Consider the following 115,343-nt stretch of genomic DNA (forward strand, 5'->3'; position numbering starts at 1 on the left):
CGGCGTCGTGAGGGGTCGTGATGACGAGGATGTCCTGGATGCCGGCCAGCATGAGCGTCGACAGCGGGTAGTACACCATCGGTTTGTCGTAGACGGGCACCAATTGCTTCGACGTACCCAGCGTGACGGGGTGCAGTCGCGACCCCGTACCCCCGGCGAGAAGGATCCCCCGCATGTTCCAGCCCCCTGTTCCGGCGGGCGCCCGGTCTCGCCCTCGACCCGCCGTCCCCACGGCGGTCCGCGCCCGTTGATCGCCAACTCTACTAAGTTATGCATCATGCGCCAGTTGCTGGTGACGGGGGGAGCCGGTTTCATCGGTTCGAACTTCGTCCGTCATGTCCTCGCCCACACCGACGACGCCATCACCGTCCTCGACAGCTTCACCTATGCCGCCAGTGAGGACGCGCTCGGCGCGCTGGATCCGGGGCGGGTCCGGGTGGTGCGCGGGGACGTGACCGACGCGGGAACCGTCGACGAGCTGGTGGCCCGGCACGACGCGGTGGTGCACTTCGCGGCCGAGACGCACAACGACAACTCCCTCGCCTCGCCCGCCCCCTTCGTGCAGACGAACGTCATCGGCACGTTCACCCTGCTCGAGGCGGTCCGCCGGCACGGGACGCGCTTCCACCACATCTCCACGGACGAGGTGTTCGGTGACCTCGAGCTGGACGACCCGGCGCGGTTCACGGAGTCCACCCCGTACAACCCGTCGAGCCCCTACTCGTCGACGAAGGCGAGCTCGGACCTGCTGGTGCGGGCCTGGGTGCGCTCGTTCGGCATCCCGGCGACCATCAGCAACTGCTCGAACAACTACGGGCCGTGGCAGCACGTCGAGAAGTTCATTCCCCGCCAGATCACCAACCTCCTCTCGGGCTCCCGCGCACGCCTCTACGGGGACGGGCGGCACGTGCGGGACTGGATCCACGCCGACGACCACTCCTCCGGGGTGCTCGCCGTCCTCGACCGTGGTGCCCTCGGTGAGACGTACCTCATCGGCGCGGACAACGAGCGCAGCAACCGGGACGTGCTCGCCCTGATCCTGCGGTCGATGGGCCGGGACGAGGACGACCTCGACCTGGTCGCCGACCGCGCCGGTCACGACCGCCGCTACGCGATCGACGCCACCCGACTGCGGGAGGAACTGGGCTGGCGGCCGCGGTTCGGGGACTTCGAGGCGGGACTGGCGGACACGATCGACTGGTACCGCGACCACGAGGAGTTCTGGCGCCCCGCCAAGGACGCCACCGAGGCGGCGTACGCGGCGAAGGGACAATGAGCATGGGCAGCTCCTCGCCGGGACCGACGGGCCTGCGGTCCGAACCGACCGCCATCGACGGCCTGGTGCTGCTGGAGCTGCCGGTGCACGCGGACGCCCGCGGCTGGTTCAAGGAGAACTGGCAGCGGGAGAAGATGTCCGGCCTCGGGCTCGGGGACTTCGCGCCCGTGCAGAACAACATCTCGTTCAACACCCGGCCCGGCACCACCCGCGGCATCCACGCGGAGCCGTGGGACAAGTTCGTCTCCGTGGCCAGCGGGCGGATCTTCGGCGCGTGGGTCGACCTGCGCGACGGTCCCGGGTTCGGCCGGGTGGTCACCGCGGAGATCGGCCCCGGGTCGGCGGTATTCGTCCCCCGCGGCGTGGGCAACGCGTTCCAGACCCTCGAGGCGGACACGGCCTACACCTACCTGGTGAACGACCACTGGAGCGCCGCCGCCCAGGCCCGTTACACGTACCTGAACCTGGCGGACGAGACCGTGCGAATCCCCTGGCCCATCGACCTGGCCGAGGCGGAGGTCTCCGCCGCGGACCGGGCGCACCCGCGGCTGGCCGACGTCACACCGATGGCCGGGCGCGGCACCATCGTGCTCGGTGCCGGCGGCCAGGTGGGCCGGGCCCTGCGGTCGGTCCTCCCGGCGGCGCGGTTCCTCGGACGGGCCGACGTGGATCTGACGGATCCTGCGGCGGTCGAGTCCCTCGACGTCGACGGGGTCGGGACCATCGTTAACGCCGCCGCCTACACCGCCGTCGACGCGGCCGAGACCGAGGAGGGCCGGCAGGCGGCCTGGACCGTCAACGCCACCGCCGTCGCCGCGCTCGCCCGGCTGGCCGCGCGCCACCAGCTCACGCTCGTGCAGATCTCCACGGACTACGTGTTCGACGGTGCCGTCCCGGAGCACGAGGAGGACGAGCCGCTCAGCCCGCTGGGCGTGTACGGGCAGTCCAAGGCCGCCGGGGAGCTCGCCGCCGCCGGCGCTCCGCGGCACTACGTCGTGCGGACCAGCTGGGTGGTGGGCGACGGCGCCAACTTCGTGCGCACCATGGTCGGCCTCGCCGCACGCGGGGTGCGCCCGTCCGTGGTGGACGACCAGATCGGCCGCCTCACCTTCGCCGACGACGTCGCCGCCGGCATCGCGCATCTGCTCGCCGGCGGCGCCCCGTACGGGACCTACCACCTGACCGGCGCCGGTCCCGCGCAGTCGTGGGCACAGATCGCCGCCGACGTGTTCCGGCTGTCCGGCGCGGATCCCGCCGCGGTGACCCCGGTGTCCACGGAGCAGTACCTGGCCGGCCGGGCCGCCGCTCCGCGGCCGGTGCACAGCACCCTGTCCACGGCCAGGCTTCAGGCCACGGCCTTCACCCCCCGGCCGGTCGAGCCGGCGCTCGCCGCCTACGTGGCGTCCCTGGTCGAGGCGGACACGCGCAGCTGACCGTAGGTTGCCCCGTCAGGCCTCGACGTCGCGTGCGGCCACCGGCTCGGCGAGCAGGTCCAGCGCGGCCCGCAGCTTCGTGCTGGACGTGTGCAGCGTGTACGGGAAGTAGACGACCTCGACGCCGACCGCGGCGAACTCACGCTCGAGCCGCAGGCCGCGCTCGGTCCCGCGCCAGTCGTCACCCTTGAAGAAGTGCGTGAACCGCAGCTCGCGCCACGTGTCCAGCTTGTCCGGCACCACCTCGGCGTGCACCTGGTCCACGTACCGGATGTGCTCGACGATCTCGAGCCGCTCGGCGAGCGGCACCACCGGGCGCCGTCCCTTGGTCAGTTCGAGCATCTCGTCGGAGACGACCCCGGCGATCAGGTGATCGCAGCGGCTGCGCGCCTGGCGCAGGATGTTCAAATGCCCGACGTGGAACAGGTCGAATGCGCCCGCCGCGTACCCCACGCGTATGGCCATGGATGGTCCCCCCGTGACTCGATGCCCGCACGGCCCCACGCCGCGGATTCCGAGGCGACACGCCACTGTTCCGGGCGTCTCACCCTCTTGAGCGCCGATTATGCCATCGTCCACGGGGCCCGTCACGGTGTCGGCCGCGCGAGGACGCGGGCGACGGACCGTGGGGGGGCGCCTCGTCCGGCACCGTGCTCAGGATCGACGCGACGGCCGCGGACACCGACTCGATCTCGTCGAGGACGCGTGCGTGCTTCCACCGGCCGGCCTCGTGACCGTCGTCGATGTCCAGGAGCGAGCCCGGACCTGCGTGACGTGCTCGCATGCGTTGCAGCGGATCGACGACCGGGACGCGGATCACCAGGCGCGGTCGCGCTCGGTCGAGGTCGGCCAGTGACCCGACGACGTCGGTCGGGTCCGTCCAGCCGAACTGGTCGACGAGGTCGACGAACTCGCGCAGCGTGAAGGTGCGGGCGCGAGCCTCGGGCACCAGCCGGTTCACGGCAGACCGGTGCGCGCGTTCCGCCGTCAGGATCAGATCGGCGGCCAGGACGTGGGCCTCTCTCAACGTCGTCGCCGCACCGGCAGCGACGCGCTCCTGCGGGGAACCGCTCAGCCGCTCCGCGACCCGGGAGCAGACGGTCAGGTCGTCGCCGGACCTGACGCCGGCGCTGACGACCGACCAGTCCCCCGCGCCCAGACTCGTGATGACCGCCTCGGCGTAGCGGGAACGGCAGACGTTCGCCGTGCACACGACCAGCAGCGTCCTCGCCATCCCGTCCCCACCATCTCCGCGTGGCCTCCCCGCCCGGGCGTCGACCGGCGTCGGTCGGTCACCTCGCGCACTCTCGGCCCGCTCAGAGCCTTGACGCTACTCTATAGACGGGGAAATGCTTCTTGAGGGGGGTGGGTCATTCGTGGAACCCAATGACGTATCGCGAATCGTCAAACGTTACTGGGCGGCGGTCGTCCTGTTGTCCGTGCTGGGGGGCCTCGTCGCGGGGCTGTTCGCCCTGTCCATACCGGACAGCTTCCGGTCGACGAGCCGGCTGTTCGTGTCGACGCAGCGGGGCCAGTCGGTCCAGGAGCTGGTCCAGGGGTCGACGTTCACCCAGGACCAGGTCCTCTCCTATTCCGAGCTGGCGACCTCACCGGTGGTCCTGGACCCGGTCCGCGCGAAGCTGAGGCTCACCACCTCGACCGCCGCCCTGGCTCGTCAGATCTCCGTCAACGTGCCTCTCAACACGGTGATCATCGAGGTGACGGCGGTGAGCGGTTCGGCCGCGGACGCCGCGGTGCTCTCCAACGCCGTGAGCGACTCCCTCGCCACCGAGGTGGAGCGGCTCGCTCCGCTCGGTCCGAAGAACGAGGCCTCGGTCGTCCTGACCAAGGTCTCCCCGGCCAACGCTCCGAACGCGCCGTTCGCACCGGACACCAAGGTGTACGTGCTGATCGGGCTGGCCGTCGGTTTCGCGGTCGCCCTGCTGTACGCCTTCGCGCGGGAGGTCCTGGACACCCGGATCCAGCACGACGGAGACGTCGCCCGGGTGGCCGACGCGCCGGTGCTGGCGAGCCTGACCCGGCTGTCGACACGCCGATCCTCCTCCTCCGTGATGCTCACCGATCCGCAGTCGAGCGCCGCCGAGTCCTACCGCCTGCTGCGCACCAACCTCGAGTTCATGGAGGTCGACGCTCCGCTACGCACCATCGTCGTGACGTCACCGTCGTCGGGCGAGGGCAAGACGACGACCGCGCTGGGCCTCGCGCTCGCCGTTGCGGAGTCGGGCGTACGCGTCCTGCTGGTTGACGCCGACCTGCGCCGTCCCGGGGTCGCCGGTCGCCTGCAGATCGACCCCGGGCGGGGACTGTCCAGCATGCTGATCGGGCAGGCCGATGTGGCGCAGGCCGTCGTCCGGCTCGATGCCATCGACGTCCTGCCCGCCGGCCCGGTGCCGCCCAACCCCAATCAGCTGCTCAACTCGGCGGCGGCCGAATCGCTGATCGCCGAACTCGGGCGACAGTACGACATCATCGTGATCGACACGGCGCCCTTGTTGCCCGTCACCGACACCCTGCCCCTGTCGAAGCTCGCCGACGGGACCATCGTGGTCATCCGTACCGGGCACACGCGTCGGACGCAGCTGCGGCACGCGCTCGAGGCGTTGAACACCATCCACGCACCGGTGCTCGGCGTCGCCATGAACCGGGTCAAGGCCCGCAAACGGGGTGCGTACTACGTGCAGGACACCGGGGTTCGTGAGGAACCGGTGAGGCCGGGCGACGCGCGGCGGCGTCGGGCCTCGCCCGTCCCGGTGGCCTCCGGCAGCACGCCCGCACCGCGGTGACGGCGGTTCCCGGCGAGTACAGGACGCCGCGCAGGCTCGGCATCGTCGTGGTCAACTACGGGTCCTGCGAACTCCTCCGCGCCAATCTGCGCGGCGTGACCGCTCACCAGGAGGACGGCATCGTCGTCGTGGTCGACAACCTGTCCACGGCCCGTCAGCGCGAGGACGTCGAGGCACTGGTATCGGAGGAGGGATGGGTCGGCGTCTATCCCGAGGCCAACCTCGGCTTCGGAGGCGGCATGAATGTGGGTGTCGCTGCCGCGGTGGGCGCCGGCGCCACCGACCTACTGCTGCTCAATCCCGATGCGACGATCGGGGCCGACGACGTCGCGGCCCTGCGCGCTGCCGTTCACCGGGACCCGATGCAGCTCGTGGCCCCGGTCGTTCGACGGCCGGACGGGACCCTGTGGTCCGCGGGGTCCGACCTGTACCTGCGCACGGGTCTGATGCGGTCCCGGCGACGACGCACCGACACGGCCGGGCCGACCCGCGAATGGCTCTCCGGAGCATGTCTGATGCTGACCGCTTCCCTCTGGCGCACGGTCGGCGGCTTCAGTGAGGCGTACTTCCTCTACTGGGAGGACGTCGACCTGTCGCATCGTGTGCTCGACGCCGGCGGCAGCCTCCGCGTCGTGGACGAAGCGAGCGCCGTGCACGACGAGGGGGCCACTCACCGTCTCGAGCGGCAGCTCGGCAAGTCCGCGACGTACTACTACTACAACACCCTCAACCGGCTGCGCTACGCGGTGGACCATCTTCCCGTCCGCGGCCGCCTGCAGTGGCTCGCGCTGGCGCCGTGGGCTGCCCGCGACATCCTGCTCCAGGGCGGTCGTCGCCAGCTGCTCCGCCCCGTGATTCCTCTCGGTGCCGTGCTGAGGGGAACCGTGGCGGGCGGCGGGCTGGTGGTCCGCTCGCTGTTGCCCTCCGGATCAGTGCGACGCGGGACGACCGCTGCCGAGCCGACGGATCCCCCGGGCAGGCACCTCCCGGTCGGACCTGAGCCGTGACCGTCGCCCTCTCGGTGCTGGCGCGCGGGGTCTCCCTGGCGATCTCGCTCGTGTGCGGAGTGCTGACCGCTCGATTGATCCTCGGTCAGGCGGGGGTCGAGTACTACGCGCTCTACACCCTGGTGACCGCCCTGCCCAGCCTGATCTCCTTCTCCGACCTCGGAGCCGGAGCCACCGTCGTGAACGCCGCCGCGACGAGCGACGACGTGCGCGCCGACCCGGGCGTCCGCATCATCGTGACCTCCGTGGGCCGGGTGATGCTCACGTTCGCCGCCGTCGGGCTGATGCTCGATCTCCTTCTCCTGGTCACCGGCGGGTGGACGGTCGCGCTGGGGGACGCCGGTCGCATCCCCGGCGCACCGCAGTGCGCTTTCCTGGCGCTGTGCATCTTCTGCGGCGGAATACCCCTGGGCATCTGGCAACGGATCCTGCTCGGGCTCGGCAAGAACCACGTCGTCATCATGGTCCAGCTCGTCCAGGGCCCCCTGAACCTCCTCCTGGTGTGGATGCTGGTGCGTCTCGTCGGACACCCCGCCTATCCCTACATCGCGATGTCGTCGATGATCGCGGGCCTCGTAGTGGCTGTCACCGGATTCACCCTCGTGTGGTGGCGTACGGCTCCCCTTCTGCCCTCCACCGCCCGGGACCTGCTGCGCGTCCGGGCGGTACCCGGCGCACGAGTCATGGACGTCGGCTGGCCGATGCTCGCTCAGCTGCTGGCCACGCCCCTGTCGATGACCATGCAGCGGTACATCCTCGCCCAGCACGCCCCGGCGGCCGATGTCGCCGTGTACGCGTCGGCCGGGCAGGTCTTCTTCGCGCTCTCCGGACTGATCAGCGCCGGAGGCACGGCCCTCTGGCCCGCCTACGCGCGCGCCCGTCACCGGGGGGAACTGACCCGGGGGCCGTTCGGACTGGCCCTGCTCTTCGTGGTGGCGACCGTGGTGATCGGAAGCATCATCGCCGTGTCCTCCCCCTGGCTGTTCGGCTTCATCACGAACGGCCGCCTCAGCATCCCCGGCCCCGTGCTGGCCTGGTTCACCGCGATGATCGCGATGCAGGCCGCCCTGTACCCCCTGGGCATGTTCATCATGGATCGCCCCGGGCTGCGCTTCCAGGTGGCACCCGCCCTGCTCATGGCGGGTGCGACTATCGCTCTGTCGATCCTGCTGACGCCGGTCTGGGGAGTGGTCGGGCCTCTCGCGGCCAACACGGTGTCGGTCCTCCTGCTGCAGATCATCCCGTTCACGTTCTACATCCGCCGTCACCGGCAGCGGCTGCTCACACCGGCTCCGGCCACAGGGGCCCAGCCGGTGCGGGACCGGGAGCACCGATGACGGCAGCCTCGACGACGCCCCGCACGACCCGACGCGGTTCGGTCCAGGTGTACCCCGAGCAGCGCAACACCTGGGTGGCCCGACTGGTCGCAGCATTCGCCTGCGTCATGGTCGCCATGCGAGTGCCGGTACCCCTCGGCCTCACCGTCCCGATCCTGCTCGCCGTGCTGCTGATCCCGGTCTGGGTGCGCGCGCTCGGCCGTTTCCGGATGGGCACGACCACGCTCGTCACCGGGCTCGTCACGGTCGCCAGCGGCGTCGTCGTGACGCGCCTGATGGCACCCGATCACCAGACCGACGAGCAGCTGACCTGGAACACGTCGCTGCTCATCGTGGGCCTCCTGTGTGGTGTGGGACTGCTCGCATGGGCCAGAACGGTCCTCGGCGACAGAGCGACGGGCGTCTGGTATGCCGTAGGACTCGTCGGATCCCTCGGGATCCGCGGCATCGACACCGACAATCCCTGGAAGTTCTCGTTCTCGGTGCCTGTCGTGATCCTCGTGCTGGCGCTGACGGCCTACACGCATCGCCGCATGTTCCAGGTGCTGGCGCTGGGGATTCTCGCGGCGGTCTCGGCGCTGAACGACTCCCGTTCCGCCGCGTCGATCATGCTCATCGTCGCGACCCTCATCGGGTGGCAGATGCTGCAGCGCCTGCTGCGTGTCCGGTCGACGACGACGCGCACGCTCGCCCTGTTCTGCGCCGTGGCGGTCATCGGGTACTTCGCGATGCAGGCCTTCATCCTCGAGGGCTTCTTCGGTGAGGCCTCCCAGGCTCGCAGCGAGGCGCAGATCGAGCGGAGCGGGTCCGTGCTGACAGGAGGGCGGCCGGAGATCGGCGCCACCGTGGCGCTGATCTCCCGCAATCCCTGGGGCTACGGGTCGGGAACGACGGTCAACAGCGGCGAGCTGCAGGCGGCGAAGGCCGGCATGCACGCCCTGAACTACGACCCCAACAACGGGTACGTCGAGCACTACATGCTCGGACACGGCGTCGAGGTGCATTCCCTCCTGGGTGACTGCTGGACCCGATTCGGCATCGCCGGCGCGGTCTTCATCGTGCTGCTCGCGGTCCTCGTCGTCGTCGGCACGGCTCGCCTCGTCTCCGAGCACCGCGCCAGTGCGCTCGTCCTGTACCTCGCCCTGCAGATGGTGTGGGATCTTCTCTTCAGTCCCCTGTTCTTCACGAGTATCGCCACCACGATGCTGGCGGTCGCTCTCACACTCCATCAGAAACCCGACCTCCGCGCCCCCCTTCACGTCTCGGCCTGACGCTGTCCCGTGCGTCGCACGGACCGGATCAGTCGCACGGACCGGATCAGTCGCACGGTCCGGATCCGTCCGAGCACCCCGCCTCCACGGGGCTGGTTCGGTGAACGACGTCCCCGCCTGATCCGACGGGACGACACCGCGGCTCGACGCCGGGAGGGCCGGTGACCCCCTCGGGGTCACCGGCCCTCCCGGCCTTCGCGGTGTGCTGCTCTACTTGTTGGTGATCACGTAGGTCAACAGGCGGGTGCTGGCCGTGTCCGTGACCGAGGCGGTCGACAGGTACTGCGTCAGCCCGACGGTGCCGGCCTGCTGCATCGCCGCCGTGGCGTCCGTGCCCGTGGCCTGCCACCCGGTGGGTTCGGTGGTCCCACTGCGCCAGGCCTTCGCCGAGACCGTCGTCGGCGACGTGCCGGCGACCCGCAGCTTGACCATGAGCCTGTCACCAGCGGCGTAGGTGACGCCGGGCAGGACGTAGGAGTTGGCCAGTGCGGTCTCCCCGTGCAGGATGTACAACCTCGCCACCCCGTTGGCCTCGAACTTGATCCGCGCGGAGTACAGGTCGCTGCCGACCTGCCGGCCGATCAACGTCCAGGAGAAGCCGGCGCCCGTCCGGTCCACGGAGAACTCGGCCGTCGTCTCCGCGACCGTGGACGTCACCGAGGTCAGCCGTGCCGCCCGCGTGTCGCCCTTGTTGAGCGACACCTGTCCGGCGCTGTTGGCGACGGAGAACGCGGCGTTCCCGCCCTGGAGAGCCCAGGGGCCGCCGGTCGTCGCGGTGCCCCAGCCGCCGGTGACCGTGCGGTCGAACAGGTCCTTGGCGATGATGTCCGCGGGCGGGGCAGTGACGCTGACCTGCTTGGTCGTGGTGTTCGTGCCTCCACGGTCATCCGTCACCGTCAGGCCCACGGTGTACGTGCCGGCCGTCGTGTAGGTGTGGTTCGCGGTCGCACCCGTCGCGTTGCCACCGTCACCGAAGTCCCACGCGTACGAGGCGATCGACCCGTCCGGATCCGACGAACCCGACCCGTCCACGGACAGCGCCAGGTTGCTCACCGAGGAGGTGAACGCCGCCGTCGGCAACTGGTTGGCCGCCGCGACCGTGACCTGCTTGGTGACCGAGCCGGTCGCATTCCGGTTGTCCGTCACCGTGAGCTTGACGGTGTACGTGCCGGCCGTGGTGTAGGTGTGGTTCGCGGTCGCACCCGTCGCGTTGCCACCGTCACCGAAGTCCCACGCGTACGAGGCGATCGACCCGTCCGGATCCGACGAATCCGACCCGTCCACGGACAGCGCCAGGTTGTTCGCCGACGAGGTGAACGCCGCGGTCGGAGCCTGGTTGGGGGTGGTCCCGGTGCCGAGCTGGTAGTGGGAGCCGACGGTCGCCGCAGAGAGCACCGAGGAGTAAACCGCGACGTCGTCCAGCGTGCCGTTGAAGTGCGAACTCGAAGATCCCCAGGTCGTGTCGTTCCCGACCCTCCAGTAGCCCGCGTAGTCCTGCGCCTGGGTCTGCGGATTGGTGCCGGTCAGTTGACCGTCGATGTACAGCTTCATCCCGTCGGCACCCTGAGTGGCCACGACGTGGTGCCACTGGTTGTCGTTCAGCGGATCGGGCGTGGTGATCGTGTTGGTCTGGCCCGTCCAGACGCCGAACACCAGCCGGCCGTCGTCCTGCATGTAGACGTGCCGGTCGTAGCTGCCGGAGTTCCCGCTCTGGCTGGACCCGAAGCCGATCAGTTTGCCGCCCACCGTGGTGCCCGTCCTGAACCACGTCTCCAGGGAGTAGGTGGTCGGGTTGGTCCACGTGGACGCACTGCCCAGCTCGCCGGACGAACCGTCGAAACCGACGGCCGTGTTCGACGTACCCGTGATGGCCCCACCCTGACCGAAGGTCAGGCCGGATCCCGAGTACACGCCCGGGTTGCCGTTCGGGCCGGAGTCCGCCGCGGTGGTACCGTCCGCCTCACCCAGCCGCCAGTACAGATCGGGGTTGTCCTTGAAGACGCGGGCACCGTACGCGTCGGTGGGCGCCGTCGGTGTGGTGCTCGGTCGGCCGGACTGCACGCGGTGGTTGTCGATCTGGTCCCGCGTGAGCGGGGTCGGGTAGACGGCGACGTCGGCGATATCTCCCTGGAACGCGGTCCCGGCGACATTCGGCCACCCGTTCAGGTTGTCCCCGCCGACCCGCCAGTACCCGGTGTACCCCTGCGCCGAGGTCGTACCGGGATCGGCACCGACCCGGCGTCCGTCGATCCACAGCGTCTGCCCGTCAGGGCCGAGGCTCGCGACGATCTGGTGCCACGCGTTGTCGTTGAACCCGGGCGCACTGGTCAGTGCGCGGACGGTTCCGGGATAGACCCCGAAGGTGATCCGGCCTGAGCCGTCCATGTAGACATGGCGGTCGTAGCTGTTGGAGTTGCCCGAGTTGAGATCACCGAAACCGACGATCTTGCCGCCCGCGGTGCTGGAGGTACGGATCCAGGCCTCGACGGAGAACGTCTGGGGACCTGTCACCGGCGTCCCCGTCGCGGCGAAGGAGTCGGACGAGCCTGCGAACGTCGTCGCGGTGGTCGGCTCCTTGAGGTTCGGCCCGGTCGCGCCGCGGGTCGCACCGTTGACCACCAGGTCGTTGCTGCCGGACCAGTCGTAGGCCGCCGACCCACTGCTCTCGTTCATCGGCCAGTAGTCCGTCGGATTGTCGGCCATCACCGCGCTGTCGTAGGCCGTCGTGGCCGCCCCCGTGGTGGCCACCGTCACGCTCGTCCAGTCGCTCTGCGTCCAGTTGCCGTTCGGGTCGAGCACCTTGACGCGGTAGGAGTAGGTCTGGCCTGCCGTCACGCGCGTGTCCCGGTACTGCATCGCCGGCTTGTTCCAGAACGTCGAGTCCTGGTCGCCCTCCCACACCGGCGTGGCCAGGTCCTTCCGCAGCACCTGGTAGTGGAGGGTGCGGCTGTCCTGGTCGCTGTTGGCCTGCCACGAGACGCGGGCCTCGGTGGGGCGATTGGAGGAAGCGGTCACCGCCCACGCGCCGCCCTGGGTCTGCGGGCCCATCTTGTTGGGTGCCAACCCGGTGCGGGCGAATCGGACGAGACCCTGCTGAGCGGTGTTGTTGACCTTCGGGAACTCACCCCCGTAGACGACGTAGTCGGCATTGCCTGTCACGTTCCACACCGCTTGTGACTGGCCCGTGTACGAGCCGACCACCCAGTTGGGGAACCACTGCTGCAGCGTCGGCGACGGCTCGCCGGTGAAGCTGCGGTACCCGAGGGGGTCCGGTGTGATGGCCGGCCCCGTCGCGTCCTTGGAGAACGAGAGGGAGTGGTGGAACTGCCACGGGTTGGTCTGCGGGAAGCCGCCGATGTTGCCGCAGTAGTGGGAGTGGCTGGCGATGTAGACCGAGTCACCGACCGGCGCGACGGAGTAGGTGTCGCCGTGGCAGTCCTCCATCCAGATCAAGGTCCCGTCCGCCCAGCTGGCGCGGAAGGCGCCCTCGAAGCCGTCCTCCGCGGTCCCGCCGTAGTCGAACGCGGTCCCGTAGACGCTGTCGCCGTCGCTGCTCAGGGACATCATGGCTGCGTTGCCCCCCGCGTTGCGGATCACGCTGTTCACCGCCCAGGGCAGGGAGGCGCCGGTCCTGGCGTCGAGGGCGGCCATGCCGCGACCCGGGTTGGTGGAGCCGTTGACGCTCGTGAAGGAACCGTCGATCACGATCTTCGAGCGGTCCGGAGCGATCTCGAGGCCCTTCACGCCGTATCCCCCGACAACCGCGGCGGAGAACGGCAGCGTCGCACCGCTGGACGCGCTGACCGCGGCGACCTTGGCGCGCTGTGCACCGTTGACGGCGGTGAATTCACCGCCGATGTAGACCGTGTCCGCCGTCGCGGCCACCGTGTCGGCCCGCGCGTTGACGTCCGGCTTCCAGGTACTGATCAGCGCGCCCGTGGCGGCGTCGAAGGCCGCCACGCGATTGCGCGCCTGACCGGCCACGCTGGTGAACAGTCCGGCGACGTAGATGCGGGATCCGTCGGGGGACACATCGATGTCGCGAACGTCGCTGTTGGCGCCCGGATTCCATCCGGCATCCAGCGTCCCGGTGGCCAGGTCGTAGCGCAGGAGGTTCTGACGCGCCGTGAGATTCGTGCCCGCCGCAGCGCCGGCCGGACGCGCATTGGCGAAGCTGCCGCCGACGTAGACCCACTTGCCGACGATCTTCTGCGTCCAGGCGACGCCGTCGATCTGGACCGTCGGCAGGGCGTCCGCGGTGACGGTGGCGGTGTAGTCCGGCGTCGCCGCGACGGCGGTCGGCATCGCTCCCGTCGAGATCGAACCGAAGAGCGCGACGGTGGCGAGCGTCGTCACGGAGCGGCGAAGCAGCCTCCTCCAGCGGACCCTCCTCGGCCGAGGAGCGGCGTGACTGACGTGGTCCAGAGCAGGATGCATGGTGTTTCCCCCACCTAATGCCGTCCGCGAACGATTCGGACGATTTCCCCACGAGCGCTCCCCAGCGCACTCCTTGGGAGTGAATGGTAGGTTCTGCGCCCGGTGCGGTCAACGCGTGTCGTCGACCGAGTCCGATGCGCGTAACAATTCCGTGACTGCCCGCGTCAGCGTGCGAGGCTGCCCTCGAACACCACGTCGGGCTGCTGCGAGAGATAGTTGACGGTCACCCGCACCTGATCGCGTTGATCGCGCGGGATCGTGAAGAGGTAGATGCCGCTCGCTGTCCTGCCCGTGGCGAGCGTTCCGGAGAACGGGCGGCCACCGGGCTCGACGACCGTCCTCGCCGGCACGGCGTCCTTGCCCACGTAGGCGTTGACCGCGAACAGATCGAGGTCGACGGGGCGGCCACCGCCGTTGGTGACCGTCACGGTCACGCGGACGGACGGCCCGGCGATCTCACCGGGCATCACCGCCTTGCCGTCGACCGCCTCCACCTTCGTCAAGGCGAAACGGAGACCCCCGCTCGCACTGACCACGGCGTCCGGCGCGGCCGGGGGCAGCTGCCGCTCGGTCCCGCTCGGCGACGCCGCACTCGACGACGTGGCGGCGGCCGAGGAACCGGCCGTGGCCCCGCGCGTGCCGGTGGCTCTTGCGGTCCCGGTCCCCTGCCCCGCTGCGCTCTCCGAGCCCGTTGCGCGGCCTGTTCCCACCGCGCCGCCTGTTCCCACCGCGCTGCCGGATCGGGTGGTGGGACCTGCCGAACCGGCCGCCGTGACCGACCCGGACCCGCTGGACGACGCACCCGAGACACCCCCGGACGCGCTCGACGTCGTCGTATGGGTGCCCGCGCTGCCGAGCACGGCGGTGACGGCCACGACCACCGCGACGACGAGGGCGAGCGCGCCGACGATCCACGGCCACACGGGCCGCTTCGAGCCGTGCCGCGGCGCCGTGGGTCTCGAACCGTGCTCACTCATGTCGTCTCCCCTGGTCTGCGGCCCGCTTCCCCCCGCGGGTGCCGTTGGTGTAGTTGTATCAAAGACCCCTGATGTCCGTCGGGCAGCGGGTGTGTACGCTGACCGGGGACGGCGTACGGTCCGGGGCGCGGGGGCGCACGAGGGACGGCTTGGGGGAATCGATGACCGAAGAAGTGGGTGCGGGGCGCTCGCGTGGGTCCCGGGAGGCCTACCGCGCCCTGGCCGAGGCGCAGAAGGGACGCGCGCGCAGTTCGCCGGCGTACTCGATCCTGGTGAACCGCCCGTTGGGCCGTGTGCTGGCCGTGGTCGCCTACCGTGGCGGCTTGACTCCGAACCAGGTGTCGATGGTCAGCATCCTCTTCAGTGTGCTGGGCATGGTGGGTCTGCTGGCGCTGCCACCCAGCGGAGGCAGCGCGATCGTCGTCACCCTCGGTCTCGTCCTCGGATATGCCTGGGACTCGGCCGACGGTCAGCTCGCCCGGCTCCTCGGGCGTGGTTCGCCGCAGGGTGAGTGGCTCGACCACGTGCTCGATTCCTTCAAGAACGTCGCGCTGCACCTCGTGGTCATGCTCGCGGCCTTCCGCTGGTGGTGGCCGGAGGTGGGCGGCTGGTTGCTCGTCCCCATCGTCTTCGCCGTCACGGCCACCGTGAGTTTCGCAGCCATGCTCCTGAACGACCTGCTGCGTCGCGGCCAGCCGCGACCGCCGAGACGCGACGGCTCGTCCGTTTTCACGTGGCTGGCGCTTCCGACCGACTACGGCCTGGTGTGCTGGGTATTCGTCCTCTGGGGCCTGCCGCTCGTGTTCCAGGTGGCGTACGGGGCGCTCGCGGCCTGCTCCCTCGCCTTCTGCGGGCTGGCGACGCTCAAGTGGTTCCGCGACATGGGCCGCGTGCCGGTCGCACGGCGGCCCGCATGAACGATCGCCGACGCGTCGTGATCAGTGCCTACGCCTGCGGCCCGGTCGACGAGCCGGAGGCGCGCGCCGGCTGGGAGTTCGCGGTGGCGGCGGCGCGGGACCACGACGTCTGCGTGATCACCCGCGAGCGGTTCCGGGCGGTCATCGACGAACAGCTCCGGCGGCAGCCGGACCTGCGGGCCCGTCTGCATGTCGTGCATCTGGACCTGCACCCGCGCCTCCTCCGCTGGAAGACACACCTGCCTGCCGGCGTCTACTGGTACTACGTGCTGTGGCAGCGTGAGCTCGGCCGCACGGTGGCCCGGTTGCACCGACGGCATCCCTTCGACGTCGGCCATCACGTCACCTTCGCCAACGACTGGCTTCCGTGCGGGCTCGCTGCCGTCAGGGGCCTCCCCCTCGTCTGGGGTCCGGTGGGAGGCGCATCGCGGACCCCCTACTGGCGCCTCCGGCGGTGGCTCGGCATCCGGGGTGTCGTCACCGAGCTGGTGCGCGACGCCGCCACGGCGTTGCCGCGCCGCTGGTGGGGCGACCGGGCCGCCCGCAGCGCCGCCGTCGTCGTCGCCCAGAACGACGCGGTGGCGCGCCGGTTCGCGTTCGCACGCCGAGTCGTCGTCGAACCCAACGCGGTGCTCGAATCGTTCGACCTCCCACGGGACGGTGGCACCCCGAGCGGCGTCCGGACGGCGGTGTTCGCGGGCCGGCTGCTGGCGTGGAAGGGTGCCCGGCTCGCCCTTGCCGCCATCGCTCGCTGCTCCGACGACTGGCGGCTGGTCGTGTTCGGCTCCGGCTACGAGCGGGAGCGCCTCGAGATCCTCGCGCGACGGGCCGGTATCGCCGAGCGGGTGGACTTCCGCGGGCACCGCCCCCGGGCCGAGGTCCTCGCAGCGATCGCGGCCGCCGACGTCTTCCTCTTCCCGTCCATGCACGATCAGGCCGGGTGGGTGGCGGCGGAGGCGAGTTCGCTGGGCTGCCCGGTGGTGTGTCTGCCCCTGGGCGGCCCCCCGCTGCTGGCCGCGCCCAACGCGTTCGTCGCCGACCTGCGGGGCGACCTGGCCGCGAATGTCGCAGCGGAGGTCGCGAGGGCCGCGGCGGCCGGCGGTCGTGCCCACGACCGGTGGTCCGCGCGACGGCTGCCCGCGCTCACGGATGCCTGGTACCGCGCGGCGGCCGACTCGCCCGTGGGAGCGAGCGCGTGACCGATCCGCTCGTCGTCCTGCAATCCCTGACGCGGGTCGGACCGGAGACGAACCCCTACCTGCGTCAGCTCATCGCGGCCCTGGGCGACCTGGGGGACGTCCGGGTGGACCTGTTCTCGTACCGTCAAGCGCTCCTGGGCCGTTACGACGTCTTCCATGTCCACTGGCCCGAGCAGTTGGTCGGCGGTCATCGCACGGTCGGGCGCATCGCCCGGCGCCTGCTGACGGCCGCTGTCGTCGCCAGGCTCCGGCTGTTCCGGACACCCGTCGTGCGCACCGTGCACAACGTGCATCGACCGGACGGCCTGGGTCGACTCGACCACGCGCTGCTCACCGCCCTCGACAGGTCGACCACGGTGTGGGTGCGCCTCAACGAGCGCACCGACGTCGCGGGTCCGGCCGTGACGATCCCCCATGGTCACTACCGCGACTGGTTCACTGGTCACGACCGCGCAGCAGCCGTTCCCGGGCGGATCTCCTACGTCGGATTGATCCGGCGTTACAAGGGAGTCGAGAGGCTGATCGAGCAGTTCCGGCGGACCCGTCGAGCGGGTCTGACCCTGGCGGTGTCCGGCAAACCGTCGTCGGAGCAGCTACGGGTGGAGGTGCAGTCGCTCAGCGATGCCGACTCACGGATCACCACCGCTCTCGCCTACCTCGACGACGCCGCGCTCGTGCGGGCCGTGACGGAGGCGGAGCTGGTCGTGCTGCCCTACCAGCACATGCACAACTCGGGGATGGCGCTGGCGGCCCTGTCCCTCGACCGACCCGTGCTCGTTCCGGACAATCCCGTCAATCGCGACCTCCGCGCCGAGGTGGGTGACGGCTGGGTGCTGACCTACCGGGACGACCTGACCGCCGGCGACCTCGACGCGGCGATGGCGACGATCGCTTCCCATCCCGGCCAGGGACAGCCGGACCTGTCCGCCCGGGACTGGCCGGCCGCGGCGTGCCGGCACCGGGACGCCTACCGGCGCGCGATCCTCTCCCGCCGAGGGCAGGACACGTGAACGTCGCCGTCACCGTCGCTGTGCTGACCTACCGGCGGCCCACCGAGCTGGCCCGGCTGCTGGACTCCCTGCCGGCACGGCTGGCGGAGGTCGAGGATGCCGACGTGCACGTCGTCGTCGTCGACAACGATCCGGACGGCGCGGGTCGTCGCGTCGTGGCCGATCATCCGGTCGGCGCCCGGTACGTGCTCGAGCCCTCACCTGGGATCGCGGCGGCTCGCGCGGCCGCCATCGAGCAGGCGTGCGACGCCGACCTGCTGGCCTTCATCGACGACGACGAGATCGCTCTGCCGGGCTGGCTGCGCGAGCTCGTGCGGGTCTGGCGGGCGACGGGCGCGGCCGCCGTCGCCGGGCGGGTGCAGACGGTGCTGCCCCCGGACATCGATCCCTGGCTGCGCGCGGTGGGGTACTTCTCCCGGCCGGACCGGGTGACGGGCACACGGGTACGTGCCGCTGCGACCAGCAACCTGCTGCTCGATCTGCACCAGGTGCGGGAGTCCGGGGTCCGGTTCGACCCGACGCTCGGCCTGTCGGGAGGCGAGGACACCCTCTTCACCTATCAACTCACGGATGCGGGCCGGGAGATCGTCTGGTGCCACGAGTCGGTCGTCGACAGCCCCCTGTCCGCCGAGCGCCTCGACCGCACGTGGGCGCTCGCGCGGGCGTACGGACACGGCAACACCGACGCGGAGATCGCGCTGCGGCGCGCTGACGGCCGGCTCGACCGGCTGGCCGTGGCGGCCCGGTGGACGACGGTCGGACTGATGCGGATCGGCGTCGGCGCGGCCCGCGAGCTGTGGGGACGCTGGCGCAACGACCTGCGCCACGAATCGCGCGGCACGCGAAGCATGCACCGTGGCCGCGGCATCCTGGCGGGTGTGCGCGGTGACCGGTTCCACGAGTACCACCGGCCGGGCTGACGGTACTGATTCTCGATCGACCTCCGCTCTCACGGCGGCGGCGCGGGATGGTCAGCCGATCGGCCCGTTCTGCCACGGCGGGGAGAAGAGCACCCGGCCCGGGGACGCACTGAGCAGGCGTCCCACCGCCCAGCACACGACCAGGACCACCGGCGCCTCCACCACGGGCAGCAGCCACAGGGCCGGCGTCGGGAGCGCGTGTGCCAGCCGGTCCGGCGGCAGCACGGTGATCAGAAGCTGGATCACCGGGACGTGGAGCACGTAGATCCAGAGGGTGCGCCTGCCGATGACGCGGGCGAACCACCGCAACGGCGCCCACCGCACCAGCACCGCGACGATGCAGCCGAATCCGATCACGACGGCGATCCCCCGGACCCGTTCGAACGCCTCGGACAGCTCGACCGAGGGAAAGAACCGGTCCGCCCAGATCAGGGCCGCGAGGGCGCCGGCGACGAGGAGCGCGCGCGGCACGGTGGCCCGGGACGCCAGTGACCGGACCGACTGCGGGAACCGCGCACCGATCGCGAAGTAGAGGCCGAGGGCGAGGATCTTCGTCCAGAACTCCGGTGTCACGTCGATCACCTCGGCGGTCCAGGAGACGAGACCGAAACCCAGGAGGACGATCCACCCCGGCATGCGGCGCAGCAGCGTCAGCACCACCGTGTAGACCACCAGCCCCATGAGATACCACAGGGGCGTATCCGGCACCAGCAGTTGTGCCAGGACATCGGCCGGACCGTCGACGCGGTGGGGCACCCCGTCCGCGACCACCAGCCCGACCACCGCGTAGATCACCAGCCATACGGCATAGAGCCACGCGTTGGCCGCGACCGGTCGACCGATCGCGCGGAATCCGGCGGCGATGCGTCGGCTGGCCAGCAGTCCCGACATCGAGAGCAGCACGGGCATCCGCAGGGCATCGATGAGCGCATTGAGCCTGCCCCACACGGAGACGACGCCCGACGCGGCATCGGTGGCGGCCATAGGCGCCAGATGCCACAGGCAGACATGGAAGAGGACGACCCCGCAGACCGCCATACCCCGGGCGGCGTCCACCCACGGCAGTCGGGCGGCGGCGCCACCGGCGGCCGATGCCGTTCGCGCACCGGCGGCGCTCTCAAGCACGGCCTGCGTCCCGCCGGCTCGCCCCGCCGGTCCGTTCCCAGTCCCCCGTGCGGCGGCCGGTGGCCGTGCCGCGCGAGCTCTCGCCCGCGGCGAGCCGGCGGGCCAGGTCCTCGTAGGCGTCGGTCACGTCGTCCCAGGTGTACCGCTGTGCCGCCATGGCCTGCAGACGGTCCCCCCGCACGGCGAGCGCCGCCCGGTCGCCCTCGGCCTCGTCGATCGCGGACGCGAGGGCCGCCGCGCCGGAGACGAAGCGGCCGTCGGCGCCGAGCACCTCCCGGTTGAAGACGACGTCCCACGCGATCACGGGTGCCCCGGCACCGACGGCGCGGAGCAGGGACGGGTTGGTCCCGCCCACGGAGTGGCCGTGCAGGTAGGTGGTGGCGTGGGCGTACAGCGCGTCCAGCAGCTGCTGGTCCCACACGCCGCCGAGGAGCCGGATCCGCGGGTCCCCGGCCGCGGCCCGCTCGACCCGCTCCGTGTAGGCGGCGGCGTAGGGGGCGGTGCCCACGACGACGAGCGGCTCCGTCGCCGCGGAGGCCCGGTAGCCCTCGACCAGCTCGGCCACGTGGTTCTCCGGCTCGAACCGGGCGACCACGAGGTGGTAGTGCCCCGGCGTCACGCCGACCCCGGTGAGCGGCGCCGCCGGGACGTCCGTCAGGAGCGGTGCCCCGTAGGCGATCAGCTCCGTCGCGGCGTCGAACTCGATCCGGTAGTAGTCCGCGATGCCGGTGGCGTCCGCGATCAAAGCGTCGGCGGTGCGCACGGCGAGGGCCTCAGCCGTCCGGTAGAACCGGCGCCCGGCGCCGCCCCACTTGCCGCGCTGCCACTCGAGCCCGTCGACGTGGACGGCCACGGGCACCCCGCGCGACTGGATCAGCGGCACGAACGGCGCGTTGGCGGCGTTGAACACGAACGCGGCGTCCTGCTGGTCGCGCCACCACAGGTGAACGGCCGACACCGCGGTGTGGCTGAGCGTCTCCAGCGTCTTGCGGCGCATCGCGGGCAGCTGCACGAGGCTCATGCCCCGGTACTGGGTCGGCGCGCCGGCGGACATGCTCCGGCAGTAGACCGTCACGTGGTGACCGCGCTCGGCGAGCCGGGCGCCGATCTCCTCGACCGCGGTCTCGAAGCCCCCGTAGGCGGCCGGCACGCCGCGCGTGCCCACCATCGCGATGCGCAAGGGACCGGCCGGCGGGACCCCGTCGGCCGTGTGCGTCGTGTTCATCGTCCCCCCATGTCCGCGGCACGGTCTTCCGCGCCGCCCGTGCTCAGTAGGCGCCCTTCTTGTTCATCATGACCTTGAGGGTCTGCCACATGATCATCAGGTCCCCGAGGATCGACCAGTTCTCCACGTAGTAGAGGTCGAGCCGGACACTCTCCTCCCAGTCCAGGTCGGAGCGGCCGTTGACCTGCCACAGACCGGTGATGCCCGGCTTGATGAACAGGCGCCGGTGGGTGTGGCCGTGGTACGCGGCCACCTCGGACGGCAGCGGCGGACGCGGGCCGACGAGCGACATGTCCCCGCGGAGGACGTTGATGATCTGCGGCAGTTCATCGAGCGACGTGCGGCGCAGCAGCGAGCCGAGCCGGGTCACCCGTGGATCGTTCTTCAGCTTGAACAGCACCCCGGCGCCCTCGTTCTGGCCCCGCAGCGCCGCCAGGTCCTGCTCGGCGGTCTGCACCATGGACCGGAACTTCAGCATCGTGAACGACGTGCCGTTGCGCCCCACCCGGACCTGCCGGAAGAGGGCCGGACCGGGGCTGTCGCGCCGCACCAGCAGCGCGATCAGGCCCATCGGCACGACCAGCACCAGCAGGGCGAGCGCGGCGAAGGCGATGTCCATCGAGCGTTTGACGACGTGCCGGCTGCCCGAGAAGGTCGGCAGGTCAACGTGCATCAACGGCAGGCCCTCGACGGGCCGGAACCGGATCCGCGGGCCGGCCACGTTGGTCAGCGACGACGCGACGACGAGCTGCGTGCTGGTCTTCTCCAGCTCCCAGCCGAGTTCGCGGATGAAGCTGGCGCCGGCCGCGAGCTGGCCGCCGACGATGACGGCGTCCGCCCCGTACCGCTGGACGACGGCGGGGACGTTCCTCACCTGGGTGAACACCGGGACGGCCTCGTCGCCGGCGCGCAGCCCCCGCCCCGTCACGTCGTCCTCGATCACGGCGGCCACGACCTTGAAGACGGCACCGGACTTCGTGGCGATCCGGGCGATGACGTACTCGACGTCCTCCCGGGAACCCAGCACCACGACGCGGGACAGGAAGTAGCCGTCCTTGCGGTGCCAGGTGAGCCATCGGCGCGCGAGCCAGCGCTCCAGCAGCAGGGCGCACGTCGCCACCGGGATCCCCGCGAACACGTAGCCGCGGCTGGAGTCGGCCTGGAAGGCGAGGAAGAGCACGGCTGTCGCACCGATCGCGGCGGCACCGGCATTGGCCACCGCCTTGTATTCGTCCGATCCCATGCCGAGAACCTGCCGGTCCCGGCTGCGGAACATCGCGAGCAGCGCCATCCAGACCAGGAACACGACGACGGCCTGGGCCATCTGCTCCGGGCGGAGCATGCGTCCGGTGAAGACCTCGGGATGGAGAGCGAGCTGGGTGCCGAGGATGCCGGCGAAGACGAGGGCGGTGTCCATGACGAGCAGGCCGGCGCGGTAGCGGCGCACCCAGCGTGCGGTGGTCATGGTGCCACCGGAGGCGAACGGGTGAGGGAGGCGCACGCGGGTGCGCGTGGTGCCCAGCCCCGTCAGATCCATCGATGCGTTGCCGACGCCGATGGCGTCATGCCCGAGCTGAGTCACGTTCCCCCTCCACCGGACTTCCGGGCCGCGTGACACGCGCCCGGAGGAGCCTCTTACTGAAGGAGTCGGCGGCGGCTGGGGGGGGCCTTGGTCTCAGAAGGCCATCCGCCGCCGACTCCGTCTCAGGGCCCCCCGTCCCGGTGGACCTCACCCGGCGTCGTCGACGCACGGTGAGGATCACCGGTCCGGGAGGATGGCGGGTGGTCAACACGCGAACGGTCGCTTGTGACCCCCACCCGAGCAGCCTCGCAGAGTCCCCCCAGGGCTGCTCTCGGTGATGCGGAAAGTATGTGAAAACCGTGCCGTGGTCCCCCGGCAGATCTTCCCCCGTTGTTTCCGCTTCTCCTTCAGTCTAGGTGCGTTCGCTGACGCGAACAGGGCTGGGACTACGGGTCTTGTCCGGCCGACTACTCTAATTCGACCGGTCAAACAGGTGACCGGCCGGTAATGAGCGTCTCACCACCGGGTATTCCCCGGACGACCACTCTAAGGGTCCGTGCCGGGCCCCGAGCGTGGCAGCAGATTCTCCCGCCGGCTCACCCCCAGCTTGGGGTAGACGCGGTACAGATGGTTCTCGACGGTGCGCACCGAGACCCCCATCGCCGCCGCGATCTGCCGGTTCGTCCGGCCGGCGAGCAGGTGCTCGACGATCTCGCGTTCACGCCGGGTCAGCACGCTCAGGTCGGGGCCACCGTCCGCCTCCGCACTGTCCACGCCGAGGGCGCGCGCGCCGTCGGCGGTCAGGCGCTGCAGCGCTCTCGCCCGGGCGTGGCCTCCGTCGGACTCGAGCAACGGAACCGCCGCGCGGCGGGCCTGCAGGGCGATCAGCGGGTAACCCATCTCGGCGGCGACGTCCGCCGCGGTGGCCAGACCGTCACCGTCCCCGTCGAGCAGGGCCAGGGCGTACGCGTGCAGCATGCCGGCCGACTCGCTCTCGTGTCCCTCGGTCAGCTCGATGACCCGTCGCGGGTCGCGCAGCGGGGCGAGGAAGGCGCCGAAGAGACGCAGATCCACCTCGAGGGTGAGCGCCCCGGACTCCGCACTGGCCCGCGCGATCGCCTCGAGCTCGTCGAGGGCGGCGTCGACCCCCACCGTCGGCGCCGACGCGAGCGCCATGAACGCCCCGGCCATCTGGTACTTCGGGTCGTTGTCCCGGGCGGGGAGCCACTCGAAGTCCTCCCGCGACCGCTGGGCCAGCGCGTCGTCGCCCCGCAGGGAGGCGGCGAAGGCGGTGACCCCCAGCGCGAGGGGCAGGCAGTTCTCCACGTCGGACTCCCGCAGCGCCTCGACCGCCGGCACGAGGTGGCCCAGGCCGTCGTCGACGTCTCCGGTCAGCACTCCGATCATGCCGCGCACGAAGCCCACGGCTCCGCCGAAGTAGAGGAGATTGGCCGGGCCGCGATCGCTGTAGGCCTGCATCATCGTCGAGACGGCCTGCCACTGCGGGACGTGGATGCAGGCGATCACGTGACGGGTGAGGACGTATTCGTGGAACCCGGTCAGCGACGCCGACTGCTGCATGAGGGCGAACGCCTCCTCGGTGCAGGCCACCCCCGAAAGAGGCCGTCCGGTCCAGGCGAGCACCTCGCCGAGCTGGGTGAGGGCGACGACGCGGCAGGCCAGGTTCTGGTCCGGGCTCGCGATGATGGCCCGCAGCCGCTCCTCCAGCCCGTCGAACCGCGACTCGAGCAGCAGGGCGCCGGTCTCGATCAGCTCGATGCCGATCCGTGCGTGCCGCAGCACGGCCTGCTCGTACTCGTTCACGGACCGCTCGGCCTCGATCCGTTCGAGCGCCGTGCCCCACAGCCGGGCGTCGGCGCGCAGCGGGGTGGGCAGCCCGAGGGTCTGCAGGTGGATCTGCGCCATCTGGATCACCGCGGCCGCGACCACGAGAGGCTCGGACGACGTCGTCGCGAGCGACTCGGCGATCTCCACCGCCCGCGCCGTGTTGCCGCGCAGGAAGTTGCCGCGGGCCATCTCCACCTGGGCCTGGCCGATCAGCTCCGGATCGGTCACCACGGACGCGGCCCGCAGGGCGAAGTCCGGGTTGTAGACCTGGTTCGCGAGACGGGCGGCCTTGATCAGGTGCTGGTCCGGCACCCGGATGCCGCAGTCGAGCGACCACGCGACGTGGTGCAGCAGCCCGTCGAACGAGTAGGGGTCGAAGTCCATCTGCTCGACCAGCTGCTGACGGATCAGCAGGGACCGGCCGCGCGGCACGAGTGCGCGCACCAGGTCTCCGTAGAGGGGGTGGCTCGGCCGCACGACGGGCGGCTCGTCCTGGCTGACGGTGAGGATGCCGGCCGCCTCGAGCTGGGCGATGGACTCGCGGTGCCCGAGCCGTTCGGCGACGGCCAGCGGCAGCGGATCGGCCAGGGCCACCAGCTCGAGGGCCCGTCGCTCGGCGGGGGGCCTGCCCACGAGCTCCCGCTTGATCACCTCGGTCAGCGGCAGCTCGGCGCTGGGGAACTCCCCCACGAGGATCCACACGCCCCGCCGCCGGACCAGGCTGTGGGTGCGGACGGCGCCCTCGATCAGCGCCTGCGCCATCATCGGGTTGCCCTCCGAGGCGCGCGCGAGGTAGCCGCCGACGCTGTGGAGGACCGGGCCGGCGAGGACGGTCTCGCACAGGTGCTGGATCTCCTCCTCGTCCATGGGCTCGATGTCGACCTGGTCGAGCAGTCCGTCGACGACGAGCTGGAGCAGGTCCGTCGGCAGGTCCGCCGACGTGCGGGCCAGCGCGACGAGGCGCAGCTGGCCGCCGGCCACGAGCTGTGCGATGAGTGCGGCGCTGCTCTCGTCGACGAACTGGGCGTCGTCCAGGACCAGCACGGGAACGTGGCCGGCGGCGTCCGGGTGGAACCGCGCGTTCAGCTGGCGCATCACCGCCACGGGCGAGTCGACGTCGCGCGCGCTCAGCCCACTCAGGTACGGGCCGAGGGCCCCGAAGGGCACGGTCGCGAGACTGCTCGTGGCCAGCACGGCGGAGAGCGGGAGCGCCCCGTCGAGCAGGTCCTGCACGCCCCGGCCGACCATGGTCTTGCCCATCCCGAGGGCGCCGCGCACGACGCTGCCCCCGCCGATCCCCGTCCGGAGCTGCTCCGCGATGCGTTCGGCGATGACCCGGCGGCTGCCCTGCAGCAGGGGCGAGACGTCGCTCACGAGGCGGACCGCGCGCGGTCGACGAGCGCGGCGAGTTCACCGCGTCCGGTGACGGGCAGCTTCTCGTAGATGTTGGCCAGGTGCCATTCGACCGTGCGCCGGGACAGGTGCAGGCGCCGGCCCAGTTCCTCGTTGGAGGCGCCGTCCGCCACGGCGACAGCGAGCTCCTGTTCCATCGGGGTGAGCACCTCGAGCCTCCGCGCGGCCGAGGCGGGGGTGGCCGTCCGCTGCTGGGCGCGCTGCAGCAGGGCCCGGGCCGCACGCCGGTCGGCCGCGGCGACAGGCTCCAGCGCGAGCACCCGGTCGGCGACCGCGGCGACGACGGCGTCCAGTTCGAGCCGCTCGGCCGTCTCCCCGACGGCGAGCAGCTCCGCCGGGTCGCCGCCGGCGATGCCCGCCGTCAGGTCGAGCGCCATCGCGGCGGCAGGCCCCTGCACACGCTCGGCGAGCCGGCGCGTCACGCGGGCCGCCTCCTCGTCCCCGGTCACGAGCGCGGTGACGGCCAGGTCGAAGGCCAGCTGCAGCAGTCCCTGCTCCTCCTCCGCCCGGGCCTGGTTCAGCATCGCGGCGGTCGCTGCGGCCCGGTCCTCCTCGAGCACGAGCCGCGTCGCGGAACGGAAGTAGTCGGCGTAGCGGCGCACCAGCCACTCCGGATTGCCCCGGTACGCGTCGAGCCGGGCGAGGAAGACGGCCGCTTCCTCGGGCAGGCCGATCCGGGCGCAGTTGTAGGCCGCCGCCCCCAGGGCGAGGGACAGCACCGGCGCCCTGCCGTCGACGGCCAACTGCGCGATGACGGGCCGCAGCGAGTCCAGCGCCCGGTCGTGGTGCCCCGTGAAGCTGTCGATCAACCCGTCCCACAGGCCCGCGAGCAGCACGATCGGGCCCGGCGTGGGGTCCGACTGTTCGAGGCCGCGGGCGACGAGCCGGCGCGAGTGCGGGAAGTCGACGGCCAGCATGCGGATGAAGAACTCGTGCTCCGTGAAGGCGAAGCGCGCCATCGGGGAGACCCCGTCGGGCGGGAAAGCGGCGCCCGTGGCCACGATCAGCCGGATGGCGTCCGTGGTGCGGCCGACGTGCGCCAGCGCCTCGGCGATCCATCCCAGCCGGGTGATGCAGTCGGCGGAGAGCACGGACCCGGCCTTCGGCAGGGCCGCGTCCACACCGTCGGGCAGGTGGGTGGCGACGATGTCCGCGTAGTGGCCCTGGTGGGCGGCGAGCTCGACCTCGGCGGTGACGATGCGCGAGAGCAGGCCCTCGTCGCCGGCGGCACGGGTGCGTGCGGCGATCAGCGCGGCGCCGGCGCGCTCGTAGCCGCCGGGCAGGCTCCGGAACACACTCTGCTCGGCGACGGCCAGCGCCACGGCCTCGGCGTCGGTCACCTCCACACCCCGGCGCGCCCAGGCGGTCAGCTCCTGCTCGGCGCGCCGGAAGTTGCCGGAGGCGCACAGCACGTCCAGCGTGATGACGAGGGCGTGCACGTCGTCCGCGGCGCGCGGGAAGCTCTCGACCAGGTGGGCGGCGCGGGCCGGGTCGAGCGCCTGCAGCGCGTACTCGGCGGCCGCGAGCACGTCCTCGGCGGCCACCGTCTCGTGGGCGTCGACCGCCCACTCGACCAGGCCGGCACGCGTGGCGACGGGCAGCGGCCGGTCCCCGACCGCCGCGAGCACCTCGCCGTGCAGCGCACGACGGCGCAGCAGCGGCATCTCCGCCCGGACGAGGTCACCGAGCGCGGGGTGCCGGAGGCGGACGGCCGGGGCACGCCGCTGGTCGACGAGCAGCAGGCGCTGGCTGAGCAGTTCGTCCAGGACGTCGTGCCCGGCGAGGTCGAGCAGCAGCGGCAGGGGCAGTTCCCTCACGCAGGCCAGGATGTCGACGATACGGCGGTGCTCCTCCCGCATGCCGAGGATGCGCTCGAGGGTGCGTCGGCGGCTCCGCTCGGCCTGACCGGTGACCTCCCGCAGCACCCAGATGCCGTCCTGGAGCACCAGCCGGTCCTCCGCGAGCAGACTCATCCGCATCATCTGCAGGTACCGGGGATTTCCCGCCGCGGCGTCCCAGATCGTGAAGGACGCCATCCGGGAGAGGACGCCGCCGAGTTCGTCGGCCAGCAGCAGGCCCGCGTCCTGCAGGCTCAGGGGTGAGAGATCGATGCGGTGCAGTCCGCCGGAGAAGACCAGGCGCTGCAGCACCGGGTCCAGCAGGTCCGCGTCGGGGGTGCACAGGACGAGGCGGACGACACCGCGGGCGCAGAGCTCGTTGAGGACGACGACGCTGCGGGCGTCGACGGCGTCGGCGTTGTCGACCCCGACGACGACGGGCCGGCCGGCCGCCCTGCCGCGCAGCAGCCGGGTGAGGCCGTCGACGACGAGGAACGGGTGGGTGAGCTCCGGCTCGGTCAGCTCGCTGACCAGAAGGCCGAGGGTCGCGTAGTCCGAGCCGGCGATCGCGACGCTGCCGCGGACCGTGAGCACCTCGGTGTCGGGAGCCAGGTCGTGGACGATCTGGCCGAGCAGAGCCGTCTTGCCGCTGCCGGCCTCGCCGACGACGAGGACCGAGCGCCCGTGGGCACCCCTCAGCTCGGTGAGGGCTGTGGCGATCTCCTGGTCGCGGCCGCGCAGGCGGGTCCGGTGATGGGGCACCACGAGGTCGAGCGGTCGATGACCCCCATCATCGCCGACGTGCGTACGGCCCATCCCCATGTACAGTGCCCCCGTTCGGCCACGAGATCCCCCCGATCCCGAGTCACGCACCCGTCATGACCCCACGTCATTGTGGGGTACTGACGAGTACGTCTGCGACTGGTCGTGATCATACACGGCAGCGCCCACACGTCCGCGGGCGGCCGCGAGCGTGACGCGCGAGCCCGCTCAGCGGGCGTGGAACCGCTGCTGAGCGGCGAGCAGCCCGTCGTCGACCACGGCCTCGACCGCGTCGGCGGCCGTGTCGACCAGCATCGGCAGCACGGTCTGCTCGCTCTTCGCGAAGTCGCTGAGCACGTGGTCCGCGGGGTCCCGACGGCCCGGCGGCCGCCCGATGCCGACGCGGACGCGGACGTAGTCCCGCGTGCCGATCGCCCGGGTGATGTCCTTGAGGCCGTTGTGGCCGCCCTCGGAGCCGCCGCGCTTGAGCCGGACGTCGTCGAAGGGGATGTCCAGCTCGTCGTGCACGACGATCAACTGGGCCGCGGTGATGCTGTAGTACTGCAGCAGCGCGGCGACGGGGCCACCCGAGGTGTTCATGTACACGGCCGGTTGCGCGAGCACGACCCGCGGGCCGCCGGGCCGCAGCCGGCCGGTGGCGACGGTGGCGCGGGCGCGGTGGTCGGTGCTGAAGCCGGCGCCGATGCGCCCGGCCAGCTCCTCGAGCACCATGGCCCCGACATTGTGACGGTGACGCGCGTAGCCGGGCCCGGGATTCCCGAGCCCGGCCACGAGCCAGGTGTCCGCGCTCACGCCTGGTGAGCGCCGGACGCGGTGGTGCTGGTGATCACTCGGCGGACTCGTCCGCGTCGGCCTCGCCCTCAGCGGCCTCACCCTCGGCGGCCTCACCCTCGGCGGCCTCCTCGGTCTCCGGCTCCTCGCCCAGGTCCTGGACGGTGGGCTCGGCGATGTTCACGAGCAGGGTCTCCGGGTCGGTGACCAGGGTGACGCCGGCGGGCAGCGCCAGGTCCGAGACGTACAGGTGGTCGCCGATCTCGCGGCCGGTGATGTCGGCCTCGAAGGACTCGGGGATCGCGGTGGCGTCGGCCTCGACGGAGACGCTGGTCTGGTCGAGGTTGACGTAGGCGTTGGGGTCGGCCTGCTCGCCGACCACGTGCACGAGCACGTCGACGGTGACCTTCTCGCCGCGGCGGACGCCCTGCAGGTCGATGTGCTCGATCAGCTGGGTGACGGGGTTGCGCTGCACGTCCTTGACCAGGGTCAGGTGGCTCTCGCCCTGCACGTCGATCTCGAGAAGCGCGTTGACGGTGCGCACGACCAGCATGGTCTGGTGACCGGGCAGGGTCACGTGCAGCGGCTCGGCGCCGTTGCTGTAGATGACGGCGGGGATCTCATTGTTGGCTCGGATGCGGCGGGCCGCACCCTTGCCGAACTCGGTGCGCGACGTGGCGGTCAGCGTCTTGGCTGCCATGGTGTCCTCCTGGAGGCGGTCGACGGTGGCCGCGGAGGTGTCCGCGGCCCGGGGCCTGCCAGACGGGGATCCCTGCTCTGCGGGCGATCAGTCTGCGCTGATCACCGAAAGCTGCCGGCCGGAATCCGGCCGGGGATGCCATGTCGTCGATCACGGAGCGGGTGCTCCCTCGCCTGGGCAACTTCACCAGTCTACCGGCTCGGCCGCGGGCGGTGAAACGGTGGGAGCGGAATAGTGCGGCAGAAGCGACGCCGCGGCAGGACGCCGGGCGTGCGATCCGGGAATGCAGAAGGGGAGCGCCGGTTCCCCGGCGCTCCCCTTCTGCTGTGCGATCGTGCGTCGCGTCAGTGGGCGACGCCGTCGAACAGACTGGTGACCGAGCCGTCGTCGAACACCTCGTGGATCGCCCGTGCCAGCAGCGGCGCGATCGAGAGCACGGTCAGGTTCGGGAACCGCTTCTCCGGGGGCACCGGCAGCGAATTCGTGACGATGACCTCGCGGGCCCCGCTCTCGGCCAGCCGGCGGGCGGCGGGGTCGGAGAACACGGCGTGGGTCGCGGCGATGATGACGTCACGCGCACCGGCCTGCTTGAGGACGTTGACGGCACCGGCGATCGTGCCGCCGGTGTCGATCATGTCGTCGATCAGCACGCAGGTGCGTCCTTCGATCTGGCCGACGACCTGCTTGGAGACGGCCTGGTTGGGCACGGTGATGTCGCGACTCTTGTGCACGAACGCCAGGGGCGCCCCGCCGAGCCGCTCGGCCCACTGCTCGGCCACGCGCACGCGACCGGTGTCCGGGGAGACGACCGTGACCTCGTCGACGTCGACCCGGGTGCGGACGTAGTCGGCCAGCAGCGGGATCGCCATCAGGTGGTCGACCGGACCGTCGAAGAAGCCCTGGATCTGCGCGGTGTGCAGGTCCACGCTCATGAGGCGGTCGGCGCCGGCCGTCCTGTACAGGTCGGAGACGAGGCGGGCGGAGATGGGCTCGCGGCCGCGGTGCTTCTTGTCCTGCCGGGCGTAGGGGTAGAACGGCGAGACGATCGTGATCCGCTTGGCGGAGGCCCGCTTGGCGGAGTCGATCATGATCAGCTGTTCCATCAGCCACTTGTTGATGGGGTACGGGTGCGCCTGCAGCACGAAGACGTCGCACCCACGGATGCTCTCCTCGAACCGCACGTAGATCTCGCCGTTCGCGAAGTCGTACGCGGAGGTCGGCAGCAGTTCGATGCCGAGTTCCTCGGCGACCTGCTCGGCCAGCTCGTGATGTGCGCGGCCGGCGATCAGCACCATCCGCTTCTCGCCCTGGACCTTGATGCCCGTCATGAAGGATCGCTTTCTGCCGTCGGTCGGTCGGTGGTGGAGTTCGATGCCGCGTCCGCGGCGGTTCCCGCCCGCTCGGCTGCCGCGGCGGCGGCGGTGCCGGCGCGGTTGGTGGTCACCCAGCCGTCGAGGTTGCGCTGGGGGGCGACGTTGATGGCGAGGGCACCGGCGGGAACGTCCTTGCGGATCACGGTACCGGCCCCGCTGTAGGCGCCGTCGCCGACGGTGACGGGCGCCACGTACATATTGTCGCTGCCCATCCGCACGTCCGAGCCGATGGTCGTGTGGTGCTTGTTGACGCCGTCGTAGTTGACGAAGACGCTGGCCGCGCCGATGTTCGAGTTGGTGCCGATGGTCGCGTCGCCCACGTAGCTCAGGTGCGGGACCTTCGAGCCGGCGCCGATCGTGGCGTTCTTCGTCTCGACGAACGTGCCGATCTTGCCGTCGGCGCCCAGGTCCGTGCCGGGCCGCAGGTAGGCGAAGGGGCCGACGGTGGCGCCGTCGCCGATCCGTGCGCCCGAACCGTGCGTGCGGACCACCGAGGCGTTCGCGCCGATGACGACGTCGGTCAGCGTCGTGTCGGGGCCGACCGTGGCGCCCGTGGCGACCGTCGTGCGCCCGTGCAGCTGGGTACCCGGGAGCACGGTCACGTCGGACCCGAACGTCACGTCGCGGTCGATCCACGTGGTGGCCGGATCCACGACGGTGACGCCGGCGCGCATCCAGGCCTCGACGGTGCGGCGGTTCAGCTCCGCGCCGACCGCGGCGAGCTGGACGCGGTCGTTGACGCCCTCGAGCTGCCACCGGTCGGGGCAGGTCAGCGCGGTCACCGGGACGCCCTCGGCCCGGGCCATGCCGATCACGTCGGTCAGGTACTTCTCGCGCTGGGCGTTCTCGGTGCTCAGCTGCGGCAGGACGCGGCGCAGCAGCGCGGCGTCGAACGCGTAGATGCCGGAGTTGACCTCGCGGATCGCGCGCTGCTCCTCGGTCGCGTCCTTGAACTCGACGATGCCGTCGACGGAACCGTCCGCGGCGCGCAGCACGCGGCCATAGGCCCCGGGCTCGTCGAGTTCGGTGGTCAGCAGGGTGACGCCGCCGGGCCGGTGCGCCGCGACGAGTTCGCCGAGCAGGTCGGTGGACAGCAGGGGCACGTCGCCGTAGGTGACGACGACGGTGCCCTCGACGTCACCCAGGGCCTCGATCGCGACCTCGACGGCGCGGCCGGTGCCGGGCACCTCGTCCTGGTCCACGATCACGGCGTCGGGGGCGACGACGGCGAGGTGCTCGACGACGACGTCGCGCTGGTGGCGGACGACGACCGCCAGCCGCTCGGGCTCCAGGCCTCCGGCCGCCCGCACGGCGTGGTCAACGAGGGACCGTCCGGCGATCTCGTGGAGGATCTTGGGCCGGGTTGACTTCATCCGGGTGCCGGCGCCGGCGGCCAGGACGATCACGGCGGTGGGACGGGTCCGGCCGGTATCGGGCTGCCGGTCACTGCTCACGGGATTCGTTCTCCTCGCATCGGGGTTCGGGTCGTTCCGCCCCTAGGACTCGAACCTAGACTCCACGGCTCCAAAGGCCGGGGTGCTGCCATTACACCAGGGCGGACCCGCCCGGTCTCACTGCGCCGGGCGACCCCCACAGTGTAGGTCCCGGCCGGAGGGGGTGGTGAATCGGCGGGCCGCCCCGTCGGGGTGCGCGGTCGCGGTCCGGCCGTGTCGGCGGGCTCCACGGAGGTGGTCCTGAGGGGGCGGCGTCGACGGTGCCGGACGGGGCGGTCCGGGCGTTGCGGCTCGCGCTCGCGCCTCAGACGTTCGGCGGGGTCGCGTGGTCGTCGCCCTCCGCCGCCGCCCGGGTGGCGTGGTCACCGGGCCGGCCGGCGACCAGTAAGGGCACCGGGACGCTGGCCGGGACGGCGTGGTGCAGGGCCGCGGCGGTCGCGCCGTCGGGGGCCACCACGTGGCCGTGCGACTGCAGCAGCAACCGCTGCACGCGGTTCCACCCGGTCACCGCGTCCTCACCCGCGGCCAGGCTCGTCGCCACGTCCCAGACGGCGCCGATGACGACGGGGCGACCGGCGCCGCCCGGCGCTGGATCAGCCGACCGGTCGCGGGTGGAGCCGGCGCGCTGCGAGGTCGCGGTGCGGCCGGAGGAGTCGTGTCCGCCGGAACTGACACCAGCGGCCCCGCCGGCACCGTCGGCGGCCTGAACGGCCGGGGACACCTGGGTGCCGGTGCCGTCGAACCCCGTGCCCGGTGCCGGACGCGGATCGGCGGGGCTTTCCTCGGCGTCGCCGAGCTGGTCGTGGAGCACGTCGATCAGGTCGATGACCTGCCCGATCCGGGGCACGGCCGGGGCGTTGCGCAGGACGGCCGCGACGTCGAGGGCGGCGGCACGGTCGGCGAGCATGCGCAGCCGGTCCACGGCATGGCCGCCGGCGGGGTCACCGGCGACGCGGGCGACCGTCTGCGCGGCGGTCAGCGTGAGGGTCAGGGATTCGGCGCCGACGTCGGCGGCGAGGTCGAGGTACTCGGCGACGTCCGCGGCGACGCCCTCGTCGGGCCGTTCCGCGAGCAGGTCGGCCGGCGCGGTCACGGTGATCAGGCGCAGGCCCGCCTCCCGCAGCCGTCGCCGGTAGTCGTCACGCACGCGGGAGCCGAGGTGGATGCCCAGGGCCTCCCCCGGGCCGGCCGCCAGCCCGATGACGGTGACGTCGTGCGCGCGGCACTGCTCGATCACCTCGTCGAGACCGGCCGCTCCGTCCACGAGCCAACCGGGTGCGGGTTCACCGGGCTCGATGCGCGGAGCGGCAGTCGTCATGCGCTCAGTCTTCCACGCCGCGCGAACAGCGCGGCGGCGGGCCACGCGTGCTCGCTGCACCGGCGGCTCCGGGCTCCGCCCGACTACCGGACCAGATACCCCCGGGGGTATAGTGATCGACGAGCGACACCACCGTCGCTCGAACCCGTGAACCACCGAACCCGTGAATCGTGGAGGAGAACCACCATGTGCCGAGCCGTGACCTGCAAGACCTGCGGAAAGACCACCTGGGCCGGATGCGGCCAGCACGTCGCCGACGTCAAGCGCTCGGTTCCCGCCGGCCAGTGGTGCAACGGCCACCCGAAGGAGCAGAAGGCGCCGGCCGAGGGCGGCCTGTTCGCGCGTCTCTTCGGACGGTGACCGACCACCGGCACGACGACGCGGCCGACCGGAGCCCCCGGCAGTTCTGGGAGCGCCGGTACCGCGACGAGCAGCGCGTGTGGTCCGGGCGCCCGAACCCGGCGGTGGTCGAGGCCGTCTCGCCCCTGTCGCCGGGCACGGCCCTGGATCTCGCGTGCGGTGAGGGCGCGGATGCGATCTGGCTCGCCGGCCTTGGCTGGACCGTGACCGGGGTCGACATCGCGCCGACCGCCGTCGACCGTGCCCGCCGCGCGGCGGAGGACCGGGGCCTGGGCGCCGTCGCCCGGTTCGTCGCGGCGGATCTGACCAAGTGGGAACCCGAGGGGCCGTACGACCTCGTGACGGCGAGCTTCCTGCACTCCCCCGTCGAGGTCCCGCGCACCGCGATCCTGCGGCGTGCGGCCGAGCACATCCGCGTCGGCGGTCATCTGCTGGTCGTCTCGCACGCGGCGCCCCCGCCGTGGTCGGGGCTCGCCCGGCAGCCCGGGCACCGTTTCCCCGGGCCGGAGCAGGAGTTCGCCGATCTCGAGCTGGGGCCCGCGTGGCGGATCGTCACCGCACGGACGAGCAGCCGCCCCGCGACCGGGCCCTCAGGAGAGTCCGCGGAGCTGCTCGACGGTGTGCTGCTCGCGCAACGCCGCTGAGGGCGTCGGCACTTCCCGTCAGAGGGACTCGCCGAGCTCGAGCCACCGTTCCTCGAGCTCGGCGGTCTCCTGCTCGAGCTCGTTGATCACCGCCATCTCCTTGTTCAGGCCGACGTAGTCCGCCTGGTCGTGGTCCGCGAGCGCGGTGCGACGCGTGGAGACCTGCTCGGCGAGCTTGCCGAGGCGCCGCTCGATCGCGGCGAGTTCCTTTTGCGCGGCCCGCAGGTCGGCGCCCGAGAGTCCACCGGTCGAGGAACCCGAGCCCGTGCCGTTCGATGAGCCGCTGTTCGAGCCGGCGTTGTGCGAGGAGCCGGACCCGGCCGCCTCCTGCGCGGTGCGCAGCCGGAGGTACTCGTCGACGCCGCCAGGCAGGTGCCGCAGCCGCCGGTCGAGGATCGCGTACTGCTGGTCGGTGACCCGCTCGAGGAAGTACCGGTCGTGGCTGACGACGATGAGGGTGCCCGGCCAGGAGTCGAGCAGGTCCTCCATCGCGGCGAGCATGTCCGTGTCCAGGTCGTTCGTCGGCTCGTCGAGGATCAGCACGTTGGGCTGCTCGAGCAGGATCAGCAGCAGCTGCAGCCGCCGCTTCTGCCCGCCGGAGAGGTCCTTGACCGGCGTCGAGAGCTGCGCCGAGGCGAAACCGAGCCGCTCGAGCAGCTGGCCGGGCGTCAGCTCCTGCGCCTTCGACCCGGTGCCGAGCGTGTAGGTGGAACGGAGCCGTGCGACGACGACGCGCACCGGGTCCGCGAGGTGCTCCTCGAGCTCGTCGAGCCGCTGGGTCAGGGTCGCGACGTTGACCGTCTTGCCCCGTTTGACCCGTCCCGACGTCGGGTCCACCGCGCCGTCCACCAGGCCCAGCAGCGTGGACTTGCCCGCACCGTTGACTCCGAGGATGCCCGTCCGCTCCCCCGGCGCGATCCGCCACTCGACCCGGTGCAGCACCTCCCGGTCCTCGTACGCGACGGAGACGTCGAGCAGGTCGACGACGTCCTTGCCCAGCCGCGAGACGGCCAGGGACTGCAGGTCGACGCGGTTGCGGATCTCAGGGACGTCGGCGATGAGGGCGTTGGCCGCGTCGATGCGGAACTTCGGCTTGGACGTGCGCGCGGGGGCGCCGCGGCGCAGCCACGCGAGCTCCTTGCGGGCCAGGTTCTGCCGCCGTGCCTCGGTCGCGGCGGCCTGCCGGTCCCGCTCGACGCGCTGGAGGATGTACGCCGCGTAGCCGCCCTCGAAGGGCTCGACGATGCGGTCGTGCACCTCCCAGGTCGCGTTGCACACCTCGTCGAGGAACCACCGGTCGTGGGTGACGACGAGCAGGCCGCCGGCGTTGGCGCTCCACCGCCGCTTGAGGTGCCCGGCGAGCCACGTGATGGCCTCCATGTCCAGGTGGTTGGTGGGCTCGTCGAGGGCGAGGATGTCGTGGTCCCCGCGCAGGAGCCGGGCCAGGGAGACACGGCGGCGCTGTCCGCCGGAGAGGGTGCCGAGCCGGGCGTCCCAGGGCAGGTCGCCCAGCAGGCCGGCGATGACGTCGCGGGTGCGGGCGTCGCCGGCCCACTCGTGCTCCGGCTCGTCGCCGACGACGGCGTGGCCGATCGTCTCGTCGTCGGGCAGGGTGTCGGCCTGTTCGAGGACGCCGATGCGGGTGCCGCCGCGGACCGTGACCCGGCCGCTGTCCGGCTCGCGCCGACGGGCGAGCATCGCCAGCAGGGAGGACTTGCCGTCGCCGTTGCGGCCGACGATGCCGATCCGGTCGCCCTCCTCGACCCCGAGGGTCACGGAGTCGAAGACGACCTTGGTCGGGTACTCGAGGTGGAGGGCCTCGGCCCCCAGAAGATGCGCCATATCCCTTCAAGGGTAGGCCGTGGAGCGACACGCCGACGACGCGCCGAACGGACCGACTCCTGGTCCGACCGGACGACCGGAAGCCCTCAGCCGCCGGTGCGGGAGAGGATCTGGGCGCCGCCGACCGGGCCGGTCACCGGCACTGCCGGGATGTCACGGTGGCCGAGACTCGTGGCGACCGCCTCGGCGTCGTCCTCGTCGATGCACAGCAGCGCGAGGGTGGGACCCGAGCCCGAGACGATCCCGGCCAGCGCGCCCGCGGCCAGTCCCTCGGCGAGGACGGGCCGCAGCTGGGGGGCCAGCGTGAGCGCGGGCTCCTGCAGGTCGTTGTGCAGGACGGCGGCCAGGCCGTGCGGATCGCCGGCGCGCAGGGCGTGCAGGACGTCGGCGGGCGGGGCGGGGACCGGGATGCGGTCGGGCCCGGCACCGCCGGCGACGGCCCGCCGGTGCTCGTCGAGGGCCGTGAAGGCCTGCGGCGTGGAGATGCCGAAGCGGGCCGGGACGAGCACCCAGTGGAACGGGACCGGGGCGAGCGCCGGCGTCAGCTCGGTGCCGGTGCCCAGGCCCACGGCGACGCCGCCGAGCAGGGCGAAGGGGACGTCGGCGCCGAGCTGCTCCCCGAGCCGGGCGAGGGCCCGGTGGCCGAGCGCGGTGCCGAGCAGCGCGTCGCACGCGACGAGGGCAGCGGCCGCGTCGGCCGATCCCCCGCCCATGCCGCCGGCGACGGGCACGGCCTTGCTCAGCTGCAGGTGGACGCCGCCGTCCCAGTCGGAGGAGGCCAGGACGAGGGCGGCGGCGCGGGCGGCGAGGTTGGTGGCGTCCCGCGGGATCGAGGCGAGCAGGTCGACGCCGGTGTCCAGCTGCCGTCGCGCCTGGCTGGCGAGCACGCTGCCGGGGGTGAACTCGACGGACAGGCTGATGCCGGGCTCGTCGGTCGCCGTCGCGGTGACGTGCTCGAGCAGGGAGACGGCCTGGTAGACGCTGGCCACCCGGTGGTAGCCGTCCGCACCGAGCGGGCCGACGAGGAACGAGACGTTGACCTTGCCGGGAGCGCTGACGGTGACCGAGCTGCGGGTTCCCGGCATGCTCACGCGTCCTGCTGCCGGTCGGGGTGGTGCTGGGCGAGCCGGGCGAACGCGCCGACGTCGAGGGTCTCGCCCCGGGCGGAGGGGTCGATGCCGGCGGCCCGCAGTGCGGTCTCGGCCGCCGCCGGGGAGCCGGCCCATCCGGCGAGCGCGGCGCGCAGGGTCTTGCGACGCTGGGCGAAGGCGGCGTCGATGGCGGCGAACACCTCGCGCCGCGTCGCCGTCGTCGCCGGGGAGGCCCGCCGGACGAAGGAGACGAGACCGGAGCTGATGCGCGGCGCCGGCCAGAAGACGTTGGCCCCGACGGTGCCCGCCCGGCGGACGTCCGCGTACCAGGCGGCCTTGGCCGAGGGCACCCCGTAGACGCGGCTGCCGGGCCCGGCGGCCAGGCGGTCCGCGACCTCCTCCTGCACCATGACGAGCCCGTGGGTGAGGGTCGGCACCGTCTCGAGCAGGTGCAGCAGCACGGGGACGGCGACGTTGTACGGCAGGTTCGCGACGAGGGCGGTGGGCCGGCCGGGCAGGCCGGTGACGGCGGCGGCGTCGGCGGTGACGACGGAGAGGGCGCCGGCGCGGTCCGGCCGGTACTGGCGCACGGTCGCGGGCAGCTGCCCGGCGAGGACGGGGTCGATCTCGACGGCGACGACGGCGGTCGCTGCGTCGAGCAGACCGAGCGTGAGCGAACCGAGGCCGGGGCCGACCTCGAGCACCGTCTCGTCCGGGGTGACGTTCGCGGCGGTGACGATGCGCCGGATCGTGTTGGGGTCGATGACGAAGTTCTGGCCGAGCGTCTTGGTCGGCTGGACGCCGGCCTGCTCGGCGAGCCGGCGGATCTGCGCCGCGCCCAGCAGGCCGGTGGTGGAGCCGGCCGCGGGCGCGGGCAGGTCAGCGGTCATGCAGTCATCGTAGCGACGCGGACGGACCCTTCCGCCCACCGGGTGGACGCGCGGCGTCACCCCAGCGTCGGCCGGGCGGCGCCGCTCAGGCGAGGGGGCCGACCAGGGCCGAGGCGACGCTGCCCGAGGCTCCGCCGGCGAGCGCCGTCCACGGGTCGATGCTGCCCGTCGCACCCCCGGTCGACCCCGTCGTCGGTTGCGGAGCGGGCGACGACGGGGCCGTCGGTTGCGGCGTCGGCAGCGACGGCGCGGGCACGGGCTGGGACGGTGCGGGCTGGGAGGGGGCGGGCGTACCCGTGCGCGATCCCATCCACGGCATCACGGCGTCGGCCTGGCTCGGCTCCTGCGCGCTCGGCGCCGGGACGGGCGCCAACGGCGCGGACTGGGCCGGAGCGGACGGCACCGGCGCGGCGTCCGACGGAGCCGCCGTGGGCTGGGCCGGCTCGGCCGGCGCAGGGGTCGCGGGAGCCGGGACGACACCGGCGGGTGCGGGCACCGCCGGGGCCGGGGCGCTCCCCGGGCCCGGGACCGCTCCGTCGGCCGGCGGCGCCTGACCGGGCCGGTCCAGGGTGCCGACCGAGAGGATCCGGGAGACCGGCTGCCGCACGGTCGTCGAGCCGACCAGCACCCGCCCGCGCGGCTGCCCGTCGACCATGCGCGTCGTGAAGGTGCGCACGATGACCCCGGGAACGCCCTCCCGCAGCACGACGCTCTCGCCCGCGTAGCGGGTGGGATCCTGCCGCACCTCGGTGCTGAACGGCACGTTCTCGCGCTCGTCGACGGTGGCGCCGGTGCCGATCCGGGTGACCGAGATGCGCAGCTGCGCGGTCGGTACGCTGCCGGGATCCGGGGCGACCTGGTCCCGCGGCCCGATCGTGATGCCCTGCTCGGTGATGGCCTGCCGGACGGTCGGGGCGGCGGTGCGCACGGTGCGGGTACGCCCGTCGGCGGTGATGGTCACGCGCTTGGGCGTCGCGATCGCCAGCGGCCGCGGCACCGTCGTCAGATCGCGGTCGTCGGGGACGGCGGCGCGGCTGCCGGCCGGCAGGGCCAGCGAGTGGATGAGCTCCCCCACCGTGTGCAGCGGGGTGGTCAGGTGGCGCGCCTGGCCGTCGATGAGCAGGTCCAGTTCCCTGGCCCGCGTGATGTGGATGGTGTCGTCGTCGCCCACCTGCTCGTCCAGGCCCGGGTCGACGGCGTCCTGCGCGCCCGTCGTCACGCCGGCCTGCGCGAGCACGTCCCCGACCCGCCCGGCACCCGACTGCACCGACGTGCTCGTCGGTGCGGCGGCGCCGTCGGACACCGTGATGGTGACGGTCCGGGCGGGCGCGGCGACGGCGAGGCCGACGGCACCGGCGACGGCCAGCACACCGACGAGGACGGCACCGAGAACCACTCCGGCGACCCGGCGAGGGCGCGGGCGAGGAAGGTCCGGGCGGATGATCACTGCAGGCCCCCAGGGCTTCGACGAGGACCCGCCGCCGGTCGCTCACCCGGGAGGGGCAGGGACGCGGCAACGGGACGGCGGTGGCCCGGACTGACGGGCGACCTCCATCGACCGTAACCGAATCGTGACCTGATGACCAACAGGACGTCGCCCGGAGACGTGCCGGGCGTGTCCTCGATCAGGCGGTGCGACCCGCGTCCGCCGCCACGGTCTCCGGGGCCCACGAGCCGTACACCCGTTCGGTGTTCTCGCGCAGTACCGTGCACAGCTCGGCGACGTCCATCGCCCGCGTCGCGGCCATCGACCGCACCGTGTACGGCACGAGATAACTGGCGTTCGGGCGCCCCCGGTGCGGGTGCGGCGTGAGGAACGGCGCGTCCGTCTCGACGAGCACGAGCTCGGGCCGCGCGACCCGCAGCGCCTCCCGCTGGGCGTCGGCGTTGCCGAACGAGACGGTCCCCGAGAAGGACATGTACCAATCCCGCTCGTTGCACAGCCGCGCGAGCTCGCCGTCGCCCGAGAAGCTGTGGAAGACGACGGCGCGCGGCTGCGGCTCCTGCTGCAGGATGGCGACGACGTCGTGGTGGGCGTCCCGGTCGTGGATCTGCAGGGCCTTGCCGAGCCGGCACGCGAGGTCCAGGTGCCGGCGGAACGACTCGTGCTGCGGGCCGGCATCCTCGCGCGGTGTGCGGAAGTAGTCCAGGCCCGTCTCCCCGATCGCCCGGACCCGCGGGTGGGCCGCGAGCGCCTCGATCTCGGCCAGGGCGGCCTCCAGTTCGCCGCGCGCGGCGTACCGGACGGCCTCGTTCGGGTGGATCGCGACGGCGCCGAGCAGGCGCGGGTCCCGTTCGATCGCGGCGACGGTGAAGCGGGAGGACTCGAGGTCGCACCCGACCTGCACCGCCCCGGCGATGCCGACCCGTTCGGCGGCGTCGAGCGCGTCGGGCACGTCGACCTCGACGAGCCCGTCGTGGAAGTCCAGGTGGGTGTGGTTGTCCATCACCGGCAGCGGCAGCGGCTCGGGCGCCGGCGGGTACGTCAGCCGGCGGGACCGGCCGTTCTCCCCCGTCGCACTGCGCCGCCGGCCGGGGTCGGCGTCCGGCGCTGCCGAGTCGGTCGCTGCGTCCGTCGCGTGGTTCGTCTGCGGGGTCCGGTACTCGGGCGGTGCCTCCGGCGCGGTCGGGCGGACGTCGGCGTCAGAGGAGGACATGTGTCCAGCGTAGTCAGGGCGGCGTTGGGTACGCTGGACGGATCGCGGTAGCGCACGCCCGCCGGGCAGTGCGGCCACCGCACCGTGATGGACGGAGAGTTCATGGCCACAGATCCGGGCACCACGGCCGGCCTGGCGGAGGCGCCGTTCGCGGCTCTGACCACGGCGGTCCTCGACGCGATCGGCACGGTGATCGACGGCAAGGCCGAAGCGGCCCGCACCGCGCTGACGGTCCTGCTCGCGGAGGGTCACCTGCTGCTGGAGGACGTGCCCGGGGTGGGCAAGACCCTCCTGGCCCGCTCCCTCGCCCGGACGATCGACGCGACCGTCAACCGGATCCAGTTCACGCCGGACCTGTTGCCCTCGGACGTGACCGGGGTGGCGATCTTCGACCAGCGCACGACCGCCTTCGAGTTCCGTCCCGGTCCCGTGTTCGCCCACCTCGTGATCGCCGACGAGATCAACCGGGCGTCCGCGAAGACGCAGTCCGCGATGCTCGAGTGCATGGAGGAGCGGCAGGTCACGGCCGACGGCATCACCCACCTGCTGCCCGAGCCGTTCATGGTCGTCGCGACGCAGAACCCCCTCGAGATGGAGGGCACCTACGCGCTGCCCGAGGCGCAGCGCGACCGGTTCATGGCGCGGGTGGCGCTCGGGTACCCGGACGAGAACGCCGAGATCACGATGCTGCGCACCCACCAGGCCGCCTCGCCGCTGGACGACCTGCGCCCCGTGATCGGCCTCGACGAGGTGGCATCCCTCATCCGCCAGGTGCGCGCCGTCTACGTCTCCGACGCGGTGCACGCCTACGTGGTGCGGATCGGCACCGCGACCCGCACGCACGCGGGCCTGGCGCTCGGCGCGAGCCCCCGTGCGCTGCTGCAACTGCTGCGGGCCTCGAAGGCGGAGGCCGCGCTCTCGGGCCGGGACTACGTGCTGCCCGACGACGTCGCCCGTCTCGCCCCGACCGTCCTGGCGCACCGCCTCGTGCCGGTGCGCCGGTCCTCCGACCCCGACGCCGCCGTGGCCGACGCCCTGGACTCCATCCTCGCGTCCGTGCCGGTCGAGTCGGGGCGAGGCTGACGACCGCACGGGACGGACGGGAAGGGACGGCGGCCATGTACCGCGACGCCACCGCACGAGGATCCCGGGGCGGATCCTCCCGGGGCCGCGGACGGCACGGCGACGGTCCGCGCGACCGGGCGCGCACGGCGGCCTCGGCCCGGCCCGCCCGCACCTCCGGCACCGCCGAGGAGGCCCGCTGGCCCCTGACCCGGCGCGGGTGGAGCTTCCTGGCCGTCGCCGTCGTGGCGCTGCTGGCCGCGCAGGTGCTGGGCCGGCGCGACCTGCTCTCCCTCGGCGTCTTCCTCGCCCTGCTGCCCGCCGCGGGCCTGCTGTACCTGCGCTGGTCCCGGCCCGTGCTGACCGCGCGGCGCTGGTTCGAGCCCGAGCAGGCCGAGGTCGGCCGGCCCGTGCGCGTGCACCTGGCCGTCGACGGCACCGTCAACGGCGTGCAGGCGCTCGCGCAGGAGGACGTCGACCCGGCCCTGGGCACCGCGCTGCGGTTCCGCGTCCCCGAGCCGGGCCAGGTGCCGGCCGGCGACGGGCCGCGCACCCGGCGCGTGCGCGGCCGTTACCGCTACGAGCTGCACCCCACCCGGCGCGGCGTCTACACCGCCGGGCCGCTGCGGCTGCGTCGCCAGGACCCCTTCGGCATGACCGCGCGGCAGGTGCTCACGGGCGAGGCCGACGTCGTGGTCGTCCGACCCCGGCTCGTCGACCTGCGCGGCGGGCAGGACGAGGGCTGGCGCGACGTGCGGGGCCTGAGCCCGGCCGTGCGGACCACCGCGCAGTCCGACATCGACGTCAGTACGCGCGACTACCACCCGGGCGACCCGATCCGCCGCGTGCACTGGCCGGCGAGCGCCCGGCACGGCAAGCTCATGGTGCGCCAGGAGCTGAGCACGACGACGCCGCCCGCGGTGCTGTTGATCGACGACCGGCTCGGCGCGCACCTGTCCCGCACGGGCGCCGCGTTCGCCCCGTCGGCGTCCAGCGGTGAGCTGGTGACCAGTGACGGGTTCGAGCTGCTCGTCAGCCTCGGCCTGTCCGTCGCGTCGGAGCTGAGCCGCGTGGGCGCCGACGTCGTCGTCCGCGCCGCCGACGGGCGCCCGCTGCTCGAGGCGAGCCCCACGGCGGTCGACGGAGCGCAGGAGCTGTTCGCCCGCACCGCGGGCATCGACGACCTCGCCGAGGGTCTGGCCGGCCTGTCGCTGCGCGCCGGCGGGCGCGACGACGGCGCGGGCGCGCGGCGGTCCTTCCCGCGCCGGGGCACGCGGCGCGGCGGCCCCGGCAGGACGGCCACCGACGCCAGTGCCGTGTTCGACCCGGCCGTGCTGCGGGGGCTGCCCCACGACGTGCCGGACGGGGACCTCTTCGTCCTCGCCGGCGAGCTCACCGACGCCGAGGCGGCGCGGCTGGCCGCCCTCGCCGGCTCGGTCGCGGCGGCGCACGTCGTCCTCGTCGTGCCGCGGCCCGACGCGGCGACCCGCACCCTGGACCGGTTGCGCGACGCCGGCTGGGCGGCCGTCGCCGTCGACCGGCACGAGACCGTCCGCTCCACGTGGCAGGCGCTCACCCACGAGCACGCCTCCCGCCCGGCCCAGCGGCACCCGCTGACCACCGGCCCCGTCGACACCCCCCTCCCCGGACCGGCCCCCACCAGCAGCCGGCCCGGCGGGCACTCCGCATCCCGAGGATCCACCCGATGACCGTCACCGACACCCGTCCCGCGTCACCACCACCGGGACGCGCCGACAACGGCAGCTCCTCCGTCAGGAATCGGGGCGGCGGCCGGGCCGGGCGCCTCGACCTCCTCGGCGTCGTGCCCTCCCTCGTCGTGCTGGCCGCCGTCGCCCTGACCCTGCCCCCGATCACCGGTGTGCTGCTCGGCAACGCCTGGATGGTGCCGGTACTCGTGTGCACGGCGGTCGCGCTCCTGCCGGTCGCCCTGCTGCGGGCGGTCCGGGCGCCCGAGGGCCTGCTCACCGTCGCGGGGGCCGTGGTGCTCGTCGCCGCCGTCACCGCCGTCTACTTCCCGGCCACGGCGGTGCTCGGCGTCGTCCCGACGACGGGGACGCTCACCGCCGCCGCCGACGCCCTCACGGCGACGTCGGACCTGATCCGCACCTCGGTGATCCCGGTCGAGGCCGACACCGGCACCCTCATGCTGCTCTCGATCGCGGCGGGCCTCATCGCGCTCGTCGTCGAGGCGCTCGTCTTCAGCCTGCGGATGCCCGCGCTCGGGGGCGTGCCGCTCATCGCGCTGCTGCTCGTGCCCGCGCTGATGCGCCCCGACAGCATCGGCGTGCTCGGCTTCGCCGGGGCGGCGGTCGGCTACCTGCTGGTGCTCGCCGGCGGGCACGCGTGGGCGCTGCGCCGGTCCTCGGAGGCGTCGGCCGCCCCCTTCCCCGCTCCCTCTCCGGCGTCCGGACCCGTTTCTGGTCGTGCCGTCACCGCGCGGTCGACCCGGCAGGCCGACACCCTGGACTCCGCACCGGCGGGCTGGGTCTCGACGGCCGTCCTGTGCGTCGTCGTGCTCGTCGCCTCCCTCGCCGTGCCGGCCGCCATCCCCGGCTTCAGCACGGGCCTCTTCCCGCACGGATCCCGGCTCCGGCTCGTCGACCCCGACGACCGGGTCAGCCCGCTGATCCGGCTCGGCGACGACCTCAAGGCGCCCCAGGCCGGCCGCGGCGAGCTGCGGTACTCCACGACCGCCGACACGCCCCTGTACCTGCGGATGTCCACGATCACCGACCTGGACGGGTCGCAGTGGGGACCGGACCAGAACCCGGACTCCTACGAGACGCTGCGCAACACCATCGCGGACAGCCCCACCACGACCGGGCGCACGGACTACGCCCGCGTGCAGACCACGGGGTACTCGATGCCGTGGCTCCCGGTCCCGCAGAACGCCCGCTTCATCGGCACGAACGACGCCCGGTGGGTGGTCGATCCGGGCACCGGAGACGTGCGGACGGCCGACGGCCACGGCTACTCCTCCGCCGAGTACGTCACCCAGCTGATCACGCCGCAGCTGACCCGGCAGGCCCTGCTCGACTCCCCCAACCGGGTGCCGGCGTCGATGGCGTCGAGCCTGCAGCTGCCGAACCGGATGCCCGCGGTGATCACGGAGACCGCGGACCGGATCGCGGCGACCAGCCCGGACCACTTCGCGCGGGCCCTGGCCATCCAGCAGTTCCTGCGCGGCGGCTCCTTCACGTACTCGCTCGATGCGCCGGGCCGCAACGGGTACGACGGCACCGGGATCCGGATCGTCGGGGAGTTCCTGACCCAGCGCGAGGGCTACTGCGTGCACTTCGCGTCCACGATGGCCGTGCTCGCCCGGGTGATGGGGATCCCGAGCCGCATCGTCGTCGGGCTCGCGCCGGGACGGGCCGCGGACGGGCCGGTCGGCGACGCCACCCGGGCCCCGCGAGGGCAGCAGTGGCAGACCTTCTCCTCCGACTCCCGGGACGCGCACGCGTGGCCGGAGCTCTGGTTCGAGAACTACGGGTGGGTGCCGTTCGAGCCGACGCCCGGGCGCGGTGTGCTGCCCGGGTACACCGTGACGCCGGGCAGCACGTCGTCCACCGCCCCGAACAGCAGCGAGGCGGACCCGCGGCAGCAGGCCGGGGCGCCCGCGTCGGCGGCGCCGGAGAGCGCACCGGCCACCACGGCCCCGGGCACGGCGACCACGCAGGCGACCCGGGCCAGCTCGCCGTGGCTGGTCGGCCTGTCCCTCGGGATCGTCGCCCTCGTCGCGGTGCTCCTCGTCCCGGCGCTGCTGCGGGCGGGCCGCCGCCGGCGACGGCTGGATGCGGTGCGCGACGCCGACAGCGGGTCCGCCGCCCTCACGGCCTGGCAGGAGGTCCTGGACACGGCCGTCGACGTCGGGCGCGGGCCGGGCGCCCACGAGACACCGCGAGGCTTCCTGGCCCGGCTCGGGCAGGAGAGCTCCGTCGCCCTGCCTGAGGCCGCGGCCGAACGCCTCGTCGGCGCGGTGGAGCGGGCCCGGTACGGCCCGCCGGTGCTCGCGGGCGCCGGGTCGGCGTCCGGGGCGTCGCTCCGCGTGGTGGACGGTGCCGGCTCCCGCCCCGGGGACGACGCCGGGCGGGTGCAGGTCGCCGACGTCGAGACCATCCGTGCGGCCCTGCTGCAGCCGCTCTCCCGGCCCGCCCGGTGGTGGGCGCACCTGGCGCCGCGGTCGCTGGTCACCCGGTCGGCGGCACGACCCCCGTCCGGCCGGTCCTCGTCCTGGCGACCCCTGTCCGCGCGCATTCTCACCCACCGCGCCCGATTGGGCCGCTCGCGATCGCGGCCGGACGACCGGCACGACGGCTGACCGGCCCGAATCCGTCCCCAGTAGAGGCCCCCGACGACGAACGGCGCCCCACCCGGATCGGGTGGGGCGCCGTCGTCGGTCGGTCGTGCTCCCGTTCGTCGCGGAACGGGCGCTCGGGCCGGGCCTCAGGCCTGGTCGGCCCAGGGGTCGGCGATGCCGACGTACTGGGTGGAGAGGTACTCGGAGAGACCCTCGGTGCCGCCCTCGCGGCCCATGCCGGACTGCTTGACGCCGCCGAACGGTGCCGCGGCGTTGGAGATGACGCCGGCGTTCAGGCCGAGCAGGCCGACCTCGAGTCGCTCGCCGATCCGCAGGCCGCGGTTGATGTCCTTGGTGAAGACGTAGGCGGCGAGCCCGTACTCGGTGGCGTTGGCCAGCCGGACGGCCTCGTTCTCGTCGTCGAACACGGTGATCGGCGCGACCGGGCCGAAGATCTCCTCGGACAGGATCCGGTTGCCGGCGGGGACGTCCGCGAGCACGGTCGGCTGGTAGAAGTAGCCCTCGCCCTCCGCGGGGGCGCCACCGACGAGGGGCTTCGCGCCGTCCTGCACCGCAGCCGTGACCAGCTCGTGCACCTTGTCCCGGCTCTTGGCGTCGATGAGCGGGCCGACGTTGGTCGTCTCCTCGGTGCCGCGACCCAGCTTGAGGGCCTTCATCTTCTCGGCGAAGGCGGCGCTGAACTGCTCGGCGACGTCGCGGTGCACGAGGAACCGGTTGGCCGCGGTGCAGGCCTCGCCCATGTTGCGCATCTTGGCGGCCATCGCGCCCTCGACGGCGGCGTCGATGTCGGCGTCCTCGAAGACCAGGAACGGGGCGTTGCCGCCGAGCTCCATCGAGGTGCGCAGCACGGTCTCGGACGCGTCCGCGAGCAGGCGGCGGCCCACCGGCGTCGAGCCGGTGAAGGAGATCTTGCGCAGCCGGTCGTCCTTGATCAGCGGGCCGGTCACCTTGCCGGCGCTGGTCGTCGAGACGACGTTCAGCACGCCCTCCGGAAGGCCGGCGTCCATCAGCACCTGCGCGAACAGCTGCGAGGTGAGCGGGGTGAGGGCGGCGGGCTTGAGCACCATGGTGCAGCCGGCGGCGATCGCGGGAGCGATCTTGCGGGTGGCCATCGCCAGCGGGAAGTTCCACGGGGTGATGAGCAGGCACGGGCCGACCGGCTTCTTCATGGTCAGCACCCGCAGCTTGCCCTCCGGCGAGGAGGAGTAGCGGCCGAACGCGCGCACGGCCTCCTCGGAGAACCAGCGCAGGAACTCGGCGCCGTAGGTGACCTCGCCCTTGGCCTCGGCGACGGGCTTGCCCATCTCGAGGCTCATCAGCAGGGCGAACTCGTCGGCACGCGCGGTGACGGCGTCGAACGCGCGGCGCAGGATCTCGCCACGCTCGCGCGGGGCGGTGCGGCCCCAGCTCTCCTGGGCGGCGACGGCGGCGTCGAGGGCGGCCTTGCCGTCCTCGGGGCTCGCGTCGGCGATGGTCAGCAGGGTCCGGCCGGTGGCGGGATCCTCGACGTCGAAGGTGGCGCCGCCGGTGGCCTCGCGCCACTGGCCGCCGATGAGCAGCTCGGTGGGGACCCGGTCGAGCAGTTCCTTCTCACGGTCGGCGATGGTGGCGACCACGGCATTCTCCTTCGTGTCGGGTGAGGTTGAGGGGGGACCGGAGGCCCGGTACGGGCAGGCGGTCTTCGTGATCCACGCTACGGCCGGGACGGGGTGCTGTCCATGTGCATCCGGTCGCCCGGACGGGGTCTTCTGGTGCGAGTGCACCATCAGCTGGAGGGCTGACGCAGCGCTGCCTCGTAGAGGTCGCGGCGGCTCAACCCGGTGCTCGCGGCGACCTGCGCGGCGGCGTCCTTGAGCCGCGTCCCGGCCGAGCGCAGCGCCGTCACCTCGGCGAGGGCGTCCTCGAGCGAGAGGGCCGGGGCGGTGGGCGCACCGGCGACGACGACGACGATCTCCCCGCGCGGCGGGTCCTCCCGGGTGCCGGTCAGCAGGCCGCCGAGCGAACCACGCCGTACCTCCTCGTGCAGCTTCGTCAGCTCCCGGGCCAGAGCGGCCTCACGGTCCGGCCCGAACGCCTCGGCCAGGGCGGCGAGCATCGCCTCGACGCGATGGGGGGCCTCGAAGAAGACCATGGTGCGGGGCTCGGCGGCGAGCTCGGCCAGCCGGGTGGCACGCTCCCCCGTCTTGCGCGGCAGGAAGCCCTCGAAGCAGAACCGGTCCGTGGGCAGCCCGGACAGGGCGAGGGCGGCAAGCACCGCGGACGGGCCGGGGGCGACGGTCACCGGGACGTCCTCGCGGACGGCGGCGCTGACGAGCCGGAACCCGGGGTCGGAGACGGCGGGCATGCCGGCGTCGGTGACGATGACGACGGTCGCGCCGGACCGGGCGGCCTCGAGCAGTTCGGGCGTGCGGCTGGCCTCGTTGTGCTCGTGATAGCTGGTCACGGAGCCGGTCGTGGTGATGCCGAGGCCCTGCAGGAGGCGGTGCAGACGGCGGGTGTCCTCCGCGGCGACGACGTCGGCGGTGGCGAGCAGGTCGCGGAGCCGGTCGGTCGCGTCGCCGAGGTTGCCGATCGGTGTCGCCGCCAGGACGATGCTGCCCGGGCTCGTTCCCCCGCCGTCGCCGATGCCCTCACGCTGCTCCACACCGTCGAGGGTACCCGCGCGGCTGCGCCGGAGTGGTGGCGGGGCCGGCGGCGGCTCGCTCCTGCACCCGGTCCCCCGACACGCCGACGTTGCCGGGGACAGGACGCCAGGTCCCACCCGAGTCCGGCGTTTCCCGGGACCGGGTACGCGGCGTGCACCACGTGCACTCCTGTCCCGTCGACCACGGTTGTTTCTCGGGACGGGGCGCAGCTCGAGATGGCCGAGCCCCCGTGACCCGCGTGTCACTCCGTTGTTCCCGTCATGACACCGTTTCCCGTCATGCCCCGGTCCACCTGTGACACCGTCGACTTGTCACAACACCGCTGCCGACGTGACAGCGTGGACGGTCATGTCGACGGTTCCGGCGTGACAGCGTGTCCGTCATGACGACGGAACAGTCACCGGGATGGCGTCGGCTGGACAGCCGGCTCGTCCACGACGGCCGGATGCGGGTCGTCCGGCACGGGGTGCAGTTGCCCACCGGCGAACGCATCGACTTCGAGGTCGACGAGAGCGTGCCGGCCGCGGCGGCGACGCTGGTCCTCGACGGCGCCGACGTGCTGCTGACGCGACAGTTCCGGTACCCGATCGGACGGACGATCCTCGATCTTCCCGGCGGCGGCGTCGAACCGGGCGAGAGTCCGGAGTCGGCGGCCCGGCGGGAGATGATCGAGGAGATCGGCCGGATCCCGCTCGACCTCGTCCCGTTGCACCGGTACTTCGCCAATCCCGGCCGCGCCCGGTGGGCCGTCCACCTCTTCTTCTGCACCGCGACGGCCGGCACACGGGCCGGGGATGGACCGGACACCGGATCGACGACGACGGAGCGGGGCGCGACGGCCGGCACCGAGCCCTCCGAACAGGTCCAGCTCGCCCGCGTCCCCCTCGTCGAGCTCGACGACATGATCACGACCGGGCAGATCGTCGACCCCTCGCTGCTGGTGGCACGGCTGATGGCCGCCGCGACCGGGCGCTTGCCCGCCGTCGGAACCCGCCTCACCTGACTCCCGGCGCCGCATCCACGGCATCGCCCGGCGCCGCATCACCTCTCCACGGGCGGAGCCTCACCCTGGATCCCGCAACACGCCGTCGCCCGCGGGGACATGACGCCCGATCCCACCGTTTCCCGGCGTGTCCCGGGACCGGGCACGAGCCGACACGACACCCGCGGCGCCACTCGGCCACCCCGGACGACCCCGGCCACGACACCCCCGCGACACCGGCCCTCACCCGCCCGGGCAGCACAGGACCGGCCCGTAGCATGGACGGGTGAGCCACCCTGCGAGTCCGACCGAGACCGATCCCGCGTCGACTCGCCCGGCATCCACGGCCGCCCCTGGCACCCCCGCCGCACTCGGCCGCATCCTCCGACGGCGCGTCCTGGCGCCCGGTGAGGCGCTGACGTTCGCCGCCCTCAAGCTCCGCCTCATCGGCCTGCCCACGGGCCTCGGCTCGACCGGTCTCGGGGCGGCCGGGTGGGCGCTCATCGCCGTCGCCGCCGTCCTCGGCGGTCTGCTCCGCTTCGTCCGCCTCGGCGACCCGCACGCCCTCGTCTTCGACGAGACGTACTACGTCAAGGACGCGTACTCGATGCTGCAGAGCGGGTACGAGCGGAGCTGGCCGGACAACGCCAACCCGGCGTTCATCGCCGGTCACCCGCAGCTGCAGAACACTCCGGAATACGTCGTCCACCCGCCCGTCGGCAAGTGGCTGATCGCCTTCGGCATGTGGCTCTTCGGCTCCGACAACGGGTTCGGCTGGCGGTTCAGCGCCGCTGCGATCGGCACCCTGAGCATCGTGCTGATCGGGCTCGCCGCGTGGCTGCTGTTCCGCTCCCGGGTCCTCGCCGGCCTCGCCGCGCTGCTGCTGGCCATCGACGGCCACCACCTCGTCATGTCCCGCACCGGGCTGCTCGACATCTTCCTCTCCTTCTTCCTGCTCGCCGCCTTCGTCGCCCTGCTGCTGGACCGCGACGACGGGCGACGACGGCTCGCCCGCCGGCTCTCCGACGCTGCCGCGGACGGCCTGGGCACCGTGACCGCCGGCCGTCCCGCCCTGCTCGAGACAGGGCCCTTCCTGGGGCTGCGGCCGTGGCGCCTGCTCGCGGGCATCCTGATCGGCCTGGCGCTCGGCACCAAGTGGTCCGCCCTGTCCTTCGTCGTCGTCTTCGGCCTCATGACCCTGCTCTGGGACCTGAACGCGCGCCGTCTCGCGGGCATCCAGCACTGGATCCGGGCGGGCATCGTCAAGGACGGCCTGCTCGCGTTCGTCGCCATCGTGCCCGTCGCCGCCGTCACCTACCTGTTCACGTGGACCGGCTGGTTCCTCTCCGGCGACGCATGGGACCGCCAGTGGGCGGCGCAGAACCCGTCGACGACGTGGAGCTGGATCCCGGCGTCGCTGCGGTCGCTGTGGCATTACCACCTCACCGCCTATCAGTTCCACCAGGGGCTCAGCGCCGAGCACCCCTACCAGGCGAGCGCCTGGACGTGGCTCGTGATGGGCCGGCCGACGTCGTTCTACTACGAGTCCCCGACCGGGCCCGTGAGCGGCTGCGACGTGCAGAATTGTTCCTCGGCCATCCTCTCGGTGGGCAACCCGCTGATCTGGTGGACGGCGGCGCTGGCACTCATCGTGCTGCTGTTCTGGTGGATCGGACGGCGTGACTGGCGCGCCGGCGCCATCCTGGCGGGCGTCGCGGCCGGATACCTGCCGTGGTTCCTCTACCCCGAGCGGACGACGTTCTTCTTCTACGCCGTCTCCTTCGAACCGTTCCTCGTGCTCGGCCTGACCATGGTCGCCGGACGGGTGCTCGCGACGCCGCGAACCGCCGATGACGGCACGGTTCCGGCAGCTCGCCGCCGGTGGGGCATAGTGGTGATCGGGGTGTTCGTGGCGGCCGCGCTGCTGCTCACCGCGTTCTTCCTGCCCATCTGGACGGCCGAGGTGATCCCCTACGAGCAATGGCGGCTGCGCATGTGGATGCCCAGCTGGATCTGAAAGCGAGCGTGTCCGGGTGACCCACCCCCTCCACCCCTTCAAGGAAGCGAGCACGGAGCTCCTCGTCACGGTGGACCGCCAGTCCAACACCACCGACCTGCTGGCCCAGTTGGTGCGTCGCAGCCCCTGGACTCCCCTGTACGCGGTGCGCTCCGACGACGGCTGGACCGACGTCACGGCCGGCGAGTTCGAGGACCAGGTCAAGGTCCTCGCCCGGGGGCTGATCGCCTCGGGGCTGAAGCCCTCGGACCCGGTCGCGGTGTTCTCCCCCACCAGCTACTCGTGGACGCTGGTCGACTTCGCCATCTGGTACGCGGGCGGCGTCACCGTGCCGATCTACGAGACGTCCTCCCCCGCCCAGATCGCGTGGATCCTGGCCGACTCCGGCGCCCGGCACGTGTTCGTCGCCGACGGCGCCCGGCGCCGCATGGTGCAGACCGCCGCCGAGGAGGCCGGCTGCAGCCCGAGCGTGTGGCTGATGACCGACGAGGGCTACGGCCCGGACTTCTCGGACCTGCGCCTGCTCGGGGAATCCGTGACGGACTCGCTGCTCGAGGCGCACCGGGCGAGCAACACCCTGGACACCGCCGCGTCGCTGGTCTACACCTCGGGCACCACCGGCCGGCCCCGTGGCTGCATCATCACGCACGGCAACTTCAGCATCCTGGCCCGCAACACCATCCCGGTGCTCCAGGACGTGATCGGTGAGAACGGCCGGACCCTGATGTTCCTGCCGCTCGCGCACGTGCTCGCCCGCGCCGTGCAGGTGATGTGCCTCGTCGGACGGGTCCAGATCGCCCATGTGAGCAACACCGGCACCCTGATGCGCGACGTCGAGACCTTCGCGCCGACCTTCCTGCTGGGTGTCCCGCGCATCTTCGAGAAGATCTTCGCCGCGACGCAGCGCCGGGCGGAGAACACCGGGCTCGGCAAGCCGTTCGCGGCGGCCGTGCGTACCGCCGTGCGCTGGTCCGAGCTCGAGCAGGAGCGGGCCTGGTACCGCGGCCCCGCCTCGGCGGCTCCCCGCATCCCCCTGCGACTGCGCGCGGAACACTCCCTCTACGACTCCCTGTTCTACCGGCGGCTGCGCACGGCGCTCGGCGGTTCCCTCAGCTACGCCATCTGCGGGGCCAGCGCCCTGGACCCGCAGCTGACCCACTTCTTCCGCGGCGCCGGCATCACCGTGCTGGAGGGCTACGGCCTCACGGAGACGACGGCGCCGGCGGCCGTGAACGTGCCGAGCAGCACCAAGGTCGGCACGGTCGGCATCCCGCTGCCGGGCACCACGGTGCGCATCGCCGACGACGGCGAGATCCTGATCCGCGGCGTGGGCGTCTTCGCCGGCTACCACCGGGGCGCCCCGGTGCGGCACGACGACGAGGACGACCCGGCCGGCTCCGGTCCGTCGACCGGTCCCGCTGCGGCCGAGCTGACCCTGGTGGACGCGTCCACGCCGGACCTGACGGTCGTCGACGAACTGCCGACGGACGGCTTCCTGCACACCGGTGACCTCGGCCGGATCGACGACGACGGCTTCCTCACCATCACCGGCCGGCTCAAGGACCTCATCGTGACCGCGGGCGGCAAGAACGTGGCCCCTGCGCCGCTCGAGGAGGTTCTGCGCCGCGACCCGCTGATCGACCAGGCCGTCGTCGTCGGCGATGACCGGAAGTACGTCGCGGCCCTGCTGACCCTCGACGAGGAGGAGCTCGCGGTCTTCGCCTCCCGGCACGGCCTGGGCACCCTCACGCTCGCCGAGGCGGCGGAGAACCCGCAGGTGCGCGAGCACCTGCAGCGGGCCGTGGACACGGCGAACAGCGCGGTGTCCCGCGCCGAGAGCATCCGGCGCTTCGCGGTGCTGCCGACCGAGCTCACGCTCGAGTCCGGGCACCTCAGCGAGAGCCTGAAGGTCAAGCGGCACGTCGTCACCGCGGACTTCGCCGACGCCATCGAGAGCCTCTACACCCCGGAGCCCGCCTCGGCCTGAGGGCTGTTGTTCCGAGCGACGCCTTTCGACCGGTACGTGCAGAACGACCCGCCACCGCGGCTGCGGTGGCGGGTCGTTCTGCGTCCGGGAGGACGGCGTCAGGCGACGAGGCTGCCCTCGTGCTCGGCCATCGACCGGCGCAGGGCCTCCTGCGCGGCGCGGGACCGGTCGCGGCGGCGCCGCGTCGGCCACGTCATGATCAGGGTCACGACGCTGACGATGAGCACGATGCCGCCGATGACGATGCCCGAGTCGACCCAGAACTGGGACGGGAACAGGCGGATCAGCGCGTCGTTCTCGTAGAACGTCCAGTTGCCCTGGGAGAACAGCACCCGGTGGAACGTGGTGAAGAACATGCTCCAGTCGATGACCGCGAGCACGCCGAGGACGATGATGACGACGAGCGTGATCACCGACCCCGCGAAGAGGCCGCGGCGCACGCCGCCGAGGTACCGCTTGGCGAGGTAGATGACGGCGATCAGGCCGAGCACGGCCAGTACCGCGGCCGCGATGTAGGTGATCCCCACGAGGTTCTTGACGTCCACCATGTGGCTGACCTCGCCCTCGGTCAGCAGCGAGCCGCCGTCCTTGCCGGGGATCTGCGTCAGGTAGCGCGGGTTGGCGAAGTTGTTGATGTAGTCCTCGACGGCCGAGCCGAAGGTCAGCCGGTCGTCCGTCGTGTAGCCGTAGGTGTCGACCGGGAACCCGGGCCGGTGGTACTCGATCCACAGGAACAGGGGGGACGCGACGGCGCGGATCGCGGCGACGAGCAGGACGACGGGGAACGCGATCGCGAGCACGACCTGCCAGAAGCGGCCGGCGGCGGGCTTGCCCTCGAGGGCGGCGTCGCGGCGGTCGGCCCGGCGGCGCGCCTCGTCGTCGTCCAGGTCGGCGGCGGCGACGGTGTCGCGGCCGCCGACATCGGACTCGTCGACGCGGGCACCGGTGGTGGGCGCCACGTTGTCGCGGTCGGCGGTGTCGCGGTCGGCGACGGGCGGCTCGGCTGTGCGGTCGTCGGTGGCCCGGTCCCGCGGCAGGCCGTCGGCCCGGCGGTCGAGGCCGCCGTCACGGACCGGTGCGGTGACGGGCTGGGCGGTCGTGTCGGTCTCGTGCCGGTGGGCTCCGGCGGCGACGGCACCGCCCGCGAGGGCGGCTCCGGCGGCCGTGGCGCCGATGACGCCCGCACCGGTGTGCCGGTCGTCGTCGCGGCGCGCGGAGTCGACTCGGTCACCGTCGAGCGCGTCCCGATCCGCACCGGTGGGGTCGGCACGGTCCCGGTCGGTGCGCTCGTCGGTGTCGATGCGGTCGGCCGCGTCACCGTCGACGTCGCGGTCGCTGTCACCGAACCGGTCGTTGCTGCTGTCACCGAACCGGTCGGTGCGGCGATCACCGAGCCGGTCGGCAGCCTGATCGTCCGCCCCGGCGTACCCCGCAGCGGACGGCTCCGCACCGGTGGCCGTGTCCGCGCGCGAACCGGCGACGTCGTCACCGGCGGCGACGGCGGCCGCACCCAGCGGCGGCGGGACACTCTCCGAGTCCGGCTGCGTGGCCGCGGTCCGGCGATCGATGGTCGTGGCGCCGGGGGCGGCGCGGCCTGCGTCGGTGCGGGCGTCCGTCTCCGTGATGCCGGTGCCGACCGCCGGCGCGGCCGACGCGTCGGCGCGGTGCTCGTCGGAGGCGTCCGGGCCGGCGACGTGCTGGTCGGTGCTGTCGTGGTCGACGGCGTGCCGGTCGGCATCCTGCGGACCGTTGTGCTGGTCGGCCGGCTCGGCGCCGTCGACGGCGCTCGTCGCGGTGCTGTCGCCGCCGAACTCGCGGTCCCAGTCGTCCATCGCGGCGGCGTGGTCGAACCGGTCACGCCACCGGCCGTCCCCGTCACCCGTGGCTCCCGCGGACGACTCGGCGCCCGGCGCCTCGCTCGACGGCACGGCGCGATCGGCCGGATCGACCTGATGGGCGTCGTTCGCAGCGGTGCCGTTCACAGCGGTGCCGTTCGCAGCGGCGTTCTGGCCCGCCATCCCGTGGCCTGCCGTCGCAGTCTCGTCCGGGACGAGCGCGACGGGCTCGGTCACGCGGACACCGGCGTGGCCGGTGCCGTCGGCCTGCAGTTCGGGTCCGAGGTCCGCGTTGCCCGGGCGGTCACGCCCGAGCGGCTGATCGTCACGGAGCTCGTCGGGCCGCCCGAGGTCGTCCTGCTCGTCATCGAGCCGGTCACCACGGGCTTGGTCGCCGTGCGAGTCGCCGTGCACGTCATCGCCGCGCTGGTCGTCCCACGCGCTCCGGGACCCGGCACCCGTGGAGTCGGCCTGGGCCCGGTCGGCCTCGCCACGGTCGCCGGCCGGCGTCTCCTGCTGGCTGCGTTCGCGGCGGTACTGCTCGGCCAGCTCGCGGGACGTGGGGATGTACCGGTCGCCGTCGTCGGTGTCCAGCGGCGGATTCTCGTCCTCGGGTCGGGGTGTCCTGCTGCTCACGGATCTCCTCGTTCTCTCCCGGCCGGATCGGGGCCGACGGGTGGGTGGCCGGCCGGCGCGGAGCCGGACGCGGTCGGCGCCCCGACGCCCGGACCGCGTCGGCGGCACAGGCCCGGGACCGGGCGTTTTCTCCCCACGAGGCTACTCGCCGCCGGGCCCGCATCCCGGGCGTGGCGCGGCCTGCGGGCCCACGCGTTATCGAACCGTGGTGTTCAGGCGTGACATCACCGGTCGGTGATCGCGCCGTCGGTCAGGCGGCGAGTTCGCGGTATCCGGCGTCCGCGGCGTCGAGATCGCCTCCCTGGCCGGCCCGGACGGCGCGGCGGCCGAGGACCAGCACGTACGTCCAGAAGGCGGCCAGCACGAGCGCGCCGATGCCGATCCGCAACCAGGTCGGCAGCCCGCTCGGGGTCACGAAGCCCTCGACCATGCCGCTGACCGCGAGCACGAGGACGAGGCCGAGCGCCACGGTGATCAGGGATCGGCCCTCCTCCGCGAGCGCCTGCAGCCGCGTCCTCGGGCCGGGACGCACCCACGCCCAGAAGATCGCCAGGCCCGCGGCACCGGCCACGAAGACGGAGGTCAGCTCCATCAGGCCGTGCGGGAGGATGTAGGCGAAGAACGTGTCGGTCCGGCCGTAGGCGACCATGATGCCGCCCGTGAGGCCGAGGGAGACGGCGTTCTGCATCAGTGCGGCCGGGACCCACAGCCCGGTGACGCCGAAGGCGACGCACTGGGCGGCGATCCACGCGTTGTTGATCCACACCGATCCGGCGAAGGACGCGGCCGGATTGTCCGAGTAGTAGCCGACGAACTGCTCGTCGACGAGCTTGCGGCGTGTGGCCTCGGTGCCCAGCGTGGCCAGCACGTGCGGGTCGGAGGCGACCCACAACGCGACCGTCGTCGCGACGGCGCAGAACACCACGCCGATGATCACGGTCCACCAGCGCAGCCGGTACAGGGCCGCGGGGAGGGCGACGACGAAGAACGTCGCGACGTCCTCGGCGAGGTTGGAGCGGGCACCGGTGAACCGGGTCCGCGCGCGCGCCAGCCGGGACGAGAGGAGGGTCGACGTCGGGCTCTCCGGAGCGATCGACCGGAGCAGGGACAGGTGCGTGGACACACGCTGGTAGAGCCGCACCAGCTCGTCGGCCTCGGCGCCGTCGAGGCGGCGACGGCGGGACAGCACGGCGAGACGGTCCCAGTCGGGTCGGTGCACCGCCTCGAAGGCGTCGATGTCCACGCGCACAGCCTAACCGGGCGCTGCGGCGCGGGATCGGATCAGCGGCAGGTCGCTGCACGTCAGGCGCGGATCAGCCGCTCCGCACGGGCTCACCGTCGGCTACAGTGACCGCATGAACGGGCCACGGCCATGACGTCGATCGTCAGCGGGGAGGCGGTCGTCCTCGAGCTGCGGCCGGCGACCTTCGCCGCGCGCGGGGTCGGCCTGCTCCTGGACCTTCTCGCCCAGATCCTCCTGCTGGTCGGGCTGATGCTGGCCGTCGGGCCCGCCGCCGAGGGCATGGACCCCGCCTCCGCCCGCATCCTCGTGCTCGGACTCGTGCTGCTGGTGCTCGTCGTCCTGCCGATCACGGTCGAGACGCTCAGCCGCGGCCGGTCGCTCGGCAAGCTCGCCCTCGGCCTGCGCATCGTGCGCGACGACGGCGGCAGCATCCGGTTCCGGCACGCCCTGATCCGCGGCCTGCTCGGCTTCGTCGAGATCCTCATGACGGCCGGCTCGGTCGCCCTGCTCGTCTCGCTGTTCAACGAGCACTCCAAGCGGCTCGGCGACATGCTCGCCGGTACCTACAGCGTGCGCGAACGCGTGCCCGTGCGCCGCCGTCCGCTCGCGCAGACGCCGCCGGGGCTGACCGCCTGGGCGCAACTGGCGGACCTCGGCCGCCTGCCCGACCCGCTCGCCCGCCGCGTGCGCCAGTTCCAGCAGAACCTGCTGCGCCTCTCCCCCGAGTCCCGGCACCGTCTCGGCACCTCGCTGGCCGCCGAGACCGCCGCCTTCGTCGCGCCGGCACCACCTGCGGGCACCTCGCCCGAGGACTACCTGGCCGCGGTCATGAGCGAACGACGCCGGCGGGACACCGACCGGTTGCAGGACGCGCGGGACCGCGCCGAGGCACGGTCGGCCGCCCTGCACCGCCTGCCCTATTGAGGCCGCACCCGCCACCTCGCCGTGCGGCGGGGAGACGATCGGCCGACGGCAGGCGTCAGGCCCCCGACACGCAGCAGGTCCCGATCGGGAGCGTGCCTGATCGGGACCTGCTGCGTCAGCCCGCCGAACGGGCCGGAACCCGGGGACCGGGTGCGGGGATGAGACTCAATTGGCCCACTTCGCCCACGGGATGTTCCAGTCCCCGAACCCGTCGGTCGGCTCCATCGGCCCGTAGCCGGTGTTCTTGACCATGACGACGTCGCCGGTGGTCATGTGCTGATACACCCAGCCCGCGCCGGCCGCGGACATGCCGATGCACCCGTGGGAGACGTTGATCTTGCCGAGGTACGGCACCGCGGACGGCAGCGCCTGGTGGATGAACTCGCCGCCGTTGGTCAGCCGGCTCGCGTTGTGCACGGTCAGCGGCGGGTAGTAGTGCGGGTCGCCCGGCTTGAGGCCGAGGGTGCTCGCGTTGAACTGCGTCGTCGCGTACTGGTCCATGATCACCTTCGTGCCGTACGTGGACGGCCAGTCGGCGTCCCCGAGCGTCACGGGATCGTCGCGCACCTTCTTGCCGTTGACGGTGATGATCATGTGCTTCGTCTTGTCGTCGGCGACGGCGATCCTCGCGTCCCCGATCGTGATGGAGCGCTTGATGTCGGTGTTGCCGATCTGGCCGTTGCCGAAGTCGACGCCGAACAGCTTGGCGTCGATCGTGACCGTGCTGTGCGCCTTCCAGAACTGCGGGGCGCGGAAGCGGACCACCTGGTTGCTGTACCAGTGGAAGTCGCCCTTCTGCCCGGCGCTGGAGGTGATGGAGATGGCCTTCTCGACGGCGTCCCGGTTGAGCACCGGCTCGCTGAAGGTGAACTGGATCGGCTGGCCGATGCCCACGGTCTTCAGCTGCGGGCCGGGGTAGACGAGCGCGTCCGCCTCGTTCTGCGGGACGACGGTGCTGAACGTCTGGCTGCCCGTCTTCGTCGCCCCGGCGGCATCCTTCGTCGTCCAGGCGAGCGTGTAGCCGGTGTTGAAGGCGAGCCGCTTGCCCGACGTCCACGTCGTCCCCGCACCGTCGACGCTGCCGGCCACGGTCGTGCCGTCGGTCGCGGTGAGCGAGACCGTGGTCAGCGTGCCGTGGGCGGCCTTGACCGTCACGGGCGTCGCCGGGTTGACCTCGAACGAGCCGGCGACCGGCGCGGTCGTCACGGTCACCGGCGCCACCGGACCGGTGGGGGTGGCGGTGGCGGTCGCGGTCGGACGGGCGCTCGACGTCGCCGTCGCGGAGCTGCTGACCGGCCGGGTGGCCGAGCCTTCCGACGTCGGAGCGGAGGTGGTGCACCCGCTGACGGAGACGACGAGTCCGGCGGCGGCGGCGAGCGCGGCGAGCCGCAGGGAGATGCGGCCCCGCTGAGGCCGGGAGGAAGCAGATGACACGTGAAAACCCCTTGTTCGCGGGCGTCCACGCCCATGGCACGAGTGTAGGTGAACAGCTGGGCCCGACCGTTCACGTGGCGCGTTCCGCCCGGTGCGGCGTCGCCGTGGACGGCGTGTCGCTCCGGCGCGTCGGCGCAGAGCGCGCGTCGCGCGACGATTCAGTACCGGTAGTGCTCCGGCTTGTACGGCCCCGCGACGTCGACGTCGAGGTATTCGGCCTGGTCCTTGCTCAGCTCCGTCAGTTCGGCACCGAGGGCGTCGAGGTGCAGCCGCGCCACCTTCTCGTCGAGCGCCTTGGGCAGCACGTGCACCGCGGGCGTCTCCTCCGGCTCGGCGGTGTACAGCTCGATCTGGGCCAGCACCTGGTTGGTGAAGGAGGCGCTCATCACGAAGCTGGGGTGGCCCGTGGCGTTGCCCAGGTTGAGCAGCCGCCCCTCGGACAGGACGATGATGCTGCGCCGTTCCCCGCCCTCGGTGGCGGTGGTGTCGGCGTTCTCGGAGGCGTCGGGGAAGACCCACTCGTGCACCTGCGGCTTGATCTCGACGCGCTCGATGCCGGGGATCCGGGCGAGGCCGGCCATGTCGATCTCGTTGTCGAAGTGGCCGATGTTGCCGACGATGGCCTTGTCCTTCATCGCCTCCATGTGCCGGGCGAGGATGACGTCCTTGTTGCCGGTGGTGGTGATGAAGATGTCGCCGACGCCGGCCACGTCGTCGAGCGTGGCCACCTGGTAGCCGTCCATCGCGGCCTGCAGCGCGCAGATGGGGTCGATCTCGGTGACGATGACACGGGCGCCCTGGCCGCGCAGGGCCTCGGAGGCGCCCTTGCCGACGTCGCCGTAGCCGCACACGACGGCGACCTTGCCGCCGATCAGCACGTCGGTGGCCCGGTTGATGCCGTCGGGCAGGGAGTGGCGGATGCCGTAGCGGTTGTCGAACTTGCTCTTGGTCACCGCGTCGTTGACGTTGATGGCCGAGAACAGCAGCTGGCCGCGGGACTCGAGCTGGTAGAGCCGGTGCACGCCCGTTGTGGTCTCCTCGGAGACGCCGCGGATGCCCTCGGCGATCCGGGTCCAGCGCTGCGGGTCGGCGGCGAGGCTCGCCCGCAGGGTGTCGAGGATGATCGCGTACTCGGCCGAGTAGTCGGCGTCGTCCTCCTGCGGGGCCGGCGGCACGGCTCCGGCGGCCTCGAACTCGACGCCGCGGTGCACGAGCAGGGTCGCGTCGCCGCCGTCGTCGAGGATCATGGTCGGCGCGACCGGGGCGCCGTTCTCGTCGGTGAAGTCGAAGATCTTCGACGCGGCGTCCCAGTACTCGGGCAGCGTCTCGTTCTTCCACGCGAAGACGGGCACGCCCTGCGGGTCCTCCGGCGTGCCGGTGCCCACGACGATGGCGGCGGCGGCCTCGTCCTGGGTGGAGAAGATGTTGCAGCTGGCCCAGCGGACCTCGGCGCCGAGCGCGGTGAGGGTCTCGATGAGCACGGCGGTCTGCACGGTCATGTGCAGGGAACCGGCGATCCGGGAACCGGCCAGGGGCCGGCTCGCGCCGTACTCGGCGCGCAGGGCCATCAGGCCCGGCATCTCGTGCTCGGCGAGGCGGATCTGGTGACGGCCGGCGACGGCGAGGGACAGGTCGGCCACCTCGTAGTCGAGGGCCGGGTTCTGGGACGTGTCGTGGGACATGGGTCTTCCTCCTCGGGAACGGGCGGACGCCCCGGCCCGGGCCGGAGACGGCCGGGCGGCGGGCCGCCGCGACGGGTCGGGACTGACGGGCGGAGCGGGGCTGGCGGGCGGAGCGGGGGTCAGGGCTGCTGTTCGCGCAGGATGCGCAGGTGGCCGCGGCGGACGCCGGTCGCGGACGGCGCCTCGAGCGGCTGGCCGGGTTCGCGCTGGGACGGGCCGGTCTGGCCGGCCGGGTTATGCGGGGCCGGGTCGGGGCGCTGCTGGCGCACGATGTCGGCGAGGGCGCCGAGGTCGTCGACCGGGCCGGCCTGCGGCGTGTGCAGGCGCACGACCTCCCAGCCCCGGGGGGCGGTCAGCCGCTGCGCGTGGTCGGCGCACAGGTCGTAGGTGTGCGGCTCCGGGTAGAGCGCGAGCGGGCCGAGCACCACGGTGGAGTCCGCGTACACGTAGGTCAGCGTCGCGACCGCGGGCTGGCCGCAGGCGGTCCGGGTGCACATTCTGGAGGATCCCACGATCCCCCAGCCTACTCCCGGGGCCGGGCCGCCCCGGCCATCGCCTCGCCGGTCCGGCCGCCGGCGGGCGGTCTCCGGCGGAAGGTTCCGGAGGCCCCGGCGCGGCGCGGCGCGGGGCGTCCACCGGGCGCGAGCCGGGAGGGAGCGACTAGAGTTCTGTCATGCACGACAGCGTCGGCCCGTCGCCCGTTCCGCCGGTCCCCGCCGAGGGTTCCACGGGTGTTTCGCGCCCCTCCCTGCACCGCCCCTACCTGCGCCGTCGCCGCAACCGTCACGGCCGCGGCATCCGCAGTGGTCCCGTCCCCCTGGGCGCCCCCGCGCGCCGCACCCGGGCGGACGTGTTCGACGACGCGGTCCTCGATTCCGCGCAGCGGCTCCAGCGATTGCACCGCCCGGCGCTCGACGCCGTGTCCTTCGCCGTGCAGCAGATCCCGGACGATCTCGAGGAGCTGCGCGCCCGCGACACGGGCGAACTGCTGGCCGACGGCGGCATCCCCATGGGCCGGCTCGACGAGCGGGACGGCCAGGTCGTCATCGTCGTCTTCCGCCGGGTGGTCGAGCAGTTCGCCGGACGCGACATCCCCCTCGCCGACGCCGTGCACGACGCGATCGTCGAGCTCGTCGCGTCGTGGCTGCACTGGGATCCCGAGGCCGTCGACCCGCACTACGGCCGGTTCGAGTAACGCGGCGTCTCTTTCCCCCGGGGGCCTTTCCGAGTGGGCTCAGGGGCCGAGGCGCAGCGGGATCTGCCGGACGTCCTGCGCGGGCTCCGGCACCGCCGCGACCGCGATGCCGCTCTCCCCGGCCGTCGTCACCTGCGCCGCGTAGACCGCTCCCCCGCCGGACTGCACCACCACGGCGGACGCGGACGGGGTGCCTTGGCGCGGGTCGGTCACCAGGCTCCGGCCCGCACCGACCTGCACGGTGCGGGCCCTGCCGAGCCGGCCGTCCGCACCCACGGGGCGGAGGGTGACGGTGGCGGCCGCGGCCGGGGCGGTCAGCGCGAGCTGCGGCGCACCGACGGGGAGGACGGGCAGCACGATCTCCTGGCCGAGACGCGCGGCGGCGCCGGCCTCGGCGATGTCGACGGGACGGCGCACGTCGGTGCCGCGCACGGTCCGCACGCCGGCGGTGACCGGGACGTCGGACCGCACGGTGACGCCCCACACCCCGGCCGGCAGGGCCGTCAGCGGAACGGTCGTCACCGCGCCGCCGCGGGCACGGACGACGCCGGCCGTGCCGAGCGCCACCTGGCCGGCCGGTCCGTGTGCCTGCACCCGGACGGTGGCGTCGCCGTCGCCGGGAACGGTGAGCTGGAGCACCGGGACGGTGTCGGGGGCGGCGCGGCGCAGGGCGGTCATGTCGGTCGCGGACGGGATGAGCACACCGGGCACCGTGCGGGTCAGGGCCGGACTCTCGACGGGCGTGAGGTACTCGACGCCGCCGGGCGTGAGTCCGCGCAGCACGCTCTGCTGGATGACCGCGGCGACGGGGCCGCCGCGGCTGCGGACGCGGACCCCGAGATCGGACTGGCCGGGCGCGAGGCCGGCGAGCACGATCGAGCGGCTGGCTCCCGGGGCGAGCAGCAGGCCCTGGCTGCCGACCGCGGTGATCGGGCCGCGGGTGCCGGCGAGATCGAGGTCGACGGTGGCGGGGCTCGTGCCGGGGTTGTGCAGGGTCAGGATCGCGGTGCGCCCGACCGTGGTCGAGGCGCCGAGCAACCACAGGTCGTTGCCGGGCGCCTGACAGGTGGCGGCGGCGAGTCCGCGCAGGTCGCCGTCGTCGGCGCGGTAGCCCAGCACCGCCCCGGCCGCCGTCGGCGTCTGTCCCACGGGTGAGGCGCGCAGGACCGACGGCGAGTTGACGCCGATGCCGGTGCGGGCCGCCGCCCGCGGCGTCCCGCTGCCCGTCGTGGACCGGGGCGCCTGCGCGAGGGTCGCGAGCGAGCCGCGCCCGGTGAGGGGTTCGAGGACGGTGCCGCCGAGGACGCCGTCGTCGGTGCTGCCGACGACCGCGGCGACGGTCGTGCGCGCGCTGTCCGAGACGGGGCTGAGCTGCGGGTCGGTGCTCGATCCGGCCGTGAGCAGCCGGGGCGCGCCGGGGCACACGGCCGTGGTCTCGGCGGCCGGCACGGCGGCGGCCGGGGCGGCCACGGAGCGGGACCCGGCGGCGGGCGCCGTTCCCGGCGCCAGCACCGGCGCGGCGACGAGCGCCCCGGCGGCGGCGAGGACGACGACGGACGCCGCGGCGGAGGCGATCACCCGCCCGCGGGCGGCCGGCGGGGTTCCGGTCGAGGCGTCACGCACGCGTCGCTCCTTCCGTTTCGCGGTCCCGTCCCGGCGCGGCCGTCCGGTCCGGGGCGGCGGGGTCGACGTCGTCGGATCGGTCGGGTGACCGGAGCCCGTCGTCGGACCCGGCGCGGGTGGCGACCGGGGTGACGGCCGGGGTGACGGCCACGTCGGCGGCGGTCGAGCCCGCATGCGTCGCGGACCGGCGGCGCAGCACGGCGTCGGACTGCTGCCAGTGCGGGGTGAGCCGGCGCGGCATCCGCAGCGGCAGGGCCAGCAGGAGGGTCAGGACCAGCACGAGGACCTGCGCCGCGGCCCACCAGGGCGCCGCGGGATGCCGGTACTGCGCGTGGAAGGCACCGCCGGCGGTGGGCACGGCGAAGGACTGGGACCAGGCCGACCGGCCCGTGCCGGTACCGGACGCGACGGCGGCGCCGTCGACGGTGGCTCCCCAGTGGGCGTCGGCCCGCTCGGCGAGCACGACGCGCCGGCCCGGGGCACCCGGCGGCAGCTGGGCGACCGTCCCGTCGGTCGTCGTCGCCAGGTACTGCAGGGTGGCGCCCTGCGCGTCGACGAGCCGGGCACGGGCGACCACGGTGGCCTTGCCGGCCTCGACCGCGGCCGGCGTCACGCGCCACAGCCACCCGGCGTCGGTGCGGCCCACGGCCACCAGTCCGGGGACCGTGTCGATGCGGGCGGCCAGCAGGTCGGTGGCGCTGCCGGTGCCGCGCAGGACGACGAACGCGGCACCGAGGGATTCGAGGTCCGGGGCCGGGTCGACGCCGTTGGCGGCGAGCACGGTGGCCGCGGCCCGGCGGGTCAGGGCGGTCGCCGGGTCCCCGCCGGTGGCACCGCCCGTGGCGTCCGCGCCGCCGTCGGCCGCGACGGCGGTGGAGGTCCCGGCGGACACCTGGCCGAGCACCGTCGAGGAGAGGGCGTCCTCGGTCGTGCCCGTCCCGCTGACCAGCGCCGCACCGGCGTCCTGGCCCTCGGTGGTGTCGAGCACGAGGGTGCGGGAGCGGTCCGGCCCGGTCGCCCGGTCGGCCGCGGTGGCGGGCAGCGACCTCGCCGGGACGGTGCGCACGGTGTCGGCCCGGCCGGTCAGCGCGGACAACGCTGCGGGGCCGCCGTCGAGCCGGCTCGCGGCGAACGCGCCGAGCCCGGCCAGCGGCGCGACGCACAGCACGGTGCACAGCAGCACGCCGGTGATGCGGCCGCCGCGCCCGAACGGGGTGCCGGCGGCATCGGGCCGCTGACGCCGGTGCACGGTCCACGCCTCGACCCCGGCGGCGGCCGCGACGAGCAGCCCGAGCACGATCAAGGACACGGCCGGACCGGGGTACGGCCCCACGACGGTGCCGTCGTCGGCCGAACCGGTCACGAGGACGGAGGCCAGCAGGCTGGTGCCGAGGCCAAGCAGGACGGCGAGCCAGGCGCCCCGGGCGGCGGCGGCGCGTCGCGGCACGGTGAACAGCGCCGCGACGGCCAGGGCGAGAGCGGGCACCCCGAGAACGAGGGCCCCGACGAGCACCCACGGCCCGGCAGGCAGCGGTGGGAGGGCCCCGTCCAGCGTGAGCTGCTCGGGGAAACCGAACAGCTGCAGCCACAGGGCCGCGGACCGGGCACCGAGCGGCAGGCCCGGGTCGGCGAGCAGGACGCGGAAGGGCGCGGCGACGTCGGCCGAGGCCCCCGCCGCGATCAGCCGGTCGGTCAACAGCGGGGCGACGAGCACGAGCGGCGACAGCAGGGTCCAGGCGACGGTTCGGGCGCGGCGGCCGAGCACGACGGCGAGGACGAGCAGACCCGCGACCAGGGCGGGCAGCAGCACGGGAGCGGACGCGACGACGGCGGCGCACGCGAGGCCGGCGGCGGCCGCGGCGGTCCAGGACGGGGTTCCGCCGGTGCCGGGCCTGGGCAGGGCCCCGATGGCGCTGACCCGGCCGCGGGCGTCGATGCGGTGGGTGCGCGATCCGCCGACGGCCCGGATCAGGCCGAGGACGGCGAGCGGGAGCAGCACGTGGGCGAGCACGGCGCCGAGCCGACCGGCTCCCAGCGCGGTCTGCAGGGCCGGCACCGCCGCGTACACCAGGGCCGCCCAGAAGCGGACGGACCGGCGGGCGGTGACGGCGCCGACGGCGAGCCACGCCGTGAGGGCGCTGAGCGCGAAGGCCAGCGGGAAGAGCCAGGCGACGACGATCGAGCCGTTCCCGGCGCCGAGCAGGGCCAGCCCGCCGAGCAGGAGGGTGAACGGGTCCGGCACCGCGGGCCAGCCGGCGCCGAGCGTGGACCACCAGGAGGTCGCGTGGGCGAGGACCGCGCCGAGGCCCGGCGAGAGCGGCAGCAGGGCACCGCCGGCGACGGCGGGACCGGCGAAGAACGAGCCGAAGGCCACGGCCCCGGCAGCGAGGGTGAGCGCCACGACGAGCAGCACGGTCGCGGTGCTGCCGTTGCGGGCGGCGGTGGCGATGGAGGTGAAGTCGTCCCGGCCGAGGGTGTCGCCGGTGGCCTCGGTCGTGCCGTCCGAGGCGCCCGTCCCGTCGCCGACGACGGTGCCGGCGACGGCCTCGCCGCGGGAGCGGCGGTGCGCACGGACCTCGCGCCCGGGGGTGAGGAGCGGCTGGACGACGGCCCGGGAGACGCGCCGGCTGCGGGCTGCGCGAGCGCGCGAGCGGTGCAGCAGCCGCGGCCGGAGCAGGGCGCTCAGGGTCGCGCCCAGCTCGGTGGCCCCGTAGCCGGGGTCCTTGGCGAGCAGACTGACCAGGACGGTGCCGAGGGCACCGAGCAGGGCCCCGAGCATCGTGAACGGCAGCCGCCACGCGGGAACGTGGGTGAGGCGCAGGTGCACCTGTGCGCGGCGGCGCAGCACGTGGTCGCGGTTGCGGGGGCGGGCCGCCGCCCGGTCGGCCGCGTGGTGGATGCGGGCGCGCGGCACGACGACGACGCGGTGGCCGGCCAGGCGGTTGCGCCAGCACAGGTCCAGATCGTCGCCGGCGACGGGCAGCGCCGGGTCGAAGCCGCCGAGGGCGTCCCACACGTCGCGGCGGATCAGCATGCCGGCGGTGTTGACGGCGAAGACGTCGCTCTCGGCGTCGTACTGCCCCTGGTCCTGCTCGTCGGGGGCGATGAGGGTGAGCCGCTCGGTCCAGCGACTCAGGTGGACGCCGACGTCGAGAAGGGCCCGGGGGTCGTCCCAGTGGACCTGCTTGCACCCGGCGATCGTCACGGAGGGCGCGGTCTCGACGGCGGCCAGCAGTCGGGCGAGGGCGTCCGGCGCGGGGGCGCCGTCGTCGTGCAGCAGCCAGATCCACCGGGACTCGGCGGGGCCGGGGTCGCCGATCAGGCCGTCGGCGTCCGCCAGGCCGCGGGCGACGGCGGCGGAGAAGACCGTGCCGGGATCGGTGTGGACGAGCCGGGATCCGGCGGGCAGGCCAGCGCGCAGCAGGCCGACGCTGTCGTCGGTGGACCCGGTGTCGACGGCCACCACGGCGTCGAGGGGACGCTGCTGGGCCGCGAGGCCGGAGAGAGTCCGGCGGAGGTACCGCTCGCCGTCGTGCGCGACGAGGACGGCCGTGACGTGCACGCCGGTGTCAGACGGCGCGCCTGCGCAGCCGGCGGCGCTCGCGCTCGGACATGCCGCCCCAGATGCCGAAGCGCTCGTCGTTCTCGAGGGCGTACTGCAGGCACTGGGAGCGGACGGTGCAGGCGCCGCACACCTTCTTGGCGTCGCGCGTCGAGCCGCCCTTCTCGGGGAAGAACGCTTCGGGGTCGGTCTGCGCGCACAGGGCGTCGGCCTGCCAGGAGAGCTCGCCGTCGTCGGCGGGGTCCGGGGAGGTGCCCGGCAGGCCCAGCCAGATGGCAGGACTGACCTGGTGGTCGAACGCGGGCTGTGCGTGCTGGGGCGCCTCGGCCGGAGCACCGGCGAGCGCGGTGACCCCGGACTCCTCGAAGGCCTCGTGCTCGGCGAGGAAGGCGGTGGCGGCGTCCTCGAGGGAGCGCTGCGTGTGTTCCCGGTACCGCCGCGACGCGTCCGGGTCGGCGGGGTCGACGTACCAGTCGTCGGGGACGGCTCGGGCCCCGTACCGACTGGCGGTATCCGCGGCCAGATAACGCTCCTGCGCCTGTTCCGCTGCTCCCACTGGTGCTCCTCGTCTGCTCGGTCTGCTGGATGGTGCTCGGACAGAAGACCGCCTGGTCCCCCCGGATCGGTCGGGCGCCCCGGAGACCCCACCGATCGGCTGGCTGAGACCTCCGGCCGGTGTGCAAGCTCGGTCCCGCGGGTCCCCACCGGCTCGGGTGACGAGGCCGGTCGTCGCCGGCTCTCCCGCGGTGGTCTCCGCTGGTGGTGCTCGGGTACCCTCGACGGTGGCCGCCTCGGGTCGACAGGGTGGATCGCTGGGTCTGCGTGCTGGGTATCTGTCCGGCCGCGCCTTGGGCCGACGACCTAATTACACGCGTGTAAGTACAGCAACGTCAAGCCGTTCCGGCGAATGCGAGGCCGCTCCGGCGTGTTGGGGTTTCCCGGGCGTGTCGCGCGTCATCGACGGTCATCGTGTGCATCGGCTCGTTCCGGCCTGCGACGAGGGGGCGGGGGCATGCGGGGACCGGTTGCACGACATCGTCCTGCGAGAGAATGGCCTTCCCGCCCCGACCGGAAGGCTGCCACCCGATGACCTCCCCCACCGCGACCACGCCGGATCCCCGGTTCTCCGACCTCGAGCGCGCCCTCGCCGCCGCGGGCCCGGCGCCGCGCCTGATCTGGTACGGCTCGGCCGGCGACCGGATCGAGCTCTCGGGCGCGGTGCTGCTGAACTGGGCGGCCAAGACGGCCAACCTGCTGGTCGAGGAGTGCGACGTCGAGCCGGGCGCCGCCGTGCGCCTGGCGCTGCCCGTGCACTGGCGGACACTGGCGATCGCGCTGGGTGCGTGGCAGGCCGGCGCCGACCTGCGCACGGGTGCCGACGCCGGACCGGTCGCGGTGCACGTCGACGTGGCTCCGTCCGCCGACGGAGAGCTGCGCGCGGACCAGGACGTCGTCGTCGCGCTCGGCGCCCTCGACCTCGCGTGGCCCGGGCAGCTGCCGCCCGACGTGCTCGACTACGCCGCGCTCGTGCGGTCGTTCGGCGACGGCTTCGGTGGGGACCCGGCGTCGGGGCCGCTCGGGCTGTACCGGGACGGCCGGTCGGTCGCACTGGGGGAATCAGCGGCGGATGAGCCGGGAACGGGCGGTTCGGTCATGGAGCCGGGGCGCGCACGCGCCCTGGACCCGGCGCTCGATCTCGCCGCCACGCTCGAGGCGGCAGTGGATGCGTGGCTCGACGGGGTCGCGGTGCTGATCACGGACGACGCCGAGCGCCTCACGGACGCGGTGCTCGCCTCGGAACGCGCGGTGCGCGCGTCCTGACGGACCCCTGAGAACAGAGACCGGGGACGTTCCGGGGGTCAGCGCCCTTCGCGCTCCATGCCCTGGCGGACCTCGTCGCGCTGCACCTCGTCGGCGCGGATGCGGCGCAGGCGCTCGGTCTCGGTCCAGCGTTGCTGGTCGTGCGCGGCGATGTCGTCGGCGAACTCGGGTTCGGTGCCCAGCTCGGTCGCGAACACCCAGTAGCGGTAGGCGATGAAGCGGAAGATCGTCCCCAGCGCCAGGCCGACGACACCACCGGCGATGAAGGAGGACGTCGTGTCGCGCAGCCCCAGCACATACGAACTGAACCACACGCAGCCGGCCTCGATGCCGACGCCGATCGCGTTGATGACGAGGAACTGGATGAGTTCGCGGACCTTGTTGGCCTGCCGCTTGTGCCGGAACGTCCAGTAGCGGTTGGCGACCCAGGCGAACAGGGTCGCGACGATCCCGGAGACGACCTTGGCCTTCGCGTGGCTGTCGGCCATGGGCCCGTGCACGAGCAGGAACCAGACCCCGTTGTTGACGACGAAGCCGAGCGCCCCCACGGTTCCGAACTTCAGGACCTCCCGGACGAACATCGAGAACAGCCCACGGAACCGCTCCATCAGTGCCTGCATGCCGACCTCGCCATCGTGCTGGTGAATCGCGGTCCCGCGATCGTGCTGGTGCTCAACGGTCCCCTGCCTGTGTCCGGACCGGAGGACATCGGCGACCGCCGGCCGGACCAGCCGCGACCACGGAGACACTCTACCGCCGGCCGCCGCGCGCTCGGCGGTGGCCGGCCCGTGACGGTGCCCACGGCGCCGGCCCTCCCCGGCCGCCCGTCATCCGGTGCTGACCGCTCGGCGCGCTGGATAGGCTGGCGGCATGGACAGACCTGTGATCGGAGTGGTGGGCGGTGGCCAGCTGGCGCGGATGATGGCGCCCCCGGCGACGGAACTGGGCATCGAGCTGCGGGTGCTGGCCACGTCGCCCGACGAGTGCGCCGTCGCCGCGGTGCACACCTTCGAGGTGGGCGATCACCGTGACCTCGAGGCCCTGCGCCGGTTCGCAGCCGACGTCGACGTCCTCACCTTCGACCACGAGCACGTGCCCACCGAGCACCTGGAGGCCCTGCTCGCCGACGGCGTGTCCGTGCACCCGGGCCCGGACGCGCTCGTGAACGCGCAGGACAAACTCGTGATGCGAGCGGCCGTGGACCGGCTGGGCCTGCCGAATCCCGCGTGGGCGGCCGTCGACGACGTCGACGCCCTGATCGCCTTCGGGGACGCCACCGGCTGGCCGGTGATCCTCAAGACCCCGCGCGGCGGGTACGACGGCAAGGGCGTGCGGGTGATCGACGACGCCGACGCCGCCCGCGCCGCCGCGGACTGGTTCTCCGCTTCCTCCACCGGGGGCGGCCCGCTGCTGGCCGAGCAGAAGGTCCCCTTCAGCCGCGAGCTCTCCGCGCTGCTGGCGCGCACCCCGTCGGGCGCGATCGCGTCCTGGCCGGTGGTCGAGAGCATCCAGGTGGCCGGGGTGTGCGACGAGGTGATCGCCCCCGCGCCCGATCTCGACCCCGCCGTCGCGGCCGCCGCGAGCGAGGCCGCGAGGACGCTGGCCGCCGAGCTCGGCGTCACCGGCGTCCTCGCCGTCGAGATGTTCGAGACGCCGGGCGTCGGCCCCGGCTTCGCGATCAACGAGCTCGCGATGCGCCCGCACAACAGCGGCCACTGGACCATGGACGGCAGCGTCACCAGCCAGTTCGAGCAGCACCTGCGGGCCGTGCTCGACCTGCCGCTGGGCGCGACCGACGTCCTCGGTGCCGCCGCCGTGATGAAGAACGTGCTCGGGGGCGCGAACCCCGACCTCTTCGCCGTCTACCCGCAGGTGATGGCGCAGGCCCCGGCCGTCAAGGTGCACACCTACGGCAAGGGGGTGCGGCCCGGCCGGAAGATCGGGCACGTCAATGCGGTCGCCGCGACGGCGGAGGACCTGCCGGAGGTGCGCCGGGCCGCGGAGGACGCCGCCCGCACCCTGGCGGACGGCACGGTCGGTGCCACACTCTCCGACCAGCCGGCACCCTCCGGCCGGCCGGCACCGTCCGCCACCACGACGACCGGAGCAACCCGATGAGCGCGACTTCCACCGCCGAGCCCGCTCCCGGCGCCGCTGTCTCCGGCCCGCTCGTCGGCGTCGTCATGGGCTCGGACTCGGACTGGCCCGTGATGCGTGCCGCGGCCGAGGCCCTCGACGAGTTCGGCATCCCCTACGAGGCGGACGTCGTCTCCGCGCACCGGATGCCGGAGGACATGATCGCCTGGGGGCGCGAGGCCGCCGACCGGGGGCTGCGCGTCATCATCGCCGGGGCCGGGGGCGCCGCCCACCTGCCCGGCATGCTCGCCGCCGTCACTCCCCTGCCCGTGATCGGGGTGCCGGTGCCGTTGAAGACCCTCGACGGCATGGACTCCCTGCTCTCGATCGTCCAGATGCCGGCCGGGGTGCCGGTGGCGACCGTCTCGATCGGCGGGGCCCGCAACGCCGGCCTGCTGGCCGCCCGCATCCTCGCGGCGGGGTCGGACGAGCGGGCCGCCCGGCTGCGGGAGGGCCTGGTGCGGTTCGCCCAGGACCTGCGGGCCACCGCGACGGCCAAGGGTGAGAAGCTGCGCCAGGGCCTGCGGGCCGGTGCGCCCGATGCCGGTTGAGCACGGTGCGCTCGTCGCGACCCGCGTGAGCTCGGCAGTCCTGCTCGACGCCATGATTCTGCTCGACGACGACCGGAAGGTGTCCCCGTGTTCCGCCTGACCAGCACGATCCGTCCCTACGCCTGGGGATCGACGACGGCGATCGCCACCCTGCTCGGCCGCGAGCCCTCGGGGGATCCGGAGGCCGAGCTGTGGCTCGGCGCCCACCCGGACTCCCCGTCCGTGATCGCCCCCGGGGAATCGGAGGCCGGGGCGCGGCTCGACGACGTCATAGCGGCCGACACGGCCTCGACGCTCGGGTCTGCCGTCGCCGACCGCTTCGACGGGCGGCTGCCGTTCCTCATGAAGATCCTCGCCGCGGGCGCGCCGCTGTCCCTGCAGGTGCATCCGACGATCGCGCAGGCCGAGGCCGGTTTCGCGGCGGAGGACGAGGCGGGCGTGGCGCGCGATGCGGCCGAGCGGAACTACAAGGACCGCAACCACAAGCCCGAGATGATCTACGCCCTCAGCGACTTCGCGGCCCTCTCCGGTTTCCGGGCCCCGGCGGCGACGGCGGCGCTGCTGCGGGAGGCGCTCGGAGCGCTCGGCGGCCTCGACGACGTCGACCCCGCGGGCGTCCGGTTGCTCGCCGAGCTCGCCGACCTGCTGGAGGGAGACGCGGCGGCGTCCGGCACAGAGTCCGGCGCTGCGGTGTCCGGCACGAGGTCCGGCGCTGCGTCGTCCGGCGCGGACGAGGACCCCCGGCTGCGTGACGCGTTCGCCCTGGTGTTCGACCGGCGCGACGACGCGGCGCTGGCCGCCCGGTCCCTGGCCGACCTCGCGCCGGGGTCGCTGTCCGTCACTCCCACGACGGCCATCTCGCTCGCGACCGCGGCGGATCTGCAGGAGCGCTACCCCGGCGATCCCGGCGTCGTCGTCTCCCTGCTGCTCAACCGCGTGAGCCTGCTGCCCGGGGAGGCCCTCTACCTGCCGGCCGGCAACGTCCACGCCTATCTGTCCGGCCTCGGTATCGAGGTCATGGCGGCGTCGGACAACGTGCTGCGCGGCGGCCTGACGAGCAAGCACGTCGACGTGCCCGAGCTGCTGCGCACCGTGCGATTCGCCGCCCTCGGCGTGCCGGAACTGCCCGCCGTCGAGACCGAGTGGGGCCAGCGGGTGTTCGCTCCCCCGTTCGACGAGTTCGCGCTGCAGGTCCTCGACTTCCGGACCGGCCCCGACACCGGCACCGGCGATGCGTCCACCAGCGCCGACGTGCCGGTCCTCCAGCATGGTCCGGTGCTCGTGCTGGTCACCGACGGCGCGCTCGTGCTCGACTCCCCCAACGGCTCGCTGCGCGCGGCCCGCGGTGAGGCGGTGTTCGTCCCGGCGGCCGAGGCTCCCGTGATGGCACGGGCCGCCGAACCCGGCACGCGAGCCTTCGCGGCGACCGTCGCCCGGGAGTTCTGAGGGTCTCCCCGGACTGACCCGGTGACCTGGCGGTTCCGTCGGAGAACGACGCCATCCCGCCGTGACTCAGCAGTTCCCGCCCGAGAGCGACGCCCCCGCCCTGACTCAGCGGTTCCCGCCCGAGACGACGCCGCCCTGCCTTGACTTAGCGGTTCCCGCCCGAACTCGGGGCTCTTTGAGCAGGGTCCTCGGGCGCGAACCGCTACGTCACGCTGGTGGGTGGCGGTGCAGCCGCAGCACGCGGGCACTCGGAGCAGCCGCAGCACCCGGAGCACTGGGCCGACGGTCCGCCGGCCTCACGAGTCCTGTCGGTGGCGGCCGTCACGATCGGAGCATGACGGACACGCTGCTCGACGCTCACCCCGCCCTCGCCTCTGCGGCATCAAACGCACCGCTGCCCGCCGTCGTGCGGACGACCGACCACCACGACTCACGTCCGGTGCAGCAGCACCCCGTCCGACCGCCGAGTCGCGCGGGGAACGGCACGACGGCGCGGGACCGGTTGGCGATCGCGACGCTGATGGGGGTCGCTTCTCGCCACGCGAGCCGGCGCGACGTCGCCTTCGAGGACGCCGCGGCGGAGGTGCGGCGAGCGGCCGACGGGCGGATCGACCTGCTCGGCGAGGCGGCGGGCGTGTTCGCCGCGATGGGCCGGGCGGACGCGGCCGCCTGGTATGCGAACGCCGCCGCGCATCTGTGCATCGCGGCCGACGGGGACCGGGAGGTCGCGCGCGGTCAGGTGGAGACGGTCGCCGCGCGCCTGTCCGCTCCACGCCGCGGCGTCGCCGGTGGGCCCCCGGCACACGCCGCAGACGGCGACCGGCGAGGAAGGGGGTCCCGAAGCATCAGGTGATACCCAGGCGTCGCTTCCCGGCGCGCGAACCGGTGCCACCGTCCCGCGGGACGGACATGGGCATCAGCGCGCGAACCGGTGCCACCGTCCGCGCCGGGCCGGAATCAGCGTCCGGAGCGGGAACGCACCTTCGCCACCAGCGAGCGGGCTGCGGGCACGGCACCCTCGACGGCGCGTCGCCCGGCCGGGAGGGCTTCCTTGATGGCGCGGCGACCGCGGGTGACGGCCTTGCGGGCGAGCGGCATGGCCCGCGCATAGACCGGGTAGAACGGCGACAAGGGCAGCTCCCACGTGCCGGTGAGCTGATCCTCGTGCTGCGCGAACTGCTTCTTGAAGTCGGAGATGCCGTCGTTGAGCAGACCGTTCAAGTCGTACCGGGTGCACCCGTCGGCCTTCATCTCGGTGAACGCCGCCCACTTGACCCCGTAGTTGGCGCGCGCCTTCTGGCCGGCGGGCGACACCCCGCCGTACAGCTCGAACGCGGTCGAGCCGCTGCGGGCGATCCACACGAAGGCGATCGGCTCGCCGTCGTCGAACGCGGCCACGATCGGCGAGTTGTCCCCGAGGAAGCGCCAGATGTCCCGGTAGTACTGATCGGAGTGGATGCCGAACCCGGCGCGGGCCGCCGTCTCGCGGTAGATGGTGAGGATCTTCTCCAGCTCGGCCTCGGTGGCGACGCGGCGGAACTCGAGCTCGCTGCGGAGGTTCTTGCGCACGTTGGCGCGCGTGGTGCGGTGCATCGCGGCCATCAGCTCGTCCTCGCTGAGCGTCAGGTCGAGGATCAGGGTGCGCGGGATGAGGATCGTGGAGTCGGTGCGGCGGAAGCCGGCCCCGGTCAGGCGCTGCTCGCCGGGCGATCCGGCCTCCCAGTCCGGTTCGACGACGAGCGCGACGGAGCCGCGGGTGGCCTTGACGTGGGCGGCGACGGCCTCAAGGACGTCAGCCGCGCGTGCCGGGTCGCCCACGGGCCCCCGGGAGACGTAGGCCAGCGAGCGCAGCGGCCACGGCAGGGCGCGGTAGGCCACCTCGGCGGCGCCGTACGCGGTGGAGGGACCTGCTCCCAGGTCGGCCTCGGGATCGGTGACGAGCAGCCGCTCGACCTCCCACCCGTGAGCTGCCTTGACCTCACCCCAGCCCCACAGCTGCAGGGGGTGTCCGCCGAGCGCCTCGACGGTCGCGTCCCAGGCGTTCCGGTCCTCGATCGGGGTGACGGTCGCGCGGTTCTGGCTCACTGCTCTCCTGGCGGGCTCGACGGAACGGCGGCCGTTCAGGGCCGCCCGGGCGGCATCCAGCCTATGTCACGCGGGGCCCGGCGAGCCCACGGACGGCCACGGACGGTTCGCGACGGGCCGCCCGATCACCGGCCCCAGCACCCGCAGGGTCGAGGAGCGATCGGCCCGGCGAGGCTCCCGCCGGGCCGTGTCCGGCTCAGCGGGAGTAGTCGGTCCACTTCTCGGCCTGGTGCTCGGCCTCGACGAACCGGATGGTGCCGGACTTGGAGCGCATCACGATCGACTGGGTGCGCACCGTGTTCTTGCTGTACCGCACGCCGCGCAGCAGGTCGCCGTTGGTGATGCCGGTGGCCGCGAAGTAGCAGTTGTCGCTCGTGACCAGGTCGTCGGTCATCAGCACGGCGTCAAGGTCGTGCCCGGCATCGATCGCCTTCTGCCGTTCCTCGTCGCTGGTCGGGTGCAGCCGGCCCTGGATGGCGCCGCCGAGGGTCTTCAGCGCGCACGCGGCGACGATGCCCTCCGGGGTGCCGCCGACGCCCATCAGCGCGTCCACGCCGGTGCCCTCGCGGGCCGCGGCAATGGCGCCGGCGACGTCGCCGTCGACGATGAACTTGGTGCGGGCGCCCGCGTCGCGGATCTCCTTCACCAGCGGCTTGTGCCGCTCGCGGTCCAGGACCATGACGGTGACCTGGCTGATGCTCTTGCCCAGGGACTTGGCGATCAAGTGCAGGTTCTGCTTGACCGGCAGCCGCAGGTCGACCATCTCGGCCGCCTCGGGCCCGGTGACGAGCTTGTCCATGTAGAACACGGCGGACGGGTCGTACATCGAGCCGCGCTCGGCGACGGCGAGCACCGCGAGCGCGTTGTCCATACCCAGCGCCGTCAGCCGGGTGCCGTCGATCGGGTCGACCGCGACGTCGACCTCGGGGCCGGAGCCGTCGCCGACGTGCTCCCCGTTGAAGAGCATGGGCGCCTCGTCCTTCTCGCCCTCGCCGATGACGACGACGCCGTTGAAGCGCACCGAGTGCAGGAACGAGCGCATCGCATCCACCGCGGCACCGTCGGCCTTGTTCTTGTCGCCGATGCCGACCCAGAAGCCGCCGGCGATGGCCGCGGCCTCGGTCACGCGCACCAGCTCGAGGGCGAGGTTGCGGTCCGGCTCGCGGTCCGTGGTGGCCAGCGTCGGGGACAGCTCGGAGAACCGGTGGTCCGAGTGGTGCGGCTGCGACAGGGCCTCGACGACCGAGGGGGCGACGTCGGCCGGGGTCTGCGTGGCGCTGCTCTCGGTCGGGGGCGTCGGCGTATCGGTGGTCTTCTCGGACACGGTGACCTCATCTTCGAGTGATCGGTTCTTCGTCCAGCGGACGTTGTCGATCCTACCCATCGGGCCGGTCCGGGCGGCTTCCGTGACGGCGGGCGTCCGGACCGCAGCACCGCGCCGATGCGGCAGGATGGAGGGTGTGAGTTCCCCCGATCCGGCCCCGCGCGAACCCGCGGTGCTCAGCGCCGCGCAGGCGAAGCGGATGCGTTCCTCCGTCACCGGCCTGCTCATCGCGCTGGCCGTGACACTGGCCGTCATCATCCCCGTGCTGCTGATCAGTCCGGGTCAGCGGGCGGAGACCTACCGGCCCGCCGTCGACGTCCCCGGCATCGCCGCGCAGGCCGCGCCGGCCGCGGGATTCCGGCCGGTCTCGGTGATGCCGTCCGGCTGGAGCGCCAACTACGCGCGGTTCAACGCCGGCGGCACGTCGGGCGTGCCGAGCTGGGAGATCGGGTACGTCAGCGGCGACCAGCAGTTCATCGCCCTGACCCAGGCCTCCGCGACGAAGGCCAACCCGACGTGGGTCGCCCAGACGACGGACAACGCGCCCGTCACCTCGGACCGCACGGTCTCCGGACAGCGGTTCGAGCTGCGGGACAAGAGCGGCACGAAGTCGCTCATCGCCACGGTCGGCGGCTCGACCGTGATCCTGCGCGGCCAGGCGTCCGACGCCGCCCTGACCGCCCTCGCCGCCGCCGTCGTGGCGGACCTGCGGGGCCGCGGCACGGCCGCCCCGACGAGCTCGGCGAGCGCCTCGCCGTCGGCCGCCCCGACCTCCTGAGGCCGCCGTCACACGGTCAGGGCCGCGGCGGCGACTCGATATGCTGGCACCCGTGACGTCTCCCTCCAGTTCCGGTCAGGTCGGCCCTGCCGAAGCCTGGCAGCGACTCGCGGACGGCAACCAGCGGTTCGTCTCCGACCAGTCGCGTCACCCGAACCAGGACGCCGCGCGGCGCACCGCTCTGGTCAACGCCCAGCATCCGTTCGCCGTCATCTTCGGTTGCGCCGACTCCCGCCTGGCCGCCGAGATCATCTTCGACGTGGGCCTCGGTGACGTGTTCGTCGTCCGCACGGCCGGCCAGGTGATCGACGACGCCGTGCTCGGGTCCCTCGAGTACTCGGTCGCGGTGCTCAGCGTGCCCCTGATCGTGGTCCTCGGCCACGACAGCTGCGGCGCCGTGACGGCCACCCGCGACGCCGTCGAGAGCGGCGAGATGCCGCCCGGCTTCATCCGCGACCTCGTCGAGCGCATCACCCCGTCCGTGCTGACCGCCAAGCGCGAGGGCAACGACGACCTGACCGCGATGATCGACGAGCACGTCCGCCAGACCTCGACCCGCCTCGCGGAGAGCTCCCGCGTGATCGCCGACGCCATCGACGCGGGCCGCACCGCCGTCGTCGGCGTCAGCTACGGCCTCGAGGACGGCACCGCGAGCGTCGTGTCCACGACGATGCCGCTGACCGCGGGCTGATCAGGCCCCGGGCCCTCCCTTCCGACCCGCCCGATCGCCACGACGCCGACCGGGTCACCACCCACCGCCACCACGAGGAGACACCGGTGTCCGACACCCCCGAGTACCGCATCGAACACGACACGATGGGCGAGGTCCGCGTGCCGGTCAACGCCCTGTACCGGGCGCAGACCCAGCGGGCCGTCGAGAACTTCCCCATCTCCGGCAAGACGCTCGAGCGCAAGCACATCGAGGCACTCGCCCTGATCAAGAAGGCCGCCGCCCGCGCGAACGCGGAGCTCGGGGTGCTGGACGGCGACCTGGCCGACGCCATCGCCGACGCCGCCGACCAGGTCGCCTCCGGCGCGTACGACGGCGACTTCCCCATCGACGTGTTCCAGACCGGGTCGGGCACCTCGTCGAACATGAACACCAACGAGGTGATCGCCGAGCTCGCGACCCGCGCTCTCAAGGCCGGCGGCTCGGACAAGACGGTCCACCCGAACGACCACGTCAACGCGTCGCAGTCCTCCAACGACGTGTTCCCCACCTCGGTGCACGTGGCCGCGACCAGCGCCCTGCTGAACGACCTGATCCCGGCCCTGACCTACCTCGACGCGTCGCTCGGCCGGAAGGCGGAGGCGTTCAAGGACGTCGTCAAGTCCGGCCGCACCCACCTGATGGACGCGACCCCGGTGACCCTGGGCCAGGAGTTCGGCGGCTACGCCGCACAGGTCCGCTACGGCATCGAGCGCATCGAGGCGTCCCTGCCGCGCGTCGCCGAGGTGCCCCTCGGTGGCACCGCCGTCGGCACCGGCATCAACACCCCGGCGGGCTTCCCGCAGAAGGTCATCGCGATCCTCGCCGAGGAGACCGCTCTGCCGCTGACCGAGGCCCGCAACCACTTCGAGGCGCAGGCCAACCGCGACGGGCTGATCGAGGCGTCCGGCCAGCTGCGCAACATCGCCTACTCGCTGATCAAGATCAACAACGACCTGCGGTGGATGGGCTCGGGCCCCAACACGGGCCTCGGCGAGATCGCCATCCCCGACCTGCAGCCGGGCTCCTCGATCATGCCGGGCAAGGTGAACCCGGTGATCTGCGAGGCCGCGATCCAGGTCGCCGCGCAGGTGATCGGCAACGACACCACGATCGCCCTCTCCTCGACCAACGGCGCGTTCGAGCTGAACGTCGGCATCCCGGTGATGGCCGCCAACCTGCTCGAGTCGATCCGCCTGCTCGCCAACACGGCGCGCGTGATGGCGGACAAGATGATCGACGGCATCGAGGCCAATGTGGAGCGTGCGCGGTTCCTGGCCGAGGCGTCCCCCTCGATCGTCACGCCGCTGAACAAGTACATCGGCTACGAGAACGCCGCGAAGATCGCGAAGAAGGCCGTCGCGGAGGGTTTGACCGTGCGCGAGGCGACCGTGGCCCTGGGCTTCGTCGAGCGCGGCGATCTCACCGAGGAGCAGCTCGACGCGGCCCTGGACGTGACGACGATGACCGGGCCGAACGCCTGACCGTCCCACCACCCAGTACCGCAGACAGCGAACGGCGGCCGGAGGACTCCGGCCGCCGTTCGTGTGTCCGGACGCGCTCCGTGACGGTCCGCGGCGCCCGTCAGTCCCGGGCGAAGACGGGTACGCCGGTCGCCTCGAGCGCCGTGCGCAGCCGCCACCGCTGGTGCGGGGGCACGGACTCGGGCAGGTCGTCGACGGCGAACCAGCCGACGGCGAGCGACTCGTCGTCGCCCACCCGCGCCTCCCCGCTCACGTAGCGGCACCGGAAGGTCAGGTCGAGGAACTGGGCGTGGTCCCCGTTCGGGAAGGTCACCGGGTCGCCCGCACTGATGGAGGCGAGGTGCTCGACGCGGGCGACGACGCCCGTCTCCTCGGCCACCTCCCGGAGGGCGCCGACGGCCGGCTCCTCCCCCGGGTCGAGGATCCCGGTGATCAGGCCCCAGCGCCCGTTGTCCGCGCGCTGGCCGAGCAGCACCCGCCCGTCGTCGTCGAGGACCACCGCACTCACCCCCGGCATCCAGATCAGGTCGTTGCCGAGCTTCTGACGCATGGTGAGGATGAAATCCGGGACGGGCATGCTCGCCAGTCTAGGAGCGCGGCCACCGTGAGCCGGGGAATACCGCCCGTGCGGCCGCGGTGTCAGACTGGCAGGCGAGATCACCCGCCGTGCACGAACGGAAGGACACGTCATGGCCCAGAAGCTGGCCGAACAGATCGTCGAGCAACTCATCAACGCCGGGGTCCGCCGGATCTACGGCATCGTCGGGGACAGCCTCAACCCGATCGTCGACGCCGTCCGTGCCAGCGGCGGCTCGGCGAAGGGCGGCATCGACTGGGTCCACGTGCGCCACGAGGAGGCCGCCGCCTTCGCCGCCGCGGCCGACGCCCAGCTGACCGGCCGGCTCGCCGTCTGCGCCGGCTCCTGCGGTCCCGGCAACCTGCACCTGATCAACGGGCTCTACGACGCGAACCGGTCGGGCGCTCCCGTGCTCGCCATCGCCTCGCACATCCCGAGCTCCCAGATCGGGTCCGGCTTCTTCCAGGAGACCCACCCCGATCGGCTGTTCACCGAGTGCAGCGTCTACAGCGAGCTCATCTCGACGCCGGTGCAGTCCCCGCGGGTCGTGCACGCCGCCATCCAGCACGCCCTGGCGCTGCGCGGCGTCTCCGTCATCACCCTGCCCGGCGACATCGCCGACGAGGCGGCCGTCGCCCACGCCCCCGCCCCGGCGACGTTCACGCCCGGCATCCTCTACCCGGACCCCGAGAGCCTGTCGGCGCTGGCCGCCGCGATCGACGCGGCGGAGAAGGTCGCGATCTTCGCCGGTGCCGGCGTCGCCGGCGCGCACGATGCCGTCATCGACCTCGCCGCGAAGCTCAAGGCCCCCGTCGGGCACTCCCTGCGCGGCAAGGACTTCATCCAGTACAACAACCCCTACGACGTCGGCATGACCGGCCTGCTCGGGTACGGCGCCGCGGCGGAGGGCATCCACGACGCGGACCTGCTCATCCTGCTCGGCACGGACTTCCCGTACGACCAGTTCCTGCCCGACACGAGGACCGCGCAGGTGGACCGCGCGGCCGAGCACATCGGGCGGCGCACCGACGTCGACGTCGCCGTCAACGCGGACGTGCTGCCCACGCTCGAGGCGCTCCTGCCGCTGGTCCAGGAGAAGACGTCCAGCCGGTTCCTCGACGCAACGCTGAAGCGGCACGACAAGCTGATGAACAAGGCCGTCGGCGCCTACACGCGGCGGGCCGACCGGCTCGTGCCGATCCACCCGGAGTACGCGGCGTCGCTGCTGGACCAGGTGGCCGACGACGACGCAATCTTCACCGCCGACACCGGCATGGGCAACGTGTGGACCGCCCGGTACATCAACCCGCTCGGCACCCGCCGGCTGATCGGCTCGTACCTGCACGGGTCCATGGCCAACGCGCTGCCGCACGCGATCGGCGCGCAGGTGGCGTTCCCGGACCGGCAGGTGATCGCGGTCTCCGGCGACGGCGGCCTGTCGATGCTGCTCGGCGAGCTGATCACCGTCGCCGCGTACCGGCTGCCGGTCAAGGTCGTCGTGTTCAACAACTCGACCCTCGGGATGGTCAAGCTGGAGATGCTCGTCGACGGACTGCCCGACTTCGGGGTGGACGTGCCGATGGTCGACTTCGCGGCCCTCGCGGCGAGCCTCGGCTTCCACACCGTGCGCGTCGAGGACCCGAAGGACATCGAGCAGACGTACCGCGAGGCCTTCGCGTACGACGGGCCGGCGCTCGTGGACATCGTGACCGATCCCAACGCCCTGTCGATCCCGCCGAAGATCACCTCGGAGCAGGTGTTCGGGTTCGCGACGGCGATCAGCAAGGTGGTGCTCAACCGGGGTGCGGGCGAGGCCGTGAGCATGGCCCGCTCGAACCTGCGCAACCTCCCCCGCTGAGTCCCGGACCCGTCAGGCGGCGGGCACGACGACGAGGGCGAGCACGGCCCCGGCGAGCATGAACGGCCCGAACGGGATGGCCGTGCGCCAACGTGCCCGCCCGGTCAACAGCAGGACCGCGCCGCCCACCCCACCGAGGAGGAAGGCGAGCATCGTGCCGGCGGCCACGTGCGCCCACCCGGCCGCGCCGAGGTGCAGGCCGAGCAGCCCCGCGAGCTTGACGTCGCCGAAACCCATGCCGGGCGGGTGGACGATCCGCAGCAGCAGGTAGCCGGCGAACAGCGCGGCCCCCGCGGCCAGGGTGCGCAGCATGGCGCCGACGCCGCCCGCCTCCGGACCGGCGATGGTGAACGCCGCGACCCACAGCAGCGCCGACACCGCGACACCGGGCAGCAGGAGCCGATCCGGGAGCCGGTGCTCGCGCACGTCGACGACGGTCAGCACCACGGCCAGCGCGAGCAGCCCGGCGCACGCCAGCGTCGCCAGCACCCCGGCCACCGGGTGCGCCGCCGCCAGGTCAGCGAGCCGGCCCAGCACGATGCCCCCACAGAATCACCCATGTCTCCCCCGACATGAGCCGCAGCCTACCGGCAGGGCCGCGGGGCAGAGCCGGACGCGAGCGCACTGTGGACAACCGTGCCGCGCGGTGCCCGGCCCAGATCACCGGAACGGGGCGGCAGCCCAGTCGCGTGACAGCGCACCGAGAGCGGACGGCGTCGAGGCCCGCTGGCTAGACTGCGCTCATGTCCGTCCCCCCGTCGCGGGACCACCCGCCGGACCCCTCACGCGTTCCTGCGGGGCGCTCCGATCCCGGGAATCCTCAGCCCGGCAGTCCCGACCCCACGGCGGCCGCCCGGTTCCGGCGGTTGTGCCGCTCCTCGCCGTGGCGGTGGAGGACCCTGCGCTTCCGGCTGGCGCTGCGCGCCGGCCAAGAGCCCGTCGAGGTCCTCGTCCGTCGGCCCCTCGCGCTGCGCATCGTCGCCCCCGGCGGCACCCTCGTGTTCGCCAGCACTGCCGCCCGCCCGGGCACCGGCAGCTACGCGACCACCGCGCGGCGGTCCTCCTGGCTGATGGCCCCGCACCTGGTCACCCCCGGCCGCGACTCCGACGGACTGGTCCGCCGCCGCCCGGAGGCCGCCTACGGCGAACCCTGGTACGACGACCCGCGCCTCGCCTCCGCGCTGGACCCCGCGCAACTGGCCGGCAATGCCCCGGCCGCCGCGGAACTGCCGCACGCCGAGCCCGTCACCATCCATGCCCTTCGCGACACCGCCCACGAGGGCCGGCCCGCGCTCGAGGCCGTCGTCTCCCCCGGCCACGCCTACCGCGTGGCCGAAGCCGCGGCCGCCCTGCTCGGCCCGGGCCGCAGCACGGTCCGGATCGACGTCGCCACCGGGGTGTGCGTGCTGGTCGAACCGGAGGACGACGACGCCGGCCCCCGCCTGTGGCTGCGGATCCTCGACACGGACGAGTACGCGGGCGACGACGAGTTCGTCGGAGGCACGCCGTGAGCACCGCGGGACTGCCGCCGTCGATGAGGCGGGAACCGGTCGGCCGCGAGCCGACCCTGCGCGAGGAACTGCGCCGGCACACCGCGCGCGTCGTCCTCCCGCCGGTGCTGCTCGTGGCCCTGATGTGGGTGGTCGAGATCGTCGACGTCGTGCTGCCGCTGCGCCTCGACGCCTTCGGGATCCGGCCGCGCCAGCTGGACGGGCTGGGGGGTGTGGTCACCGCTCCGTTCCTCCACCTGGGCTTCGCCCACCTGATCGCCAACAGCGGGGCGTTCCTCGTGCTCGGCGTGCTGGTGGGGCTCGTCAGCGGCCGGTTCTGGACGGTGTTCGCCGGCGTCACCGTCCTCGGCGGCCTCGGCACGTGGCTGATCGGCGGCAGCGGCAGCGTCCACGTGGGGGCGAGCGGCGTCGTCTACGGCTTCGCGGCGTTCCTGCTCGCCTACGGTCTCGCCGCCCGACGGCTCGGCCCGGCCGTCGTCGCCCTCGTCGTCGTGCTGGTCTACGGCGGTCTGGCCGCCGGGGTGCTGCCGCTCAACCCCTTCGTCTCCTGGCAGGGGCACCTGTGCGGCGCCCTCGCCGGCGTCGTCATCGGAGTGCTGCTGGGCCGCCGGGCCCGGACGGCCGTGGACCGTGACCGCTGACGACGGCGTCCGCCCTGACGTCGCGGCCGCACTTCGCGGCGCCGTCGACGCCGGGTTCGGGACGGCCCTGGCGGACCTGACCCGGCTGACCGCGATCCCCGCCATCGCCTGGCCGGGCTTCGACCCCGCCGAGCTGGACCGCAGTGCCGCCCTGACCGTGCGACTGCTGGCGGACTGCGGCCTGGACGACGTGCGGGTGCTGCACGCCGGGCAGGACGGCGACGTCGGCGCCCCGGCGGTGCTGGGCCGCCGGGCAGCCGCGCCGGGTGCACCCACCGTGCTGCTCTACGCCCACCACGACGTGCAGCCGCCCGGACCGGGGGAGCAGTGGACGTCCCCGCCGTTCACGGCCACCCGGCGAGGTGGCCGGCTGCACGGCCGCGGTGTCGCCGACGACAAGGCCGGGATCATGCTGCACGTCGCCGCACTGCGCGCGCTGCACTCGGTGCTGGGCGCGGACCTCCGCCTCGGCGTGACGGTCTTCGTCGAGGGCGAGGAGGAGGCCGGCTCCCCGACCCTGGCCACCTTCCTGGCCGAGCACCGCAAGGCACTCCGGGCCGACGTGGTGGTCGTCGCGGACTCGGGCAACTGGCAGGTCGGGGTCCCGGCCCTGACGACGAGCCTGCGCGGGCTCGTCGACGGTGTCGTCGCGACGGCGAAGATCAGCCTGCGGATCCCGCCGGGCAACGACCCGGAGACGGCGATGGCGGCGCTCGCCCGGCACGTGCGCATCCACGCGCCCTTCGGTGCGCAGGCGACGTTCCGGCCGGGGGCGGCCGGCGCGCCGTACGCGGTCGACCCCGCGCCCCCGGCGGCCCGCGCGATGCACGACGCCATGCATCAGGCGTGGGGACGGCCCGCCGTCGACATGGGCGTCGGCGGCTCCATCCCCGTGGTCGCGGAACTGGCGCGGCTGCTGCCGGACGCGCAGATCCTCATCACCGGCGCGGAGGACCCGGACACCCGTGCCCACGGCATCGACGAGTCCCTCGACGTCGAGGACCTGCGCCGCGGTGTGCTCGCCGAGGCGCTGCTGCTGGCCCGGCTCGACGCCGGCATCGGGACCGGCGACAGCACCGAAAACTCCGACAACCCGGACTGACCCGGACTGGCCCGGATGGACCGGTGGGCGCCCGGTTGCGCGGGCGCCCACCGACCTCAGAGGTCGATGCCCTCGAGCAGCTCGGTGACCAGCGCCGCGATCGGGGACCGCTCGGACCGGGTCAGCGTGATGTGCCCGAACAGCGGGTGGCCCTTGAGCGACTCGACGACGGCGGCGATCCCGTCGTGCCGGCCCACCCGCAGGTTGTCCCGCTGGGCGACGTCGTGCGTGAGCACCACCTTCGAGTTCAGCCCGATCCGGGACAGCACCGTCAGCAGCACGTTCTTCTCGAGCGACTGGGCCTCGTCGACGATCACGAACGCGTCGTGCAGGGACCGTCCGCGGATGTGGGTCAGCGGGAGCACCTCGAGCATCCCCCGGTCGATGACCTCCTCGACGACCTCCTGGGAGACGAGGGCGCCGAGGGTGTCGAAGACGGCCTGGGCCCAGGGACCCATCTTCTCCTGCTCGGAGCCGGGCAGGTAGCCGAGCTCCTGGCCGCCGACCGCGTACAGGGGCCGGAACACGACCACCTTGCGGTGCGCCCGGCGCTCCAGCACGGCCTCGAGACCCGCGCACAGGGCGAGGGCGGACTTGCCCGTGCCGGCGCGACCGCCGAGGGAGACGATGCCGACGGTCTCGTCGAGCAGCATGTCGATCGCGAGGCGCTGCTCGGCGGAGCGGCCGTGCAGGCCGAACACGTCCCGGTCCCCGCGCACCAGCCGCGCGGTCCCGTCCGCCGTGACCCGGCCGAGCGCGGACCCCCGCACCGACGTCAGCACGAGGTTGGTGTTGACGGGGAGCGCGGCCTCGCCGTCGACGGCGTCGAGGGCGACCGGCTCGTGGTCGTACAGCGCCGCCATCTGCGCCTCGTCGAGCGTCACCTCGGCCATGCCGGTCCAGCCCGAGTCCTTGGACTGCTCGTGCAGGTACTCCTCGGCGGCCAGGCCGATGGCCGAGGCCTTGACCCGCATCGGCAGGTCCTTGGAGACGACGGTGACGTTGTGGCCCTCGTCGGCGAGGTTGCGGGCGACGGCGAGGATCCGGGTGTCGTTGTCCCCGAGCCGGAATCCGGCCGGGAGCACCTCGGCGGAGATGTGGTTCAGTTCGACCCGCAGGGTGCCGCCCTGGTCACCGAGCCGGACGGGCTCGTTCAGGGTGCCGTGCGCGATCCGCAGATCGTCGAGCAGGCGCAGCGCCTTGCGCGCGAACCAGCCGAGCTCGGGATCGTGCCGTTTCTTCTCGAGTTCGGTGATGACGACGACGGGCAGCACGACGTCGTGCTCGGCGAAGCTGTAGATCGCGCGGGGGTCCGAGAGCAGCACCGACGTGTCGACGACGATGCACCGCACCGCCGCGTCGGGCTGGTTCTCCAGCGGCCGGTTGCCGCGCGAGGTGCGCGCGGGGCGGACCGGTCGGGTTGCGCCGGCGGTGCCGGCGGCCGGAGCCGCCTGCTCCGGCGTGCCCGTGGGCTCGTCGGTGGACCGCGTGGTGCCGGTGGACTGCGATGACTGCCGTGATGACACGATTCGCTCCCCGCCCCGGGCCGCGACCGCGACCCGGATCGCTCGTCAGGTCGGGTCCGGGACGCTCGGGAGCCGCGCGGGCTCCCCCGTCGCACCACCGTCCGCGGATCCGTCGGGTCGCGCCGGAACAGTGTTCCGCCGGCCCGGACCGGGTCCGAGGATGCAGTGCGTCATCGTGAGCCTCCCGCATCGGGCGGCGGTCGTGCCGCCCGATGCACCGAATGTAGGCCGCGGCAGGTCGACATCCGCGCGCCACGCCGTGGCCGCGACGTGAACAGCACCCGACGAGTTCATGACCGGGCCGACCGGTGCCCGCCCACCCGCGTCACCGTCCCGTCAGGAACCGAAGCGGCGCTGCCGGCGGGCGTAGTCGCGCAGGGCGCGCAGGAAGTCGATGCGCCGGAAGTCCGGCCACAGGGCCTCGCAGAAGTAGAACTCGCTGTAGGCGCTCTGCCACATCAGGAAGCCGGAGAGCCGCTGCTCGCCCGAGGTGCGGATCACGAGGTCCGGGTCGGGCTGGCCGCGGGTGTAGAGGTAGTCGGAGATCTGCTCGACCGAGAGCTCGTCGGCCACGCGGGCCAGGTCCTTGCCCGCGGCGTCGGCGTCGCGCAGCAGCTCGCTGACCGCGTCGACGATCTCCCGCCGGCCGCCGTACCCGACGGCGACGTTCACGTGCAGGCCGTCGGCGTCGCCGGTCCGCTCGGCCAGGGCCCGCAGCCGGGCCGCGAGGTCGGCGGGCAGCACGTCGGGCGCGCCCACCGGGTGCACCCGCACCGTGGGGTCCTCGGCGATCCGGTCCAGCGTGTTGCCGATGATGGCGAGCAGGTCGTCCAGCTCGGCGCTGTCCCGGCTGAGGTTGTCGGTCGAGAGCATGTAGAGCGTGACGACCTTGATGCCGAGCTCGGAGCACCAGCGGAGGAACTGGTGGATCTTGTCGGCGCCCGCCTGGTGGCCGTGCTTCGTCGGCGCCCCGGCCAGGGCGGCCCAGCGGCGGTTGCCGTCGACCATGACGCCGATGTGCTCCGGCAGCGGCGAGCGCATCACCTGCCGGGCGAGCCGCTGCTCGTAGAGGTCGTAGAGGGGGGTCCGCCGCGCCGGCCGCTCGTCCGTTCTGCCCACCGGACCTCCTTCTCCGCCGCCGCTTCTCGTCCTCCCGCCGCGGGAGCGGCGAACCTGTCCACACTATCGCGCACACCGGTACCCACCCCGGGCGGCCGCGCGACGCATGCCGGTCGCATCCAGCCCGTCTCGTTACCATGAGCTCGTGCCCTCTCACCCGGTGACCTCTGCCTCCCCGTCCGGCCCTCCCCCGGGGCGCGCCTCCCGAGACGCGGACTCCTCCCCGGTCGACGCCGCCGTCGGCAAGGTCGCGGAGCTGCTCGAGAAGCCGCGCCTGCGCGGCTGGATCCACCTGGGCATGACGCCGCTGGCCCTGGCGGCCGGCATCGTGCTCGTCGCCCTGGCCCCGACCGCCGGCACGCGCTGGGCGTCCGTCGTCTTCGCCCTGACCGGGGTGCTCCTGTTCGGCACCAGCGCCGCCTACCACCGGGGCAACTGGGCGCCGCGGACGAAGCTGCTGCTCAAGCGGCTGGACCACTCGAACATCTCGCTCGTCATCGCCGGCACCTACACGCCGATCGCGGTGACTCTGCTCAGCCCGTCCCACGGCACCGTGCTGCTGTGGCTGATCTGGTCCCTCGCCGTCGCGGGGGTCGCGTTCCGGGTGCTGTGGACGCACGCGCCGCGCTGGCTGTACGTGCCGATCTACGTGCTGCTCGGCCTGGTCTCGGTCTTCTATCTCGGCGAGTTCTGGGCGGTCAACCCGGCGGTCACGATCCTCATCGGCGTGGGCGGTCTGGCCTACATCGTCGGGGCCGTGTTCTACGGGATCAAGCGACCCAACTTCAGCCCGAACTGGTTCGGATTCCACGAGTTGTTCCACGCCCTCACCGTGGTCGGCTTCACCTGCCACTTCGTGGGCATCATGATGGCGGTCCTCGCCTCCCGATGACGCCACAGGGCCGGCGGCCCCTCCCCCTTGTCGCGGAGCCCGATCCGGGGCAGGATCGCGGCAACTCGTGCGACGGGAGGACGTCGCGCGACGGCCGCACCAGTGAGGGGACTGTGACGATGGACAGCAGGGGCATGGACGACATGGTGATCGGAGCCGACACCAGCACCGACGCGGCGGAGACCACGGCGGAGACGGCGGCAAGGCGCTGCCTGACGTGGGGAATCGTCCTGATCGTCGCCGGAGCGGTCATGGTCTACGGCCTCCCGTACCTCATGCCGCTGATGGCCGAGTCCGCCGGGGAGAGCGCCGCCATCGGCTACGGGGCCGTCAACGTCGTCACCAGCCTCGTCAGCACCCTCCTGATCCCGATGGGCACCACCCTCGTCGGCGCCGCGATCGTCATCCGGGTCCTGGATCCCGCACGGGAACGCCGTCGCGCGTAGTCCGCGTCGCCCGTCCGGTCGGCTCCGGGCGGACCGTCACCGACCCAGCTGCGTGCGCAGCAGGGCCTCCGTCTCGGCGGGCAGGTCGCAGACCATGGTCCGGCACACGTACGCCCGCGCGACGCCGCCCGGGCCGGTGGGCCGGCCACGCAGCAGCGGCACGCGGCTCTCGCGCGCCGAGACCGTGCCGTCCCCGACCGCGAGGACGAGCGCCGGGGCGGGATGGACCGCGGCGACTTTCCGCAGCGCGGACCGCATCGCCGAGTCCTGCCCGACGACGGCGATCTGGGTGGGCCCGGCCGCGAGCACGGTGGCCGCGGCGAGGCCGGCGCCCACCACCTGTGGGGCCTGCACGGCGAGCCGGCCGACGTACCCGATGAGCTGTTCGGCCACCGAGCGGTGCTCCGTGGAGCCGGAGTAGGCCGAGGCGAGGGCGCACGCGAGGGCCAGGGCCGCGGTGCCGCTCGGGACGGCGCCGTCGAGCGGGTCGACCGGAGCCTCACCCGCGAGCGCCGCGGGACCGTCGGACACGCCGTCGCCGTCGCCGGGCGGCACGTCCTGCAGGGCGCCGTCGACGACGAACCGGTCCAGCGCGGCGTTCAGCAGGGCCGTCGCTCGCTCGTACCAGCGGTCGTCGCCCGTCGCGGAGAACAGCGACAGGAACCCGATGACGCACTGGGCGTAGTCCTCGAGCTGCCCCTCCGCGCCGGCAGCACCGGAAGATCCGGCAGCACCGGAGAATCCGTCGGAGCCGGCGGCACCGGCGCCGCCCGCGGACATCCGCGCCAGCACGGGCGCGCCGCTCGTCTCGTCCACGTGCACCCGCCACAGGTAGTCCGCCGCCCGCACGGCGGCGTCCGCGAAGTCGGGCCGGTCCAGGGCGAGGGAGGCCTCGCTCAGCGCCGCGACGGCCATCCCGTTCCAGGCGGCCACGACCTTCTCGTCCCGGCCCGGTTGGGGCCGGGCCCGGCGCGCGCGGCGCAGCGCGGGCCGCACGGCCTCGAACAGCGCCCACTCCTCGCGGTTGAGCTCGAGGCGCGGGTGCAGGGGCCAGCCGTACTCGGTGGGCTGCGGACCCGTGCCGACGTTGAACAGCACGGCCACGTCCTCGGCGTCGTCGCCGACCACGTCGGCCAGCTGCGCCGGCGTCCAGACGTAGGTCAGGCCCTCGAAGTGGTCGCCCGCGAGCTCGGTGTCCGCGTCGAGCGAGGAGGCGAAGCCACCGCCCGGCAGCGCCAGCTCCCGGATCATCCACTCGCCGGTCTCCTCGGCGATCCGCGCCCCGAGATACCCCTCGTGCCGGTGCCGGGCGCCGAGCCTGGACCACTGCAGGTAGACCTGCATGAGCTGGGCGTTGTCGTAGAGCATCTTCTCGAAGTGCGGCAGGGACCAGTCGGCCGTCACCGAGTACCGGGCGAAGCCGCCCTCCACCTGGTCGTACAGGGCGGAGGAGGCCATCGCGGTCAGCTGGTGGGCAAGCAGGTCCTCGGCCGTCTCCGCGGCGTCGCCCCCGTCGGCAGACGTGCCCGTCGAGGCGTACCGGGCGAGGAAGGAGAGCAGCGGGGTGCCGGGGAACTTGGGGGCGCCGCCGAAACCGCCGTGCTCGGTGTCCTCGGTGGCCGCGAGGGCCTCGACCGCCTCGGCGAGCACACCCGGGCGCAGGAGCGAGCCCGTCGCGGTCGTGGCGTCGCCGGTGATGCTGAGCTGGCCGATCAGGTCCCGGTTGATCGCCTGGGCGCGGCCGAGGCTCGCCGCGAGGGACTCGGCGGTCGCCTCGAGCTCGGAGCGGCGCTGCGCCCAGGCCTCCTGGACGGCGACGAGCAGCTGGCTGAACGACGGGCGGCCGGCCACGGGCCGGGGCGGGAAGTAGGTGCCGGCGTAGAAGCAGCGGCCGTCCGCGTCGGTGAACACCGTCATCGGCCATCCGCCCTCGCCGGTGAGGGCCTGGGTGGCGGCCATGTACATGGCGTCGACGTCGGGGTGTTCCTCGCGGTCGACCTTGACGGCGACGAAGTTCGCGTTCAGGTAGGCGGCCACGTTGGCGTCGGCGAAGGACTCCGCGGCCATCACGTGACACCAGTGGCACGCGGCGTAGCCGATGGACACGAGGACGGGCACGTCGCGCTCGGCGGCCGCGGCGAACGCCTCGGGACCCCAGGGCCACCAGTCAACGGGGTTGTCGGCGTGCTGGCGCAGGTAGGTGGAGGCGCTGCCCGCCAGCCGGTTCACCGGTGGGACCGTCCGGGGTCGCCGGTCACGGGTCCGGAACCGCGCCATCCGTCCGCGGGTCCGTCGCCGGCGGGTCCGCCGTCGCCGGCGCCCCCGTCACCGGGTCCGGTGGCCCCCGCGCCGGGTCCCTCACCGCGCTCGGCGGCGGCCATCTCCTCGAGCATCGCGCGGTGCCGGATGCGGCGCAGGCGCTTGTTCATCGACCGGATGAGCAGCAGGCCGGCCACGGCGAGGGCGAAGGTGACGAGGAAGCCGAGGGTGCCGGGGGTGACCTGGTCGAGCGACAGTCCCGGCTTCAGGCCCCCGTTCGCCGGGGTGGGCGTCGGGGTGGGCGTGGCGGCCAGGACGAGGCTGAGGAACATGGGGTCTTTCTCTCGTGCGGTCCCCGGCACGGTACCGGGTCGGGGACGGGGGAACCGCCCGGGCGGGGACTCTCCCGCTGCCTTCCATGGTAGTCGCCGCAACGGACCGGCCCCGAGCCGCCCGTGGCAGGACGGGCTCGGGGCCGGGTCGCTGCGGGTGTCGTCAGGAGGCGCGGTCGGGCTCGATACCGGCGAAGAGATCCGTCTCGGGCAGCTCGGTGGGAACGCGGGAGTCGATCAGCGTGTACTCCTCCCACGGCCACACCTCGCGCTGCAGGTCCAGCCCGGCGGCGAAGAAGAACCCGTCCGGCGCCACCTGCGAGCGGTGGGACTTCAGGGCGGTGTCGCGGGCCTCGAACCAGTCGGCGCACTCGATGCGGGTCGTCGTCTCGTGGGTCAACCCGGGGGGCGGGTTGCCCTCCGCGTCGGTCTGCATGCGCTTGGCGATCCACTCGGCGAAGGGCGACTCGATGCCGCGCGCCTCCATCGCCTCGTGCAGCGTCTGGAAGCGGGCCGGGTTGAAGGCGTGGTCGTAGTACAGCTTCGACGGCGCCCACGCCTCGCCCGTGCCGGAGTACCGGTCGGGGTCGCCGGCAGCGTGGTAGGCCTCGACGGCCACCTTGTGCGCCATGATGTGGTCCGGGTGCGGGTAGCCGCCGTTCTCGTCGTAGCTGACGATGACGTGCGGCCGGAACCGGCGCACGAGGCGCACGAGCGGCGCGGCGGCCCGCTCGAGCGGCATCATCGCGAAGCTGTGCTCGTGCAGGTCCGGCGGCGGGTCCCCCTCGGGCAGCCCGGAGTCGGCGAAGCCGAGCCACTGCTGATCGATGCCGAGCGCCGCGGCGGCGTTCGCCATCTCCACCCGGCGCAGGCCGGGCAGGTCCCGGTGCGCGCGGGGCTCGGACGCGAGCGCCGAGTTGAGGATCGAGCCCTGCTCGCCGCCGGTGCACGTGGCGACCATGACGCCGGCGCCGGCGTGCACGTACTTCGCCATCGTGGCGGCACCCTTGCTGGACTCGTCGTCCGGGTGCGCGTGCACGGTGAGCAGCCGCAGCGAGCCGGGGGGAACGGATTCGGGCACGAAGGACTCCTGGACTTCTCGGGTGGATACGGCGACGCGCGTCGCCTTCTCGTCCGCCGCAAGGCGGGCCGTGGTCACCGGTCCGGGCAGCGTCTTCACGGCGTCGCCACGGCGTCTCCACGGCGTCGCCGGGGACGGAGCCGGGATAGGCTGGACGGGCCGCCGTCGCCGCGCGACACTGCCGCCCGCGCGACCGGCACGATCCACCATCCGCGAATGAGAGCGCCCGCGTGAGCACCCCCGAGTCGATGACCAGTCCCACCTTAGTCACTCGCTACGGAGCGCCCAAGCGACGCCCGGACCGCCGCGGACGGCGCCTGACGATCGTCCTCGGTCTCGTCCTCGCCATCGTCGCCACCGGCATCGTCGCCCTCGTGCTGAACCGCCCGACCCTCACGCCCAAGGACCTCGGCTTCAGCGTCCACGGCCCGTCGTCCATCACCGTCGACTTCGACGTCGCCGTGCCGTCGGGCATGCGCGGCCGCTGCGCGATCCAGGCGCTCGACGAGCGGTTCACCGTGGTCGGCTACACCGAGGTCGACGTCGCGGACACGGATGCCGCTCCCGGCACGGCTCACCGGGTCGGCCTGCGCACCACCTCCCTCGCCGTCAGCGGCGGCGTGGACCGCTGCTGGTCCCTGCCCTGACGCACCTCCCGCGCCCGTGACGCGCACTGTCCACACGGGGGCCCTGATACCGCGTTCGGTACGCCGACTCGGTAGAATGGGCGGAATACGCTTCGCCCCGCTGAATCAGGTGACGGTCGTGACCGGCACCGGCGGGGTTCCTTTTTTGGGGACCACCGACATCACGCCGTCGAGCCCCACCGGACCCGGAGCGACACGCACCGGCCCCCGTGGCCGGCCGACGGCAACCCGCACGACACACCGCACGACGCACCGCACGACAAGGAGTAACGCGTGACCACGAACAGCGCCGCCTCGTCCCCCTGGCTCACCCAGGACGCCTTCGACCGCCTGCAGTCCGAGCTCGAGTACCTCTCGGGCCCGGGACGCGCCGAGATCGTGGCCCGCATCGAGGCGGCCCGCTCGGAGGGTGACCTGAAGGAGAACGGCGGCTATCACGCGGCCAAGGACGAGCAGGGCAAGACCGAGGCCCGCATCCGCCAGCTGACCGAGCTGCTGCGCAACGCGCACGTGGGCGAGGCGCCGGCCGACAACGGCGTCGTCGAGTCCGGCATGGTCGTCACCGCGAAGATCGCCGGCGACGAGGACACGTTCCTCCTCGGCAGCCGCGAGGTCGCCGTCGGCACCGACCTGGACGTGTTCAGCGAGAAGTCCCCGCTCGGCGCCGCCATCCTCGGCCTGAAGAAGGGCGAGTCGACGCACTACACCGCCCCGAACGGCAAGGAGATCTCCGTCGAGATCATCGACGCCAAGCCGTACGCCGGCTGAGACACTCCAGCAGACCACAGCACAGCACACGAACGGCCGGCCACCCCGCGGGGTGACCGGCCGTTTCGTGTATGGCCGAGGGAGAGCTCAGCTGTGGATGACCTGCGGGTCGTAGCCCTCGTCGCGCAGCGCCTGGAGGATCTGCTCGGCGTGCTCGACGCCCTTGGTCTCCATGAAGATCGTGATGGCCACGTCGCCCATGCTGATCGAGCCACCGATGCGGGTGTGGTCGACGCCGGTGACGTTGGCGTCGTTCTCCGCGATGATGCGGGAGATCGTCGCGAGCGAGCCAGGCCGGTCGTTGAGCATGATCCGCACCTGCAGGAAGCGGCCGGCCGCCGAGAGGCCCCGCTGGATCACCTTGAGCATGAGCATCGGGTCGATGTTGCCGCCCGAGAGAACGGGCACCGTGACGCCAGGGTTCTCGATCCGGCCCTCCATGAGGGCGGCCACGCCGACAGCGCCGGCGGGCTCGACGACCATCTTCGAGCGTTCGAGGAGGAACACGAGGGCTCGGGCCAGGGCGTCCTCGCTGACGGTGACGACGTCGTCGACGAGTTCCTTGATGATGGAGAACGGCAGCTGGCCGGGCAGCCCCACAGCGATGCCGTCCGCGATGGTCGAGACCTTCGTCAACGGCACGAGGGCGTCCGCGGCCAGGGACGGCGGGTAGGCGGCGGCGTTCTCGGCCTGGACGCCGATCACGCGGATCTGCCGGCCCTGCCGCGCCGCCTCGTGCTTGAGGGCGACGGCCATGCCCGCGAGCAGGCCTCCCCCGCCGACCCCGACGAGCACCGTCTCCACGTCCGGCACCTGTTCGATGATCTCCAGGCCCACGGTGCCCTGGCCGGCGACGACGTCGACGTTGTCGAAGGGGTGGACGAACATGGCCCCGGACGCGGCGGCGTAGCGCTGCGCCTCGGCGAGGGCCTCGTCGACGGTGCCGCCGTGCAGCACGACCTCCGCGCCGTGGTCCTGGGTGGCCGCGAGCTTGGGCAGCGCGACGCCGAGCGGCATGTAGATCCGTGCCTTGACGCCCAGGTGCTTCGCCGCGACGGCGACGCCCTGCGCGTGGTTGCCGGCCGAGGCGGCGACGACGCCGCGGGAACGCTCCTCGGCGGTGAGCCGGGCCATCCGCGTGTAGGCGCCGCGGACCTTGAAGGAGCCGGCGCGCTGGAGGTTCTCGCACTTCAGGTACACCGGGGACCCGGTGATGCGGGCCAGCGCCCGGGAGTGCTGGATCGGGGTGTTCTCGATCAGCCCCGCCTGCAGCTCACGGGCGGCGAGGACGTCCTCGTACCGGACCCCGAGGTCCGTCGTGCTCGATCTGCTCATCGGTCGTCCCTTCCGGCGTGTGCGGTCGACCCGGCGGCGTCCTCGTCGTGGCGCGGCTCCGCCACGGCACCGGTCTCGGCGTCGGCGGTGTCGGACCCGGTCGCGTTGACCGCGGCGGTCTCCGCGTCGGCACCGGACCGGGCGTTGATGTCGCGCTGGTGCGCGGTGTCGTCGGCGTGCCGGCCGTACCCGTCGGCGTTCGAGCCGGCGAGCAGGGGGTCCGTCTCCCACTGCCGTCCGGCCAGGTACCGCACGACCGTGTTGGCGACGGCGAGCAGCGGGACGGAGAACAGGGCCCCGGCGATCCCGGCCACCATGGATCCGCCGGTGACGGCGAGGACGACGGCGAGCGGGTGCAGGGACACGGCCCGGCCCATGATGAGCGGCTGGAGGATGTGCCCCTCGATCTGCTGGACGAGCAGGACGACGCCGAGCATGATCACGGCCGGCACCGGGCCGAGCGCCACGAGGGCGAGCAGCACGGCGATGCTGCCCGTGACCAGGGCGCCGACGATCGGGATGAACGAGCCGATGAACACGAGCACGGCCAGCGGGATCGCGAGCGGCACCTGGATGATGAGGGCGCCCAGGCCGATGCCGATCGCGTCGATCGCGGCGACGACGATCTGCACGCGCACCCAGGACACCATGGACTGCCAGCCGCGGCGGCCGGCGCCGTCGGCGCCGGGGCGGGCGCGACGCGGCAGCATACCGACGACGAACCGCCAGATCCGGTCGCCGTCGAGCAGGAAGAAGATGAGGGAGAAGATCGTCAGCAGCAGGCCCGCGGCGACGTGGCCGGCGGTACTGCCCAGCGACGCCGCACCCGAGAGCAGGGTGCCGCTGTTGTCCTGCAGGCTCTGCACACCCTGCTGGATGTAGCGGTCCAGGTCGGAGGTCGACAGCTGCAGCGGCCCGGTCTGCAGCCAGCCCATCAGCTGGTCGTACCCGGCGCGAGCCTGGCCCCACAGGGCGGTGATGCCCGTGGCGATCTGCCGTCCGACGAGGGTGAGCGCTCCGACCACGACGACGAGGAAGCCGACCTCGACGATGGCGACCGCGAGCCCCTTGGGCACCCGGTGCCGGTGCAGGTACCGCACGAGCGGGGAGAGCAGGCCCGCGAGCAGGCCGGCGATCATCAGCGGGATGATCAGGACGCTGAAGAAGGAGACCACCCAGGACAGTCCCCACGCGGCCACCACGATGATGGCCAGACGCCAGGACCAGGCCGCGCCGATACGCAGCGCGTACGGCACTTCCTCGTTCGTCGGCTGGAAGGACGGGTCGGGGGGCGTGGTGGCGGGTGTCTCGCCGCGGAGTCCACTGAAGAGTCCCATGCACTCCATCTTCTCCCCTGCCGCCCGGGATCGCTCAATTCACGTCGTCCGGTGGCGCGGGCCACCGGCGGGCGAGTCGCGGCGCTCGCACGGTCAGCGCGTCAGGCGGCGCAGCCCCCACGTGATGGTCAGGTCCTCGCCCGGCGCGAGCCAGCGCAGCCCATCCCCGGAGTTGAAGGCGTTCGCCGGTGCGGTCATCGGCTCGATCGCGACGGCCAGGGGCAGGCCCGGCGTGTCCTCGGTGATGAAGACGTGCGCGTAGCCGCACTCGGGGCCGGTCCACAGCTGCACGCCGGAGCCGTCGGGGGCTCGCAGCTCGTGCCGGTGCTCCCCCTCGACCGGTGTGAGGTCGGTGTACGCGGAGTCGGTGCGCAGCCCGGCGATCCGCCGCCCGCCGCGCAGGTCGTGCTCACCGGCGACGGCTTCGCGGTGGGTCGGGATGAGGGTGGTCGGGTCCGCGACGACGCGGGTGGCCCCCTCGACGCGCAGCGTCAGCTCGTCGATCGGCACGTCGCCGACGCGCAGGTACGGGTGAGCGCCCAGCGCCGCGGGCGCGGTGCCGGTGCCGCGGTTGGTCAGCCGCTGCCGCACGCTCAGGGACCCGTCGTCGGAGACGGCGTAGTGCACCTCGTGGGTCAGGTGGAACGGGTAGCCGTGCTGCGGGTAGATGCCCGCCGAGAGGGTGACCGACTCGGCGCGGTGCTCGAGCGGCGTGTACCCGGTGTTGCGGAGCAGGCCGTGGGTCGCGTTGCCGCGGGAGGGCTCGGTGAGATCGAGCTGCTGGACCTTCGTGCCGCCGTCGGGAAGCGTCTGGGGCCACCGGCCGCCGGCGATCCGGTTCGGCCACGGGGCGAGCGTGATGCCGGCGGCGCCGGGGGCGATCGCGTCGTCGTCGTACGTCTCGGTCAGGGCGATGCCGCCCACCTCGAACAGGCGCAGGCCGGCGGCGAGCTCGGTGATCAACGCCCGGGTGTCCCCCGCGGCGATCTCGAACTGCTCGCCCGTGGCAGGGCGGAGGGCACCGGTCATGCGCTCACGCTACCCGGCGCGCTGGATTCGGTGGAGCGCCGCACGTGCAGCAGCAGGGCCTGCTCGGGGTTGAGCACGGGCAGGGTGACGCCGACGGCGGCCAGCGCCGCGCCGCTGATCCCGGTCAGGCGCGGCAGCCAGGCCGGGGCGCGCCGTTCCTTGACGGTGTGATCCTCCGCCGCGCGCCCCGCGGCGGGGTCCGTGGGGGCGTGGAAGTCCGCCGGGCCGGGGTGCAGCGGGTCGAGCAACTCGACGTCGTAGAGGGTGCCCGCCTCCAACCCGGGCAGCGGCTGCGGGCCGGGCGCCGCGTCGGGGCTGGTGGCGGTCGCGACGACGGCGTAGAGGGCGCTCCCGCCGTCGGGCGCGACGACGCCGTGGACGGTCAGACCCGTCCCGTCGGTGTCGGCGCGGAACGCGACGCCGCCGTGCAGCAGCGCGCGGTGCTCGCGGTAGAGCCCGATGACGTGCCGCAGCTGGTCCCGCTCGGCCGGGTCGGTGAGGCGGACGTCCCACTCGAGGCCGAGGTGCCCGAAGAGGGCGGTGACGGCGCGGAAGCCGAGGGCGTGGGTGCGGCCGGAGGAGTGCGCCGTGGGCGGCCCGATGTGGGCGCCGATCAGTTCGGGCGGCAGCAGCAGGCCGGTGTAGTGCTGGATGGTCTGCCGTTCGAGGGCGTCGTTGGAGTCCGACGCCCAGACGCGGTCGGTGTGCTCGAGCACGGCCAGGTCGACGCGGGCGCCGCCCGAGGAGCAGCTCTCGATCTCCAGGCCGGGGTGGCGGCGCTTCAGCTCGGCCATGAGCTCCAGGCCGGCGGCGGTCTGAGCACGGGCGGAGGGCCGTCCGCCGTGGCCGAGTTCGGTGTGGTCCCGGTTCTGATCCCACTTCAGGTAGGCGATGGAGTACTCGGTGAGCAGGGCGTCCAGCGCCCCGAGGACGTACTCGTACGCCTCCGGGTTCACCAGGTCGAGCACCTGCTCCTGTCGCCACGAGGCGGGCATCCGGTCGTGTCCCGGTCCGGAGATCCAGTCCGGGTGCGCGCGGGCGACGTCGGAGTCGGGGCTGATCATCTCGGGCTCGACCCACAGCCCGAACTCCATGCCGAGCCCGGTGACGTGCTCGATCAGCGGCCCGAGGCCGTCGGGCCAGACGGCGGGGTCGACCCACCAGTCGCCGAGGCCCGCCCGGTCGTGGCGGCGGTGCCCGAACCACCCGTCGTCGAGCACGAACCGTTCGACCCCGATGTCCGCGGCGACGTCGGCCAGCTCGGTCAGGGCGGCAAGGTCGTGCGCGAAGTAGACGGCCTCCCAGGTGTTGAGGATGACGGGGCGGGGCGTCGCGGGGTGCTGCGGCCGGGCGCGCACCCAGCGGTGGAAGGCACCGGCGATGCCGTCGAGCCCGGCGTCGGCGTAGGCGCCGAACAGCGTGGGGCTACGGTACTCCTCCCCCGGGGCCAGGTCGATCTCCCCGGAGCCGAGCAGGTCCCCGCCGCCGAGCCGGCGGGAGGGGTCCGGCGTGCGCTCGGCGAACACCTCGGTGTCCCCGCTCGCGGCCAGGTGCACGGCCCAGACGCGGCCGGAACGGTGGGCGAAGCCCTCCTCACCGGCGCACAACACCGTGGGCGCGTCGTGCCCGGTGCGGCCGTGGCGGCCGGCGCGGACCCACGCGCCCTGGGCGAAGGGCAGCCGCTGGGGGTGCCGTTCGCGGGTCCACGTGCCGGTGAGGTCCATCAGCTCGCGCGCGGCGGCGCCCACCGGGAGGCCCACCTCAAGCCCGGCGAGCTGGTACGGGGTGGTCCCGGTGTTGCGGACGGTGGCCGTGACCCGCACGACGCCGGTCGGGCTGAGCTCGAGCTCCCAGGTCAGGGCGAGGCCGGCGGCCTCGTCGGCCAGGTCCAGCCGCACCGACCCCCCGGACCCGGCATCGTCCTCGTCGTCCTCGTCGTCCTCGTCCCCCTCGGCGATGTCCACCCGCACGTCCGTCACCGTCCACCGTGGGGAGAAGTCCGCGCCGGCGCGGCTGCCACGCAGGGCCGGCCGCCCACGCCACCCGTCGGCGGCGGCGGGCACGATCGGCAGGGACGCCGGGTGGTCCCAGCCCGAGTGCGTGACGGGGGCAGCGAACGCCGCGGCCGGGGGCGGCACGGGCCCGAGGTCCGCACCCCAGTGCAGGAACGCGGGCACCGGGTCCCAGGCCTCGTGGGGGGCCGTCCCGGCGGCGGGCACGTCGAGCAGGACGCTCACGCCCGCGGCACGGAGGTGGACGACGGCGGAGTCGGTCATGCGGTCCTTCCGGAGCGGGGGGTCGAACTGGTGAGGAACTCGACGGTGAACGTCGCCTCGTGCAGGGTCAGCCGGTGTTCGGGTTCGACGTCGACCCCGCACGAGCGGCTGCCGATGCCGTGCTGCGCGATGTCCAGGTGCAGGTGCAGCACGTCCGAGTCCGGCAGCTCGTGGGGGTGGTCGGCCGCCGCGAGCTGCGCCGGGGTGTGCCGCTGGACGTTGACGTTGAGCCAGCCGTCGGTGCTGTCCGCCGCGTGCACGCGCATCGTGAGCACGGCGTCGTCGGCTTCCCCCGCACTGGAGCGCAGCTGCAGCCAGCGGACCCCGCGCCGGTTGCCGTTCTCCTGCGGGGAGAGGTAGCCGGTGATGAACTCGTCCACCGGTAGCCGGTGACGGCTCACGCGGGCACCGATCGCGGTGTCCGCGTAGCTCTCCTGCGGCCCCGGCCCGAACCACTGGACGGTGTCGATCGACGACGCGCCCACCTCAGACCCAGCCGCAGATCCAGTCAGGCTGGCCGGCAGCGTCAGCACGATGCCCTCACGGGCGACCGGCAGTGGCACCCGCGCAGCGGCCCCCTCGGGGGCGATGGTCACCGTCAGGCTGACGCCGCCGGGCGTGGGCCGCCAGGACGTCGTCACGCGGGCCGCGTTCTCGCCGGCCGGTTCGCCCCACCTTTCGACGCGCGTCAGGGCGCCGTCGCGGGCGTCCCCGTCGAGGCCGTGGACCTCGACGGTGCGGCGCTGCCAGTCCCCCAGCCGGTGCCGGGCCCAGGGCTCGGCGGCGGGGACGGGCACCGGGTCCGTGCCGGCGTCGGCGTCCCAGTCGAAGCCGGGGCGGTCGATCCAGCGGCGGGTGTCCCGCGTCGATTCGATGATGCCGAGGTCGTTGTCGGTCGGGGCCCGGTCCAGGCTCAGGGCCGTCGCGAGCACGGGCACGCCGCCGAGCGAGGTCAGCTCTCCGCTCGCGTCGAAACCGGCGATGCCGACCTGCCGCACCACCGCACCCTCCTCCGGGGAGCCGTCCGCGGTCGACGAGGCGGCGCTCGTGGCGTGGACGTCGATGGACGCGGCGGGCCCGGGCGGCGGCCCCGCGAGCCGGCTCTGCCCCACCGCGACGACGTGCCCGGCGGGCGCCCAGGACGTGTCGGCCGCGAGCGCCGCGGTCACGACCAGCCAGCTCTCGGGGTGCACCGCGACGGGATCGGCGCCGTCGGCCAGGCCGGGGGCGTCACCGGTGGCGGCATCGACCTCGGCCGAGTGCCGGGTGCGGACGGTCCGCTCGGGCAGGGTCAGGTCCGGGACGGCGGTGACGCCGGTGTCCCCGGCCGCAACGGGCGGCAGGGTCAGCGGCCCGTCGGCGATGACGACACCGTCGACCTCGCGCCGCCACGTGAACCGCAGGTACCCGGTGTCGACCGCCGTGTTGCGGTTGCGGACGGTCACCCGGCCGTCGTCGCCCACCCCGATCCGCACCGGCTCGAACGTCGTGCGGATGTCCAGCAGGGCCGGGCTCGGGGTGCCGTCGGGGAAGCACACGCCGTCGAGGACGAAGGTGCCGTCGTGGATCGGCTCACCGAAGTCGCCGCCGTGCGCGTAGTAGGGGACGCCGTCGGGGGTCGCCGTGGCGATCCCGTGGTCCTTCCACTCCCAGATGAAGCCGCCGGCGAAGCGCGGGTGTCGTTCGATCAGCTGCTCGTAGCGGGCGAGGCCTCCCGGGCCGTTGCCCATCGCGTGGCCGTACTCGCACAGCACGAGGGGCCGGGTACCGAGCCGCTCCTGCGCGTCGTCGGGGGCGCTCGGCACCAGCCGGCCGGCCAGGATGTTCTCGCACTCGCGGTACGTCGGGTACATCCGCGAGTAGACGTCGGTGTAGGCGGACGCGCGGTCCCCCTCGTAGTGCACGGGCAGCGGGCAGCCGCGCTCCTTGAGCCACGCAGTCATGGCGGCGAGGTTGGCGCCGGTGCCGGACTCGTTGCCGAGCGAGACCATCACGAGGCACGGGTGGTTCTTGTCCCGCTCCCACGTGCGGGCGATCCGCTCGAGGTACGCGTCGCGCCACGCAGGATCGTCGCTGGGGTTGCGCCGCCAGTCCTGCTGCACGAACCCGTGGGTCTCGAGGTCGCACTCGTCGATGACCCACAGCCCGAGCTCGTCGGCGAGGGCCAGCAGGTGGTGGGCGGGCGGGTAGTGGCTGGTGCGGACGGCGTTGATGTTGTGCCGCTTCATCCGGATCAGCTCGGCGCGGGTGAACTCCTCGGTCACCGCCCGGCCGGCGTCCGGGTGGAACTCGTGCCGGTTGACGCCGCGCAGCCGCAGGGGCCGGCCGTTGGCCGTGAGCACGGCGTCGCGGATCTCGATGCGGCGGAACCCGGTGCGCAGGGTCACGGTCTCCCCCGGCGCCTCGACGGTGACGGTGTAGCGGCGGGGCGCGTCGTCGGACCACGCCTGAACGGGGCCGACCTCGATCCGCTGCCGGTGCGCCCCGAGTGTCGTGTCGACGCCGAGCTCGGGCAGGTGCAGCCGCACCGGGAAAGCGTCCTCGGGGGCGGTGACGGTGACGTCGAGGACGCCGGTGCCGGTCTCCGGGTCCAGGTCGGGGGCCAGGTCGACGTCGTCGATGCCCGCCCGCGGGCGCAGCCGCAGGGTCACGGGGCGGAAGATGCCCGGCAGCCACCACTGGTCCTGGTCCTCGAGGTAGCTGGCGCCGCTGAACCGGTGCACGCGCACCTGCATCACGTTGACGCCGGGCCGGGCGTGCGGGGCGATGTCGAACTCGTGCACGAGGCGGCTGCCGGTGGCCCAGCCGACCGGTGTCCCGTTGACCCACACGGCGTACGCGCCGTCGACCCCGTCGAACCGCACGAGCAGGGCGCGCGCGTCCTGCCAGCCGTGCAGCGGGTGGTCCGTGTCGCCGGCGCCGTCGTCGGGTCCCGGCAGCGTGAACTCGACCCGGTGGTCCCCGACGGCGCTCTCGTCGGGCACGAACGGCGGGTCGACCGGGAACGGGAAGTTCACGTTGGTGTACCAGGGAGAGCCCCAGGGCCCGCGGCCGGCCGGCTCGCCGCCCTGCAGCACCCAGTGCCCGGGCACGGTGACCTCGTCCGGGTAGGCGTGGCCGGGCTCGGCGTGCTCGCCCGGCATCGCGGGCGCGTCGGTGCGGTGCGCGGTCCAGCGGAACTGCCACGTCCCGTCCAGGGAGACGCTCGGCGCGGTGGTCTCGACGGCGGCGACGGGCGCCAGGGCGCCCGCACCGGGAGCGGTGGAGTGTTCCCATCCGTCCGGCAGCAGCTGCTCGCCCGTCGTCGTCCCCGTCATGTGTTCTCCCCTCAGGTCGATCCTGGTCACTTGTTGGCGCCCAGCGTCAGGCCGGACACGAAGTGCTTCTGCAGCAGCACGTAGATCAGGACGGTCGGCAGGGCCACGAGGATCGCGCCGGCGGCGATGAGGTTGTTGTCGGTGAAGAAGTTGCCCTTGAGGTTGTTCAGGGCGGTGGTCACCGGCATCAGGGAGCCGTCGCGCAGCAGCACAAGGGCCCAGAAGAAGTCGTTGTAGATCCAGGCGAACTCGAGGGTGGCCAGGGCCGCGAGCGCAGGCCGGGTCAGCGGCAGGATCACGCTCGTGTACTGCCGCCACACGCTCGCCCCGTCCACGAGGGCCGCCTCGGTCAGCTCGTGCGGCAGGGCCCGCATGAAGTTCGAGAGGACGAACACGCAGAAGCCCATCTGGAACGCGACGTTGATCAGCACGATCCCGGCCTGCGTGTTGTAGATCCCGAGGGTCAGGAACAGCCGGTAGAGCGGGGTGATGATGACCTGCTGCGGCAGCAGGTTGGCCGCGGTGAACAACATCAGCAGCCCGATGTTCAGGGCGAAGCTGAAGCGGGAGAGCACGAAGGCGGCGGCCGAGGACAGCAGCAGCACGATGACGACGGCGGGCACCGCGATGATGAGGGAGTTGAGGAAGAACCGGGGCATCTGCCCCTGCGTCCACGCGGTGATGTAGTTCTGCAGCGTCAGCGTCGTGGGCAGGGACACGTAGCCCTTGGTCGCGGTCTCGGCGTACGGCCGCAGCGACGTGTACAGCGCCCACAGCAGCGGGATCAGCCAGAGCACGGCGCAGACGATGAGGAAGACGTGCAGGACGACGCGGGCCGGCCGCAGCGGCTTGCGGTGTTCCGCCCCGGCCTGGACCGCGGTCTCGTTCCGTACGGGGCGGTGGCTGTTCGGCGGGGTGGCCGTGGCGGTGCTCATCGGGCGTCCTCCCGGCGGAAGTTCTGGTACAGGTACGTGATGATGAAGGCCAGCGAGATCACGAGCAGGATCACCGCGAGCGCGGAGCCGAAGCCGATGCGGCTGGCCTCGCCGAGGATGTTGTTGGTGATCAGCACGGAGAGCAGCTCGAGGCCGTTCGTGCCCTTGTTGACGATGTAGACGATGTCGAACGCCCGCAGGCCCTCGATCACGGTCACGACGAGCACGACGATGTTGATCGGTTTGAGGGTCGGGAAGACGACCCGGAAGAACGTCTGGGTCTCGGTGGCGCCGTCGAGCGCGGCGGCCTCCTTGATCTCGGTGTCCACGCCCTTCAGGCCGGCCAGGTAGAGCACCATGATGTAGCCGACGTGCCGCCAGCCCGCCGCCACGAGGACCGCGGGCAGGTTGATCGAGTCGTCGCCGAGCCAGTTCACGTCCGCGCCGGTGAGCTGGTTGATGAGCCCCTGGTCCTGCGAGTAGATCAGCTGCCAGATGAAGCCGACCAGGGCGAGCGAGAGCACGACCGGCAGGTAGAACACGCTCTGGTAGATGCGGGTGCCGCGGATCTCCTTGTCGAGCATGACGGCGAGCAGCAGGCCGAGCGGCGTCGCGATGAGCAGCAGGAACAGCAGCCACACGATGTTGTGCGTGACCGCCGGCCAGAACGGCGGGTAGATGGTGGCGATCTGCTCGTAGTTGCGGGTGCCGACGGCGCGGGGCGGCGTGACGCCGTTCCAGGTGGTGAACGAGAGGACGACCGAGGCGATCGACGGGCCCCAGATCAGGGCCGCCACCAGCAGGGCGGGGATGCCGACCATGACGGTGAGGACGACCCGGTCGACCACGGTGAGCCGGCGGACCTTGCGGACCGGGCCGGCATCGGGAGCGCGGCCCGCCCGGCGCCGGGGCCGGGAGCTGCTCGCGGGGCGGACGGTGGTGGTCACGGTGGTGCTGCCTTCCTGCTGCTCACGGGCCGTGGGGCCGGGTCCGACGTCGTCAGGCGTCGGCCCGGCCCCGCGGTCGGTCGGGCTCATCCGGCGAAGATGGCCTTCTTCTGCTCCTCGATGCTGCTCACCAGGGGGTTGATGTCCTTGGGGTTCTGGATGAACTTCTGGATCGAGGGGATCATCACCGTGGACGCGAAGTCGGGGCGCGTGTCCCGGTCCATGAACTGGGCGATGTGCTTGGCCGAGGAGACGACCTCGACGGCCTTCTTCTGCAGGGCCGTGTAGCCCGACGTGTCGAAGTCCTTCGAAGCGCCCACGATCGACTTGTCCGTCTCGACGTTGATCTTCTCGGCGTCCTTGGTTCCGAGGAACTTGAGGAACTCGAGCGCGCCGTTGGCGTTCTTGGCCTTCGACGACATCATGAAGCCGTCGATGGGGGCGTCGATCGAGTCCGTGCCGTTCTCGTCGTTGATCTTCGGGAAGGTGAAGAAGTCCAGGTCTTCCAGGTCGGCCGAGGAGGAGCCCGGCGTCTGGAACTGCTGGGCGACGAAGAGGCCGAGCAGGTAGGTGCCGGTCTTCTTCTGCTGCAGGCCCTGGGCAGCCTCCTGCCACGTGCGGCCGAGCGAGCCGGACTGGTGGTACGGCAGCAGGGTGGCCCACGTGTTGAAGACCTCCTTGACGCGGTCCTGGTCCCAAACCTCCTTGCCTCCCATCAGGTCGACGTGGAACTGGTAGCCGTTCAGGCGCATGTTGAGGATGTCGAAGGTGCCCATGGCCGGCCAGCCGTCCTTGTCGGCGAAGCCGATGGGCGTCAGGCCGTCGCTCTTCATGCCCTTGGCCAGGTCGACGTACTCGGTCAGGGTGGTCGGGACCTTGTAGCCCTTCGACTCGAAGACCGACTTCCGGTAGAAGACCGCCCACGGGTAGTAGGTGAAGGGCACGAAGTACTGCTTGCCGTCCGTGGCGGTGGCGGCCTGCTTGAAGGACTCGGCGAACGAGCCGCCGATGCTGTCCCACACACTCGAGACGTCCGCGGCGAGGCCCTGGTCGGCGAAGAACTTCATCCGGAAGCCGGAGAACCAGGTGAAGACGTCGTCGGGGGCGCCCTGCAGGTAGCTGTTGATCGACTCCTGGAACGTGTTGTGGTCGACCGTGTTGACCTTGACGTTCAGTCCGCTCTTGGCCTTGGTGAAGGCGTCGACCACCTTCTGGTAGGCGGCCTTCGGGACGGCGTCGGACTGGTTCGAGCCGAAGGTGACGGTGCCCGTGGCGGCGCCCGACGTGGTGGCCGGCGCGGTGGTGGAGGTTCCGCCGCACGCGGTCAGCAGGCCGAGGGCGGAGAGGCCGAGCGCTCCTCCGAGCACGGACCGCCGGGACAGGTCGACCCGGGCGAGCGGGCTGACCGACGACGGGGACGGGGACAGGGGCCGCCCGGAGACGGGCCGATCGAAGATTCCCATGACGACTCCTCGGGATTGGTGGACGGGAACGGCGACGATGTCTCGCCGGCCGGTGGCCCCGCGACCGTGCACCCGGACCCCGGATCCGCAATCCAACAGAAACCACCATGTTTCGACGTTGGAAAGAATGTGCCAGACATCACGGAGGGTGTCAACGATCGATTTGCGCATTCGATGACGACCAGCGACGATAAAACGGCTGACGATCTCGCGGCGTCCCGGACCACGATGTTGGAAAGTGTTGACATGGGCATCGGCGGCGGGGCACGCTGACACACGACCACGGCGCTCGTCCTCGCGCTCCGGCGTCGTCGTCACGTCAGCTCCGCTCGTCCTGTCGTCATTCACCAGCCCGCCGAGGAGGTCCTGTGCTCGCCGCTCAGCGCCAGCAGGCCGTCGTCGACCGACTGCAGGCCGAGGGCGTCGTCCGGGTGACCGACCTGGTGCACGCGTTCGACGTCTCCGACATGACCGTGCGCCGCGACCTGGACGCCCTCGCGCGCCGCGGCCTGCTGATCAAGGTGCACGGCGGGGCGACGCTGCGCACCTCGCCGACGTCGGAGGAGCCCGGATTCGCCGCCAAGGCGGCCCGGGAGGGCGCGGAGAAGGCCGCGATCGCGGCGGCCGCCGTCGCGCTGATCGAGCCCGGCATGGCGATCGCCTTGAACTCGGGCACGACGACGTGGGCCATGGCCCAGTTGCTCGCCCCGATCCCCGACCTCACCGTCGTCACCAACTCTCCCCGCATCGCCGAGGTGCTCTGGAGCTTCGACGCGGGCACCACCGGTCAGCAGGGCACCACCGGCCAGCAGGGTCCCACCGTCATCGCGACGGGCGGGGTCCGCACCCCGTCGGATGCGCTCGTCGGGCCGCTCGCGGTGAACGCGTTGAGCACCCTGAACGTGGACGTGTGCTTCATGGGGGTGCACGGCATCTCCCTGGAGCGGGGCATCACGACGCCCAACCTGCTCGAGGCGCAGACCAACCAGCAGATGCTCGAGTCCGCCTCGCGCCTGTGCGTACTCGCGGACCACACCAAGTTCGGCCTCTCGGGGCTGAGCAGGATCGCCGGCCTCGAGGAGGTCCAGACCCTGATCACCGACGACGCCATGAGCGCCTCCGCCGTGGACCTGCTCCGCGGGTACATCGACGAGGTCGTCCTCGCCCCGGTCGGCGCCCCGGCCCAGGGGGTGGGCGCGTGACCGCCCGTCCCGTGCCCGGCCGGCTCGCCGACGGGCGCGAGATCCTCTACTTCTTCGACGACCCGGCGTCGGCGTCCTCGTTCACCCCGCCGTCCGACCCGCGGCCGCTGCCCCCGCGCCCCGAGCCGGGTGAGCTGCGGTTCGACGAGCTCTCCGGCGAGTGGGTCGCAGTCGCCGCGCACCGGCAGACCCGCACCTACCTCCCTCCCGCCGACCAGTGCCCGCTGTGCCCGTCCGGGCATGGGGGCGCCGACGGCCAGCGCCGCGAGTCGGAGATCCCGGCGGCCGACTACGACGTCGTCGTGTTCGAGAACCGCTTCCCCTCCCTCGGCCCCGCCACCGGTCCCGTGCCCGCGCACCCGCGCTGGGGCGAGATCCTGCCTGCGACGGGCCGCTGCGAGGTGGTCGCCTTCACCTCCGAGCACACCGGCTCGTTCGCGACGCTGCCGCTGCAGCGGGCCCGCACGGTGCTGGACGCCTGGGCCGAGCGCACCGCCGCCCTCTCCGCCCTGCCGGGCGTCGCGCAGGTGTTCGTGTTCGAGAACCGGGGCGCGCAGATCGGCGTGACCCTGCACCACCCGCACGGGCAGATCTACGCCTACCCGTACGTCACCCCCCGCGGGGCGCTGCTCGGCGAGCGGGCGGCGGCGCACCTGGAGGCGACCGGCACGCTGCTCGGGGAGCGCCTGCTGACGGCGGAACAGCGCGACGGCTCGCGCGTCATCACCGTCGGGGAGCACTTCACGTCCTACGTGCCGTTCGCGGCACGCTGGCCGCTCGAGGTGCACATCTCCGCGCACCGGCACGTGGGCCGGCTGGACGAGCTGACCGACGAGGAGCGGGAGGACGCCGCGCGGGTCTACCTGGACGCCCTGAACCGGCTGGACCACCTGTTCGACTCCCCCACCCCGTACATCGCGGCGTGGCACCAGGCGCCGGCCGACCCGCGGCTGCGCGCCGCATCCTGGCTCCACCTGCAGCTGACCTCGCCGCGCCGGGCCGCCGACAAGCTGAAGTTCCTCGCCGGCTCCGAGGCCGCGATGGGCGCCTTCATCAACGACACGGTGCCCGAGCAGGTCGCCGAGCGGCTGCGCTCGGTGTCGGGCGTGCCGACGGCGGCGGCGTCAGCGTCGTCGTCGTCGGCGTCGTCGCAGCCGTCCGCCCCGGTGGCCGACCGATGAGCGCCGTCGACGCCGGCCGCCTGGCCGCGGACTTCACCGCGACCTTCGGCAGCGCCCCCGACGGCCTGTTCACCGCCCCCGGCCGGGTGAACCTGATCGGCGAGCACACGGACTACAGCGGCGGCTTCGTCCTGCCCTTCGCGATCGATGCGGCGACGACCGCGGCGATCGCCCTGAACGCCTCGGGTCGGCTGCGGCTGGCGTCCCGGTCGCAGGACGGGGTCGTCGAGGTGGACCTCGCGTCGCTGGAGCCCGGCGCCGTCCAGGGCTGGGCCGCCTATCCAGCGGGGGTCGTGTGGGCGCTCGGCGAGCGCGGCGTGCGGGTCGAGGGCGCGGACATCCTCGTCGACTCGACCGTGCCCACCGGCTCCGGACTGTCGTCCTCGGCGGCGCTGGAGTGCTCGGTCGCCGTCGGGCTGCGGGACCTCACCGGCTCCTCGATCGGGCTGGACGAGCTGGTCCTGGCCTGCCAGCGGGCCGAGAACGAGATGGCCGGGGCGCCGACCGGGATCATGGACCAGACGGCCTCGCTGCGCGGCGCGGCCGGGCACGCCGTCTTCCTCGACACCCGGAACCAGCACAGCGAGCCGGTCCCACTGCCGCTGACCGAGCACGACCTCGTGCTGCTGGTCATGGACACCCACGTCAAGCACGAGCACGCCACGGGTGGGTACACCGACCGGCGCCGGTCCACCGAGCTCGCCCGGGACACCCTCGGCGTCGACGCCCTGCGGGACGTCACCGTCGCCGACCTCGACGACGCCGCGCGCCGGCTGGACGACGTGACGTTCCGCCGGCTGCGGCACATCGTCACGGAGAACCAGCGGGTCCTCGACACGGTCGAGACGCTGCGGTCCTCCTCACCCGCCGCGATCGGCGCGCTGCTGGACGGGAGCCACGCGTCGATGCGGGACGACTTCGAGATCAGCTGCGCCGAGCTGGATGCCGCGGTCGACGCGGCCCGCTCGGCCGGAGCGCTCGGCGCCCGCATGACGGGCGGCGGCTTCGGCGGCTCGGCCATCGCCCTCCTCCGGACCGCGGACGTCGAGGCGGTCAGCGCGGCGGTGCGCCGGGCGTTCGACGCCGCCGGGTACACCGCGCCGGACATCTTCCCGGTCGAGCCGGCCGACGGCGCCCGCCGCATCGGCTGACGCCCCACGACCTTTCCCGGACACGACGGCGGCCCCGGCATGATGCCGGGGCCGCCGTCGTCAGTGCGTCGTTTCTGTCAGTACGTATCGAACGTCAGTCGTTGCCGCGCAGGATGGCCAGCAGGCGGAGGATCTCCACGTACAGCCACACGAGGGTCACGGTCAGGCCGAAGGCCGCGGTCCAGGCGAAGCGGGCCGGCACGCCGTTGCGGACGCCCTCGGAGATCGAGGTGAAGTCCACGATCAGGGAGAAGGCGGCCAGGCCGATGGCGAGCAGCCCGATGACCACGCCCCACGGGATGGAGGTGCCGGGGATGTGCGCGCTGTGCAGCCCGAACATGCCGTTGGTGACGCCGAAGACCATGAGGCCCAGGTTGACCAGCGAGAACAGGGCGTAGCCGGCGAGGGCGATCATGAAGAACTTCATCGCCCGCGGGGTGGCGCGCACCTTACCGCTGCGGAACAGCAGGAGGGTGACGGCGAACACCGAGAGGGTGCCGATGACCGCCTGGACGACGATGCCGGGGTAGATCCGCTCCAGGAAGCCGGAGAGGCCGCCGAGGAACAGGCCCTCGAGGGCGGCGTAGGCGAGGATCAGGGCGGGGGCGGTCTCCCGCTTGAAGGAGTTGACCAGGCCGAGGATCAGGCCACCGATCATGCCGATCAGCATGAGGCCGGGCACGAACCAGCCGATCGCCGCGCCGACGACGACGAGGCCCAGCGTCATCGAGGTCTTGACGATGACGTCGTCGAAGGTCATCCGGCCGGTCTGGCTCGGGGTCGCCGACGGGCGGTTGTAGAGGTCCTGCAGGTCGTTCGGCTGACCGTACGGGTTCTGGCCGTAGCCGGCCTGGCCGTACGGGCTCTGGCCGTACGGGTTCTGGGGCGGTGTGGGCGCATAGCCGGCCCGCCCGTCGCGGGCCCGGCCGGTGAAGACCGGGTTGTTGTTCAGCAGGGGATTGCCACCGGCTGCCATGGTCTCTTGTCTCCTCGAGAAGGGGCTAGAGCAGCCAGTCTATCGAGAGCGGCGTTTCGTACCAGCATTTGTGCGAGCTGTTCTCTCACGGCGTGACGGATTGCGAGCCGGCTGCGTGAGAGCTGGGTGGCAGCCGCCGTCTACACTCGACGCGGGCGTCCGCGACTTCGTCACCGCCGGCAGGTCCGCTCGTCGCTCCTCCCCCGTCACACCCCCTTCCCCTGCCGTTTCGGAGGCCGCCCCATGCCCGACTCGACCGCCGCCTCGTCCCTGCCGCTGCGCATGCTGCACGACCGCATCCTCGTCAGCCTGGACGCGGAGAGCAGTGAACGCCGGTCCGCCTCGGGCATCGTCATCCCGGCGACCGCCGTGATGGGCAAGCGCCTCGCGTGGGCCGACGTCGTCGCGGTCGGCCCGAACGTGCGGCAGGTGGCGCTGCGGGACCGCGTCCTCTTCGACCCGGAGGACCGCCTCGAGGTGGAGATCGCCGCGAAGGACTACGTGCTGCTGCGCGAGCGGGACGTCCACGCCGTCGCCGCCCCGGAGGTTCCCGAGACGAGCACCGGTCTGTACCTGTAGGAGCCGCGAGGCTCAGGCGGCACGCCGCCCCACCGGCATCGTCACGGGTCCCGCACGCCGCCCCACCGGCATCGTCACGGGTCCCGCACGCCGCCCCACCGGCATCGTCACGGGTCCCGCACGCCGTTCCGTCAACACCGCCGCAGATCCGGCACGTCCCCGTGACGGCCGCCATCAGAACGGCGGTGGATCGTCCGGCTCGGTCGCGTAGCGCCGTCCGGCGGGCGACGTCCAGATCAGCCGACCGTCCCGGGGCACCGTCGCCCCGACGATGGTCGCCGTGGGTGGGCCGACGTCGACCGTCCACGCGGAGTGGTGTTTGAGGACATGGTGCTTCCGGCACAGGTGCGCCAGATTGCCCGGCTCCGTGCTGCCGCCGTCCGCCCACGCCACCACATGGTCCACATCGCACCGTGCCGCCGATCGGCGGCAGCCCGGGAACCGGCAGGTGCCGTCCCGCGCCGCCAGGGCACGCCGCAGCGCCGCCGGGAGCCGGTACTGGCTTCCATTCGTCGCCAGCACCGGCATCACCCAGGCCCCGCCACGGGTGGCATCGGGCGGCACGCCGGCATCCGACCACCGAGCGGAGCCGGCAGGGACTCCGTCGACGGTGACTCCCAGCATGAAGGAACGGGCGGCGAGCGCGAGTTCGCGGGCGTCGGCGGCCGTGATCGAGCCGAAGTGTCCCAGATGGCCGGGCTCGTCGCCGCCCAGCAGCGTCTCGGCCGGCATCGTCAGCAGCATCTGCGGCACTCGATCCTCGGCGGCGGCGTCACCGCTGCTGCCCGCGCCAACGGCGCCTCCGGCCGGACGACTGCCCGTCAGGCCGAGCAGCAGGTCGGCGAGGACGTCGGCACGCAACTGGGCGACCGTCCGCCACTCCGGTCCGTCGTTCGCATCATCCACGACGTCGCCAGGGCGTTCGGCGTCGGCGAGCACCTCGGTCCCGAACGCCGAAGCAGCTCCGGGGCCGGCGGCGACCCCCGGTGCCGGTGGCGCGGACCGGTCCTCAGCGCGTAGAGCGCGAGCCACCGCCGAGAGGTGCCCGTCGATGCGCCAGGCCACCGCGGCGGGCAGCAGGGCCGTCAACCGTGCCATCCCGTCCTGGTCCGGGCTGATGCGTACGAACCGTTCGGCGTGCGCCGCCCGCGATCGCTCGGCGAACGACGACGGGTGGCAGATCTCGCGCACCCGGCGCGCCCGCGCCTGCAGCTGGGACCGGGTCTGCCCGCGCGAGGCGGCACCGAGCAGTGACTCCTCCGTGGCGGACACCGACCACCGCAGCCGCGCGATCGCATCCTCGTCGACGCAGCCGGCCAGACCGTCGGTGTACTCCGCCGCCTCCCCGGAGATCAGCTCCGCCGCCGCTGCCGTGATGGAACCCGAGGCGAGTGCGTCCGCGGTCCGTGAAAGGTGCTCGGTCAGCCGGATCGCGTCCGTGAGCAGGTTCGACGCAGCGGACTCGCTCAGGTGCAGGGCGCAGGCGATCTGGGCGATCCCGTCGCGCTCCGCCACGGCCAGCCGCTCCGCGCGGGGCAGGCCGCCTCGCCCGGGACCGCGCCCGTCGACGACCGGCTCGGTGTGAGCGTCGATCCACCGGGCGTGGGCGGCACGGGCCGCCTGCTGCGCCTCCCGCACCAGCCGGTGCTTCGTCGACGCCACCCAGGACTCCAGCCGGCGCACATCCTCCAGAGCGGATACCGCGAGTTCGAGGTCAGCGCCGACGCGAGCCTCGGACAGGCGGGCCGCCAGCTCGCCGGCCGGCACCATGTCGTTCGCGGACGTCGCGGGCGAGGACGGCGCCGGCCCGGCTTCGCGGACGCCCGGCAGTTCGAGGCCCGGCAACACCGCAGCGGTCCGCTGCGGCCGGGTCGACGGGTCCACGGGGGCTTCCATGAGTTGATTCCATCA

90 protein-coding genes and 1 tRNA gene (1 of these 91 only partly in view) are annotated in these 115,343 nt (G+C 73.0%); 40 read left to right on the forward strand and 51 right to left on the reverse strand.

The genetic code is table 11. The features are described 5' to 3' along the window. Positions 1–175: the start of a glucose-1-phosphate thymidylyltransferase RfbA gene (gene rfbA, locus V6N00_RS11205; protein WP_334232395.1), read on the reverse strand. 692 nt of this gene lie to the left of the window's left edge; only the first 175 of its 867 coding nucleotides appear in the window; its start codon is at positions 173–175; its stop codon lies beyond the left edge, outside the window. 102 nt (positions 176–277) lie between these two features. Between rfbA and rfbB the strand changes: the two genes are divergently transcribed. Together rfbB and V6N00_RS11215 are read left to right on the forward strand one after the other, a co-directional pair. Next, entirely contained in the window at positions 278–1,276 is a 999-nt protein-coding gene (gene rfbB, locus V6N00_RS11210; RefSeq protein WP_334232396.1) for a dTDP-glucose 4,6-dehydratase, read from the forward strand. A gap of 2 nt (positions 1,277–1,278) precedes the next feature. Beyond that, on the forward strand, positions 1,279–2,709 hold the full coding sequence (locus V6N00_RS11215) for a bifunctional dTDP-4-dehydrorhamnose 3,5-epimerase family protein/NAD(P)-dependent oxidoreductase (RefSeq protein WP_334232398.1): 1,431 nt from the start codon (positions 1,279–1,281) through the stop codon (positions 2,707–2,709). Positions 2,710–2,724: 15 nt separating this feature from the next. Here V6N00_RS11215 and V6N00_RS11220 read toward each other — a convergent pair whose 3' ends face one another. Both V6N00_RS11220 and V6N00_RS11225 read right to left on the reverse strand, forming a co-directional pair. Beyond that, a complete protein-coding gene (locus V6N00_RS11220; RefSeq protein WP_334232399.1) occupies positions 2,725–3,174 on the reverse strand; it encodes an FAD synthase family protein in 450 nt (149 codons plus the stop codon). A gap of 79 nt (positions 3,175–3,253) precedes the next feature. After that, positions 3,254–3,943: an arsenate reductase/protein-tyrosine-phosphatase family protein gene (locus V6N00_RS11225; protein ID WP_334232400.1), complete on the reverse strand. Its 690-nt coding sequence runs from the start codon at positions 3,941–3,943 to the stop codon at positions 3,254–3,256. A 142-nt stretch (positions 3,944–4,085) separates the two neighbouring features. Here V6N00_RS11225 and V6N00_RS11230 point away from each other — a divergent pair, with 142 nt between their 5' ends. The 4 genes from V6N00_RS11230 to V6N00_RS11245 are packed head-to-tail and all read left to right on the forward strand — an operon-like array spanning position 4,086 to position 9,128. Next, positions 4,086–5,513, forward strand: coding sequence for a tyrosine-protein kinase domain-containing protein (locus V6N00_RS11230; RefSeq protein ID WP_334232401.1), 1,428 nt, complete (start codon positions 4,086–4,088; stop codon positions 5,511–5,513). Beyond that, a complete protein-coding gene (locus V6N00_RS11235) occupies positions 5,510–6,520 on the forward strand; it encodes a glycosyltransferase family 2 protein (protein ID WP_334232403.1) in 1,011 nt (336 codons plus the stop codon). The genes V6N00_RS11230 and V6N00_RS11235 overlap by 4 nt, the downstream gene beginning before the upstream one ends. Further along, on the forward strand, positions 6,517–7,857 hold the full coding sequence (locus V6N00_RS11240; RefSeq protein WP_334232404.1) for a lipopolysaccharide biosynthesis protein: 1,341 nt from the start codon (positions 6,517–6,519) through the stop codon (positions 7,855–7,857). The genes V6N00_RS11235 and V6N00_RS11240 overlap by 4 nt, the downstream gene beginning before the upstream one ends. Further along, on the forward strand, positions 7,854–9,128 hold the full coding sequence (locus tag V6N00_RS11245; protein WP_334232406.1) for a hypothetical protein: 1,275 nt from the start codon (positions 7,854–7,856) through the stop codon (positions 9,126–9,128). The genes V6N00_RS11240 and V6N00_RS11245 overlap by 4 nt, the downstream gene beginning before the upstream one ends. A gap of 210 nt (positions 9,129–9,338) precedes the next feature. Here the strand turns inward: V6N00_RS11245 and V6N00_RS11250 are convergent, their stop codons facing one another. Together V6N00_RS11250 and V6N00_RS11255 are read right to left on the reverse strand one after the other, a co-directional pair. Beyond that, complete coding sequence (locus V6N00_RS11250) at positions 9,339–13,484, reverse strand: PKD domain-containing protein (protein WP_334232408.1); 4,146 nt, start codon at positions 13,482–13,484, stop codon at positions 9,339–9,341. Positions 13,485–13,729: 245 nt separating this feature from the next. Beyond that, positions 13,730–14,542 (reverse strand): hypothetical protein, encoded by an 813-nt coding sequence (locus V6N00_RS11255; protein WP_334232410.1) that lies wholly within the window; start codon positions 14,540–14,542, stop codon positions 13,730–13,732. A gap of 161 nt (positions 14,543–14,703) precedes the next feature. Here V6N00_RS11255 and V6N00_RS11260 point away from each other — a divergent pair, with 161 nt between their 5' ends. Genes V6N00_RS11260 through V6N00_RS11275 form a run of 4 tightly spaced genes read left to right on the forward strand, consistent with a single transcriptional unit; the run spans position 14,704 to position 18,588 of the window. Beyond that, positions 14,704–15,459: a CDP-alcohol phosphatidyltransferase family protein gene (locus tag V6N00_RS11260; RefSeq protein WP_334232411.1), complete on the forward strand. Its 756-nt coding sequence runs from the start codon at positions 14,704–14,706 to the stop codon at positions 15,457–15,459. Further along, positions 15,456–16,658, forward strand: a complete 1,203-nt coding sequence (locus V6N00_RS11265; protein ID WP_334232414.1) for a glycosyltransferase — start codon at positions 15,456–15,458, stop codon at positions 16,656–16,658. Before V6N00_RS11260 ends, V6N00_RS11265 begins: the two co-directional genes overlap by 4 nt. Next, positions 16,655–17,668, forward strand: a complete 1,014-nt coding sequence (locus V6N00_RS11270; protein WP_334232416.1) for a glycosyltransferase — start codon at positions 16,655–16,657, stop codon at positions 17,666–17,668. Before V6N00_RS11265 ends, V6N00_RS11270 begins: the two co-directional genes overlap by 4 nt. Further along, complete coding sequence (locus V6N00_RS11275; protein ID WP_334232418.1) at positions 17,665–18,588, forward strand: glycosyltransferase family 2 protein; 924 nt, start codon at positions 17,665–17,667, stop codon at positions 18,586–18,588. Before V6N00_RS11270 ends, V6N00_RS11275 begins: the two co-directional genes overlap by 4 nt. A gap of 51 nt (positions 18,589–18,639) precedes the next feature. On the opposite strand, the gene V6N00_RS11280 is transcribed toward V6N00_RS11275, so the two are convergent. The 11 genes from V6N00_RS11280 to V6N00_RS11330 all read right to left on the reverse strand — a co-directional run bounded on the left by V6N00_RS11280 (position 18,640) and on the right by V6N00_RS11330 (position 33,958). Further along, complete coding sequence (locus tag V6N00_RS11280) at positions 18,640–19,713, reverse strand: acyltransferase (protein WP_334232421.1); 1,074 nt, start codon at positions 19,711–19,713, stop codon at positions 18,640–18,642. Next, positions 19,706–20,938, reverse strand: a complete 1,233-nt coding sequence (locus tag V6N00_RS11285) for a DUF1972 domain-containing protein (protein ID WP_334232422.1) — start codon at positions 20,936–20,938, stop codon at positions 19,706–19,708. The genes V6N00_RS11280 and V6N00_RS11285 overlap by 8 nt, the downstream gene beginning before the upstream one ends. Before the next feature lie 43 nt (positions 20,939–20,981). Continuing rightward, positions 20,982–22,520, reverse strand: a complete 1,539-nt coding sequence (locus V6N00_RS11290; protein WP_334232423.1) for a sugar transferase — start codon at positions 22,518–22,520, stop codon at positions 20,982–20,984. A gap of 486 nt (positions 22,521–23,006) precedes the next feature. Then, positions 23,007–25,682, reverse strand: coding sequence for a LuxR C-terminal-related transcriptional regulator (locus tag V6N00_RS11295; protein ID WP_334232424.1), 2,676 nt, complete (start codon positions 25,680–25,682; stop codon positions 23,007–23,009). Continuing rightward, on the reverse strand, positions 25,679–28,324 hold the full coding sequence (locus tag V6N00_RS11300) for a LuxR C-terminal-related transcriptional regulator (RefSeq protein WP_334232425.1): 2,646 nt from the start codon (positions 28,322–28,324) through the stop codon (positions 25,679–25,681). Before V6N00_RS11300 ends, V6N00_RS11295 begins: the two co-directional genes overlap by 4 nt. Positions 28,325–28,549: 225 nt before the next feature. Continuing rightward, entirely contained in the window at positions 28,550–29,134 is a 585-nt protein-coding gene (gene pth, locus V6N00_RS11305; RefSeq protein WP_334232426.1) for an aminoacyl-tRNA hydrolase, read from the reverse strand. A gap of 34 nt (positions 29,135–29,168) precedes the next feature. Then, the gene (locus V6N00_RS11310; protein ID WP_334232427.1) at positions 29,169–29,813 is read right to left on the reverse strand and encodes a 50S ribosomal protein L25/general stress protein Ctc; all 645 of its coding nucleotides are present in this window, start codon (positions 29,811–29,813) and stop codon (positions 29,169–29,171) included. A gap of 344 nt (positions 29,814–30,157) precedes the next feature. After that, positions 30,158–31,141: a ribose-phosphate diphosphokinase gene (locus V6N00_RS11315; RefSeq protein WP_334232428.1), complete on the reverse strand. Its 984-nt coding sequence runs from the start codon at positions 31,139–31,141 to the stop codon at positions 30,158–30,160. Continuing rightward, positions 31,138–32,640, reverse strand: a complete 1,503-nt coding sequence (glmU, locus tag V6N00_RS11320; RefSeq protein WP_334232430.1) for a bifunctional UDP-N-acetylglucosamine diphosphorylase/glucosamine-1-phosphate N-acetyltransferase GlmU — start codon at positions 32,638–32,640, stop codon at positions 31,138–31,140. The genes V6N00_RS11315 and glmU overlap by 4 nt, the downstream gene beginning before the upstream one ends. A 34-nt stretch (positions 32,641–32,674) precedes the next feature. Then, positions 32,675–32,746 (reverse strand) — tRNA-Gln (locus tag V6N00_RS11325). A 198-nt stretch (positions 32,747–32,944) separates the two neighbouring features. Further along, positions 32,945–33,958, reverse strand: a complete 1,014-nt coding sequence (locus V6N00_RS11330) for a hypothetical protein (protein ID WP_334232432.1) — start codon at positions 33,956–33,958, stop codon at positions 32,945–32,947. Between the two features lie 186 nt (positions 33,959–34,144). Between V6N00_RS11330 and V6N00_RS11335 the strand changes: the two genes are divergently transcribed. Together V6N00_RS11335 and V6N00_RS11340 are read left to right on the forward strand one after the other, a co-directional pair. After that, positions 34,145–34,318 (forward strand): hypothetical protein, encoded by a 174-nt coding sequence (locus V6N00_RS11335; protein ID WP_198928489.1) that lies wholly within the window; start codon positions 34,145–34,147, stop codon positions 34,316–34,318. Continuing rightward, positions 34,315–34,962, forward strand: a complete 648-nt coding sequence (locus V6N00_RS11340; RefSeq protein ID WP_334232435.1) for a class I SAM-dependent methyltransferase — start codon at positions 34,315–34,317, stop codon at positions 34,960–34,962. Before V6N00_RS11335 ends, V6N00_RS11340 begins: the two co-directional genes overlap by 4 nt. 18 nt (positions 34,963–34,980) lie before the next feature. Here the strand turns inward: V6N00_RS11340 and V6N00_RS11345 are convergent, their stop codons facing one another. The 5 genes from V6N00_RS11345 to V6N00_RS11365 form a co-directional block, all read right to left on the reverse strand. Next, entirely contained in the window at positions 34,981–36,804 is a 1,824-nt protein-coding gene (locus V6N00_RS11345) for an ABC-F family ATP-binding cassette domain-containing protein (protein ID WP_334232436.1), read from the reverse strand. Positions 36,805–36,890: 86 nt separating this feature from the next. Next, positions 36,891–37,889 carry a 4-(cytidine 5'-diphospho)-2-C-methyl-D-erythritol kinase gene (locus tag V6N00_RS11350; RefSeq protein ID WP_334232735.1) on the reverse strand — a complete coding sequence of 333 codons (999 nt, stop codon included), beginning with the start codon at positions 37,887–37,889 and terminating at the stop codon, positions 36,891–36,893. Positions 37,890–37,891: 2 nt separating this feature from the next. Continuing rightward, entirely contained in the window at positions 37,892–38,785 is an 894-nt protein-coding gene (rsmA, locus tag V6N00_RS11355; RefSeq protein WP_334232437.1) for a 16S rRNA (adenine(1518)-N(6)/adenine(1519)-N(6))-dimethyltransferase RsmA, read from the reverse strand. A gap of 85 nt (positions 38,786–38,870) precedes the next feature. Continuing rightward, positions 38,871–40,181, reverse strand: a complete 1,311-nt coding sequence (locus V6N00_RS11360) for a ubiquitin-like domain-containing protein (protein ID WP_334232439.1) — start codon at positions 40,179–40,181, stop codon at positions 38,871–38,873. A 229-nt stretch (positions 40,182–40,410) separates the two neighbouring features. Further along, positions 40,411–41,442, reverse strand: a complete 1,032-nt coding sequence (locus V6N00_RS11365; protein ID WP_334232442.1) for a TatD family hydrolase — start codon at positions 41,440–41,442, stop codon at positions 40,411–40,413. 87 nt (positions 41,443–41,529) lie between these two features. Here V6N00_RS11365 and V6N00_RS11370 point away from each other — a divergent pair, with 87 nt between their 5' ends. The 3 genes from V6N00_RS11370 to V6N00_RS11380 are packed head-to-tail and all read left to right on the forward strand — an operon-like array spanning position 41,530 to position 46,846. Further along, the gene (locus V6N00_RS11370; protein WP_416385077.1) at positions 41,530–42,525 is read left to right on the forward strand and encodes an AAA family ATPase; all 996 of its coding nucleotides are present in this window, start codon (positions 41,530–41,532) and stop codon (positions 42,523–42,525) included. Positions 42,526–42,560: 35 nt separating this feature from the next. Further along, positions 42,561–44,213: a DUF58 domain-containing protein gene (locus V6N00_RS11375; RefSeq protein WP_334232445.1), complete on the forward strand. Its 1,653-nt coding sequence runs from the start codon at positions 42,561–42,563 to the stop codon at positions 44,211–44,213. Then, positions 44,210–46,846: a transglutaminase TgpA family protein gene (locus V6N00_RS11380; RefSeq protein WP_334232446.1), complete on the forward strand. Its 2,637-nt coding sequence runs from the start codon at positions 44,210–44,212 to the stop codon at positions 46,844–46,846. Before V6N00_RS11375 ends, V6N00_RS11380 begins: the two co-directional genes overlap by 4 nt. Positions 46,847–46,971: 125 nt before the next feature. Here the strand turns inward: V6N00_RS11380 and V6N00_RS11385 are convergent, their stop codons facing one another. Then, positions 46,972–48,462, reverse strand: a complete 1,491-nt coding sequence (locus V6N00_RS11385) for an NAD-dependent succinate-semialdehyde dehydrogenase (protein ID WP_334232448.1) — start codon at positions 48,460–48,462, stop codon at positions 46,972–46,974. Between the two features lie 149 nt (positions 48,463–48,611). After that, positions 48,612–49,490: a 16S rRNA (cytidine(1402)-2'-O)-methyltransferase gene (gene rsmI, locus V6N00_RS11390; RefSeq protein ID WP_334232449.1), complete on the reverse strand. Its 879-nt coding sequence runs from the start codon at positions 49,488–49,490 to the stop codon at positions 48,612–48,614. A 383-nt stretch (positions 49,491–49,873) separates the two neighbouring features. Between rsmI and V6N00_RS11395 the strand changes: the two genes are divergently transcribed. The 3 genes from V6N00_RS11395 (at position 49,874) to V6N00_RS11405 (ending at position 54,477) form a co-directional block, all read left to right on the forward strand. Continuing rightward, positions 49,874–50,494: an NUDIX hydrolase gene (locus tag V6N00_RS11395; RefSeq protein WP_334232451.1), complete on the forward strand. Its 621-nt coding sequence runs from the start codon at positions 49,874–49,876 to the stop codon at positions 50,492–50,494. 265 nt (positions 50,495–50,759) lie between these two features. Next, positions 50,760–52,490: a dolichyl-phosphate-mannose--protein mannosyltransferase gene (locus V6N00_RS11400; RefSeq protein WP_334232453.1), complete on the forward strand. Its 1,731-nt coding sequence runs from the start codon at positions 50,760–50,762 to the stop codon at positions 52,488–52,490. A gap of 16 nt (positions 52,491–52,506) precedes the next feature. Beyond that, complete coding sequence (locus V6N00_RS11405; RefSeq protein ID WP_334232454.1) at positions 52,507–54,477, forward strand: AMP-dependent synthetase/ligase; 1,971 nt, start codon at positions 52,507–52,509, stop codon at positions 54,475–54,477. Positions 54,478–54,575: 98 nt separating this feature from the next. Here V6N00_RS11405 and V6N00_RS11410 read toward each other — a convergent pair whose 3' ends face one another. Together V6N00_RS11410 and V6N00_RS11415 are read right to left on the reverse strand one after the other, a co-directional pair. Next, positions 54,576–56,948 carry a TIGR01906 family membrane protein gene (locus V6N00_RS11410; protein WP_334232455.1) on the reverse strand — a complete coding sequence of 791 codons (2,373 nt, stop codon included), beginning with the start codon at positions 56,946–56,948 and terminating at the stop codon, positions 54,576–54,578. 250 nt (positions 56,949–57,198) lie between these two features. Next, positions 57,199–58,191: a stage II sporulation protein M gene (locus tag V6N00_RS11415; RefSeq protein ID WP_334232457.1), complete on the reverse strand. Its 993-nt coding sequence runs from the start codon at positions 58,189–58,191 to the stop codon at positions 57,199–57,201. A gap of 129 nt (positions 58,192–58,320) precedes the next feature. Between V6N00_RS11415 and V6N00_RS11420 the strand changes: the two genes are divergently transcribed. Further along, the gene (locus tag V6N00_RS11420) at positions 58,321–59,115 is read left to right on the forward strand and encodes an RDD family protein (RefSeq protein ID WP_334232459.1); all 795 of its coding nucleotides are present in this window, start codon (positions 58,321–58,323) and stop codon (positions 59,113–59,115) included. 165 nt (positions 59,116–59,280) lie between these two features. Here the strand turns inward: V6N00_RS11420 and V6N00_RS11425 are convergent, their stop codons facing one another. The 3 genes from V6N00_RS11425 to V6N00_RS11435 form a co-directional block, all read right to left on the reverse strand. After that, positions 59,281–60,549 (reverse strand): L,D-transpeptidase, encoded by a 1,269-nt coding sequence (locus V6N00_RS11425; protein ID WP_334232461.1) that lies wholly within the window; start codon positions 60,547–60,549, stop codon positions 59,281–59,283. Between the two features lie 158 nt (positions 60,550–60,707). Further along, positions 60,708–62,231 (reverse strand): adenosylhomocysteinase, encoded by a 1,524-nt coding sequence (ahcY, locus tag V6N00_RS11430; RefSeq protein ID WP_334232462.1) that lies wholly within the window; start codon positions 62,229–62,231, stop codon positions 60,708–60,710. 119 nt (positions 62,232–62,350) lie between these two features. Beyond that, on the reverse strand, positions 62,351–62,743 hold the full coding sequence (locus V6N00_RS11435; RefSeq protein ID WP_334232463.1) for a DUF3499 domain-containing protein: 393 nt from the start codon (positions 62,741–62,743) through the stop codon (positions 62,351–62,353). 161 nt (positions 62,744–62,904) lie between these two features. Between V6N00_RS11435 and V6N00_RS11440 the strand changes: the two genes are divergently transcribed. Further along, positions 62,905–63,426: a metallopeptidase family protein gene (locus tag V6N00_RS11440; protein ID WP_334232465.1), complete on the forward strand. Its 522-nt coding sequence runs from the start codon at positions 62,905–62,907 to the stop codon at positions 63,424–63,426. A gap of 39 nt (positions 63,427–63,465) precedes the next feature. Here V6N00_RS11440 and V6N00_RS11445 read toward each other — a convergent pair whose 3' ends face one another. The 3 genes from V6N00_RS11445 to V6N00_RS11455 are packed head-to-tail and all read right to left on the reverse strand — an operon-like array spanning position 63,466 to position 69,167. Then, positions 63,466–65,049: a DUF5719 family protein gene (locus V6N00_RS11445; protein WP_334232468.1), complete on the reverse strand. Its 1,584-nt coding sequence runs from the start codon at positions 65,047–65,049 to the stop codon at positions 63,466–63,468. After that, positions 65,042–68,611 carry a glycosyltransferase family 2 protein gene (locus V6N00_RS11450; protein WP_334232470.1) on the reverse strand — a complete coding sequence of 1,190 codons (3,570 nt, stop codon included), beginning with the start codon at positions 68,609–68,611 and terminating at the stop codon, positions 65,042–65,044. The genes V6N00_RS11445 and V6N00_RS11450 overlap by 8 nt, the downstream gene beginning before the upstream one ends. A 7-nt stretch (positions 68,612–68,618) precedes the next feature. Beyond that, complete coding sequence (locus tag V6N00_RS11455) at positions 68,619–69,167, reverse strand: WhiB family transcriptional regulator (protein WP_334232471.1); 549 nt, start codon at positions 69,165–69,167, stop codon at positions 68,619–68,621. A gap of 530 nt (positions 69,168–69,697) precedes the next feature. Between V6N00_RS11455 and V6N00_RS11460 the strand changes: the two genes are divergently transcribed. Next, positions 69,698–70,432, forward strand: coding sequence for a TIGR03089 family protein (locus V6N00_RS11460; protein WP_334232473.1), 735 nt, complete (start codon positions 69,698–69,700; stop codon positions 70,430–70,432). A gap of 38 nt (positions 70,433–70,470) precedes the next feature. Here V6N00_RS11460 and V6N00_RS11465 read toward each other — a convergent pair whose 3' ends face one another. Further along, positions 70,471–71,052 (reverse strand): GtrA family protein, encoded by a 582-nt coding sequence (locus tag V6N00_RS11465; protein WP_334232475.1) that lies wholly within the window; start codon positions 71,050–71,052, stop codon positions 70,471–70,473. Positions 71,053–71,302: 250 nt separating this feature from the next. Between V6N00_RS11465 and V6N00_RS11470 the strand changes: the two genes are divergently transcribed. The 4 genes from V6N00_RS11470 (at position 71,303) to V6N00_RS11485 (ending at position 75,418) form a co-directional block, all read left to right on the forward strand. After that, the gene (locus tag V6N00_RS11470) at positions 71,303–72,550 is read left to right on the forward strand and encodes a 5-(carboxyamino)imidazole ribonucleotide synthase (protein WP_334232477.1); all 1,248 of its coding nucleotides are present in this window, start codon (positions 71,303–71,305) and stop codon (positions 72,548–72,550) included. Beyond that, complete coding sequence (purE, locus tag V6N00_RS11475) at positions 72,547–73,119, forward strand: 5-(carboxyamino)imidazole ribonucleotide mutase (protein ID WP_334232479.1); 573 nt, start codon at positions 72,547–72,549, stop codon at positions 73,117–73,119. The genes V6N00_RS11470 and purE overlap by 4 nt, the downstream gene beginning before the upstream one ends. 87 nt (positions 73,120–73,206) lie before the next feature. Beyond that, complete coding sequence (gene manA / locus V6N00_RS11480; RefSeq protein WP_334232480.1) at positions 73,207–74,565, forward strand: mannose-6-phosphate isomerase, class I; 1,359 nt, start codon at positions 73,207–73,209, stop codon at positions 74,563–74,565. Between the two features lie 334 nt (positions 74,566–74,899). After that, entirely contained in the window at positions 74,900–75,418 is a 519-nt protein-coding gene (locus tag V6N00_RS11485; RefSeq protein WP_334232481.1) for a hypothetical protein, read from the forward strand. 104 nt (positions 75,419–75,522) lie between these two features. On the opposite strand, the gene V6N00_RS11490 is transcribed toward V6N00_RS11485, so the two are convergent. Together V6N00_RS11490 and glpX are read right to left on the reverse strand one after the other, a co-directional pair. After that, positions 75,523–76,650, reverse strand: a complete 1,128-nt coding sequence (locus V6N00_RS11490; RefSeq protein WP_334232482.1) for a lipid II:glycine glycyltransferase FemX — start codon at positions 76,648–76,650, stop codon at positions 75,523–75,525. A gap of 196 nt (positions 76,651–76,846) precedes the next feature. Next, the gene (gene glpX / locus V6N00_RS11495; protein WP_334232736.1) at positions 76,847–77,881 is read right to left on the reverse strand and encodes a class II fructose-bisphosphatase; all 1,035 of its coding nucleotides are present in this window, start codon (positions 77,879–77,881) and stop codon (positions 76,847–76,849) included. Positions 77,882–78,110: 229 nt separating this feature from the next. On the opposite strand from glpX, the gene V6N00_RS11500 reads away from it, so the two are divergent. The 3 genes from V6N00_RS11500 (at position 78,111) to V6N00_RS11510 (ending at position 80,945) form a co-directional block, all read left to right on the forward strand. Then, entirely contained in the window at positions 78,111–78,752 is a 642-nt protein-coding gene (locus V6N00_RS11500; protein WP_334232484.1) for a DUF4245 domain-containing protein, read from the forward strand. 40 nt (positions 78,753–78,792) lie between these two features. Next, on the forward strand, positions 78,793–79,443 hold the full coding sequence (locus tag V6N00_RS11505) for a carbonic anhydrase (protein ID WP_416385078.1): 651 nt from the start codon (positions 78,793–78,795) through the stop codon (positions 79,441–79,443). 86 nt (positions 79,444–79,529) lie between these two features. After that, positions 79,530–80,945: a class II fumarate hydratase gene (locus V6N00_RS11510; protein WP_334232488.1), complete on the forward strand. Its 1,416-nt coding sequence runs from the start codon at positions 79,530–79,532 to the stop codon at positions 80,943–80,945. A 100-nt stretch (positions 80,946–81,045) separates the two neighbouring features. On the opposite strand, the gene V6N00_RS11515 is transcribed toward V6N00_RS11510, so the two are convergent. Further along, positions 81,046–81,522, reverse strand: coding sequence for an NUDIX hydrolase (locus V6N00_RS11515; RefSeq protein ID WP_334232490.1), 477 nt, complete (start codon positions 81,520–81,522; stop codon positions 81,046–81,048). A gap of 112 nt (positions 81,523–81,634) precedes the next feature. Between V6N00_RS11515 and V6N00_RS11520 the strand changes: the two genes are divergently transcribed. After that, on the forward strand, positions 81,635–83,380 hold the full coding sequence (locus tag V6N00_RS11520; protein WP_334232492.1) for a pyruvate dehydrogenase: 1,746 nt from the start codon (positions 81,635–81,637) through the stop codon (positions 83,378–83,380). Positions 83,381–83,392: 12 nt separating this feature from the next. On the opposite strand, the gene V6N00_RS11525 is transcribed toward V6N00_RS11520, so the two are convergent. Further along, positions 83,393–83,917: an A24 family peptidase gene (locus V6N00_RS11525; RefSeq protein WP_334232493.1), complete on the reverse strand. Its 525-nt coding sequence runs from the start codon at positions 83,915–83,917 to the stop codon at positions 83,393–83,395. A gap of 206 nt (positions 83,918–84,123) precedes the next feature. On the opposite strand from V6N00_RS11525, the gene V6N00_RS11530 reads away from it, so the two are divergent. Genes V6N00_RS11530 through V6N00_RS11540 form a run of 3 tightly spaced genes read left to right on the forward strand, consistent with a single transcriptional unit; the run spans position 84,124 to position 86,634 of the window. Continuing rightward, complete coding sequence (locus V6N00_RS11530; protein ID WP_334232495.1) at positions 84,124–84,891, forward strand: hypothetical protein; 768 nt, start codon at positions 84,124–84,126, stop codon at positions 84,889–84,891. Then, positions 84,888–85,532, forward strand: a complete 645-nt coding sequence (locus V6N00_RS11535; RefSeq protein WP_334232497.1) for a rhomboid family intramembrane serine protease — start codon at positions 84,888–84,890, stop codon at positions 85,530–85,532. The genes V6N00_RS11530 and V6N00_RS11535 overlap by 4 nt, the downstream gene beginning before the upstream one ends. Continuing rightward, positions 85,522–86,634: a M20/M25/M40 family metallo-hydrolase gene (locus V6N00_RS11540; protein WP_334232499.1), complete on the forward strand. Its 1,113-nt coding sequence runs from the start codon at positions 85,522–85,524 to the stop codon at positions 86,632–86,634. Before V6N00_RS11535 ends, V6N00_RS11540 begins: the two co-directional genes overlap by 11 nt. Before the next feature lie 56 nt (positions 86,635–86,690). Here V6N00_RS11540 and V6N00_RS11545 read toward each other — a convergent pair whose 3' ends face one another. Further along, on the reverse strand, positions 86,691–88,010 hold the full coding sequence (locus V6N00_RS11545; protein ID WP_334232737.1) for a PhoH family protein: 1,320 nt from the start codon (positions 88,008–88,010) through the stop codon (positions 86,691–86,693). Between the two features lie 486 nt (positions 88,011–88,496). After that, a complete protein-coding gene (locus V6N00_RS11550; protein WP_334232500.1) occupies positions 88,497–89,279 on the reverse strand; it encodes an isoprenyl transferase in 783 nt (260 codons plus the stop codon). A gap of 145 nt (positions 89,280–89,424) precedes the next feature. Between V6N00_RS11550 and trhA the strand changes: the two genes are divergently transcribed. After that, positions 89,425–90,171: a PAQR family membrane homeostasis protein TrhA gene (gene trhA, locus V6N00_RS11555; protein WP_416385079.1), complete on the forward strand. Its 747-nt coding sequence runs from the start codon at positions 89,425–89,427 to the stop codon at positions 90,169–90,171. Positions 90,172–90,305: 134 nt separating this feature from the next. After that, entirely contained in the window at positions 90,306–90,617 is a 312-nt protein-coding gene (locus V6N00_RS11560; protein ID WP_334232502.1) for a hypothetical protein, read from the forward strand. A gap of 36 nt (positions 90,618–90,653) precedes the next feature. Here V6N00_RS11560 and V6N00_RS11565 read toward each other — a convergent pair whose 3' ends face one another. The 3 genes from V6N00_RS11565 to mca form a co-directional block, all read right to left on the reverse strand. Beyond that, positions 90,654–92,846, reverse strand: coding sequence for a thioredoxin domain-containing protein (locus tag V6N00_RS11565; protein ID WP_334232504.1), 2,193 nt, complete (start codon positions 92,844–92,846; stop codon positions 90,654–90,656). Beyond that, a complete protein-coding gene (locus V6N00_RS11570; protein ID WP_334232506.1) occupies positions 92,843–93,208 on the reverse strand; it encodes a hypothetical protein in 366 nt (121 codons plus the stop codon). Before V6N00_RS11570 ends, V6N00_RS11565 begins: the two co-directional genes overlap by 4 nt. A gap of 163 nt (positions 93,209–93,371) precedes the next feature. Beyond that, on the reverse strand, positions 93,372–94,289 hold the full coding sequence (gene mca, locus V6N00_RS11575) for a mycothiol conjugate amidase Mca (RefSeq protein ID WP_334232739.1): 918 nt from the start codon (positions 94,287–94,289) through the stop codon (positions 93,372–93,374). Between the two features lie 230 nt (positions 94,290–94,519). Between mca and V6N00_RS11580 the strand changes: the two genes are divergently transcribed. Continuing rightward, positions 94,520–94,936, forward strand: coding sequence for a DUF4307 domain-containing protein (locus tag V6N00_RS11580; RefSeq protein WP_334232508.1), 417 nt, complete (start codon positions 94,520–94,522; stop codon positions 94,934–94,936). 273 nt (positions 94,937–95,209) lie between these two features. Next, positions 95,210–95,704 carry a transcription elongation factor GreA gene (greA, locus tag V6N00_RS11585; RefSeq protein WP_334232510.1) on the forward strand — a complete coding sequence of 165 codons (495 nt, stop codon included), beginning with the start codon at positions 95,210–95,212 and terminating at the stop codon, positions 95,702–95,704. An 87-nt stretch (positions 95,705–95,791) separates the two neighbouring features. Here greA and ilvA read toward each other — a convergent pair whose 3' ends face one another. From ilvA to V6N00_RS11625, 8 genes are all read right to left on the reverse strand, one after another. Beyond that, positions 95,792–97,039 (reverse strand): threonine ammonia-lyase, encoded by a 1,248-nt coding sequence (gene ilvA, locus V6N00_RS11590; protein WP_334232512.1) that lies wholly within the window; start codon positions 97,037–97,039, stop codon positions 95,792–95,794. Next, positions 97,036–98,376, reverse strand: coding sequence for an AI-2E family transporter (locus V6N00_RS11595; protein ID WP_334232514.1), 1,341 nt, complete (start codon positions 98,374–98,376; stop codon positions 97,036–97,038). The genes ilvA and V6N00_RS11595 overlap by 4 nt, the downstream gene beginning before the upstream one ends. Before the next feature lie 93 nt (positions 98,377–98,469). Further along, positions 98,470–99,405: an aldose 1-epimerase family protein gene (locus V6N00_RS11600; RefSeq protein ID WP_334232516.1), complete on the reverse strand. Its 936-nt coding sequence runs from the start codon at positions 99,403–99,405 to the stop codon at positions 98,470–98,472. Further along, a complete protein-coding gene (locus V6N00_RS11605) occupies positions 99,402–101,681 on the reverse strand; it encodes an alpha-galactosidase (RefSeq protein WP_334232518.1) in 2,280 nt (759 codons plus the stop codon). Before V6N00_RS11605 ends, V6N00_RS11600 begins: the two co-directional genes overlap by 4 nt. Next, on the reverse strand, positions 101,678–104,998 hold the full coding sequence (locus tag V6N00_RS11610; protein WP_334232519.1) for a glycoside hydrolase family 2 TIM barrel-domain containing protein: 3,321 nt from the start codon (positions 104,996–104,998) through the stop codon (positions 101,678–101,680). The genes V6N00_RS11605 and V6N00_RS11610 overlap by 4 nt, the downstream gene beginning before the upstream one ends. A gap of 26 nt (positions 104,999–105,024) precedes the next feature. Next, positions 105,025–105,933, reverse strand: coding sequence for a carbohydrate ABC transporter permease (locus V6N00_RS11615; protein ID WP_334232520.1), 909 nt, complete (start codon positions 105,931–105,933; stop codon positions 105,025–105,027). Continuing rightward, positions 105,930–106,970 carry a carbohydrate ABC transporter permease gene (locus tag V6N00_RS11620; RefSeq protein WP_334232521.1) on the reverse strand — a complete coding sequence of 347 codons (1,041 nt, stop codon included), beginning with the start codon at positions 106,968–106,970 and terminating at the stop codon, positions 105,930–105,932. The genes V6N00_RS11615 and V6N00_RS11620 overlap by 4 nt, the downstream gene beginning before the upstream one ends. Next, positions 106,967–108,343 (reverse strand): ABC transporter substrate-binding protein, encoded by a 1,377-nt coding sequence (locus V6N00_RS11625; protein WP_334232522.1) that lies wholly within the window; start codon positions 108,341–108,343, stop codon positions 106,967–106,969. The genes V6N00_RS11620 and V6N00_RS11625 overlap by 4 nt, the downstream gene beginning before the upstream one ends. 368 nt (positions 108,344–108,711) lie before the next feature. Between V6N00_RS11625 and V6N00_RS11630 the strand changes: the two genes are divergently transcribed. The 3 genes from V6N00_RS11630 to galK are packed head-to-tail and all read left to right on the forward strand — an operon-like array spanning position 108,712 to position 111,877. Further along, positions 108,712–109,545 carry a DeoR/GlpR family DNA-binding transcription regulator gene (locus V6N00_RS11630; protein WP_334232524.1) on the forward strand — a complete coding sequence of 278 codons (834 nt, stop codon included), beginning with the start codon at positions 108,712–108,714 and terminating at the stop codon, positions 109,543–109,545. After that, positions 109,542–110,726, forward strand: a complete 1,185-nt coding sequence (gene galT, locus V6N00_RS11635) for a galactose-1-phosphate uridylyltransferase (protein ID WP_334232525.1) — start codon at positions 109,542–109,544, stop codon at positions 110,724–110,726. The genes V6N00_RS11630 and galT overlap by 4 nt, the downstream gene beginning before the upstream one ends. Beyond that, entirely contained in the window at positions 110,723–111,877 is a 1,155-nt protein-coding gene (gene galK / locus V6N00_RS11640; protein WP_334232526.1) for a galactokinase, read from the forward strand. Before galT ends, galK begins: the two co-directional genes overlap by 4 nt. Positions 111,878–111,971: 94 nt before the next feature. Here the strand turns inward: galK and V6N00_RS11645 are convergent, their stop codons facing one another. Next, on the reverse strand, positions 111,972–112,853 hold the full coding sequence (locus tag V6N00_RS11645) for a Bax inhibitor-1/YccA family protein (protein WP_334232528.1): 882 nt from the start codon (positions 112,851–112,853) through the stop codon (positions 111,972–111,974). Positions 112,854–113,096: 243 nt separating this feature from the next. Between V6N00_RS11645 and V6N00_RS11650 the strand changes: the two genes are divergently transcribed. Next, positions 113,097–113,432 (forward strand): GroES family chaperonin, encoded by a 336-nt coding sequence (locus V6N00_RS11650; protein ID WP_334232529.1) that lies wholly within the window; start codon positions 113,097–113,099, stop codon positions 113,430–113,432. A gap of 174 nt (positions 113,433–113,606) precedes the next feature. On the opposite strand, the gene V6N00_RS11655 is transcribed toward V6N00_RS11650, so the two are convergent. Next, positions 113,607–115,328, reverse strand: a complete 1,722-nt coding sequence (locus V6N00_RS11655) for an HNH endonuclease signature motif containing protein (protein WP_334232530.1) — start codon at positions 115,326–115,328, stop codon at positions 113,607–113,609. Between the last annotated feature and the right edge of the window lie 15 nt (positions 115,329–115,343).

Origin of the sequence: Tersicoccus mangrovi, from assembly GCF_036881825.1 — a bacterium.
Classification (GTDB): domain Bacteria; phylum Actinomycetota; class Actinomycetes; order Actinomycetales; family Micrococcaceae; genus Tersicoccus; species Tersicoccus mangrovi.

What these genes read in the sequence shown, in the direction of transcription:
- rfbB (WP_334232396.1), top strand. Translation starts at nt 278, where the DNA reads ATGCGCCAGTTGCTGGTGACGGGGGGAGCCGGTTTCATCGGTTCGAAC.
- V6N00_RS11215 (WP_334232398.1), top strand. Translation starts at nt 1,279, where the DNA reads ATGGGCAGCTCCTCGCCGGGACCGACGGGCCTGCGGTCCGAACCGACC.
- V6N00_RS11220 (WP_334232399.1), bottom strand. Translation starts at nt 3,174, where the DNA reads ATGGCCATACGCGTGGGGTACGCGGCGGGCGCATTCGACCTGTTCCAC.
- V6N00_RS11225 (WP_334232400.1), bottom strand. Translation starts at nt 3,943, where the DNA reads ATGGCGAGGACGCTGCTGGTCGTGTGCACGGCGAACGTCTGCCGTTCC.
- V6N00_RS11245 (WP_334232406.1), top strand. Translation starts at nt 7,854, where the DNA reads ATGACGGCAGCCTCGACGACGCCCCGCACGACCCGACGCGGTTCGGTC.
- V6N00_RS11255 (WP_334232410.1), bottom strand. Translation starts at nt 14,542, where the DNA reads ATGAGTGAGCACGGTTCGAGACCCACGGCGCCGCGGCACGGCTCGAAG.
- V6N00_RS11260 (WP_334232411.1), top strand. Translation starts at nt 14,704, where the DNA reads ATGACCGAAGAAGTGGGTGCGGGGCGCTCGCGTGGGTCCCGGGAGGCC.
- V6N00_RS11265 (WP_334232414.1), top strand. Translation starts at nt 15,456, where the DNA reads ATGAACGATCGCCGACGCGTCGTGATCAGTGCCTACGCCTGCGGCCCG.
- V6N00_RS11285 (WP_334232422.1), bottom strand. Translation starts at nt 20,938, where the DNA reads ATGAACACGACGCACACGGCCGACGGGGTCCCGCCGGCCGGTCCCTTG.
- V6N00_RS11310 (WP_334232427.1), bottom strand. Translation starts at nt 29,813, where the DNA reads ATGGCAGCCAAGACGCTGACCGCCACGTCGCGCACCGAGTTCGGCAAG.
- V6N00_RS11315 (WP_334232428.1), bottom strand. Translation starts at nt 31,141, where the DNA reads ATGACGGGCATCAAGGTCCAGGGCGAGAAGCGGATGGTGCTGATCGCC.
- V6N00_RS11330 (WP_334232432.1), bottom strand. Translation starts at nt 33,958, where the DNA reads ATGACGACTGCCGCTCCGCGCATCGAGCCCGGTGAACCCGCACCCGGT.
- V6N00_RS11335 (WP_198928489.1), top strand. Translation starts at nt 34,145, where the DNA reads ATGTGCCGAGCCGTGACCTGCAAGACCTGCGGAAAGACCACCTGGGCC.
- V6N00_RS11345 (WP_334232436.1), bottom strand. Translation starts at nt 36,804, where the DNA reads ATGGCGCATCTTCTGGGGGCCGAGGCCCTCCACCTCGAGTACCCGACC.
- V6N00_RS11350 (WP_334232735.1), bottom strand. Translation starts at nt 37,889, where the DNA reads ATGCCGGGAACCCGCAGCTCGGTCACCGTCAGCGCTCCCGGCAAGGTC.
- rsmA (WP_334232437.1), bottom strand. Translation starts at nt 38,785, where the DNA reads ATGACCGCTGACCTGCCCGCGCCCGCGGCCGGCTCCACCACCGGCCTG.
- V6N00_RS11365 (WP_334232442.1), bottom strand. Translation starts at nt 41,442, where the DNA reads ATGTCCTCCTCTGACGCCGACGTCCGCCCGACCGCGCCGGAGGCACCG.
- V6N00_RS11370 (WP_416385077.1), top strand. Translation starts at nt 41,530, where the DNA reads ATGGACGGAGAGTTCATGGCCACAGATCCGGGCACCACGGCCGGCCTG.
- V6N00_RS11375 (WP_334232445.1), top strand. Translation starts at nt 42,561, where the DNA reads ATGTACCGCGACGCCACCGCACGAGGATCCCGGGGCGGATCCTCCCGG.
- V6N00_RS11380 (WP_334232446.1), top strand. Translation starts at nt 44,210, where the DNA reads ATGACCGTCACCGACACCCGTCCCGCGTCACCACCACCGGGACGCGCC.
- V6N00_RS11395 (WP_334232451.1), top strand. Translation starts at nt 49,874, where the DNA reads ATGACGACGGAACAGTCACCGGGATGGCGTCGGCTGGACAGCCGGCTC.
- V6N00_RS11420 (WP_334232459.1), top strand. Translation starts at nt 58,321, where the DNA reads ATGACGTCGATCGTCAGCGGGGAGGCGGTCGTCCTCGAGCTGCGGCCG.
- ahcY (WP_334232462.1), bottom strand. Translation starts at nt 62,231, where the DNA reads ATGTCCCACGACACGTCCCAGAACCCGGCCCTCGACTACGAGGTGGCC.
- V6N00_RS11440 (WP_334232465.1), top strand. Translation starts at nt 62,905, where the DNA reads ATGCACGACAGCGTCGGCCCGTCGCCCGTTCCGCCGGTCCCCGCCGAG.
- V6N00_RS11460 (WP_334232473.1), top strand. Translation starts at nt 69,698, where the DNA reads ATGACCTCCCCCACCGCGACCACGCCGGATCCCCGGTTCTCCGACCTC.
- V6N00_RS11465 (WP_334232475.1), bottom strand. Translation starts at nt 71,052, where the DNA reads ATGCAGGCACTGATGGAGCGGTTCCGTGGGCTGTTCTCGATGTTCGTC.
- V6N00_RS11470 (WP_334232477.1), top strand. Translation starts at nt 71,303, where the DNA reads ATGGACAGACCTGTGATCGGAGTGGTGGGCGGTGGCCAGCTGGCGCGG.
- purE (WP_334232479.1), top strand. Translation starts at nt 72,547, where the DNA reads ATGAGCGCGACTTCCACCGCCGAGCCCGCTCCCGGCGCCGCTGTCTCC.
- V6N00_RS11485 (WP_334232481.1), top strand. Translation starts at nt 74,900, where the DNA reads ATGACGGACACGCTGCTCGACGCTCACCCCGCCCTCGCCTCTGCGGCA.
- V6N00_RS11505 (WP_416385078.1), top strand. Translation starts at nt 78,793, where the DNA reads ATGCTGGCACCCGTGACGTCTCCCTCCAGTTCCGGTCAGGTCGGCCCT.
- V6N00_RS11515 (WP_334232490.1), bottom strand. Translation starts at nt 81,522, where the DNA reads ATGCCCGTCCCGGATTTCATCCTCACCATGCGTCAGAAGCTCGGCAAC.
- V6N00_RS11520 (WP_334232492.1), top strand. Translation starts at nt 81,635, where the DNA reads ATGGCCCAGAAGCTGGCCGAACAGATCGTCGAGCAACTCATCAACGCC.
- V6N00_RS11530 (WP_334232495.1), top strand. Translation starts at nt 84,124, where the DNA reads ATGTCCGTCCCCCCGTCGCGGGACCACCCGCCGGACCCCTCACGCGTT.
- V6N00_RS11560 (WP_334232502.1), top strand. Translation starts at nt 90,306, where the DNA reads ATGGACGACATGGTGATCGGAGCCGACACCAGCACCGACGCGGCGGAG.
- V6N00_RS11570 (WP_334232506.1), bottom strand. Translation starts at nt 93,208, where the DNA reads ATGTTCCTCAGCCTCGTCCTGGCCGCCACGCCCACCCCGACGCCCACC.
- ilvA (WP_334232512.1), bottom strand. Translation starts at nt 97,039, where the DNA reads ATGAGCAGATCGAGCACGACGGACCTCGGGGTCCGGTACGAGGACGTC.
- V6N00_RS11595 (WP_334232514.1), bottom strand. Translation starts at nt 98,376, where the DNA reads ATGGGACTCTTCAGTGGACTCCGCGGCGAGACACCCGCCACCACGCCC.
- V6N00_RS11600 (WP_334232516.1), bottom strand. Translation starts at nt 99,405, where the DNA reads ATGACCGGTGCCCTCCGCCCTGCCACGGGCGAGCAGTTCGAGATCGCC.
- V6N00_RS11605 (WP_334232518.1), bottom strand. Translation starts at nt 101,681, where the DNA reads ATGACCGACTCCGCCGTCGTCCACCTCCGTGCCGCGGGCGTGAGCGTC.
- V6N00_RS11610 (WP_334232519.1), bottom strand. Translation starts at nt 104,998, where the DNA reads ATGACGGGGACGACGACGGGCGAGCAGCTGCTGCCGGACGGATGGGAA.
- V6N00_RS11615 (WP_334232520.1), bottom strand. Translation starts at nt 105,933, where the DNA reads ATGAGCACCGCCACGGCCACCCCGCCGAACAGCCACCGCCCCGTACGG.
- V6N00_RS11620 (WP_334232521.1), bottom strand. Translation starts at nt 106,970, where the DNA reads ATGAGCCCGACCGACCGCGGGGCCGGGCCGACGCCTGACGACGTCGGA.
- V6N00_RS11625 (WP_334232522.1), bottom strand. Translation starts at nt 108,343, where the DNA reads ATGGGAATCTTCGATCGGCCCGTCTCCGGGCGGCCCCTGTCCCCGTCC.
- galK (WP_334232526.1), top strand. Translation starts at nt 110,723, where the DNA reads ATGAGCGCCGTCGACGCCGGCCGCCTGGCCGCGGACTTCACCGCGACC.
- V6N00_RS11645 (WP_334232528.1), bottom strand. Translation starts at nt 112,853, where the DNA reads ATGGCAGCCGGTGGCAATCCCCTGCTGAACAACAACCCGGTCTTCACC.
- V6N00_RS11650 (WP_334232529.1), top strand. Translation starts at nt 113,097, where the DNA reads ATGCCCGACTCGACCGCCGCCTCGTCCCTGCCGCTGCGCATGCTGCAC.
- V6N00_RS11655 (WP_334232530.1), bottom strand. Translation starts at nt 115,328, where the DNA reads ATGGAAGCCCCCGTGGACCCGTCGACCCGGCCGCAGCGGACCGCTGCG.